Source organism: Paraburkholderia phosphatilytica, assembly GCF_003443895.1.
Classification (GTDB): Bacteria; Pseudomonadota; Gammaproteobacteria; order Burkholderiales; family Burkholderiaceae; genus Paraburkholderia; species Paraburkholderia phosphatilytica.
Genome location: NZ_QQOA01000008.1, coordinates 115344 through 230171 on the forward strand (window position 1 = coordinate 115344; position 114828 = coordinate 230171).

At 64.9% G+C, this 114828-nt stretch carries 103 protein-coding genes and 1 pseudogene (2 of these 104 running past the window's edge); 62 read left to right on the forward strand and 42 right to left on the reverse strand.

The genetic code is table 11. The features are described from left to right. The 3 genes from DVS29_RS10850 to DVS29_RS10865 form a co-directional block, all read left to right on the forward strand. Positions 1-31: the 3' end of a dihydrodipicolinate synthase family protein gene (locus DVS29_RS10850; protein WP_118180461.1), read on the forward strand. Its footprint begins 974 nt before the window's first position; 31 of the gene's 1005 nt are visible here — the last part of the coding sequence; its start codon lies off the left edge, out of view; the stop codon is at positions 29-31. 87 nt (positions 32-118) lie between these two features. Continuing rightward, positions 119-1447, forward strand: a complete 1329-nt coding sequence (locus tag DVS29_RS10855) for an MFS transporter (protein ID WP_118180462.1) — start codon at positions 119-121, stop codon at positions 1445-1447. Between the two features lie 679 nt (positions 1448-2126). Then, positions 2127-3095, forward strand: coding sequence for an MBL fold metallo-hydrolase (locus DVS29_RS10865; protein ID WP_164707893.1), 969 nt, complete (start codon positions 2127-2129; stop codon positions 3093-3095). 110 nt (positions 3096-3205) lie between these two features. On the opposite strand, the gene DVS29_RS10870 is transcribed toward DVS29_RS10865, so the two are convergent. Continuing rightward, entirely contained in the window at positions 3206-3787 is a 582-nt protein-coding gene (locus DVS29_RS10870; protein ID WP_118180465.1) for a TetR/AcrR family transcriptional regulator, read from the reverse strand. 202 nt (positions 3788-3989) lie between these two features. On the opposite strand from DVS29_RS10870, the pseudogene DVS29_RS10875 reads away from it, so the two are divergent. Then, positions 3990-4991: pseudogene (locus DVS29_RS10875) on the forward strand (branched-chain amino acid ABC transporter substrate-binding protein); the annotation flags it as partial. A gap of 204 nt (positions 4992-5195) precedes the next feature. On the opposite strand, the gene aroE reads toward DVS29_RS10875, so the two are convergent. Genes aroE through DVS29_RS10900 form a run of 5 tightly spaced genes read right to left on the reverse strand, consistent with a single transcriptional unit; the run spans position 5196 to position 9069 of the window. Then, complete coding sequence (gene aroE / locus DVS29_RS10880; RefSeq protein WP_118180467.1) at positions 5196-6029, reverse strand: shikimate dehydrogenase; 834 nt, start codon at positions 6027-6029, stop codon at positions 5196-5198. After that, a complete protein-coding gene (locus tag DVS29_RS10885) occupies positions 6022-7269 on the reverse strand; it encodes a CaiB/BaiF CoA transferase family protein (protein WP_118180468.1) in 1248 nt (415 codons plus the stop codon). Before DVS29_RS10885 ends, aroE begins: the two co-directional genes overlap by 8 nt. Further along, positions 7269-7727 carry a MaoC family dehydratase gene (locus DVS29_RS10890; protein WP_118180469.1) on the reverse strand — a complete coding sequence of 153 codons (459 nt, stop codon included), beginning with the start codon at positions 7725-7727 and terminating at the stop codon, positions 7269-7271. The genes DVS29_RS10885 and DVS29_RS10890 overlap by 1 nt, the downstream gene beginning before the upstream one ends. A gap of 2 nt (positions 7728-7729) precedes the next feature. Further along, a complete protein-coding gene (locus DVS29_RS10895) occupies positions 7730-8122 on the reverse strand; it encodes a VOC family protein (protein ID WP_118180470.1) in 393 nt (130 codons plus the stop codon). Next, a complete protein-coding gene (locus DVS29_RS10900) occupies positions 8119-9069 on the reverse strand; it encodes a ketopantoate reductase family protein (protein WP_118180579.1) in 951 nt (316 codons plus the stop codon). Before DVS29_RS10900 ends, DVS29_RS10895 begins: the two co-directional genes overlap by 4 nt. Positions 9070-9174: 105 nt before the next feature. Between DVS29_RS10900 and DVS29_RS10905 the strand changes: the two genes are divergently transcribed. The 4 genes from DVS29_RS10905 to DVS29_RS10925 all read left to right on the forward strand — a co-directional run bounded on the left by DVS29_RS10905 (position 9175) and on the right by DVS29_RS10925 (position 12861). After that, a complete protein-coding gene (locus DVS29_RS10905; protein ID WP_118180471.1) occupies positions 9175-10080 on the forward strand; it encodes a LysR family transcriptional regulator in 906 nt (301 codons plus the stop codon). A gap of 218 nt (positions 10081-10298) precedes the next feature. Beyond that, positions 10299-11048 carry a COG4705 family protein gene (locus tag DVS29_RS10915; RefSeq protein WP_205962431.1) on the forward strand — a complete coding sequence of 250 codons (750 nt, stop codon included), beginning with the start codon at positions 10299-10301 and terminating at the stop codon, positions 11046-11048. Between the two features lie 188 nt (positions 11049-11236). Continuing rightward, positions 11237-11845, forward strand: coding sequence for an isochorismatase family protein (locus DVS29_RS10920; protein WP_205962432.1), 609 nt, complete (start codon positions 11237-11239; stop codon positions 11843-11845). Between the two features lie 119 nt (positions 11846-11964). Beyond that, the gene (locus tag DVS29_RS10925) at positions 11965-12861 is read left to right on the forward strand and encodes an endo alpha-1,4 polygalactosaminidase (protein ID WP_118180474.1); all 897 of its coding nucleotides are present in this window, start codon (positions 11965-11967) and stop codon (positions 12859-12861) included. A gap of 66 nt (positions 12862-12927) precedes the next feature. Here DVS29_RS10925 and DVS29_RS10930 read toward each other — a convergent pair whose 3' ends face one another. Next, complete coding sequence (locus DVS29_RS10930) at positions 12928-13218, reverse strand: hypothetical protein (RefSeq protein ID WP_118180475.1); 291 nt, start codon at positions 13216-13218, stop codon at positions 12928-12930. A 271-nt stretch (positions 13219-13489) separates the two neighbouring features. Here DVS29_RS10930 and DVS29_RS10935 point away from each other — a divergent pair, with 271 nt between their 5' ends. The 5 genes from DVS29_RS10935 to DVS29_RS10955 all read left to right on the forward strand — a co-directional run bounded on the left by DVS29_RS10935 (position 13490) and on the right by DVS29_RS10955 (position 18902). After that, the gene (locus tag DVS29_RS10935) at positions 13490-14311 is read left to right on the forward strand and encodes a DeoR/GlpR family DNA-binding transcription regulator (RefSeq protein ID WP_118180476.1); all 822 of its coding nucleotides are present in this window, start codon (positions 13490-13492) and stop codon (positions 14309-14311) included. Between the two features lie 20 nt (positions 14312-14331). Continuing rightward, positions 14332-15318 carry a tagatose kinase gene (locus tag DVS29_RS10940; RefSeq protein WP_118180477.1) on the forward strand — a complete coding sequence of 329 codons (987 nt, stop codon included), beginning with the start codon at positions 14332-14334 and terminating at the stop codon, positions 15316-15318. Further along, a complete protein-coding gene (locus tag DVS29_RS10945) occupies positions 15311-16594 on the forward strand; it encodes a D-tagatose-bisphosphate aldolase, class II, non-catalytic subunit (protein WP_118180478.1) in 1284 nt (427 codons plus the stop codon). The genes DVS29_RS10940 and DVS29_RS10945 overlap by 8 nt, the downstream gene beginning before the upstream one ends. 104 nt (positions 16595-16698) lie before the next feature. Beyond that, positions 16699-17472, forward strand: a complete 774-nt coding sequence (locus tag DVS29_RS10950; RefSeq protein ID WP_118180479.1) for an L-iditol 2-dehydrogenase — start codon at positions 16699-16701, stop codon at positions 17470-17472. Between the two features lie 95 nt (positions 17473-17567). Next, the gene (locus tag DVS29_RS10955; protein WP_118180480.1) at positions 17568-18902 is read left to right on the forward strand and encodes an ABC transporter substrate-binding protein; all 1335 of its coding nucleotides are present in this window, start codon (positions 17568-17570) and stop codon (positions 18900-18902) included. Between the two features lie 67 nt (positions 18903-18969). On the opposite strand, the gene DVS29_RS10960 is transcribed toward DVS29_RS10955, so the two are convergent. Further along, positions 18970-20142 carry an alpha-hydroxy acid oxidase gene (locus DVS29_RS10960; RefSeq protein WP_118180481.1) on the reverse strand — a complete coding sequence of 391 codons (1173 nt, stop codon included), beginning with the start codon at positions 20140-20142 and terminating at the stop codon, positions 18970-18972. 83 nt (positions 20143-20225) lie between these two features. Between DVS29_RS10960 and DVS29_RS10965 the strand changes: the two genes are divergently transcribed. Next, entirely contained in the window at positions 20226-21128 is a 903-nt protein-coding gene (locus DVS29_RS10965) for an IclR family transcriptional regulator (RefSeq protein ID WP_118180482.1), read from the forward strand. Positions 21129-21153: 25 nt separating this feature from the next. On the opposite strand, the gene dapA is transcribed toward DVS29_RS10965, so the two are convergent. The 5 genes from dapA to DVS29_RS10990 form a co-directional block, all read right to left on the reverse strand. Continuing rightward, positions 21154-22059: a 4-hydroxy-tetrahydrodipicolinate synthase gene (gene dapA / locus DVS29_RS10970; protein WP_118180483.1), complete on the reverse strand. Its 906-nt coding sequence runs from the start codon at positions 22057-22059 to the stop codon at positions 21154-21156. Positions 22060-22094: 35 nt separating this feature from the next. After that, entirely contained in the window at positions 22095-23804 is a 1710-nt protein-coding gene (locus tag DVS29_RS10975; protein WP_240655550.1) for an ABC transporter permease subunit, read from the reverse strand. 96 nt (positions 23805-23900) lie between these two features. Continuing rightward, entirely contained in the window at positions 23901-25007 is a 1107-nt protein-coding gene (locus tag DVS29_RS10980) for an ABC transporter ATP-binding protein (RefSeq protein WP_118180485.1), read from the reverse strand. A 76-nt stretch (positions 25008-25083) separates the two neighbouring features. Continuing rightward, positions 25084-26184: an ABC transporter substrate-binding protein gene (locus DVS29_RS10985; protein ID WP_118180486.1), complete on the reverse strand. Its 1101-nt coding sequence runs from the start codon at positions 26182-26184 to the stop codon at positions 25084-25086. An 85-nt stretch (positions 26185-26269) separates the two neighbouring features. Beyond that, complete coding sequence (locus DVS29_RS10990; protein ID WP_118180487.1) at positions 26270-27697, reverse strand: FAD-binding oxidoreductase; 1428 nt, start codon at positions 27695-27697, stop codon at positions 26270-26272. A 238-nt stretch (positions 27698-27935) separates the two neighbouring features. Between DVS29_RS10990 and DVS29_RS10995 the strand changes: the two genes are divergently transcribed. The 16 genes from DVS29_RS10995 to DVS29_RS11070 all read left to right on the forward strand — a co-directional run bounded on the left by DVS29_RS10995 (position 27936) and on the right by DVS29_RS11070 (position 44964). After that, positions 27936-28823, forward strand: a complete 888-nt coding sequence (locus DVS29_RS10995) for a LysR family transcriptional regulator (RefSeq protein WP_164707894.1) — start codon at positions 27936-27938, stop codon at positions 28821-28823. A gap of 218 nt (positions 28824-29041) precedes the next feature. Continuing rightward, positions 29042-30070 (forward strand): PDR/VanB family oxidoreductase, encoded by a 1029-nt coding sequence (locus DVS29_RS11000; RefSeq protein ID WP_118180489.1) that lies wholly within the window; start codon positions 29042-29044, stop codon positions 30068-30070. A 45-nt stretch (positions 30071-30115) separates the two neighbouring features. Beyond that, positions 30116-31231: an aromatic ring-hydroxylating oxygenase subunit alpha gene (locus DVS29_RS11005; protein WP_118180490.1), complete on the forward strand. Its 1116-nt coding sequence runs from the start codon at positions 30116-30118 to the stop codon at positions 31229-31231. A gap of 107 nt (positions 31232-31338) precedes the next feature. After that, the gene (locus DVS29_RS11010; protein WP_240655542.1) at positions 31339-32775 is read left to right on the forward strand and encodes a TIGR00366 family protein; all 1437 of its coding nucleotides are present in this window, start codon (positions 31339-31341) and stop codon (positions 32773-32775) included. A gap of 26 nt (positions 32776-32801) precedes the next feature. After that, a complete protein-coding gene (locus tag DVS29_RS11015) occupies positions 32802-33971 on the forward strand; it encodes a CaiB/BaiF CoA transferase family protein (protein ID WP_118180491.1) in 1170 nt (389 codons plus the stop codon). Next, positions 33968-34690: an enoyl-CoA hydratase/isomerase family protein gene (locus DVS29_RS11020; RefSeq protein WP_118180492.1), complete on the forward strand. Its 723-nt coding sequence runs from the start codon at positions 33968-33970 to the stop codon at positions 34688-34690. Before DVS29_RS11015 ends, DVS29_RS11020 begins: the two co-directional genes overlap by 4 nt. A gap of 334 nt (positions 34691-35024) precedes the next feature. Next, entirely contained in the window at positions 35025-35720 is a 696-nt protein-coding gene (locus DVS29_RS11025; protein WP_240655543.1) for a GntR family transcriptional regulator, read from the forward strand. 28 nt (positions 35721-35748) lie between these two features. Beyond that, positions 35749-37035, forward strand: coding sequence for an S-methyl-5-thioribose kinase (mtnK, locus tag DVS29_RS11030; protein ID WP_118180494.1), 1287 nt, complete (start codon positions 35749-35751; stop codon positions 37033-37035). Between the two features lie 49 nt (positions 37036-37084). After that, on the forward strand, positions 37085-38155 hold the full coding sequence (mtnA, locus tag DVS29_RS11035; protein ID WP_118180495.1) for an S-methyl-5-thioribose-1-phosphate isomerase: 1071 nt from the start codon (positions 37085-37087) through the stop codon (positions 38153-38155). Then, positions 38152-38856, forward strand: a complete 705-nt coding sequence (locus DVS29_RS11040) for a class II aldolase/adducin family protein (protein WP_118180496.1) — start codon at positions 38152-38154, stop codon at positions 38854-38856. The genes mtnA and DVS29_RS11040 overlap by 4 nt, the downstream gene beginning before the upstream one ends. 85 nt (positions 38857-38941) lie before the next feature. Continuing rightward, positions 38942-40066, forward strand: coding sequence for a sugar ABC transporter substrate-binding protein (locus DVS29_RS11045; RefSeq protein ID WP_118180497.1), 1125 nt, complete (start codon positions 38942-38944; stop codon positions 40064-40066). Positions 40067-40135: 69 nt separating this feature from the next. Continuing rightward, positions 40136-41689 carry a sugar ABC transporter ATP-binding protein gene (locus DVS29_RS11050; RefSeq protein WP_118180498.1) on the forward strand — a complete coding sequence of 518 codons (1554 nt, stop codon included), beginning with the start codon at positions 40136-40138 and terminating at the stop codon, positions 41687-41689. Beyond that, complete coding sequence (locus tag DVS29_RS11055; protein WP_118180499.1) at positions 41686-42687, forward strand: ABC transporter permease; 1002 nt, start codon at positions 41686-41688, stop codon at positions 42685-42687. The genes DVS29_RS11050 and DVS29_RS11055 overlap by 4 nt, the downstream gene beginning before the upstream one ends. A 48-nt stretch (positions 42688-42735) precedes the next feature. Continuing rightward, complete coding sequence (locus DVS29_RS11060) at positions 42736-43746, forward strand: dihydroxyacetone kinase subunit DhaK (RefSeq protein ID WP_118180500.1); 1011 nt, start codon at positions 42736-42738, stop codon at positions 43744-43746. Positions 43747-43759: 13 nt separating this feature from the next. Continuing rightward, on the forward strand, positions 43760-44380 hold the full coding sequence (locus tag DVS29_RS11065; RefSeq protein WP_118180501.1) for a DAK2 domain-containing protein: 621 nt from the start codon (positions 43760-43762) through the stop codon (positions 44378-44380). A 20-nt stretch (positions 44381-44400) separates the two neighbouring features. Next, positions 44401-44964 carry a sugar O-acetyltransferase gene (locus DVS29_RS11070; RefSeq protein ID WP_118180502.1) on the forward strand — a complete coding sequence of 188 codons (564 nt, stop codon included), beginning with the start codon at positions 44401-44403 and terminating at the stop codon, positions 44962-44964. A gap of 4 nt (positions 44965-44968) precedes the next feature. Here the strand turns inward: DVS29_RS11070 and DVS29_RS11075 are convergent, their stop codons facing one another. Further along, positions 44969-45634: a glutathione S-transferase family protein gene (locus DVS29_RS11075; RefSeq protein WP_205962436.1), complete on the reverse strand. Its 666-nt coding sequence runs from the start codon at positions 45632-45634 to the stop codon at positions 44969-44971. Positions 45635-45996: 362 nt separating this feature from the next. Here DVS29_RS11075 and DVS29_RS11080 point away from each other — a divergent pair, with 362 nt between their 5' ends. Further along, entirely contained in the window at positions 45997-47097 is a 1101-nt protein-coding gene (locus tag DVS29_RS11080) for an NADH:flavin oxidoreductase/NADH oxidase (RefSeq protein ID WP_118180503.1), read from the forward strand. A 15-nt stretch (positions 47098-47112) separates the two neighbouring features. On the opposite strand, the gene DVS29_RS11085 is transcribed toward DVS29_RS11080, so the two are convergent. After that, the gene (locus DVS29_RS11085; RefSeq protein WP_118180504.1) at positions 47113-47874 is read right to left on the reverse strand and encodes an SDR family oxidoreductase; all 762 of its coding nucleotides are present in this window, start codon (positions 47872-47874) and stop codon (positions 47113-47115) included. 38 nt (positions 47875-47912) lie between these two features. After that, positions 47913-48809, reverse strand: a complete 897-nt coding sequence (locus DVS29_RS11090; RefSeq protein WP_118180505.1) for an alpha/beta fold hydrolase — start codon at positions 48807-48809, stop codon at positions 47913-47915. 257 nt (positions 48810-49066) lie between these two features. Here DVS29_RS11090 and DVS29_RS11095 point away from each other — a divergent pair, with 257 nt between their 5' ends. The 7 genes from DVS29_RS11095 (at position 49067) to DVS29_RS11125 (ending at position 59065) form a co-directional block, all read left to right on the forward strand. Next, entirely contained in the window at positions 49067-49894 is an 828-nt protein-coding gene (locus DVS29_RS11095) for an N-acyl amino acid synthase FeeM domain-containing protein (protein ID WP_118180506.1), read from the forward strand. 175 nt (positions 49895-50069) lie between these two features. Next, complete coding sequence (locus tag DVS29_RS11100) at positions 50070-53102, forward strand: EAL domain-containing protein (protein WP_118180507.1); 3033 nt, start codon at positions 50070-50072, stop codon at positions 53100-53102. A 207-nt stretch (positions 53103-53309) separates the two neighbouring features. Then, positions 53310-54437, forward strand: coding sequence for an FAD-binding oxidoreductase (locus DVS29_RS11105; RefSeq protein ID WP_118180508.1), 1128 nt, complete (start codon positions 53310-53312; stop codon positions 54435-54437). Between the two features lie 34 nt (positions 54438-54471). After that, a complete protein-coding gene (locus DVS29_RS11110; RefSeq protein ID WP_118180509.1) occupies positions 54472-55701 on the forward strand; it encodes a M24 family metallopeptidase in 1230 nt (409 codons plus the stop codon). Positions 55702-55748: 47 nt separating this feature from the next. Next, the gene (fdhA, locus tag DVS29_RS11115) at positions 55749-56951 is read left to right on the forward strand and encodes a formaldehyde dehydrogenase, glutathione-independent (RefSeq protein WP_118180510.1); all 1203 of its coding nucleotides are present in this window, start codon (positions 55749-55751) and stop codon (positions 56949-56951) included. Positions 56952-57254: 303 nt separating this feature from the next. Beyond that, entirely contained in the window at positions 57255-57914 is a 660-nt protein-coding gene (locus DVS29_RS11120; protein WP_118180511.1) for a M24 family metallopeptidase, read from the forward strand. A 194-nt stretch (positions 57915-58108) separates the two neighbouring features. Continuing rightward, complete coding sequence (locus DVS29_RS11125; protein ID WP_118180512.1) at positions 58109-59065, forward strand: LysR family transcriptional regulator; 957 nt, start codon at positions 58109-58111, stop codon at positions 59063-59065. A 193-nt stretch (positions 59066-59258) separates the two neighbouring features. Here DVS29_RS11125 and DVS29_RS11130 read toward each other — a convergent pair whose 3' ends face one another. The 14 genes from DVS29_RS11130 to DVS29_RS11195 form a co-directional block, all read right to left on the reverse strand. Further along, the gene (locus DVS29_RS11130; RefSeq protein ID WP_118180513.1) at positions 59259-60449 is read right to left on the reverse strand and encodes an NAD(P)/FAD-dependent oxidoreductase; all 1191 of its coding nucleotides are present in this window, start codon (positions 60447-60449) and stop codon (positions 59259-59261) included. Next, positions 60446-60616, reverse strand: a complete 171-nt coding sequence (locus DVS29_RS11135; RefSeq protein ID WP_118180514.1) for a rubredoxin — start codon at positions 60614-60616, stop codon at positions 60446-60448. The genes DVS29_RS11130 and DVS29_RS11135 overlap by 4 nt, the downstream gene beginning before the upstream one ends. A 22-nt stretch (positions 60617-60638) precedes the next feature. After that, on the reverse strand, positions 60639-61694 hold the full coding sequence (locus DVS29_RS11140) for an aromatic ring-hydroxylating oxygenase subunit alpha (RefSeq protein ID WP_118180515.1): 1056 nt from the start codon (positions 61692-61694) through the stop codon (positions 60639-60641). A gap of 166 nt (positions 61695-61860) precedes the next feature. Continuing rightward, positions 61861-62763, reverse strand: a complete 903-nt coding sequence (locus DVS29_RS11145; RefSeq protein WP_118180516.1) for an SMP-30/gluconolactonase/LRE family protein — start codon at positions 62761-62763, stop codon at positions 61861-61863. Continuing rightward, complete coding sequence (locus DVS29_RS11150; RefSeq protein ID WP_118180517.1) at positions 62756-63784, reverse strand: 3-hydroxyacyl-CoA dehydrogenase; 1029 nt, start codon at positions 63782-63784, stop codon at positions 62756-62758. The genes DVS29_RS11145 and DVS29_RS11150 overlap by 8 nt, the downstream gene beginning before the upstream one ends. A gap of 34 nt (positions 63785-63818) precedes the next feature. After that, positions 63819-65918 carry an ABC transporter permease subunit gene (locus tag DVS29_RS11155; RefSeq protein ID WP_118180518.1) on the reverse strand — a complete coding sequence of 700 codons (2100 nt, stop codon included), beginning with the start codon at positions 65916-65918 and terminating at the stop codon, positions 63819-63821. A 37-nt stretch (positions 65919-65955) separates the two neighbouring features. Next, positions 65956-67518, reverse strand: coding sequence for a sugar ABC transporter ATP-binding protein (locus tag DVS29_RS11160; protein WP_118180519.1), 1563 nt, complete (start codon positions 67516-67518; stop codon positions 65956-65958). Positions 67519-67532: 14 nt separating this feature from the next. Further along, the gene (locus DVS29_RS11165) at positions 67533-68684 is read right to left on the reverse strand and encodes a sugar ABC transporter substrate-binding protein (RefSeq protein WP_118180520.1); all 1152 of its coding nucleotides are present in this window, start codon (positions 68682-68684) and stop codon (positions 67533-67535) included. A 40-nt stretch (positions 68685-68724) separates the two neighbouring features. Then, the gene (locus DVS29_RS11170) at positions 68725-69501 is read right to left on the reverse strand and encodes an N-acyl homoserine lactonase family protein (RefSeq protein ID WP_240655544.1); all 777 of its coding nucleotides are present in this window, start codon (positions 69499-69501) and stop codon (positions 68725-68727) included. A gap of 15 nt (positions 69502-69516) precedes the next feature. Continuing rightward, positions 69517-70449 (reverse strand): 3,5-dioxohexanoate:acetyl-CoA acetone transferase, encoded by a 933-nt coding sequence (gene kce, locus DVS29_RS11175; protein ID WP_118180521.1) that lies wholly within the window; start codon positions 70447-70449, stop codon positions 69517-69519. Between the two features lie 118 nt (positions 70450-70567). Next, positions 70568-71368: an SDR family oxidoreductase gene (locus DVS29_RS11180; RefSeq protein WP_118180522.1), complete on the reverse strand. Its 801-nt coding sequence runs from the start codon at positions 71366-71368 to the stop codon at positions 70568-70570. 125 nt (positions 71369-71493) lie between these two features. Further along, positions 71494-72138: a GntR family transcriptional regulator gene (locus DVS29_RS11185; protein WP_118180583.1), complete on the reverse strand. Its 645-nt coding sequence runs from the start codon at positions 72136-72138 to the stop codon at positions 71494-71496. 231 nt (positions 72139-72369) lie between these two features. Beyond that, the gene (locus DVS29_RS11190; protein ID WP_118180523.1) at positions 72370-72786 is read right to left on the reverse strand and encodes a hypothetical protein; all 417 of its coding nucleotides are present in this window, start codon (positions 72784-72786) and stop codon (positions 72370-72372) included. Between the two features lie 198 nt (positions 72787-72984). After that, positions 72985-74496: a CoA-acylating methylmalonate-semialdehyde dehydrogenase gene (locus DVS29_RS11195; protein ID WP_118180524.1), complete on the reverse strand. Its 1512-nt coding sequence runs from the start codon at positions 74494-74496 to the stop codon at positions 72985-72987. Positions 74497-74678: 182 nt separating this feature from the next. On the opposite strand from DVS29_RS11195, the gene DVS29_RS11200 reads away from it, so the two are divergent. After that, positions 74679-75620 carry a LysR family transcriptional regulator gene (locus tag DVS29_RS11200; protein WP_118180584.1) on the forward strand — a complete coding sequence of 314 codons (942 nt, stop codon included), beginning with the start codon at positions 74679-74681 and terminating at the stop codon, positions 75618-75620. A 43-nt stretch (positions 75621-75663) separates the two neighbouring features. Here DVS29_RS11200 and DVS29_RS11205 read toward each other — a convergent pair whose 3' ends face one another. The 6 genes from DVS29_RS11205 to DVS29_RS11230 all read right to left on the reverse strand — a co-directional run bounded on the left by DVS29_RS11205 (position 75664) and on the right by DVS29_RS11230 (position 82073). Continuing rightward, positions 75664-76056 (reverse strand): hypothetical protein, encoded by a 393-nt coding sequence (locus tag DVS29_RS11205; protein WP_118180585.1) that lies wholly within the window; start codon positions 76054-76056, stop codon positions 75664-75666. A 65-nt stretch (positions 76057-76121) separates the two neighbouring features. Further along, positions 76122-76790 carry an RraA family protein gene (locus tag DVS29_RS11210; RefSeq protein WP_118180525.1) on the reverse strand — a complete coding sequence of 223 codons (669 nt, stop codon included), beginning with the start codon at positions 76788-76790 and terminating at the stop codon, positions 76122-76124. Next, positions 76787-77827 (reverse strand): amidohydrolase family protein, encoded by a 1041-nt coding sequence (locus DVS29_RS11215; protein ID WP_118180526.1) that lies wholly within the window; start codon positions 77825-77827, stop codon positions 76787-76789. The genes DVS29_RS11210 and DVS29_RS11215 overlap by 4 nt, the downstream gene beginning before the upstream one ends. A gap of 38 nt (positions 77828-77865) precedes the next feature. Beyond that, positions 77866-79191 (reverse strand): MFS transporter, encoded by a 1326-nt coding sequence (locus DVS29_RS11220; protein WP_118180527.1) that lies wholly within the window; start codon positions 79189-79191, stop codon positions 77866-77868. Between the two features lie 212 nt (positions 79192-79403). Next, complete coding sequence (locus tag DVS29_RS11225; protein WP_118180528.1) at positions 79404-80330, reverse strand: LysR family transcriptional regulator; 927 nt, start codon at positions 80328-80330, stop codon at positions 79404-79406. A gap of 36 nt (positions 80331-80366) precedes the next feature. Continuing rightward, entirely contained in the window at positions 80367-82073 is a 1707-nt protein-coding gene (locus DVS29_RS11230) for an alpha-amylase family glycosyl hydrolase (RefSeq protein ID WP_118180529.1), read from the reverse strand. A gap of 168 nt (positions 82074-82241) precedes the next feature. Here DVS29_RS11230 and DVS29_RS11235 point away from each other — a divergent pair, with 168 nt between their 5' ends. Next, positions 82242-82616 (forward strand): DUF2784 domain-containing protein, encoded by a 375-nt coding sequence (locus DVS29_RS11235; RefSeq protein ID WP_118180530.1) that lies wholly within the window; start codon positions 82242-82244, stop codon positions 82614-82616. Between the two features lie 18 nt (positions 82617-82634). Here DVS29_RS11235 and DVS29_RS11240 read toward each other — a convergent pair whose 3' ends face one another. Both DVS29_RS11240 and DVS29_RS11245 read right to left on the reverse strand, forming a co-directional pair. Further along, positions 82635-83261: an SIS domain-containing protein gene (locus DVS29_RS11240; RefSeq protein WP_118180531.1), complete on the reverse strand. Its 627-nt coding sequence runs from the start codon at positions 83259-83261 to the stop codon at positions 82635-82637. Between the two features lie 33 nt (positions 83262-83294). After that, on the reverse strand, positions 83295-84419 hold the full coding sequence (locus DVS29_RS11245; protein WP_118180532.1) for an ABC transporter ATP-binding protein: 1125 nt from the start codon (positions 84417-84419) through the stop codon (positions 83295-83297). A 294-nt stretch (positions 84420-84713) separates the two neighbouring features. Between DVS29_RS11245 and DVS29_RS11250 the strand changes: the two genes are divergently transcribed. From DVS29_RS11250 to DVS29_RS11275, 6 genes are all read left to right on the forward strand, one after another. Continuing rightward, the gene (locus DVS29_RS11250; protein ID WP_118180533.1) at positions 84714-86063 is read left to right on the forward strand and encodes an ABC transporter substrate-binding protein; all 1350 of its coding nucleotides are present in this window, start codon (positions 84714-84716) and stop codon (positions 86061-86063) included. 102 nt (positions 86064-86165) lie between these two features. Continuing rightward, a complete protein-coding gene (locus DVS29_RS11255) occupies positions 86166-87086 on the forward strand; it encodes a carbohydrate ABC transporter permease (protein WP_118180534.1) in 921 nt (306 codons plus the stop codon). Next, positions 87086-88027, forward strand: coding sequence for a carbohydrate ABC transporter permease (locus DVS29_RS11260; RefSeq protein WP_118180535.1), 942 nt, complete (start codon positions 87086-87088; stop codon positions 88025-88027). The genes DVS29_RS11255 and DVS29_RS11260 overlap by 1 nt, the downstream gene beginning before the upstream one ends. 33 nt (positions 88028-88060) lie before the next feature. Next, positions 88061-89071, forward strand: a complete 1011-nt coding sequence (locus DVS29_RS11265; protein ID WP_118180536.1) for a sugar-binding transcriptional regulator — start codon at positions 88061-88063, stop codon at positions 89069-89071. Beyond that, on the forward strand, positions 89052-89834 hold the full coding sequence (locus DVS29_RS11270) for an SDR family oxidoreductase (protein ID WP_118180537.1): 783 nt from the start codon (positions 89052-89054) through the stop codon (positions 89832-89834). The genes DVS29_RS11265 and DVS29_RS11270 overlap by 20 nt, the downstream gene beginning before the upstream one ends. Positions 89835-89934: 100 nt before the next feature. Further along, on the forward strand, positions 89935-90972 hold the full coding sequence (locus tag DVS29_RS11275) for an NAD(P)-dependent alcohol dehydrogenase (protein ID WP_118180538.1): 1038 nt from the start codon (positions 89935-89937) through the stop codon (positions 90970-90972). Between the two features lie 32 nt (positions 90973-91004). On the opposite strand, the gene DVS29_RS11280 is transcribed toward DVS29_RS11275, so the two are convergent. After that, positions 91005-91655 carry a hypothetical protein gene (locus DVS29_RS11280; RefSeq protein WP_118180539.1) on the reverse strand — a complete coding sequence of 217 codons (651 nt, stop codon included), beginning with the start codon at positions 91653-91655 and terminating at the stop codon, positions 91005-91007. A 185-nt stretch (positions 91656-91840) separates the two neighbouring features. Here DVS29_RS11280 and DVS29_RS11285 point away from each other — a divergent pair, with 185 nt between their 5' ends. The 10 genes from DVS29_RS11285 (at position 91841) to DVS29_RS11330 (ending at position 105723) form a co-directional block, all read left to right on the forward strand. Then, positions 91841-92800 carry an AraC family transcriptional regulator gene (locus DVS29_RS11285; protein ID WP_118180540.1) on the forward strand — a complete coding sequence of 320 codons (960 nt, stop codon included), beginning with the start codon at positions 91841-91843 and terminating at the stop codon, positions 92798-92800. 183 nt (positions 92801-92983) lie between these two features. Next, positions 92984-94042, forward strand: coding sequence for an ABC transporter substrate-binding protein (locus DVS29_RS11290; RefSeq protein WP_118180541.1), 1059 nt, complete (start codon positions 92984-92986; stop codon positions 94040-94042). Between the two features lie 84 nt (positions 94043-94126). Beyond that, on the forward strand, positions 94127-94933 hold the full coding sequence (locus DVS29_RS11295; protein WP_118180542.1) for an ATP-binding cassette domain-containing protein: 807 nt from the start codon (positions 94127-94129) through the stop codon (positions 94931-94933). 10 nt (positions 94934-94943) lie between these two features. Next, the gene (locus DVS29_RS11300) at positions 94944-96251 is read left to right on the forward strand and encodes a sugar ABC transporter permease (protein ID WP_118180543.1); all 1308 of its coding nucleotides are present in this window, start codon (positions 94944-94946) and stop codon (positions 96249-96251) included. Between the two features lie 45 nt (positions 96252-96296). After that, a complete protein-coding gene (locus DVS29_RS11305) occupies positions 96297-97025 on the forward strand; it encodes an SDR family oxidoreductase (RefSeq protein WP_118180544.1) in 729 nt (242 codons plus the stop codon). 8 nt (positions 97026-97033) lie between these two features. Continuing rightward, positions 97034-98668 (forward strand): FGGY-family carbohydrate kinase, encoded by a 1635-nt coding sequence (locus tag DVS29_RS11310; RefSeq protein ID WP_118180545.1) that lies wholly within the window; start codon positions 97034-97036, stop codon positions 98666-98668. 529 nt (positions 98669-99197) lie between these two features. Beyond that, entirely contained in the window at positions 99198-101048 is a 1851-nt protein-coding gene (locus tag DVS29_RS37810; protein WP_240655545.1) for a glycosyl hydrolase, read from the forward strand. 340 nt (positions 101049-101388) lie between these two features. Next, complete coding sequence (locus DVS29_RS11320) at positions 101389-103602, forward strand: PTS sugar transporter subunit IIC/EAL domain-containing protein (RefSeq protein ID WP_118180587.1); 2214 nt, start codon at positions 101389-101391, stop codon at positions 103600-103602. A gap of 136 nt (positions 103603-103738) precedes the next feature. Beyond that, complete coding sequence (locus DVS29_RS11325) at positions 103739-104884, forward strand: serine hydrolase domain-containing protein (RefSeq protein ID WP_118180546.1); 1146 nt, start codon at positions 103739-103741, stop codon at positions 104882-104884. A 170-nt stretch (positions 104885-105054) separates the two neighbouring features. After that, complete coding sequence (locus DVS29_RS11330; RefSeq protein WP_118180547.1) at positions 105055-105723, forward strand: RraA family protein; 669 nt, start codon at positions 105055-105057, stop codon at positions 105721-105723. A 104-nt stretch (positions 105724-105827) separates the two neighbouring features. Here the strand turns inward: DVS29_RS11330 and DVS29_RS11335 are convergent, their stop codons facing one another. The 3 genes from DVS29_RS11335 to DVS29_RS11345 all read right to left on the reverse strand — a co-directional run bounded on the left by DVS29_RS11335 (position 105828) and on the right by DVS29_RS11345 (position 109394). Continuing rightward, on the reverse strand, positions 105828-106862 hold the full coding sequence (locus tag DVS29_RS11335; RefSeq protein WP_205962433.1) for an L-idonate 5-dehydrogenase: 1035 nt from the start codon (positions 106860-106862) through the stop codon (positions 105828-105830). A 91-nt stretch (positions 106863-106953) separates the two neighbouring features. After that, positions 106954-108024 carry a porin gene (locus DVS29_RS11340; RefSeq protein WP_118180548.1) on the reverse strand — a complete coding sequence of 357 codons (1071 nt, stop codon included), beginning with the start codon at positions 108022-108024 and terminating at the stop codon, positions 106954-106956. 161 nt (positions 108025-108185) lie between these two features. Next, positions 108186-109394 carry an aspartate transaminase gene (locus tag DVS29_RS11345; protein ID WP_118180549.1) on the reverse strand — a complete coding sequence of 403 codons (1209 nt, stop codon included), beginning with the start codon at positions 109392-109394 and terminating at the stop codon, positions 108186-108188. Positions 109395-109588: 194 nt separating this feature from the next. Between DVS29_RS11345 and nac the strand changes: the two genes are divergently transcribed. The 6 genes from nac to DVS29_RS11375 form a co-directional block, all read left to right on the forward strand. Further along, positions 109589-110515 (forward strand): nitrogen assimilation transcriptional regulator NAC, encoded by a 927-nt coding sequence (nac, locus tag DVS29_RS11350; protein ID WP_118180550.1) that lies wholly within the window; start codon positions 109589-109591, stop codon positions 110513-110515. Positions 110516-110729: 214 nt separating this feature from the next. Beyond that, positions 110730-111227 carry an acetyl-CoA carboxylase biotin carboxyl carrier protein gene (gene accB, locus DVS29_RS11355; RefSeq protein ID WP_118180551.1) on the forward strand — a complete coding sequence of 166 codons (498 nt, stop codon included), beginning with the start codon at positions 110730-110732 and terminating at the stop codon, positions 111225-111227. Between the two features lie 6 nt (positions 111228-111233). Beyond that, positions 111234-112586 carry an acetyl-CoA carboxylase biotin carboxylase subunit gene (gene accC, locus DVS29_RS11360; RefSeq protein WP_118180552.1) on the forward strand — a complete coding sequence of 451 codons (1353 nt, stop codon included), beginning with the start codon at positions 111234-111236 and terminating at the stop codon, positions 112584-112586. An 83-nt stretch (positions 112587-112669) separates the two neighbouring features. Further along, positions 112670-113341, forward strand: coding sequence for a 5-oxoprolinase subunit PxpB (pxpB, locus tag DVS29_RS11365; RefSeq protein WP_240655551.1), 672 nt, complete (start codon positions 112670-112672; stop codon positions 113339-113341). Beyond that, complete coding sequence (locus DVS29_RS11370; protein WP_118180554.1) at positions 113338-114354, forward strand: 5-oxoprolinase subunit C family protein; 1017 nt, start codon at positions 113338-113340, stop codon at positions 114352-114354. Before pxpB ends, DVS29_RS11370 begins: the two co-directional genes overlap by 4 nt. Before the next feature lie 3 nt (positions 114355-114357). Next, positions 114358-114828 carry the 5' portion of an acetyl-CoA carboxylase biotin carboxyl carrier protein gene (locus tag DVS29_RS11375; RefSeq protein WP_118180555.1) on the forward strand. Its footprint extends 21 nt past the window's final position, so the window shows 471 of its 492 coding nt (coding positions 1-471); the start codon lies at positions 114358-114360; the stop codon falls past the right edge of the window.

The following is a 114828-nucleotide window of genomic DNA, read 5'->3' on the forward strand; positions in this document are numbered from 1 at the left end:
CGAGACCGCGTTCGCTGCCGCGGGACTCTGACGCACGCTGCACACGCAACATCCATAACAGACACGCCCGCTCGACATCGCGCGCGAAGCACGGGCCGGCGGGCGAGGAGACACAGCTATGTTCAGTCGTACAAACAATCCGGAGACGCGGTCCGCCAATACTGCCGACCTCGTGTTCCGACGCATTACCTGGCGCTTTATGCCGCTGCTCTTTGCGAGCTACGTAGCGGCCTATCTGGATCGGGTCAACGTTGGTTTCGCGAAACTGCAGATGCTGTCCAGTCTGCATTTCAGCGAAGCCGCATACGGGCTGGGCGCGGGCCTGTTCTTTATCGGCTATTTTCTGTTCGAAGTGCCAAGCAATCTGCTCATGCACCGGGTGGGTGCCCGCCGCTGGATCGCGCGGATCATGATTTCGTGGGCGGTACTGACGATGGCGACCGCATGGATTCGCACGCCGGTCATGTTTTACTTTGTGCGCTTTCTGCTCGGCGTGGCGGAAGCCGGTTTCTTTCCCGGGATGATCCTGTACCTGACGTACTGGTTTCCCTCGCATCGGCGCGGCCGCATGGTGGCGATCCTGATGGCCGGTATCCCCGTGTCGGGACTGCTGGGCGGCCCGCTTTCGGGCTTCCTCATGCATGCGCTGAACGGCGCGGGCGGTCTCGAAGGCTGGCAGTGGCTGTTCATCGTGGAGGCATTGCCCTCCGCGTTGCTGGGCGTCGTGGTGTACCGCTGGCTCGACGACCATGTCGCCGACGCGACCTGGCTGACTGACGAAGAAAAGCGTCGTGTCCAGGTCGAGATCGATACGGATGATGCGACGCGCACGCATGCTTCGGTGGCTGCGGTGTTCGGCTCCGCGCGCGTGTGGCTGCTGTGCCTGACGCTCTTCGGGATTGTGATGGGCTCGTATGCGATCGGTTTCTGGCAACCGTCGATCATCCGCAACACGGGTGTGCACGACCCGCTCATGATCGGCCTGCTGACGACCATCCCGTACGCCGCCGCGCTGGTTTCGATGATCGTCGTGGGCCGTCATGCGGACAACACACGTGAGCGCCGCTGGCATGTGATCGTTCCCGCGTTGACTGCCGCAACGGGCTTCACGCTCTGCGCGGCAAACGGCGACGATCCGCTGCTTTCGATGGCGGGCCTCACGCTCGCAGTCTCGGGCGTCGTGACCGCGCTGCCGATGTTCTGGGCACTGCCCACCGCATTCCTGGGCGGTACCGGCGCAGCGGCCGGCATTGCGCTCATCAACTGCACCGGCAATCTCGCGGGCTTCGTCAGCCCGACGGTGATCGGCTGGCTCAAGAGCCGCACGCATACGCTCGAATCCGGGCTCCTGCTCACCGCCGCCATGCTCGCGCTTTCCGCGCTGCTGGTGCTGATGTTCGTTCCCGCACGGCTCGAGGACCGGCAGAAATCGCCTTCGCCGGTCTGACCGCATACGAAAGAGGACGATCAGGTTGCGCGTCCTGCGGCGTCGCCGAACAGCCTGACCACGACGGAGCGCAACCATTGATTCGCTTGATCGTTGTGCTGTGATCGATGCCAGTGCTGCTTGAGGTCGGCTCCGGAAGACGACGACAAGTTCCCCGTCCACACCCCAGGAGCTTCGCCTTAGTCTCCGCGGAGCGCACGACCGGGAAGTTCATGCGCAAAGTGTCGACCGGCAGGCTCCGGGCAGAAGCGCACATCGCACGATGACTCGCGAAGCCGTAAAGGAGCTTGTGAAGAAGGACCGCCAACGCATTCTTGAGACAGGCATCCGAGCCCTTATCGGGCTAGAAAATCCGCATTCGAAAGTCGCTCAAAGTCTGCCCTTTGCGCACTTCGCCGGACTGGCAACAGGCTGTTGTCGAAGGGGGCGATGTCGCGCACGTAAAGCGACTTTCCTCGGTAAAGGTTGCCGTAGGGCCGCGAACCGGGTGAATCGACGAGTAACGTCTCCGCCTGTTTGAGTAACGCAGCGATTTGGAGTCCAATCAGGCAGTCAGGAGACTGGACGTAAAGAAGCATCACCGATGAGCAGATCATCGGCTTCCTGCGCAAGCCCTCGGCCGGACCCTGCTGGGACGTTGATCGTGCAAAATGACCGGCCACCAGGCCAAGGAGACGACATGGATTCGCAGACCACACCGCAGGAACCGGATCTGGATGACGACGGTCGCCGACGCAGGGATTTCGTTCGTGGCGGCTTCTCTTTGGGTGGCGCGATCGCGCTGGCAAGCACCGCCTCTGCGGCACCGAAAGATGACGGTTGGGCGACGCCTGCGCGCGCCGGCGGCAAGCTGCTGGTGCGTTGGCTCGGCGGTGGCGTCACGGAAATCGCCACACCTGACTACAAGCAGATTGCGTACGGCGACGCGTGGATCTGGAACAACGCGGGCTGGGATCGTTTCGGCGTGAAAAAGCCGCCGGAATATGCCAGCGCCAAGGGATTCGCCGACTATGTCGCGGGCAAAAATCCCGATGCGGTCTTTGTGCTGCTCACCCATGACCATGGTGACCACATGGGCGATTACTTCGAGATGCTCAAAGCGCTGAGCGACGCTGGGGTGCCGGTCAAGACCACGGGGCAGAGCGACATGATGCGCTCTGCGCTGGTGCCGGAGTTTCGTAAGGTGGGCCTGGATCCCACGAAAATCGTGGTGAACGGCGGGGCAGGGATGAACTTCGGCGGGGTGTCCCAGCACGGCGAGATGTCGGCGCACCTGATTCCCGCACTGCACTCCAACTTGTGCGGCTATCCGGCGGCGGCCTTCATGCTTGATATCGGTGGGATTCGTGTTTACCTGAGCGGAGACACCGATCTTTTCGGCGACATGCGGTTGATCGGTGAGCGTTACAAGCCCGACCTGGGCATTGTGTGTGTGGGCGGCGGGCCCTTCACGATGGATCCGCAGGACGCGGCACGGGCCAGTGCGTGGGTGGGTGGGTCCCATGGCATCCCGGTGCATTATGCGCACAACGGGCTGGTGCTGGGTGTCGAGGCGGGCGAGCAATACCGCCAGGCTGCCTCGCGCGCGGCACCGTCGCTGCAGGTTTCGGTAATGAAACCTGGCGAGCAGACGTTGATCACAGTCTGACGGTGTGCGCTGTGGTGGCTCGCGTGCCACGGGCTTTGCGGACACTCGACTGTCGCTTACGGGTCGGGACTCGACGATGAGACGAGGCCCGTCCGCCGATCCTGCCTCGCTCAGTCTGGCCAGGCTTCAAGGGCCCGCGCGACAGTACGTTGGAGTTCTTCCCGGGTCGCGCCGGCCTGCGCGGCAAAAGCCAGGCCCCAGCCCACCACCATCAGGTAGCGCGCGAGTTCATCCGGATCGGCTTCAGCTGGCAGATCGCCCCGGTCTTTGTCGTCCTGGAAGCGCTTTCGCAGGCGCTCCTGCCGCGCCTGCCGTTGCGCAGCCAGTTCCGCCCGGATCGACCCGGAGTCGTCGGCACCGCCCAGCGTGCAGTTCACTGCAAGACAGCCCGGCGGACGAGACCCGTCCGTATAGAGCTCGGCCAGCCGGCAAAGGAAAAATTCCGCGACACCACGCGACGTCGGTTGACGCAACGCTTCTTCGGCCTGACCGAGCCGCGTGTCGACATAGTGCTTCAGCACCCGCTTGAAGAGCGCTTCCTTGCTGCCGAACGCGAAGTAGAAGCTTGGCGGCGTAATCCCGATCGAAGCGGTCAGGTCGGCGAGCGACGTCCGTTCGTAGCCTTTACGCCAGAACAGTTCCGTCGCCGTCTCGATCGCCTTGTCGACATCGAAGAGCCTCGTCCGTGCCATACGCCTCCTTTCCGCATCGTCAGGATCAAATATAGCATTTGCTACAGAATTGTCTTGACATGCTTTCCAGTCGCTAATTATAGTGATCGCTATATTTTGCCGTCGAGTACTACCGCGGCGACGCGGGACGTTGAGGAGATAGCGTGATGCAAAAGACCATCCTGGTCGCCGCCGCGGCGACCTTGTCCGGCCCCAGCAGGCATACGGTCCGCAGATCACGCAGTCGGCCGCTTACGTTGCGGAGACGATCAATCGCGCCGGCGGCCTGCTGGGCGCGACGGTGGAAGTCATGTGCGCCGACGACAAGGGATCGCCCGACGAAGCGAACGCGCTAGCCGACAGGCTCACCCGCTCCGGCGCGTCGCTCGTGGTCGGGCACTATCTGTCCGCATGTTCGCTCGCGGCATCGCCGGTCTACGCCAAAGCAGGCCTGCTGCAGATCGCTCCATCGACCACCAACCCGTCGTTCACAGACACGGCGTGGGAGTCCGGCTGGCGCACCGTGTTTCGCACCTGCGGCCGCGACGACAAACAGGGGGCGCTGGCTGCCCGGTATATCGCGTCCCATCACGCGTCCTCGCGTATCGCAATCCTGCATAACGACTCGCCGTATGGTCAGGGGCTTGCGGACATCGTTCGCGCTTCACTGCGTACGCAAGGCTTCCATGAAGCCATGTATCGATGCGTGCGCGACGCGAGCGGCGGCCTTGACGAAACCGTGCGCGAGATGCTGGATCGACAGGTGGATTTCGTCTATATCGGCGGCTACTACACGGACGTCGGTCCGTTTCTCGTTGCCGCCCGGCGCGCGGGTTTTGCCGGAGTCGTCATGACAGGCGGTGCCAATGCGAACCATCGCCTGTATGACATCGCCGGCGATGCATCGGATGGACTACTGATGACCTGCAGACTCGACCCGCGCGCCGCACGCGAAGCGCGGCAGGCGGTGGCGGGCCTTCGGGCACGGGGTCTCGAGCCTGAGGGTTACACGCTATCAGCGGTGGCTGCGATGGCGATCTGGGCGGAAGCCGTCCGCTTCAGCGGATCGCTGGATGGCGATGTCGTGGCTGCCGCGATACGGTCCCATCAATTCGAGACCAGCTACGGAACGATTGCATTCGACGAGCGAGGCGATGTCGTGAATCCGGGCTATGCGGTGCAGTGTTGGGAAGGCGGTCGATATTCGGTCTTGTCGGGGGCTTAGCGATGCTTCGTCATGGCGGTTTCTGTTGAAAGAGCATGGACCGATTCAACCCGATGCGGACGACTGAGCAAAGCAGATTCAATGTCCGCGGCTGAAAGAAAAACTTGCCCGGGTTCTGGCGCGGAACGCTCAAGCTGCCGGAAGCCGATATCGCGGTTTGCTGTGATTGGGCGACTTCTACTTCATAGGTGTCTCCGTCGAAATTCAATCCAGCGGCACAGTAAGCCTGTCGATGACGGCGCGCGTCTGAGGACGCGCGCCACGCCACCATGCGAACGCTTCAGCGGCCTGCTCGACCAGCATGCCCACGCCGTCTGCGATACCGCGCACGCCAGCATTGCGCGCGAGCCGCAGGAATGGCGTGAGACGCTTGCCGTAGACGAGTTCATAGGCCGTGCTTCCGGGACTAAAGACCGTCGGCGGCAAGGGAGGCAGATTGCCCGTGAGACTCGCGGAGGTCGCATTGACCACCAGATCGAAGCGTCCCATCGTCTCGAGATCGCCGTAGGCACAGGCGAGCACCGAACCGCTCGCGCCCGCATCCTTGATCAGTGCGTCGGCTTTGGTTGTGTTCCGGTTCACGATGACGAATTCGGCGGGACGAGCGGCGAGAAACGGCAGCAACGCGCCACGCGCCGCGCCGCCCGCGCCGAGAATCAGCACGCGCTTGCCTTCGAGCGACACGCCCAGGTTCACCTCGATATCGCGTACGAGTCCGATTCCGTCGAAGTTCTCTGCGACGATGCGACCGTCGTCGAATTTCAATGCGTTGGCAGCGCCCGCCAGCGAGGCCCGTTCGCTGCGCTCATCGGCCATCGCGAACGCTTCGAGCTTGAAGGGCGCGGTGACATTCATTCCCTTTCCTCCCGAGACACAGAACGCTCGCACCACTTCAGCAAACGCGCCTTCCGGTTCGAGCGGGCCCTCGATCGCCGAATAGGCCATGTCCTGCTTCGTCGTTTCGGCGAAAACGCCGTGAATCAGCGGAGATTTCGTGTGTCCGATCGGGTTGCCGATCACTGCATACTGGTCAGTCATGAGGAATTCGCCTTGAATCGCCTGCAACCTGTCTGGAATAGAGAACACCCGCTGTACGCATCGCGTCGATCTCGGTAGCGGAAAAGCCAAGCGACTCCGCAACGTCTGCGTTGTGCTGACCGAGATCGGGCGCGACGTCGCGGATGGTCGTGTCGCAGTCGGAGAAACGGAAAGGCAGGTTGGGCAGGCGCAGCGTCCCGTAGCGCGGATGCTGCTGCTCCATCACCATCCCGCGTGCCTGAATCTGCGGATCGGCAAGCACCTCGTCGATGCGCTGCACCTTCGCGCACGGCACGTCGATACCGTCCAGAAGCTTCAGGATCTGCGCGACCGGGCGTGCGGCAACCCAAGGCTCCACGACGGACAGAATCTCCGCACGATGCAGGTTGCGGCCCACGCTGTCGTGGAATCGCGCGTCTGCGCCGAAGCCTGCCGGACCGCCTTGCGATTCGATGAGCGTTGCCAGACGCTTCCAGGCTTCGTCGACCTGAGCCGCGATCACCAGGTCGCCATCGGCGGCGCGAAATACGCCATAGAGTGTCGACGTGGGCATGTCGTGTCCCGTCTGCTCCGGCAGAACGCCGCGCAGCGTGTAGCACTGCACCGCGTACTCGTGCATCGAGACGAGGGTGTCGTACAGCGCCATGTCGATGTGCTGACCGTGGCCGCTCTTCGCGCGGCCTAGCAGCGCCGCGTTGATCGCGGCCACCGCGTGGATGCCCGTGTACATGTCGCCCAGCGAGATGCGCAGGAGCGGTGGCGGCTCGCCAGGCGTGCCAACCATCTGCATGATGCCGCTCTTCGCTTCGGCGATCAGGCCGAAACCGGCGCGATGCGCATCCGGCCCGGTGTGACCGTATGCGGAGATCGAGCAGTAAACAAGCCGCGGATTGCGCTTCGACAACTCGGCGTAGCCGAGACCAAGCTTCTCCAGCGCGCCTGGCCGGTAGTTCTCGACGAACACATCCGCTGACTCGCACAGGCGTCGCATGAACTCCTGGCCGCGCGGGTCTTTCATGTCGACGCTGACGCCGCGCTTGCCCATGTTGAGCTGCAGGAAGTAGCCGCTTTGCTGGTCATCGAGCACCGTCGCATGCTGACGGCCCGCGTCGCCGCTGCCGGGACGTTCGACCTTGATGACTTCAGCGCCGAGCGCCGCCAGACACCGGCCGACATACGGACCCGCGAGGAAGTGGCTGTAGTCGACGACGCGAATGCCTTCGAGAGGACGGGGCTGCATCAGAACGCTCCCGGCCGGCGCGGCACCATCAGGCGATGCTCGCCATGCTGCACGACCTGCCCGTCCTGACTGATCAGCTCTGAAGGCAATACGACAATGCCCCAGTCTGGACGGCTCTTGCTCGCACGCATCGCACCGACGCGAAATTTCACGTGCAGCACGTCGTTGACCTTGATCGGCAGCAGGAAGTCCCACGTCCAGCCGAGCGACATGCCCGGCAGGAAGCGATAGTCGCTCTGAGACTTCAGACCGTCTGCGATCGAAAGACCGAACAGACCATGCGCGACGATGCTGCCGAAGTGGCTTGCGCTCGCATAGTCTTCGTCGACGTGCACGGGCGTATGGTCACCGGTGAGATCGGCGTACGCGAGGATGCGTTCCTTCGTCACGGTGTATTGAGGGCTGATGCATTCGTCGCCTTCGGTCGCATCGTCCCAGTATTTCTCGACAACCGTCATGCTCATGCCTCCGTGCGCGGATTGATCTTCAGCGCCTGTGCGACACACGACGCGGGCTTTGCCTGAATCAGCTCGATCGCGAGCCCATCCGGCAGACGCAGCCAGTTGGGCCCCTGCGGCATTTCGCGCACCCCGTACGCCTGCGCGGCGACAAGCGCTGCATCGAGGTCTTCACACATCACGCCCAGATGGGCGAGCCGGCCTTCTGGCTCGTCATGCTGCGGGGCATGGATGAACTGCAGACCGCCGAGGGTCCAGTACTGACGCGGCGCTTGCGGCGTGCCGTCGACTTCGCGCATGGTCATGCCGAGTACGTCTTCGAAAAAGCGGATGTGCCACTGGATGTCCTTCACCCAGATGGCGACATGTTCCAGATACGCTTGGGTGCCGTTCACGTCTTTGCCTCCATACGTTGGCGATCGCTCATTGCGCGTTCGATGCCCTTGATGCAGGCGACGAGCGTCGCGTTGACAGGCGTCGGCATCCCGAGCCGCTCGCCCCAGCGCACGACGGAGCCGTTGATGAAATCGATCTCCGTCGCCAAGCCTTTTTCGAGGCTTTGCAACATCGATGTCCTGAATGATGAGGGCAGACCTTCCGCGGCGAGCGTCCAGGCTTCTTCGGGTGCGGCGATCGACAGTGTGACGCCCGCCGCCTTTGCCGCCGCCATCGCTTCGCTCACGGCCGCGAGCGCGGTTGCCTTGAGCAGCGGCTCGTCGTACAGCTGTCCGTAAGTGAGGCTCGTGATGCCTGTCAGCGCGCCCGTGGCGACGTTGATGAGCAGCTTGTCCCACATCGTGCCGACGATGTTGTCGCTGACCGTCGTGAGTAGTCCCGCACTGTTGAATGCATCGGCAATCGCTAGCGCGCGCGACGTGATGCGGCCGTCGAGTTCGCCGATGTACGTCGCTTTGCCCTTTACGCCGGACTCGATATGGCCCGGCCCGCGCAGCACGCCGCCCACATAGGTTTTGCCTGCCAGCACGCGCTCGCGGCCGACGACATCGGCGAGCACGTCTTCGTGTCCGAGGCCGTTCTGCAGCGACAGCACCAGCGTTGTCTGCCCGACCAGGGCGAGCGCGCCGCGCATGGCCGCGGCGGTGTGGAACGACTTCACAAGCACGATCACGAGTTCAACGGCACCGATTTCAGCGGCTTGGGTCGCGGCACGCACCGTGACGCGCCGGGAACCGGCGGCATCGTCGACTTGCAGGCCATCGCGGCGCATCGCTTCGACGTGAATCGGCGAACTATCCAGCAGCCAGGTTTCGTGTCCGCCTTCCGTGAGTGCGGCGCCAATTGCGCAGCCCAGCGCGCCAGCACCCAGAATTGCAATCTTCATCGACATCTCCTTGACGGGTTGATGCACGATAAAAGTTGCCGTTCATGCTGACAATGCAATGGCTACAATGGTGTCATTGCAATAGACAATAATGCTCGCCAGACCATGCTGCCGACCGATCTGCCCGACCTGAAGCTGCTTCAGCTCTTCGACCTTCTCTACGACACCCGCAACGTGACTCGCGTCGCGGAGCAACTCGGGCAGAGTCAACCGACGATCAGCATCTGGCTCGGACGTCTGCGCGAGTACCTGCAAGATCCGCTTTTCATTCGCACACCCGGCGGCATGGCGCCGACGCCTCAGGCCGACGCACTGATCGGGCCATGCCGGGAGATTCTCGAGTCGCTGCGTCGCTTCGCCGCGTGGGAGATTGCGTTCGATCCCGCGACTGCGCAGCGCCGCTTTCGCATCTGTATGACCGACGCGAGCCATATCACGCTGCTCCCGAGGCTGCTCGCGCATGTGCGTGCGCAGGCGCCGGGCATCCGGCTGGAGGCGGCGGGCATCGACGGCAACACCGAGCGCGCCCTGGAATCCGGGGAGGCGGATCTCGCTATCGGCTACGTGCCGTGGCTAAGCGGCGGCATCTACCAGCAGCAGCTTTATCAGCAGGATTGGGTGTGCCTGACCAATCGCCATCATCCCAGGGTGCGCGCGCGGCTTGGGGCGAAGCAATATCGGGCGGAAGGACATGTCGTCATCGAATCGGGTACGGGCGCGCAGCTGCTCGAACAGGCGCTGGCGCGCGAGCGCATCGAACGTGATGTCGTGCTGAAGTTGCCTGGTTTTCTGGGGCTGGGGACGATAGTCCAGACGACGGATCTGATCGCCACGTTGCCGCGTCACATCGGAGAAACGCTTGCGAAGACCAATGATCTCGCCGTCCACGCGTGTCCGGTTCCGGTGGAAGGTTTTGCCGTGCGGCAGCACTGGCATGCGCGGTACCACCACGAGGCGGGGAACCGCTGGGTGCGCGGCGTGGTGATGCAGTTGTTCGGCAGTTCGCGTTGAGCGTGACGCGTGCATCGCTGGATACGCGCGACTGGACTCGACGATGCAGCTTACGGAACGCATACGATGCGCCGGACGGCTTCTTAATCGTCTCTTAATCTTCGATTGGAGACAATCGCTGCACCTTACTTTTGCAACGATAGCGCCGATATTCGATGACATTCCCTAAACATGATCACCCCGGTAGCGGGCGCGCTTTGGGTTTCATGGCGGCTCCCGTGCTGTCCAAAGTGCCGCAAGTCACCCTTGCTTTCTGGGTCATCAAGATACTGACGACCGCGATGGGCGAGGCGACATCCGATTTCCTGGTCCACTGGAATCCGGCCTTCGGTGTTCTGCTCGCATTTCTCGGCTTTATCTTTGCCTTCGTGCTGCAATGGCGCCAGGAACGCTACATCGCCTGGATCTACTGGCTCCTCGTCGTCATGATCGCCATCGTCGGCACGATGGTAGCCGATGTCATGCACGCCGTCATCGGCGTGCCGTTCGACTATTCCACCCTGGGGTTCGCCATCGTCCTGGGCGGGGTCTTCCTGCTTTGGCATCGCTGCGAGGGCAGCCTTTCGATCGAACATATCACCACGCGCCGGCGCGAGCTTTTCTACTGGCTTACCGTCTGCGCGACCTTCGCGCTCGGTACTGCGGCGGGCGATATGACGGCGGCGACGCTGAAGCTGGGCTTCTTCATATCGGGCCTTCTGTTCCTCGTGCTTTTCCTGGCACCTGCCATCGGCTGGCGCTTTTTCGGCCTGAACAACATCTTTGCCTTCTGGTTCTCGTACATCATGACGCGGCCTCTGGGCGCATCCTTCGCGGACTGGGCCGGCAAGCCTGCCCGGATTGGCGGCCTGAATTTCGGCGACGGAACCGTAGGTCTGGCACTCGCGCTGTTGATCCTCGTATTCGTTGGCATCGGTGCGACAAGCGGCAAAAGCCTGGATGTGGACCCTACACAGAGCCAGACCTAAAACCTGTCCGGCGGGATCCGATTGCACCGGATGTCGTCGTGCTGCTTCCGAAACCTTCACCCGGTACAATCTGCCGCTTACGCGGCACGTTCGAGCGTTCGAACCATCGCCGACGCACCGTAGCTGGACCTATCTCACGCAGCTATTCCGGAGCTCCCATGCAAAGCGTTCGAAACGTGTTGTGTGCAGTGGTGCTGGGCTTGATCGTTGGCAGCACGGCCCAGGCCGACATCGTCGAATCCTGGAAGTCGGTGCCGATGCCTCCGCCGCCGGCGCTGAAGACGGTCACCGTGACCGATCCCGCGCATACCGCGCTATTGCTGCTCGATTTCGATGTCAGTACCTGCAACGAGAAGGAACGGCCCACGTGTGCCGCTTCATTGCCGCATGTCGCCGATCTGCTGGGAAAATCGCGGCGCGCGAATCTGATGACTGTCTACAGCCTGACCAGCACGGGCACACTGGCGGCGGTGCCACCCGTCATCGCGGCGAAAGGCGACGAGAAGGTTGTGCAGTCCGGCGTGGACAAGTTCTTCAATACCGATCTCGAAGCGGCTTTGAAAGCCAAAGGCATTCAAACGGTGATCGTGACCGGCACGATGGCGCACGGCGCGGTGCTGTACACCGCGAGCGAGGCAGCGTTGCGCGGCTTCAAGGTCATCGTGCCGGTTGATGGCATGTCGAGTAAAGATCCGTTCGGCGAGCTCTCGGCCGCCTGGGTCCTTGTCAACGCACCGGCCAGCGTGAGCAAAAACGTCACGCTGACCCGTTCCAGCATGATCAGGTTTCCGGACTAGGCCGGCTACCTCATCCGAATACAGATCAGTCTTCGTGGCTAATCGCCGGTTTGCTACGCGAGCGTCTCTGGTACTTTCCTGTTTCGATGTTTGTCAGCTTAGCCACAGGAAAAAAATCAATGCGAATCGCAAGGTTCTGGATTGCCATGGGGGCCGCCGTGGCCGTGCTGTCCGGTTGCGGTGGAGGAAGTGGAGGCGATGGTAGCGATGGCAGTGGAGATGGAACGACATCCACAACTGCAACTGGATCGTCTTCGACAACCGCGACAGCCTCGACAACCTCGGCTGCCCAATGGGTCCCGGCGCAAAGCGATACGTGGCAATGGCAGCTGAGCGGCACGATCGATACGGCCTACGCGGTGCAGGTCTACGACATCGATCTCTTCGATGCGCCGCAATCGACCATCGCCAGCCTGCAGGCGCAAGGGCGCAAAGTGGTCTGCTACTTCTCCGCCGGCAGCGCGGAAAACTGGCGGCCCGATTATGCGAAGTTCCTTGCCTCGGATCTGGGCAACGCGTTGAGCGGATGGACCGGCGAGCGCTGGGTCGATACCCGCTCCACCAACGTGCGCAACATCATGGCGGCTCGTCTCGACCTTGCGGTTAGCAAGGGCTGCAACGGCGTCGAACCCGACAATGTCGACGGCTACACCAACAATCCGGGATTTCCGCTAACCAGTTCGACGCAGGCCGACTTCAACCAGTTCATCGCGAACGCCGCACATACGCGTGGGTTGGCCGTCGCATTGAAAAACGATATCGAGCAGATCGACACGCTTGGAGCGAGCTTCGACTTCGCGATCAACGAGCAGTGTCACGAAATGGGCGAATGCAGCGCCTACAACGCTTTCCTGGCTTCAGGCAAAGCGGTGTTCAACGCCGAATATGCGTCGGCTTATGTGCAGAACACGGGTGGGGCGCGCGACTCGCTGTGTCAAACGGCGCGAGCCGCGCATATGCGCACGTTGGTCTTGCCGCTAGCGCTCGACGACAGTTTCCGCTTCAGTTGCGATTGACGGGCAACGGCGCGAGCGGAGGGAGAGGGGGCCAGGCGGCCCTTGTTCCCTTTCAGTGCAGCCCTTTCAGTGCAGCGTAGGTTGCTCGCTGCCGTCGGACAACAGTTCGTCGATGAGGCTGGTCGTAACGCGCAGATGGTGCTTGAGCGATGCGTGTGCCGCGTCCGCGGCGGCCGCATCGCCACGCGCGACCGCGCTATGGGTTTGCGTCGCGAGGCGCATGACCGATTCCGATGCGAGTTGCAGCTGGCGCATCGTCTCTGCGTCGCCGGCGGGTGCCGGGCGGTTCCATTCGGACGAACCTGCGATGTCCGGGTCAAATTCGAGCGTACGGTTCTTTGCGTGACGGGACGACATGTTCTGGATCTCCTCGCTCGATGATGTGACGCCAGTGTGAGCCGGCCGGTCAATTTTCAATGGGTCGAATAGACGGTGGATTGGGGGCCAATCCCTTCACCCAGCGGCCCTCGCACCCCGGCGCTGGCCCGCTTCTCCACGCCTGCCAGTTTCGCCGCGAAAACATCATACGAACAACAGCGGGTAAACACCTGGCTCGACGGCCTTTGCGCTTCTTTCGTTTCGAAACTAAAATCTTTCGAAACAAAAGTGCATTTTCGAGTTCGGAGCCATGCTGGCAAACAAGAGTTCCCTGAAGCGACGGTTGCAGATCGTCGAACTGGTTCGAAAGCGTGGCGAGGTTTCGGTGGAGGAACTGAGCCAGGCGTTCGACGTATCGAGCGTCACGATCCGCACGGACCTGACCTATCTGGAGGAGCAGCGATACCTGATCCGATCGTTCGGGAAGGCACGCTATCTCGCGCAGAAGCCGGGCGACAACGTCCTCGTTCCGACGGCGGACGGTGCGGCCCGCAAAGCCTCGGAGACGGCGATCGCAAGACTTGCCGCGGAAGCCGTCGACGATCACGAGTCGGTGATGATGGGCGCCGGTGAAGTCGTGCACAAGATCATCCCGTTTCTCTCGGACTGTTCGAACCTGGCTTTGCTGGTGCAGGACGTCGCGATGGCGCAGACCGCGCAACGCTTTCTGCAGTGCGAACTTCTTTTGACTGGCGGTCAGCTCGAACCGAGCGCGACGGCCATGACCGGGCCCGATGCGGAGGCATCGGTGACGCGTCGATCGATCGATCTGTGTTTTCTCGAGGCATCTGGACTGGATCGCGACGGCAATCTGCTGTGCGCGGACCCGGCCGTGGCGCGCGTGTTCCAGGTCGCTCGCCAGACGGCGACGCGGACGGTGGTTGTCGCGTATCAGCCGCAGTTGAACGAGCGGGACGGAGAAGTCTTCGCGAAACTCGCGGAGGTTGACGCGCTGCTGATTGATGACGGAATCGATCCTCCGACGATGGAACTGATGCCGGCGAGAGGACTTGAACTGCACCGGCGCGAGAGCGGAATTCTCGAGTACCGCAGGTTGAAGAAGTCGCGATAGAAGCGAAGGACACATGCGTGATGGCACACACTGAACTGCACAAGGCCGGCAACGCCGGCTATATCCTGACGATGGGCGAAATTCTCGTCGAGATCATGGCGACCGACCGCGGGCAGTCGTTCCGCAAGCCCGGAACGCTGATTGGCCCGTATGCAAGCGGCGCGCCGGCGATCTTCATCGACCAGGTCGCGAAGGTTGGAAGCCGTTGTTCGATGATCGGCTGCGTGGGAGACGACGATTTCGGCGCGCTTAATGTGGAGCGCTTGCGCGCGGACGGCGTCGATGTCTCCGGCATTGCCGTCATCAAGAGCGCGACTACCGGCAGCGCATTCGTCACGTACCGCGAAGATGGCGACCGGGACTTCATCTACAACATCGCCAACAGCGCGTCGGGACATCTTTCGGTCGGCAACATCCGGGACGATCTGCTCAAGGCATGCCGGCATTTTCATGTGATGGGCTCCTCGCTGTTCTCGTTCCGGATCATCGAGGCGATGAAAAAGATCATCGAGACCGTCAAGGGACATGGCGGCACCGTGAGCTTCGATCCGAACATCCGCAAGGAGATGTTACGGATTCCTGAGATGCGCGAGGCACTCGATTTCATTCTCGACTACACGGATGTTTTCCTGCCGAGCGGCCATGAAGTGATGTTGCTGGCCAACGCCAGCAGCGAGCAGGGCGCAATCGACGAGCTGCTCAAACGCGGCGTGCGCGAAGTCGTGATCAAACGCGGCAAGGATGGCTGCAGCTACTACGATGTGGCTACCACGATCGACCTGCCGGCGTTGCCGGTCGACGAGGTCGATCCCACCGGCGCCGGCGACTGCTTCGGCGGAACCTACATCGCCTGCCGGTCCCAGGGCTTCGGTGTGGAGAAGGCGTTGACCTACGCATGCGCGGCGGGTGCCCGGGCGGTCACGTTCCGCGGTCCGATGGAGGGTACCGCGACGCTGGCGCAACTGGACGAGTTCATCGCGCGTTCAGCGGAGCGCTCTCATGGCTAACGTGGTGACACGTCTCACCGGAGACGAGGAAGCAGGACGAACGCTCCGCGGCATCTACTCGATCTGCTCCGCGCATCCGTGGGTCCTTGCCGCGGCGATGGCTCAGGCGCTCGACGACGGCACGCCGCTGCTCGTCGAGTCGACGTCGAACCAGGTCGACCAGTTCGGCGGCTACACCGGGATGCGGCCGGACGACTTCGTGCGATTCGTCCATCTGATTGCCGATCGCGTGGGGTTGCCGCGTTCAAGGCTGATTCTTGGCGGCGATCATCTCGGCCCTAACGCGTGGCGCAGTCTCCCGGCGGAGGAAGCGATGCAACGCGCCGAGGCGCTGATCGACGCCTACGTGTCGGCGGGATTCACGAAGATTCACCTCGATACCAGCATGAGCTGCGCGGACGATGCAACGCGCCTTTCCGACGACGTGGTGGCGGAAAGAGCGTCGCGCCTGTGCGCGATCGCGGAAGCGGCCGCGGATCGCGAGGGGCTCACCGCGCGACCCGTTTATGTGATCGGTACCGAGGTGCCGGTGCCGGGCGGCGCCGCGGAAGAACTGGCTACCGTGGAAGTCACGAGTCCGGACGCCGCGGAAGACACGGTGGCCGTGCACCAGAGCGCGTGGCGCGCGCGAGGCCTCAGCGACGCGTGGCACCGGGTGATCGCGCTCGTCGTTCAGCCGGGCGTGGAGTTCGATCATACGAAGGTGGTCGACTACAAGCCCGAGCTGGCCGCGAACCTGTCCGGGGTGCTTGAAACAACAGCGGGCCTGGTTTTCGAAGCGCACTCTACCGACTATCAAACGCCCGAAGCGCTCAGCGCACTCGTGCGCGATGGCTTTTCGATTCTGAAGGTGGGGCCCGGCGTGACCTTTGCGTTGCGCGAGGCGCTGTATGCGCTGTCCGATATCGAAGCAGAGTTGTTCCCGGCGCACAGACGGGCGAATCTGCCGGAACTCGTCGAGCGCGTGATGCTGTCGAAACCTGGCAACTGGGAAAAGTACTATCACGGCGACGACGAGCACAAACGACTGCTCAGAACGTACAGCTACAGCGACCGCATCCGGTACTACTGGGCGGACCCGGAAATCGACGCCGCTGCGCAAAAGCTGATCGGCAATCTCAGCGGAGTCCAGATCCCGGACAACCTGCTGAGCCGCTATCTGCCGGAACAGTACTGGCAAGTCAGACGTGGACGAATCGACGCATCGCCGATGAACCTGATCCAGGCCAGGGTGCGCGATGTGATTCGGACATACGCAGCGGCCTGCGCGGCATAGAAATCGAATTTAGCAGCGGGATCGATGTACCCATATAAAACAGTACTACTGATTAAAAAATCGAAATCACCGATCCGAAACACTTCATCTGAGGAGAGTACGCGATGCAACTGAAAGACAAGGTCGCCATCGTCACGGGCGGTGGCGCCGGCATTGGCGAGGCGGTGGTTCGCCGGTATCTGCTGGAAGGCGCCAAAGTCGTCGTGGTGGATGTGAAAGCGAAGTCCGAGCTCGAATCGACGTACGCCGATGCGGACAAGGACCGTTTGCTTCTGCTTCAGTCGGACATCACGAAACGCGAGAGCATCGACGAGGTTGTCAGATCGACCGTTGATCGTTTCGGCCGCGTCGACATCCTGTTCAACAACGCTGCGATCTTCGATATGCGGCCGCTGCTCGAAGAATCGTGGGACATCTTCGATCGCGTGTTCGCGGTCAATGTGAAGGGGCTGTTCTTCCTGATGCAGCGGGTGGCGCGACAGATGATCGAGCAGGGCGGCGGCAAGATCGTCAACATGTCGTCCCAGGCCGGTCGCCGCGGCGAAGCGCTGGTGTCGCACTACTGCGCGAGCAAGGCGGCCGTCATCAGCTATACCCAGTCCGCGGCACTCGCGCTGGCTCCGCACCACATCAACGTGAACGCGATCGCGCCGGGCGTCATCGATACGCCGATGTGGAAGGACGTCGATGCGCTCTTCGCGCGCTACGAGCATCGCCCGATCGGCGAGAAGAAGCGCCTCGTCGGCGAGGCCGTTCCGCTCGGACGCATGGGTCGACCGGATGAACTGACAGGCGCGGCGGTTTTCCTCGCTTCAGCCGACGCCGACTACATCACCGCGCAGACGCTCAATGTGGACGGCGGCAACTGGATGAGCTGACGAAGCTGGAAATACCTCGCTTCGTGACAGGTCTGCGCGAAGCGATGGTCGAAGACGCCAGGCCAATCAAAGCTAACGAACCACCGGAGACAGACATGAAACCCAAAGCCGCTTCGCGCCGGACAGTGTTACGCCGCGCAATCTTTGCAGGGGCGACCCTCTTCGCTGCCCAACTGGCAGGCGCAGCGACGTTGACGATCGCGACGCTGAACAATCCCGACATGCTTGAATTAAAGAAACTGTCGGCGAACTTCGAGAAGGCGAACCCGGACATCAAGCTCAACTGGGTGATCCTTGAAGAGAACGTGCTGCGCCAGCGCGCCACCACCGACATCACCACCAACAGCGGACAGTTCGACGTGGTCGCGATCGGCACCTACGAGGCGCCGCAATGGGGCAAACGCGGCTGGCTGGCGCCGATGAACAACCTGCCGGCGGACTACGATCTCGACGACGTCGTAAAGACGGCGCGCGACGGTCTGTCGTCGAACGGTCAACTGTGGGCGCTGCCGTTCTACGTCGAAAGCTCGATGACGTTCTACCGGAAAGATCTGTTCGCGGCGAAGGGGCTGACGATGCCGGACCAGCCTACCTACGACCAGATCAAGGAGTTCGCGGACAAGCTGACGGACAAGAGCAAGGAGACCTATGGCATCTGTCTGCGCGGCAAGGCCGGCTGGGGCGAGAACATGGCCTACGTGTCGACGCTCGTGAATACGTTCGGCGGCCGGTGGTTCGACGAAAACTGGAAGGCGCAGATCGACACGCCGGAGTGGAACAAGGCCATCACGTTCTACTCCGATCTGCTCAAGAAGGATGGGCCTCCGGGCGCCAGCTCGAACGGCTTCAACGAAAACCTGACGCTCACGGCATCGGGCAAATGCGCGATGTGGATCGACGCAACGGTTGCGGCCGGCATGCTCTACAACAAGGCGCAGTCTCAGGTGGCGGACAAGATCGGCTTTGCGGCGGCGCCAGTCGCGGTGACACCGAAGGGCTCGCACTGGCTGTGGTCGTGGTCGTTCGCGATTCCGAAGACGTCGCGCTCGCAGGACGCGGCGAAGAAATTCGCGGAGTGGGCGACGTCGAAGCAGTACATCGAACTCGTCGCGAAAGACGAGGGCTGGGCGTCGGTGCCGCCGGGCACGCGCAAATCGACCTACGCGAATCCGGAATACAAGCAGGCAGCCCCGTTCGGCGACTTCGTGCTGAAGGCGATCGAGACGGCGAACCCGAACGATTCGACGCTGAAGAAGGTGCCGTACACAGGCGTCCAGTTTGTCGGGATTCCTGAATTCCAGTCGTTCGGAACGGTCGTGGGGCAGGCGATTGCTGGCGTCGTGGCGGGACAGACGGATGTGGGAAGTGCGCTGAAAGCGGCGAACGCCGCGGCGGATCGTGCAGTCCGTCAGGCGGGTTACCAGAAGTAAGCCGGGGGACGCTGGAATGCGGCGCGCGCCAACAACGAGTCTGCGCGCGCCGCGCTTCCCGACGTCACTAGTCCCGCACAATCGTTCCAGCAAACTCGACGCAATGCCGGCCAAGCTGTGCAACCTGCACACAGCCCAACAGTTGCTGCGTGGTGCGCAGTTCCTTCAGCAGAATCTCGAGCACATGCGACGCGCCATGCAGCCCGCGCGCGGCGACGCCATACAGCGGTGCCCGTCCGAGCAGCACGCCGCTCGCGCCCAGCGCAATCGCCTTCGCGACATGCGCGCCGCGCCGCACGCCGCCGTCGATGAACACCGCGAGCGCATCGCCCACTTCGTCCATCATCGCATCTATCACCATCGGCAGCAGTTCGAGCGGTGCGAACGCGCCATCGAGCTGACGGCCGCCATGATTCGACACGACGATGCCGTCCGCGCCGTGCTCGCGCGCGAGCCGCGCATCGTCGACCGTCTGGATGCCCTTGACGATCACCGGGCCGCGCCAGTGCCGGCGAATCCAGTCGAGATCGCGCCAGCCGAGCGTGAGGTCCATCTGCCGGCTCAGCATCGCGGCATGGCGATTCAGGTTCGCGCGTTCGCCGACGCTGCGCGCGAGATTCTTTAGTTGCGGCGAGCCGTGTCGCACCATCTGCCACGTCCAGCCCGGATGGCGCACGCAATCCGCGACGAGCCGGCCCGACAGGCGCAGCGGCAGCTTGAAGCCGTTGCGCACGTCGTGATCGCGGTTGCCGTGCACCGGCGTGTCGACGGTCAGCATCAGCGTCGAGAAACCGGCGTCGCTCGCGCGCCGCATCATGTCCTCGGCGATCGCGCGGTTCTGCTGCACGTAGAGCTGCAGCCAGAGATCGCCGTGAGGTGCGGCGGCGCGCACGTCTTCCAGCAACGACGTCGACGCGGTGGACAGCGCGAACGGCAATCCCGCCGCAGCGGCAGCCTGTGCGAGCAGTTCATCGGCATGCGGCCAGAACAGTCCGTTGAGTCCGGTCGGCCCGACGACCATCGGCGCGGCCGCGGTGCGTCCGAACAGCGTCGTCGCGGTCGAACACTCCGATACGTCGGTCATCACGCGCGGCCGGAAACACCACGCGCCCCACGCGTCGCGATTGCGCTTCAGCGTGAGGCCATCTTCGGCGCCGCCCTCCAGATAATCGAACGCGAGCCGCGACAGACGGCAGCGCGCCGCGCTTCGATAATCGTCGACGGACGCAGGCGTCGTCATCGCTCCTCCATGCGGCCGCTCGCGCCGCGTTGATTGCATTACAATCGATCCGTTCGCAGTCCAATATCGATCGATCTCACACGATGCCGAAAAGCACGTCCCGTCCGGCCAGCGAAGCGGCGCCCAGAACGCGCGCCAAACCGGGCGCACAATCCAGCATCAAGCCGGGCGCGAATTTAGTCGCTAAATCGAGCGCAAAGCTGCGCGAGGAACGCTCGACGCTGTTCATCGGCTCCACCGAAAAAACCTTCCAGGTGCTGCACGCGTTCGACGGACCCAACCGTCACATGACGCTCGTCGACATCGCGCGCGCGGCGCAGCTCGATCGCAGCGCAACGCAGCGCGTCGTGCACACGCTCGAAGCGCTTGGCTACCTGGTCCGGGTGCCCGATACGCGCGCGTACGGGCTCACCACCAAGGTCCTGCAGTTTTCCTACAACTACATCCGCGCGAACGAACTCGTCGACAAGGCCTCGCCGTACCTGCTCGACATGAGCCGCCATCTGGGCGAAACCGCGAACCTGCTCGAACTCGACGGCCACGAGATCGTGTTCGTCGCGCGCTTTCCGGGGCGTCATCTCGTCAACATCGACATCGTGGTGGGCGCGCGTCTGCCGGCCATGTTCACCGCCGCAGGCATCGCGATCCTGTCGCGCCTGCCGGAGCCGCACGTAAAGCAGATCCTCGCGCAGACCCGGCTCGATCCGATCACGCACTACACCGAAACGCATCCCGATAAGCTGCTCGAACGCATTCGCGCGGTGTCGCGGCGCGGCTATGCGGTGATCGAGAACGAGACCGTGCTCGGCGACATCTCGGTTGCCGCGCCGATTACCGATCACGGCGGCACCGCGGTCGCCGCCATCAACATCGCGGTGCCGACGTCGCGCTGGACGGTGGAGCGCGTCGAGGCGGAGCTCGCGAAGCACGTGCAGGTAGCGGCGACCTCGATCTCGAAGTCGCGGCTATCGGGTTTCCGGCGCTAGGCTTCGATCACACGTATCGCGCACATCAAGCGCCGCGTTCATGCAGCGCAAGCTGCTTTTCGAGCTCTGCGCGCAGTTGCTCGACGAGCGTCGAATCCGGCTGCACGAGCGGCGCGAGCATCACTGGCGCATGCACGCCGATCAGATCCAGCACCGCCTTCATCGGCCCCGGATTCGTCTCCGCGAAGGCCATGTTGAGCAGCGGAATCAGCGAGCGGTGCAGCGCGAGCGCTTCTTCAGTCTTGCCCTGTGACGCGAGCGTATGGATCGCGCGCCATGCGGTGGGCAGCAAGGTCGCCGTCACGACGATGCCGCCACGCGCACCGGCCGCGACGTGCAGTGGAAACAGCGTGTCTTCGCCGCTCAGCATCGAGAACGAATCGTCGACGGCGGAGACGGTGCGCAGGAAATGCCACATGTCGGTGTTGCACGCCTTCATGCCGATGATGCGTTCGTGCCGCGACAGCTCCGCGAGCACCTCCGGCGCGATCGCGATGCGCGTGCGATACGGAATCTCGTAGATCAGGATCGGCAGCGGCGATTCGTCCGCGTAGCGCAGGTAGTAGTCGCGAATGCCGGCCTGAGTCGGATTCGTGTAGTAGGGCGTCAGCACCAGCAAACCGTCCACGCCTGCCGCCGCGAAATCGCGCGCGGCCTGCATCGCATCGTGATAGCCGGGGTCGAGCACGCCCGCGATCACCGGCACGCGGCCTTCTGCTTCGCGCGCGGTGATCTCGGCCATCCGGATGCGCTCCGCGCGCGACAGCGCGCCATATTCGCCGGTGCCGCCGAGCGGCACCACGCCGTCGATGCCCTGCTTCAGCAGATAGCGCAGCAACGCGCGCGCGGCTTCGGCATCGACCGTATCGTCCGCGTGCACGGGAGTCGGAATCGCGGGCAGGATGCCTTGCAGTTGTCGGGAGGAAAGCATGAAGGAGTCTCTCGAGTAAGGTTCAGGATCGGAATTCAGGAGGCGAGGCTGCGCCGCCGCAGGCGGTCCGCAACCGTGATCAGGATGGCGATGAAGACGAACAGGCAGGTCGACACCGCGGCAATCACCGGCGAGATCTGCATCGTGATCTCGTCCCAGAACTGCTTCGGCAAGGTCGTGCTCAGGCCGCCCGACGTGAAGAGCGCGATCGTCAGTTCATCGAACGATGTCGCGAACGCGAACAGGAACGACGACAGCAGCCCGGCCGCGAGCAGCGGGAACGTGACGCGCCGCAACGCGACCGCGGGGCGCGCGCCGAGGCTGTACGCGGCGAGATCGAGGCGTGTGTCGTAGTTGCGCAGCACGGCCATCGTCGTGATCACCACGTACGGCACCGCGACCACGGTATGCGCGAGCATCAGCCCGAGCGACGAACCCACCAGCCCGATCTTCGCGTAGAAATAGAACACGCCCACCGCGAAGATCATGCGCGGCACGATCAGCGGCGCCAGCACGAAGCCGAGCATCGCTGACTTGCCGCGCAGGTCGCCGCGCACCAGCAGGAATGCAACCGGCGTGCCGATCAGCATCGACAGCAGGCCCGTGCCGATGCCGACCAGCATCGAGCGAGTAACCGCCTGCATCCACAACGGCGAAGCGAGCACCTGCTGGTACCACTGCAGCGACACGCCATGCGGCGGCCATGCGAGCCCCGACGCCGAATCGAACGACAGCGGAATCATCAGGAAGGCCGGCGCGCTCAGGAACACCAGCAACAGCAGCACGACGAGACGCAGCACGAGGCCTGGCTGATCGCCCGCGCGGCGACGGCGCTTCGGCAGGATGCGGAGCAGCAGATCGGTGGCGTGGCCGAGCGCGGTGAGCACCGCGGCGCCCGCCTTGCGGCCGAAGCCGAGACGCTGTGGCCGGCTCGCGGAAGGCGCGCCGCCCGCCATCGTCGAGAGGCCGACGAAGCGGTCGTAGATCACGAACACGACCAGCACGACAGCGAGCAGCAGCACCGAGATCGCGCCGGCGAAACCCCAGTTCAGCGCCTGCATCACCTGATCGATGATGAGTTGCGTAATCATCGTCTGATGGCGGCCGCCCAGCAGTGCCGGCGTAATGAAGAAGCCGATCGCCGTGACGAACACCATCAATGCGCCCGCCGCGACGCCGGGCAGCGACAGCGGGAAATACACCTTCCAGAACACGGTGCCGGGACGCGCGCCGAGCGTCGCCGCCGCGGCGGGCAGACGGCGGTCGATGTTTTCCATCACCGATAGCATGGTCAGCACAGCCATCGGCATCAACGCGTGCACCATGCCGACGATCACCGCGGGAAAGTTGTACAGCAGGTCGAGCGGCCGGTCGATGATGCCCAGATGCAGCAGCACCCAGTTGATCACGCCAGTGCGTCCCAGCAGCACGACCCAGCCGAACGTCCGCACGAGAAAGCTGGTCCAGAACGACAGCAGCACCCAGAACAGCAGCCGGTTCTTGCGCTCGCGCGGCAACATCGAAATGAGCCACGCGATCGGGTAGCCGGTGAGCACGGAGAAGCACGTCGTCCAGAACGACACCTTCAGCGTGATCAGCAGCACGTCCACATACACCGGCGACGCGAAGAGCCGCCGGTATTCGGCAAACGTCAGCCCGTGGCTGTCGTGCACGCTCAACAGCAGCAACTGCCCGACCGGAAAGACGAGCATCACCGCGAGCAGGATCAGCAGCGGCGCACACATCAGCGCGGCGCGCAGGCGGCGGTTCCGGCGCGCGCGGTGCGCGGGCCGCGATGCGGGCTCGGACGTAGGCGCGGCGAGGGTCACGGGATTCATCGCTTACTCCGCGATCGCGACCGCGTCGCCGGGCTGCCAGGACACGCCGAGCGTCTGGCCGATCTCGTAACGCGCGCCCGACGGGCTGGTCGGGAACGCCGCGACAAGCGGCGGCGCGTCGGGCAGCTGCGGCTTCAGATAGAGACGCGTCATGCTGCCGCTCACCATGATGTCGGCGAGCTTCGCTGGCAGCGCGCTGTTGCCTGCGTCGCCGTTGCCTGCGTGTTCGTGCGTGGCGTGGATCCTCAGGTTCTGCGGGCGCAGCATCAGCTTCACGTTGCCGCCATGACGGATCGCCGGGTCGTAGGCCATTGCCTGCGCGTGTCCGACGCCAGCAAGGTTCACGCGCACCGCGTCGCCGTCGCGCGCGGTCACGATCGCATCCAGCAGATTCGATTCGCCGAGAAAGTCCGCGACGAACACGCTCTTCGGCCGGAAGTACAGCTCGTCCGGCGTGCCGAGTTGCGCGATCGAACCGGCGTTCATCAGGCAGATGCGATCCGACATCGTCATCGCTTCTTCCTGGTCGTGCGTCACGTAGACGATCGTCGTGCCGAGCTCGCGATGGATGCGCTTGATCTCGAGCTGCATGTGATCGCGCAGCTTCTTGTCGAGCGCGCCGAGCGGCTCGTCCATCAGGATGATCGACGGCCGGTACACCATGCAGCGCGCGAGCGCGATGCGCTGCTGCTGGCCGCCCGAGAGTTCGCGCGGAAAGCGCTCCGCGACGTGCGGCAGATGCACCATCTCCAGCGCGTCCATCACCTTGGCGCGGGCGTTTTTCGCATCGGTGCCGCGCATCTGCAGCGGAAACGCGATGTTCTCGGCCACGGTCATGTGCGGAAACAGCGCGTAGTTCTGGAACACCATGCCGATGTCGCGCTCGTACGGCGCGCCGTACGTCACGTCCTCGCCGTTGATGCGGATCTGCCCCGCGTCCGGCTCGGCGAGGCCCGCGATCAGGCTCAGGAGCGTCGTCTTGCCGGAGCCGCTCGGGCCGAGCAAGGTGAGGAACTCGCCGTGCGCGACGTCGAGATCGGTCGGCGCGAGCGCGACGAATTCGCCGTAGCGCTTGCACAGGCCGGTGATCTGAAGGTTCGAGGCGGGCATGACGATCGGCTCCCGGTGAATCGAGAAACGGTACGGACAACGAAGCAACGGCGGAACATCGGCGACACGCAAAAGATCAGGTCAGCACCCAGCGGTTGAAGCGATCGAGCGCGACGCTCTGGTTCTGCTGCCAGTACTTCGCGTCGATGTGCAGGCCGGTCTTGATGTTCTCAGGGAACGTCGGGCAGTTTTTCGCGACGTCCGGCTTCACGTAGCTGAAAGCGTCCGGCTGCGTGAGCCCGGCCGGGAAGTACTGGACGAGCGACGCCTGCCGCTTCGGATCGCTCGCGAACTTGATGAACTCGCGGCATGCGTCCGCGTTCGGCGTGCCCTTCAGGATCGACCAGTTGTCCACGCCCCAGATATTCTGGTTCCACACAATCGCGACGGGCGCGCCGTTCGCGATCGCGGACTGCGGGCGCGACACCCACGTCGCGACCATGTCGACTTCGCCCGAGCCGAGCATCTGCTCGACCTGCGCGCCGGAGGTCCACCACACGTCGACGTGTTTCGCGATCTTGTCGAGACTCGCGAACGCACGGTCGAAGTTGCACGGATACACCTGCGAGGTCGGCACGCCGTCCGCCATCAGCGATTCCTCGACCGTGTCGAACGGATACTTGCGCAGCGCGCGGCGGCCCGGGAAATCCTTCACGTTCCAGAAGTCGGCCCACGACGCCGGCGCCTTGCGGCCCTTGAACGCATCGGTGCGATAGGCGAGCACGGTGGTGTACACGTTGGTGCCGACGCCGAACGGCGACATGTACTGCTGCGGAATCTTCGCGATCGTCGGATCGGCTTCGAGGCCGTGACGTTCGAGGTACTCCTTGCCGCCCGTCGTCAGCAGCAGGATCGCGGGCTGACTGATCTTCGCCATGTCCCACGTGTAGCTGCCGGCCTCGACCATGCTTTTGATCTGCGCGGTAGGCTCCGCGTTCGCCTGCACGCCGACCACTTCGATGCCGGTCTTCTCGGTGAACGGGCGGTAGAACACCGCGTCGTACGCCTTCGTGTAGATGCCGCCGTCGTCGCGCACGACGATGCGCTTGCTGGCCGCGCGCCCGGAGGTCCAGACGAACGGAAACGCGAGGGCCGCGGTGCCGGCGACGACCGTCTTGACGGCGGTTCGGCGGCCCGGCTTCTCAGGCAGGCTGCTGGCGGGAGAGGTCAGCTTCATCATGGACTCCGTGGTGACGGCAACGGGCGTTGCCACGTTTGTTGGAATGGACCCTGGGTGAGCAGGCTGCACGGCACCAGCTGCGCTACGGCAGCAGCCGGCCTGGATTCAGGAGGTTGCGCGGGTCGAGCGCCTGCTTGATCGTGCGCATCAGCGCGAGCTCCGCGTCGGATTTGTAGTGCGCCATTTCCGCGAGGCCGGTCTGACCGACGCCATGCTCGGCGCTGAACGTCCCGCCCAGACGATGTGCGACGTCGTTCACCTGCCTGCGCATGCGCGCGCCCATTTCCGCGGGGTTCGCGAGCGCATGCCACGCATCGAACGTGAAGAGCGGAATGAAGTGCACGTTGCCGTCGCCCATGTGCCCAACGATCACGATGTCGACGTCAGGCACGAGTTCGCGCACGGCGCGTGTCGCTTCGTCGATGAACTGAGGCACGGCGGACACCGGCACCGCGCAGTCGGTCGTCAGGCCGACGCCCGCTTTCATGTTCGCTTCGGTCACGCTGTGACGGACTTCCCAGAACGCGGCGCGCTGCGCGTCGCTGGTCGCGAGCGTGGCGTCGGCAAGCAGGCCCGCTTCCGCCGCGCGCTCCAGCGTCTGCTGCAGCTGCTCGGCCATGCTCGCGCTGCCGCGCGTGTCGGCGAGCTCGACGAGCACGTGCCACGCGTGTTTGCCTTCCAGCGGATAGCGGCGGCCCGGCACGTGCTCGATCACGAGATCGAGCTGGCGACGGTTCATCAGCTCGTAGGCGGACAGGCGCGAACCGCATTCCGCCTGGAACATGCCGAGAATTTGTAGTGCTGCCGCCGGATCGGTGGGCGCGAACCATGCGAGCGCGTGATGCGTCGGCAGCGGATGCAGTTTCAGCGTGACCGCGGTGACGATGCCGAGCGTGCCTTCCGCGCCGATGAACAGCTGCTTGAGATCGATGCCCGTGTTGTCCTTGCGCAATGCGCGCAGGCCGTTCCAGATGGTGCCGTCCGCGAGCACGACCTCGAGCCCGAGCACGTTGTCGCGCGTGTTGCCGTAGCGCAGCACGCTGGTGCCGCCCGCGTTGGTGGACAGCGTGCCGCCGATCTGGCACGAGCCTTCCGCGCCGAGGCTGACAGGGTAGAGCCGCTGCACGGCAGCCGCGGCGTCCTGCACGGCCTTTAGTACACAGCCAGCTTCGACTTCCATCGAACCGTTCTGCGCATCGACCCGGCGGATCGCGCGCATCCGCATCAGGTTGACGATCACGGGCATCGCACGACCGGCCGCCGGCACGGCGCCGGCGCAGAGGCTGGTGTTGCCGCCCTGCGGCAGGATCGGCACGCCGGCAGCCGCGCAGAGGCGCACGACGGCGGCGACTTCGGCGGTGGACTTCGGCTTCGCGACGCACAGCGCGCCGGACTTGAAGCGGCGCCGGAAGTCTTCGATGAAGCCATCCAGTCCGGCCGCGTCGGTGATCACCGCGTCCTCGCCTAGCTCAGCCTGCAGACGCGCAATCAGTGTCGCCCCATCGTCCATGTGCCGGTCCTCGTTTCGTTGTGGCCGTTGCGGCCAACCAAGGTGAACCAAGCATAGGCGTAGAAAAATCGCATGGAAATAGATTTAATTGCATTGCGATTAAATTATGCGCGGCGTTCCTGTGTGCCTTCTGGGGCCGAGCTTTCCGCTGCTCAGGGGTTTCCAGTGGAGACGCTGCGACGGGCGCTCTCTACACTCGCTGTACGCGGAGCCGAAGACTTCGCACTGTGGAGACGGCATGACGCTTCAGCAACTGGAGACCTTTTTCTGGACGGTCACGCTCGGGAGTTTTTCGGCGGCGGCCGAGCGGCTGTATGCGACGCAGTCGGCGGTATCGATGCGGGTGCGGGAGCTCGAACGCACGCTGGGCGTCGAACTGTTCGACCGCAGCCATCGCGCGGTTCGCCTCACGCCGAAAGGCCGCGAACTGATGGACTACGCGGGCCGTATCCTCGATCTGTCGACCGAGCTCGAGCATCGCGTCGGTGCGTCGGACGCGGTATCGGGCACCGTTCGGTTCGGCGTTGCGGAGGTGGTCACCACCACCTGGCTGCCGCGATTGATCGCGGTGATCGCGGAGCGCTATCCGAACGTGCGGCTCGAAATCGAGGAGGCGCTCACCGCCGAACTGATGACGAGCCTGCACGCGGCGGAACTCGAACTCGTGCTCGCGCCGGGTCACACGCGCACGCCGGCGCTCTCCACGCTGTCGCTCGGCAGCGTCGACTTTCAGTGGATGGCGAGCCCGTCGCTCGGTCTCGACGCGCACGCGTACACACCTGGGGAACTCGCCGCGTATCCGATCATCGGCATGAAGCCGGCGTCGTTCCACTACTCCGCGATCGAAGACTGGTTTCTCCGTGACCATGTCCGTTGCCGCTATCTGGCGCGCTGCAAAAGCATCGCGGTTGCGGCCTCGATGACGATGGCCGGCATGGGCGTGTCGTATCTGCCGGTGCGCGGCTACACGCAGGAAATCGCGCAACAGAAGCTCGCGATCGTGAACGTCGATCGTCCGCTCGCGTCCGTCGAATTCATTGCCGCGTGTCCCGCGGGCCATTCGTATTCGCTCGCGCGCGTGATCGCCGAACTGGCGCAGGAAGTCAGCGATTTCGATCCGGTCTAGCGATGGGCTCGCCGGGCGCGGTTCGCTTATCGCGATCCTCCTTCAACCGCTGCGCGACATTGCTGCGGTGCGTGACGTCACTTCAAGAAAGTTGATGCTTCGACGCGTAAATTACTCGTTTGAGTTCATGTGACCACCCGTCTATTCTGGTTTTCACAGTAACGGCAAGCGCTTGAGCGCACCTCGACGACCGTTGCGAAGAGCACTGGAGACAGACGATGGAAGCAGTCCTCACGCGGGACGAGGCTGTCGCTCGCCCTGAGCGCGCGGCCCCCCGGAAAATCGAAGCGCGCGTGAAGTCGATTACGTCGCTCGCCGAGGACATCAACGCGTTCGAATTCGTCAGCGCCGACGGCAGCGAACTGCCTTCCTTTACCGCGGGCTCGCACATCGACGTGCATCTGCCGGGCGGCACGATCCGCCAATACTCGCTGTGCAATCCGTCGACGGAACGACACCGCTACGTGGTCGCGGTGCTGCGCGACGCGAACGGCCGCGGCGGCTCGATCGCGATGCACGACGAACTGCACGCCGGCCAGTGCGTGACGATCTCGACGCCGCGCAACCACTTCGAACTGTCGCGCGACGCGGAGCGGCATGTGTTCATCGCCGGCGGCATCGGCATCACACCGATCGTCGCGATGATCGACGACGTGCAGCGTCGCGGCGAAGCGTTCCACCTGTTCTACTGCGCGCGGACGCGGCAGCGCACTGCGTTTCTCGATGCGCTCGAACCGCTGGTCGACGCCGGCGACGTGTCCGTGCATTTCGACGGCGGCGATCCGCGCAACGGTCTCGACCTCGCTGAAACGCTCGGGCACCACACGCCGGGCACCCATCTCTATTACTGCGGTCCGGGCGGCCTGATGGACGCGATCGAAACCGCGAGCGCGCACTGGCCCGAAGGTACGCGTCATTGCGAACGCTTTTCGGCGGCCGGCACGCCGGTGCGCAACGACGACGATCGCGCCGCACAGGAGCCGGACGCGCCGTTCGAAGTCGAGCTGCGCCGCTCGCGGCAGACGTTCGCCGTGCAGCCGGGCGAATCGATCGTCGACGTGCTGCGCGGTCATGGCGTGGAAGTGGACACCTCGTGCTGCGAAGGCTATTGCGGCACGTGCATGACGCGTTATCTCGAAGGCGAGCCGCTGCACCGCGATAGCGTGCTCGATGCGGAAGATCGCGAGGAGTTCGTGATGATCTGCTGCGCGCGCTCGAAGAGCCCGACGCTCGTGCTGGACCTTTGAAGTTTGAGCTTTGACCTTTGACCTGTTACGGAGAGGATCGCCGACATGAGTACGTTCGAATACGTGAAGGACTGCTGGTACCCGATCGGTTTTTCGTCGGAGTTCGCGCGAGGCGAGCTGCAAGGTCACAAGATCGTCGATCGGCCGGTGGTGATGTGGCGATCGAACGAAGGCGAGGTCGTCGCGTTCGACGATCGCTGCTGCCACAAGCGCTTTCCGTTGTCGCAAAGCAAGCTGCTCGACGATGGCCGGCTGGAGTGCGCGTACCACGGGCTGTGCTACGACACGTCGGGGCAGTGCGTCGCGATTCCATCGGCGCCCGACAAAGCGATTCCGCCGCAGGCGCGTCTGAGCGCGATTCCGGTGCGCGAGCAGGACGGCGTGGTGTGGATCTGGCCGGGCAATCCGGCGGCCGCGCGTCATGTCGATCCGCCGCGCACGCCGGAAATCAGCGATCCGGACAACCTGTCGATCGGCGCGCCCGAACCGCTGCACGTGCCGGCGAACTATCTGCTGCTGATCGAAAACCTGCTCGACATCACGCACTTCTATCCGCTGCACGACGGCAATATCGGCGACAAGGAAAACAGCCGTATTCCAGTCGAACTGGAAGAGGGCGAGAGCGAAGGCCATACGTTCGTGCGGACCACGCGTCACGTGCACGGCTATCGTCAGCCGCCGTATCTGAAGGAATGGTTCCTGTACGACAGCGTCGAGCGCATCCACACGCATTGCATGGTGAGCCCGGGACTCACGCGGGTCGTGATGCGCGTTGCGCCGGAGGGTGAGCTCGGCACCGAAGCCGAACGCGGCTACACGCTGCTGCATCTGCATCTGCCGGTCGATGCACGCAATCTCGTGTGGCGCTGGAACGTGTCCTGCAAGAACTGGCACACGACCTTGAGCGACCCGTCGATGCCGACCGCCCGCAAGGTGGCCGAGATGTTCCCGGCGGTGGTCGCGCAGGACCAGTGGGCGCTCGAGCGTCAGCAGCAGATGATGGATTACCCGGACGACGGCTATGCCGAGCTTTTCCTGAAGACCGACAAGGCGTTGCGGCGCGCGCGCCAGATCCTGATGGGACAGCAGCGCAAGGAGCGCGAACTGCAGATCAAACCGGTCGCCGCAGGCACGGCGGCGAAGGAGTCCGCCATCGCTTGAGCGCATTCGCGCATTGCGGCCGCGCGCTCGCCAGTACGACGATCCGGATCGTAGCGACGCGCGGCTAGCCCACGACAAAACCGATCTTCAGGTTCAGGAGACAGATTGTGGAAACCCATGATACGTCGTCGTCGCTAGCCGTCCCGCAGCCGGGCGCTGCTTCCGCCGACGACAAATCGCTGCTGCAGCGCGCCGTGTCGTCATGCGTGTACGTGTTCGAGCGCGTGATGCCGGACCCGTTCGTGATCGTGATCCTGCTGACGGTGGTCGTCGCGCTCTGCGCGCTCGCCTTCGCGCCGAAGGGCACGCCCGAGGTGATCCTGTCCGGCTGGTACAAGGGCATCTTCGGCATCTTCACGTTCGCGTTCCAGATGGTGCTGGTGCTCGTCACAGGCTATGCGCTCGCGAGTGCGCCCGTCATCAAGGCGGGGCTGCGTGCCGTGAGCCGGCTCGCGGTCGGACCGTGTTCGGCGGTGGTGCTGGTGTTCGTGGTCGGCGCGATCGCGACGTTCCTGAACTGGGGCTTCGGTCTCGTCGTCGGGGCCTTGCTGTCGAAGCAGGTCGCGCGAAAGGTGCGCGTCGATTTCGCGTGGCTGGTCGCGGCCGCGTACAGCTCGTGGGTGCTGTGGGCGTTCACCGGCATGTCGAGTTCGATCGCGCTGTCGATCGCGTCGGCGGGCAATCCGCTGAACATCGTCGAGCAGCACACGCACGCGATCGTGCCGCTGTCGCATACGGTGTTCGCCACGTGGAATCTGCTCGCGGGCGCGGTCGCAATGATCCTGATTCCGGCGGTGTTCGTGCTGATGCGTCCCGCCGCCAAGGACGTGATCGCGGCCAATGCCGATCTGCTTGAGGCGGAAGAGGCTGCGGCGGATGCCGGCGACGACGCGCGCAGCCACACGTTCGCCGGCGCGCTCGAACGCTCGCATCTGTGCGCGCTGGTGTTCGTCGTCGCCGGCGCCGCGTACCTCGCGACGCACTGGATGCGGCAGGGCGTGAGCCTCGACATCAATACGGTGATCTTCATCTTCCTGCTGGCGGGCTTGTGTTTGCACGGCACGTCGCGCCGCTACGTGAACGCGGTGACCGAGGCGGCCAAGGTGACGGGCCCGATGCTGCTGCAATACCCGTTCTACGGCGGAATCATGGGCATCATGGGTGCGACGGGTCTCGCGGAAGTCGTCGCGCACGCGTACATCCACGTCGCGTCGGGCACCACGCTGCCGTTCCTCAGCTATCTGGCCTCCGGCCTGATCACGCTGTTCATCCCGAGCGGCGGCGGCCATTGGGCGGTGCAGGGCCCGTTCACGATTCCGGCCGCGATGCATCTCGGCGCGTCGCTGCCGGGCACGTCGATGGCGATCGCGGCCGGCGAAATGGCGGGCAGCCTGCTGCAGCCGTTCTGGGCGATTCCGGTGGTCGCGATTGCGGGCGTCGGCGTGCAGCGTGTGCTCGGCTTCACGCTGGTGATCTTTCTGACGGCGGGCTCGTTCCTCGGCCTCGTCTATCTGCTGATCGTGCCGGCGTTCGCCGGACTCTGATCTTCTCTCCACGCATGGAAGCAACGATGAACAACCAGTTGGCCCTCGAAGGCCTACGCGTAATCGAAGTCTGCAACGTGGCGGCGGGCCCGTTCTGCGGCATGCTGCTCGCGGACATGGGCGCCGACGTCGTCAAGCTCGAGCACCCCGACGGCGGCGACACGCTGCGCGCATGGCCGCCGATCAGCGACGGCTTCAGCGAGAACTTCGCCGCGCTCAACCGCAACAAGCGATCGGTGACGCTGAACCTGAAAGACCCCGGCGATCGCGACATCGCGAAGACGTTGATGGGCGATGCGGACGTCGTGATCGAGAACAACCGGCCTGGCGTGATGGATCGGTTGGGCCTCGGCTATGAGGCGCTCGCTGCGTTGAATCCGCGTCTGCTGTACTGCTCGATTTCCGCGTATGGCCAGACGGGCCCGCGCGCGCAGGAAGGCGGTTTCGACCTGACCTTGCAGGCGATGAGCGGCATCATGAGCGTCACCGGAGAGGAGGGCTGCGCGCCGGTGAAATGCGGCGTGCCGCTGGCGGATTTCTCCGCGGGGCTGTACGCGGCATTCGCGATCGCAGCCGAACTGCGGCGTGTCCAGCAGAGCGGCGCGGGCACGCATATCGACATCTCGATGCTGGGCGCGACGCTCGGCATTGCCGCGTTGCAGACCTCCGAATACTTCGGCAGCGGCCGCGATCCGGTCAAGCTCGGCTCCGCGCATCCGCGCAACGCCCCGTACCAGGTGTTCCGTTGCCGCGAGGGTCACTTCGGCATGGCGGCGGGCAATAACGCGTTGTGGTCGAGCGTCTGCAAGGTGGTCGGTCATCCCGAGTGGTTCGACGATCCGCGTTTCGCGAGCACCGGCGAACGTGCCCGCAACCAGACTGCGCTGCGCGACTTGCTCGAAGCGGAGTTTGCTTCCGCCGATGCCGGCGCATGGCTCGAACGTTTTCGCGCGGCAGGCGTGCCGTGCGCGCCGATCAACCGCTACTCCGACGTGCTGGCCGATCCGCAGGTCGAGCACATGCAATGGGTGCAGGCACTCACGCTGCCGAACGGCGTCGAGACGCGCACGTTCGGCTCGCCGATCCGGCTGTCGGGCCGCGGGCTGCCGATTCGCAGGCCGCCGCCGGCGCTCGGCGAACATTCGGACGAAGTGGTCGGAGAACTCGGCGCAAGCCTTGCACAGGACACGCGATGAACGCGCCGATCGACATCGTGCGTGACGCGGATTGCTGGACGTTCTCGCTCAACCGCGCCGACAAGATGAATGCGTTGAACCCGGAGATGGTGGAGGCGTTGATTGCCGGAGTCGATGAAGCCCACCAGTCCGGTGCGCGCACGCTGGTGTTCGCCGGCAACGGCCGCAATTTCAGCGCCGGATTCGATCAGGGCAATCTTGCGCACGAGAGCGACGCGGATCTGCTGCTGCGTCTGGTGCGGATTGAGACGCTGCTGCAGCGCGTTGCGGCGTCGCCATGCATGACCGTCGCGTTTGCTCACGGGCGCAATTTCGGCGCGGGCGTCGATCTGTTCGTCGCCTGCCGCAAGCGCTTCTGCGCGGCGGATGCAACGTTCCGGATGCCGGGTCTGCGATTCGGCCTCGTCCTCGGTACACGGCGGTTCGGCGAATGCGTGGGACGGTCGAACGCGCGCGATATCCTCGAACAGACGCGCACGCTCGATGCGAACGAGGCGCTCGAACTCGGTCTCGTGTCGGGCCTGGTTGAAGCGGACGGCATGCGCGGGATGATCGGCGACCTGCGTCGAGTCGCCACGCAACTGGACCGCGACACGCAACGGCACCTGTACGAGGTGCTGACCCTCGAAGATGGCGCGCGCGACCTCGCCGATCTCGTTCTGTCCGCGTCGCGGCCTGGGTTGAAGGCGCGCATGCTGGCCTTCATGAACCAGCGTTGATCCTGCGCGCCTGCGCTGAATGCCCGGCCGCCTGAACGCCGTGCTGTGGTGCGCGGGACGCGTGCAATGCGCGTCCCGTTCGACATCAGACACGCGTCGCATTGTCTGATGTGCCGTCCCGACTGTGCTGGTGACTCTGCTCGCTAAGCTATTCCCGCGAAGCAACACAATCCCCCTTAAACGCCGAGAAAACCAGCACGGACGGCCCCGATCGCTCATCAACCCACCCAAGCCGCCCAGGGTAAACTCGCGCCGAAATACATCAGATGTCTGATGTATAGTTCCCGTCAGATTGACTCCGTGTCGAGCCATGCGCCTCAGCGTCGAGCATTCGATGAGCGAGAAGATTCAGGAATCGTTGATGACGATGATCCGCGAACGCTCGTTCAAACCTGGCGATCAGATCCCCACGGAAATGGAGTTGTGCGAGCTGCTCGGCGTCGGGCGTTCGAGTCTGCGCGAAGCGGTGGCGCAGATGATTTCGCACGGGCTGCTGTCGCGGGTGCAGGGGCGGGGCACGTTCGTGCGGCAGATCGCGTTGAAACTGCAGGGCGGTCTCGACGACCTGATGTCGGTCACGGACATGATTCGCGGCGTCGGCGCGGTGCCGTCCACCTGCCGGTTGCAGATCGAGCACATCGCTGCGAATGAGAGTCTTGCCGGCAAGCTGCGGCTGAACGTCGGCGATCCGTGCGTGCGCATCGAGCGCGTGCGGTGCGCGGACGATGCGATCGCGGCCTACTGCATCGATACGATCCCGAAGGCGATCTTCGATGCGGCCGGCGGCCAGATCGGCGAATCGCTGTTCGGCATGTTCGGGCGCGTGGGGCGCCGGCTGTCGCATACTCACACGTCGATCCAGCCGACCATCCTGACGCCGCGCGATCTGCCGGAGCTGGGCGACGGTTTCGGTCTGTTCCTGCTACTGGACGAAGTGGATTTCGACCAGAGCGGCGAACCGATCTGCTATAGCAATGACTACTACAACACAAGCATCTTCAAGTTCGATCTGGTTCGCAAGAAGCGGTAACGCCGCTTTGCCCGCGGAGGAGACAGACATGGAATTTGAGGCACTCAGTTCGGCCGAGCTGTCGACGTACCTGCGAAGTGTTCCATCGTTGTATGCGCTGTTGAACGAGCCGGACGAACTCGATATCAGCGAGGTCGGCGACGGCAATCTGAACTTCGTTTACTTCGCGACCAACACGCGCACGCCCGAGCGTAGCGTGGTGGTGAAGCAGGCGCCGCCGTTCCTGCGCCTCGTCGGCAAGACCTGGCCGCTCACGCGTCACCGGATGGAGCGCGAAGTGGCGGCGCTGCGGCGCTTCGGCGCGCTGTGCCCGCAGCACGTGCCGCGTGTTTATCATGCGGATAGCGAACTATTCCTGATGGTGATGCAGCGGCTGTCGTCGCACCGTATCCTGCGGCAAGGTCTGATGGACGGCATCGTGTACCCGCGGCTCGCCGATCACATGTCCACCTGGCTCGCGCATACGCTGTTCTTCGGTTCGGACCTGTACCTCGCGCCCGATGTGAAAAAGCAGGCGGTCAGCGCCGCGATCAACACCGAGCTGTGCAAGATCACCGAAGACCTCGTATTCACCTATCCGTTCGAAGACCACCCGTCGAACGTGTACAGTGCCGCGTTCCCGAGCGCCGAGATCGAGCGGCTGTGGCGCTCGCCGGAACTGCGTGTGGAAGTGGGTGAGATGAAGTGGTCGTTCATGAATGATGCTGAGACGCTGCTGCACGGCGATCTGCATACCGGCTCGATCATGGTCAATCAGGACGAGACCTACGTGATCGATCCGGAATTCGCGTTCTACGGGCCGATGGGTTTCGACGTCGGCGCGCTGATTGCGAATCTGCTGCTCGCGTATTTTTCACGCGACTGGCACGACACCCGCAACCCGCAACGCCCAGCGACGCCGGCCGACGTTCTGCCGTATCGCGACTGGCTGCTCGCGCAGGTGTCGTCGATCTGGAATGTGTTCGCGGAGCGCTTCGTCGCGCTGTGGCGCGAACACGAAAGCCGCCGCAAGAGCCACTTCATCGGCGACGACCACGCGGGCCTCTGCGCGGAAGCGTTCCGCGCGCGCTTCATGCAGCGGCTCTTCGAGCAATCGCTCGGGTTCGCGGGCTGCAAGATGATCCGGCGCATCGTCGGCATGGCGAAGGTGGCCGACATCACGAGCATCGACGACGACGCGTTGCGTGCGGCGGTGGAGGTGCGCGCACTGCGCTGCGCCGAACGCCTGCTGCTGGAACGACACCGGATGACCAGCATTGACGACGTGCTCGCAGTCGCACGCGAGATGCAGGCGACGGGTCCGGTTTGCGCGTGAGCCGCCGCGCCGCGATTTTCCACGAACATTTTGAAGCTCTGGAGCAAGTATGGTTTCGTCGTCTCATGTCCTGAATCTGCCGGTCACGCTGGGCTGGGAAGATGACCAGCTGCGGATTCTCGACCAGACCCGTTTGCCGCAGGAATCGACGATCGAAACGTTGACGAACGCGTATGAAGTCTGGCGTGCGATCCACGAGCTGCGTGTGCGCGGCGCGCCGGCGATCGGCGTGGCGGCCGCGTATGGACTGTGCGTGGCGGTGCGGAAGTCGCAGCATCTGTCGCTCGACGCGTTTCGCGCCGAGATGAAAGAGCAGGCCGCCTACCTGGACAGCGCGCGGCCCACGGCCGTCAATCTGAGCTGGAGCCTGAAGCGGATGCAGCGCGCGGCGGATCGCTCGAACGCAACCGATGCGGCAACTCTCTATCGCACGCTCGTCAGCGAAGCGCAGGCAATCCATCGCGAAGACCAGGACTTGTGCGAACGTATCGGCCAGCACGGCGCGCAGCTGATCCGGCCGGGCAGCGGCGTGCTCACGCACTGCAATGCCGGCGCACTGGCGACCACTGGCCTTGGCACTGCAACCGCGCCGATCTATACCGCGCAGCGCGACGGCGTGGCGTTTCGCGTGTTCGCCGACGAAACACGGCCGCTCCTGCAAGGCGCGCGGCTCACCGCGTACGAACTGCAGCGCGCGGGCGTCGACGTGACGCTGATCACCGACAGCATGGCGGCATCGCTGATGGCGCAAGGGCGCGTCGACGTCGTGATTGTCGGCGCGGATCGGGTGGCCGCGAACGGCGACTTCGCGAACAAGATCGGCACGCTGAATCTCGCGATCGTGTCGCGACACTTCGGGGTGCCGTTCTATGTCGCGTGCCCGTCGTCGACGCTCGATCTGGACACGCCGAACGGCGCGGGCATCGTGATCGAACAGCGTGGCGGCAACGAGGTCACGCAGCTGGGCGGCCGCGCGGTCGCGCCGCCGGGCATCAAGGTCAGCAACCCGGCGTTCGACGTCACGCCGCACGATCTCGTCACCGGCTATATCACCGAAGCCGGCATCATCCGCGCGCCGTTCGCAGTGAATCTCGCCGCGCAGTTCGGACAGGCGGCATGAGTCACGCGACCCGAACCGGAGCCGGCGCAGCGGACGAACGCGCGCTGCGCGACGCGATCGTGCATACCGCGCTGGAAATGGAGCGGCTCGGCATCAACCAGGGCACGTCGGGCAACGTCAGCGCGCGCTGTGGAGACGCTTTTCTGGTCACGCCGAGCGGCGTGCCCGCGAATGCACTCACGAGCGACGCGATCGTCCTGCTGCCGTTCGACGTCGACGAGAACGCGCTGGTACTCGCCGAACGCCGGCCGTCGAGCGAGTGGCGCATGCATCGCGACATCCTGCGCGCGCGCGACGACGTCGACGCGGTCGTGCATACGCATTCGCTTGCCGCGACTGCGATGGCGATTCACGGGCGCGAGATTCCCGCGCATCACTACATGGTCGCGATCGCGGGCGGCAATTCGATCCGCTGCGCGCCGTACGCGACCTTCGGCACGCAGGCGCTATCGGATCACGCGCTCGTCGCGCTGCGCGAACGCTATGCGTGCCTGCTCGCGCATCACGGCGTGATCGCGATCGGCCGCGATCTGGCGCGCGCACTATGGATCGCAAGCGAAGTGGAAGTGCTCGCGAAGCAGTATCTGCTCGCGAGCCAGCTCGGTACGCCGCCGCTGCTGAGCGACGACGAGATGGCGGAAGTGGTGCAGAAGTTCAAGGGATACGGCTTGCGCCGCGCGCCCGGCACCGGCGCGCAATGAGGTAGCGGCCCGCGCGACGGGTCGGTGCTGCACTCCGGACCGGCGTCCCGGCGGAGCGATGACAACTTCAACGATGGAGACACTCATGGCCTGGAACTCAGGAAGGTTCGACCGTTGGTCCACGTTCGGCGCGTCGGCGGGCGCGGCGCTGCTGTGCACGGCAGCGCTGCTGGCCGGCTGCTCGAAGAGCGAATCGCCATCATCGGGCGGCGCGGCGAGCGATGCGGGCGCGAGCGCCGCCGTCGCCAGCGCGTCCGATACGGGCGCGGCGAGCGGCGCTGGCGGCAGCAGCGGCGGCAAGACCAAGATCGGCTTCTCCGTGTCGACGCTGAACAACGCGTTCTTCGTCGGGCTGAAGCTCGGCGTCGAGAAAGGCGCGAAAGAGCAGGGCTTCGATCTCGTGCAGACCAATGCGAACGGCGACGCGCAGCAGCAGGTCAACGACGCGATGAACCTGCTGAGTCAGGGCGTGAACGCGCTGGTGCTGAACCCGATCGACTCGAAGGCGATCATTCCTGCGGTCGAGAAAGCGAACCAGATGGGCGTGCCGGTGTTCACGCTTGATCGCGGTTCGGATGGCGGCAAGGTCACGTCGTTCGTCGCATCGGATAACGTCGCGCTCGGCCAGACCGGCGCGAAGTGGATCGCGGACCAGCTGAAGGCGCGCTACGGTTCGCCGAAGGGCAACGTGGTGGACCTGATCGGTCTGGTCGGCACCACGGCCGCGACGGATCGCGAAAAGGGCTTCAGCGAAGAGATCGCGAAGTATCCGGACATCAAGGTCGTCGCGCGTCAGGAAGGCGCGTTCGACCAGGAGAAGTCGCTGAACGCGATGACCGATATCCTGCAGAAATTCCCGCAGATCGACGCGGTGTTCGGCGCGAACGACGACAACACCGTCGGCGCGGAAAAAGCCATCGACAACGCAGGCCGCTACAAGCCGCTCGGCGACAAGCAGCACATCATGGTGATCGGCGCCGACGGCACCGCGCAGGCACTGTCCGCGATCCGCGCGGGCAAGCAGGATGCGACGATCTCGCAGAACCCGATCCAGATGGCGGCGAAGTCGCTCAGCTTCATTTCCGACTACGTCGCGAAGAAACCGGTGCCGCCGACCTACGCATGGCCGACTCTCCTGATCGACAAGTCGAACATCGATTCCGATGAGGTGAAGAAGTACGGCTTGTGGTCGGAGCAGGTGAGTCAGTAAGCGCAGTGCGTTGCAACGCGCGCGCCGCGGCCGGCGGCGCGCGCCATTCGAAGCAGGACGGAATCATTCATGAATGCCGGAACGGTTTCGCAGCACGAGCACGCAGAGGGTCCGGGTCCGCAGGCGGCAGCGGGTGCGCCGCTGCTGCGCATGGAAGGCATCGTCAAGAGCTTTCCGGGCGTGAAGGCGTTGCGCGGCGTGAGCCTCACGCTGCACACGGGCCATGTGCTCGCGATCGTCGGCGAGAACGGCGCCGGCAAGTCGTCGCTGATCAAGACGCTGTCCGGCGCGTACGAGCCGGACGAAGGCACGATCGAGATCAACGGCACGCCGCTTGCGCGCGGCACCCACGCGGCGATCGATGCGGGCGTCGCGGTGATCTATCAGGAGCTGTCGCTCGTCAACGACATGACGGTGGCGGAGAACCTGTTCCTTGGCCGCATGCCGTCGCGAAACGGCTTCGTGCTGCGCCGTGACGCCGATCGTCTCGCGCGGCAGGCGCTTGCGCAGGTCGGGCTCGGCAACGTGTCGCCGTCGATGCCTGTCGGCGATCTTCCGCTCAACAAGCGGCAGCTCGTCGAGGTCGCGAAAGCACTGGCCCGCGACGCGCGCATCCTCGTGATGGACGAACCCACGGCCGCGCTGCAGCACGACGACATCCGCAATCTCTATGGCGTCGTGCGAAGGCTGCGCGAGGCGGGCATGGGCATCATCTTCATCTCGCACCACCTCGAGGAAGTGTTCGAGCTGGCGGATTCGGCGGTGGTGATGCGCGACGGCGCAACCGTCGATTCGCGTCCGATGGCGCGGTGGACCGAGCAGGACCTCGTGCAGGCGATGGTGGCGCGCAACCTCGAATCGTTCTACCCGTGGGCGCCGCGCGACTACGGGCCGGTCGCGCTCGAAGTGCGCGACCTCGTGAGTCCGCCCGTCGTGCGGCACGCGAGCCTCAGCGTGCGGGCGGGCGAGATCGTCGGCATTGCGGGCATCGCGGGCGCGGGGCGCACCGAATTGCTGAAGGCGATTTTCGGCGCGCAGAAGGTCACGCGCGGCGAGATTTCGATTCGCGGCCGCGGCGTGTCGATCCATTCGCCCACCGATGGCGTGGCGGCAGGACTGGTCTACACGGCGGAAGACCGCAAGCTGGAAGGGCTCGTGCTCGACGCGAGCATCGAAGAGAACGTTGCGCTGTCGAGCCTGAAGGCACTCGCAAGCGGCGGGTTCGTGCGCAACGCGCGCAAGCGCCGTCTCGCGCAGGAGGCGAGCACGCGCTTCGCGGTGCGCGCGCCATCGGTGACGGCGATCACCGGCAACCTGTCCGGCGGCAACCAGCAGAAAGTCATTCTCGGCCGCGCGACGGCCACCGAACCCGCGGTCATCATGCTCGACGAACCGACGCGCGGCATCGACATCGGCGCGAAGGCCGAGATCTATGCGCACATGGTGTCGATGGCGCGCGCCGGCGCAGCGGTGCTGATGGTGAGCTCGGAGCTGCCGGAACTGCTCGGCATGTCCGATCGCGTGCTGGTGATGTACCGCGGCAGGATCGTGACCGAGTTCGCGCGCGACGAAGCCGACTCGGAGAAGGTGATTCAATGGGCGACGACAGGAGCAGGAGCATGAATTCGACCGCAGCCAACGACACGGAACAGCAGAGCTGGTCGAGCCGGCTGATGCGGCAGCTGCGCAACGGTCTCGGCCCGCTGTGCGCGGCGCTCGTCATCATCTGCGTCGCGCTGTCGTTCGCGTCGCCGGAGTTTCTGACCACCAGCACGCTCACCAACATCATGGTGCAGGTGTCGGTGGTCGGGATCGCGGCGGTGGGCGGCACGTTCGTGATCATCACGTCCGGCATCGATCTGTCGGTCGGCTCGCTCGTCGCGTTGACCGGCATGGTCGCGGCGACGCTGATGGCGGGCTCCACGCAGGGAAACGTGGGGCTCGGCATCGCGGGGCTCGCGGTGGCGATCGCGGTCGGCGCGGGCGTCGGCGCGCTGAACGGCATTGCGATCGCGTGGCTGCGCCTCGTGCCGTTCATCGTCACGCTCGCGATGATGGCGATGGCGCGCGGCCTCACGCTCGCGATCTCCGACGGCCGCACGAAGTTCGATTTCCCGAACGCGTTCACCGTGTTCGGCGCGAAGTCGATCGCGGGTCTGCCGATGCCGATGCTCGTGATGCTGATCGTGTTTCTGATCGGCCACGTGCTGCTGCGCAAGACCACGTTCGGCCATCAGGTGTTCGCGGTCGGCGGCAATCGCGAGGCAGCGCGTCTCGCGGGGATTCCGGTGCAGCGCGTGATGTTCCTCACCTATGTGCTGGCCGGCGCGACGGCGGCGATCGCGGGCATCGTGCTCGCGGGGCGGCTCAATTCCGCGCTGCCTTCGGCGGCGAATGGGCTCGAGCTGCAGGTGATCGCCGGCATCGTGATCGGCGGCACATCGCTCGCGGGCGGGCGCGGCTCGATCATCGGCACGTTCATCGGCGTCGTGCTGATCGGCGTGATCAACGTCGGTCTGTCGCTCCTGGGCGTGAATCCATTCTGGACGCAGTTCATTCAGGGCGGCGTGATTTTCGCGGCCGTGATGCTCGACGTGCTCAGCCAGCGCCGCAAGCTCTGACTGACGCCTTCCACTGCTGATGCAGCTATCGCACTCAAGGAGCTACGCGTGAAGAAGATCATCAACCAGCCGGACAGTTTCGTCGACGAAGTGATCGATTCGCTGTTGATCGCGCATCCGGGTTGGGTCAAGGCCGCTACCGCCGACCGTCGCGCGCTGGTGCGTGCCGATGCGCCGAAGAAGGGGCGGGTCGGCATCGTCACCGGCGGCGGCTCGGGTCATATGCCGGGCTTTCTCGGCTACGTGGGCGAAGGACTGTGCAGCGGCGTGGCGATCGGCAACGTGTTTTCGTCGCCGTCGTCCGAGCAGATTTTCGAGGCCACCAAAGCCGTCGACGGCGGCGCGGGCGTGCTGTACGTGTACGGTAATTACGGCGGCGACGTCTTCAACTTCGACCTCGCCGCGGATCTCGCGGAGCCCGAAGGCATCGAGATCAAGACGGTGCTGCTAACCGACGATGTCGCGTCCGCGCCGCCCGGGCGCGGCAGCGAGCGCCGCGGTGTGGCGGGCATGGTGTTCGCATTCAAGTGCGCGGGCGCGGCGGCGGAGCGCGGCGATTCGCTGGAGGACGTGGCGCGCGTCACGGCAAAAGCCAACGCGCAGTGCCGCACGATGGGCGTGGGTCTGTCGCCGACCATTCTTCCCGCCGCAGGCAAACCGACTTTCACGCTGCCTGAAGGACAGATGGAAATCGGCATCGGCATTCACGGCGAACCGGGCACGCATCGCGGTGCGCTTGAAAGCGCGGACGCGATCGCGGACCGGTTGATGGGCGAGATCCTCGGCGATCTGAAGGCGCCGAAAGGGTCGCGCATCGCGGTGCTGGTCAACGGCCTTGGCGCGACACCGCTGGAAGAGCTGTACGTGCTGTACCGGCGCGCGGCGAAGCTCGCGAACGACGCGGGACTGACGATCGCGCGCAGCTATGTCGGCGAGTATGTGACGAGCCTCGAAATGGCTGGCGCGTCGATCACGGTGATGCTGCTCGACGACGAGCTCGAACAGCTGCTGGCCGCGCCCGCGCGCTCGCCGCTTTTCCACGCATGGCAGCCGGTCTGATCAGGAGGCTCGCATGAGTATGTCCGCGAACGAAGTGCGCAGCGTGGTGAGCGATGCGCTGACCGCGTTGCAGTCGCACAGCGACGAGCTGCGCGATCTCGACGCCTCGCTGGGCGACGGCGATCTCGGCATCACGGTGCAGGCGGGTTCGAAGGCGGTGATCGCGGCGTGGGCGGCGCTGCCCGCCGAAGCGACGCTGAGCGATCTGCTGCTGGCCGCGGGCAAGGCGTTTTCGACCGCCAATCCGTCCACTTTTGCGGCGCTCGTCGGCGGCGGATTGCTCGCGGCCGCTAAAACCGTGACCGGCAAAACCGAAGCGACGAAAGCGGAGGTGCTCGCGATCGGGCGCGCGGTGGCGACGCGCATAACCGAGCGTGGCAAGAGCAAGGTCGGCGACAAGACCGTGCTCGACGCGCTCGTGCCGAGCCTCGACGTGCTGGAGGCAACCGACGGCGCCGCGAGCGAACTGCTCGCGGCGATGATCGCGACGGCGCGCGAACGGATCGACGCGACTGCCGGGTTGCAGTCGCAGAAGGGACGCGCGGCATGGGTGCAGGAACGCAGCATCGGGCATCCCGATCCTGGTGCGACGGCCTATCTGCGGTTTCTCGAGTCGCTTAGAATCGCGGCTTGACCACTGCGAGACAACAACGAATGGCAACGGACGATCGCACCCGATTCATCGCGAGGAGAACGCCGGAATCCGCCGCCATGGTGGCGAACGTCAAACGGGCGATGTCGATCACTGCCGCGCTCAACCGGCTGACATTCGACGATGCGGATGAAGTGCGGGCCTTGTTCAGCGAACTTATCGGCAAGCCGGTGGACGACAGCTTTTCGCTGATACCGCCGTTCTATACGACCGGCGGCGTCGAGATCCGTGTCGGGCGCAATGTCTTCATCAACCAGAACTGCACGTTCTACGATCTTGGCGGGCTCGACATTGCCGACGATGTGATGATAGGGCCGAACGTGAGCATCATCACCGCCAGTCATCCGATCGAACCGTCGCAGCGGCGCAGTGGCGTCATCGCGAAACCCATCGTGATCGGGCGGAACGTGTGGATCGCCGCCGGCGCGACCATCATCGGCGGCGTAACGGTCGGTGAGAACTCGGTGATCGCGGCGGGATCGGTGGTGACCAAAGACGTGCCGCCGAATACGCTCGCCGGTGGCAATCCGGCAAGGGTCATTCGTTCGATAGCGGATGGCGGTTGAGCGCTCAGTTGCCCGACGACTGCGCCGTAAACAACGCGAGTTGTGCAGCAAACGCACGCTGGTACGCGGGCCGCGCCTCGCCGCGAGCGACGTAGGCGGCGAGGTTTGGATATTCGTCCAGCAGACCCGATGCCCTCAACCGAAGCAACACCGTCACCATCATCAGGTCGCCCGCGCTGAATGCGCCGTCGAGCCAGTCGGCGTTGCCAAGTCGAATGGACAGTTCGCCGAGCCGGTCGCGGATGCGATCGTGGACCATCGGCAAGCGCGCTTCGTACCAGCTTTGGTCGCGCTCCTGGAAGCGGATGGTCTGAAGATCGATGATCGGCGGCTCGATCGTGTTGACCGCGGCGAACATCCATGTGATTGCGCGTGCTCTCGCGTTCGGATCGTCCGGTAGCAGGCCTTTGTGGTGCTCCGCGATATGGAACACGATCGCACCGGACTCGAACAAGACTAGCCCACCTTCTTCATAGGTCGGGATCTGTCCAAACGGATGAAGCGCCCGATGCGTGGGTTCCTTCATTGCGCCGAACGACACCAGACGAACCTCGTAAGGCTGGCCCACTTCTTCGAGCGCCCAGCGAACCCGCATGTCACGCGCGAGCCCGTTGCCGCGATCGGGCGACCGTTCGAAGACGGTGATAATGCGAGACAGTGGAGCGGTCATGCTGGCTTCTCCTTTTGCTGAACGTTTGATCTCGTGCCGGATACGCGATCCGGCGTACATCTGCTCGACGCTCGAGACCAGGCTGAATCGACATTGCTGCACGACATTTTTTCTGGGTGTCGGCTTCATGTCGGACGAGCCTGGAACGGCCGATGATATTGATGGTGTCGGCGTCTGTACAGGCGGTTGCGGACGGCGGATGCGCATCAGCTTCCGCGATCAATTCTCTTCCGGAATAAGCCTTATCAACGATCCGCCCATTCTCATCCACTCCACCCAGCCATTACCCTACGTTCAGCGGTAGCCAAGCCAACCAGTCTTGAGAACGTAAGCGGCGCTAGAACGCGCCGGGCGGAGTCGTAATGAGTCACCCCATGCTGTTCACGCCGACGCAGGTCGGCAACCTGAATCTGGCCAATCGTATCGTGATCGCTCCAATGGCTCAGTACTCGGCCGAAGACGGGCAGATGAGCGACTGGCACCTGATGCACCTCGGCCAGCTGGCGATTTCGGGTGCGGCCGCGCTCACCATCGAGGGCACGGCGGTCACCGCCGACGGACGCACCAGCTATGGTGACGTGGGCCTCTATTCGGATGCATGCGAGGCCGCGATGGCGCGCGTGCTGCGCAGCGTTCGGCAGTGGTCGGACATACCGATCGGCATTCAGATCAACCATGCCGGCCGCAAAGGGTCGCGGCGGAAGCTCTGGGACGGCGGAACGCAGATTCCATCCTGCGATGCGAACGGCTGGAGCACATACGGCCCATCGCCGATTGCATTTGCTGCAGGCGACACACCGCCCATCGCATTGGACCGCGATGGTCTGGCCGCGATTCGCGATGCGTATGCAGCCGCGGCGAAACGTGCGTCGCGGCTAGGCCTGGATTTCATTCAACTGCTTGGCGGGCACGGCTACCTGCTGCATCAATTCCTGTCGCCCTTGTCGAATCACCGGGACGACGAGTACGGCGGCTCGGTCGAAAACCGGATGCGCTTTCCGCTCGAAGTGTTTGAGGCCGTGCGAGATGCATTCGCGCATGACCGCCCGGTTACGATGCGCGTGTCCGCAACGGACTGGGTGGATGGCGGGTGGTCGATGCAGGACACGATCGCATTCGTCAAGGCACTGGAAGCGAAAGGCTGCGCGGCGATCAATGTCTCAAGCGGCGGTTCGAGTGCGACCCAGCCCATTCCGGTCGGTCCCAGTTATCAGGTTCCGTTCGCCCGCGCAGTGAAGCAGGCGACGACGCTCCCCGTGATCGCCGTTGGCATGATCACCGAATACGAGCAGGCCGAATCCATTCTCAGCACGGGAGATGCGGATCTGGTTGCGCTCGCGCGGGCCGTGCTCTTCGACCCGCGCTGGCCCTGGCACGCGGCCGCGCACTTCGGGGCTCAAGTCAAAGCGCCGAACCAGTATCGTCGTGCGCAACCCAGCCGCCTGCGCAGCCTGTTCGTTTGAAGCCGCCGCTGTCTTTCACTTCCCGCCGGTGACGTCGAGGAACGTGCCGGTAATGAAGGAAGCCTCGGCGCTCGCGAGCCACAGGATCGCCCGCGCCACCTCTTCAGGCTGACCGCCGCGTCCCATCGGGATCGAGTCTTTGACGCGATCCACGCGCCCCGGCTCTCCGCCGCTGGCGTGCATCTCCGTGTAGATATGCCCGGGGCGAATGCAGTTCACGCGTATTCCCTCGCGCGCGACTTCTTTCGCGAAACCGGTCGTGAAGGTCTCGAGCGCGCCCTTCGACGCGGCATAGTCGACATATTCATTTGGACTACCGAGTTTTGCCGATGCCGACGAAATGTTGATCACGACGCCACCGCGCCCATTGTGACGCGTCGACATGCGTTTCGCTGCGTGCTGCGCACAGAGCATCGGGCCGATCGCGTTGACCGCGAAAATGCGCTGCATCCGCTCGAATGCGAGATCCTCCAGCCTCGATTGACGCGCGATGATTGCGGCGTTATTCACCAGCACCTCGATCCGGCCGAATTTCCGGTCGATCGCGGCGAACAGATTAGCGACCTGCTCGGGATCTGCGCTGTCCGCGCGCATCGCTAACGCGCGACGGCCCAACGCTTCGACGTCGGCGGCTACGGCAAGCGCGGCGGACTCGTTGGACACGAAGCTGATCGCGACGTCGTAGCCTTGGGCGGCGGCAAGACGCGCCGTCGCCGCGCCTACGCCGCGGCCTCCACCGGTGATCAGAATGAGCGGTGCCTGCGAGACAGTATTCATCGAGCGAACCTTCCTTCGTGTGATAGCCGCAAAACAGGTCAGGGCGTGGACCATGCGTTGACATCGAGCACTGCGTCAGCGAACGCCGCAGGTGCTTCCTGCGGAAGATTGTGGCCGGCGTTCGGCACGACGCGATTCTGATGGCGCCCCGTGAAGCGCTGTGCATTGGCCTGTCTTCCGCCAGGTGGCGACACGCCATCGGCGTCGCCTTCGAGCGTGATGGTGGGCGCCATGATCGACGGCAGCGCGGCCAGGCGCCGCTCGATCTCGTCGTATTGGGGATCGCCGTCAGCCAGTCCGAAGCGGTGCCGGTACGAATGCACGACGACGTCGACGAAATCCGGATTGTCGAACGCCGCAGCCGAGCGCGCGTACGTGTCGTCGTCGAATCGCCAGGTCGGCGACCAGAGCGACCACAGCAGACGACAGAACTCGCGCCGGTTTTCCGCTAGCCCAGCCCGGCCGCGCTCGCCATGCAGGTAGTACTGGTACCACATCCGGTATTCCTTTTCGGCGGCCGCTGGCTGCGACGCATTAGCGATGTTCTGGATGTTGTAGCCGTTGACCGACACCAGCCCGCGCGTTCGCTGCGGGCACAGCGCCGCCACGATGCAGGCGGCCCGGCCGCCCCAGTCGTATCCGCCGAGCACCGCGCGGTCGATCCGCAGGGCGTCGAGCAGCGCCAGCAGGTCCGTGCCAAGCGCCGCCTGCTGGCCCGAGCGAAGGGTCGCGGGCGAAAGAAAACGCGTGGCCCCGTATCCGCGCAGGTAGGGCGCGATGACGCGGGCGCCGTGGGATGTCAGGCGCGGCGTGACGTCGTCGTAAGCGTGGATGTCGTAAGGGAAGCCGTGCAGCAGGACGACGGGCCAACCGTCGGCATCGCCCTGTTCGTCATAGGCAATGTCGAGCTGGCTGGTTGCAATATGGTTAAGCATGGCGCCTTCCTTCGCACGAACCCCCTGAGACGATGTGGGGCCAGGAGCAGGCAGGATAGCGACCGGCTGGCGGTCCGGCAAACCAGATAAATTGGCCAATCGCGTTAGAAAAACTCTTGCAGGCGCGATGAACTCCGCTAGCGGCCGATTCCGGCGCATCTTCCTTTCTGTCCTTCCCATAGCCTTACGCCCCGACGTGCGAAGCTCCAGTTACTACGGTCAGCAGATCGTAGACAACCCAACCACTGGAGCACCAGATGTCGCAGATTTTCACCAACCTTACCGCTCGTCCATCGACTACCCGGTCCGCGTTTACGGCGCCGGCGGAGCGCCCGGGGGCGCCGCTGCCCGGACGACCGGTCGGACGGCTGCCGTTCACCGTGCGGGTCGTGTCCGACGAGGAAAGCCTGAGCCTCGCGTTGCGGATGCGCAAGTCCGCCTACCAGCGCCATGTGCCTGATTTCGCACGCGATATGGACCAGCCGGAGACGTACGACACGGACCCGGGCGGCGTGATCCTGCTGGCCGAATCGAAGCTCGATCGCACCCCGGTGGGTACAATGAGACTTCAGACCAATCGTTTCCGGCCGTTATCTCTGCAGCAGTCGGTTGATTTGCCGCACTGGGTGTCGGGTCGGCTGATTGGCGCGACGCGTCTCGGTGTGGAAGCGGGCGAGTCCGGCCGGACGGTGCGCCTCGCGCTCTTCAAGGCGTTCTATCTGTATTGCCTGCGCGAGCAGATCGACTGGATGGTCATCGCGGCGCGTGTGCCGCTCGACCGGATTTATGCGGGGCTACTGTTTAGCGACGTCTTTGGCGAGGGTGAATTCATGCCGCTCGCGCACGCGCAGAACATCCCGCATCGGATTATGGCGTTCCAGCCGGGTACCGCGGAGGCGCTTTGGCGCGGCGCGCGGCACGCTCTTTACTCGTTCATGATGACCACCTATCACCCCGATATCAGCCTCGACGCCGCACCTCACCTGTATTACCCAACGCAGACGCCAGCCGTGGCGGCAGCAGTGGCGGCGGTAGCGGAGCGGGGTGTGTCGGCGGCACTGTCGGGCGCAGGCATCGCGCAATAGCCATAGCAGGCGAGCTGCGCATCGGGTCCATAGCGATCCGTTGCGCATGGTATTCTGCGGCCGGCATAGCGGCTGCTTACGGGCCGGTGCGGCGATCCGGATATCGCCGCACCGCGCAGTTCCCGCTTGACCGGGTCTTGTCAGGCAATGCGAACCAGGCCAAGGGTAACAACGAATGAGATGGCTTAAAGCCAATCGGTGGTTCACTTCTCGCGACGGCGCAGGCCAGACCGGCAGCGCGCCGATCTATTCGCTTTCGAATTTCTTTTCCTACTTCGCGATTCCGGTCGCGATCGTAATCCTGTCGGTGATCGTGCTGCTGACGCCCGATATTCATCGCGACACCGTCGGCGAGACACCGCTCGCGCTGCGCGTGCTGCCCGATCCGGCAGGCCGGCTGGACGCGGCCGGCGCTGCGTCGAAACTGAAGGATGTGGCGACGGTCGAGCGCTACGATACCCGGCTGAGCGAGACGCCGTTCTGGTTCTCCGTCGCGCTGCCCGACACGTCAGGCGTCAATACGCGCGCAAGCGCTGACGATGTTTCGAAGCCGGGCAATGCGCTGCAATTCTCCGCCCGCCACATCGAACAGATCGCGTGCTACGACAGCGCAAGCCTGCAACCGCTCGGCAAGGTCACGCTCCAGCGCGCGGTATCAGGCGATCTCCGGCGCTCGGCAAGTGGTGTTGCGCTGCTGCTTCGCGACCATCGTGAAGTGGTGTGCCGGGCGGTGTTCAGCGGCCCGGTCGTGATCCGTGCCGTCGGTCTGTCGGACGAAGGGCAGAAGGCATTCAACGACACGTTCTATCGCCGCGCGGGTCTGCTCGAAGGCGGGCTGGCCACGCTCGCCGCATTCGTGCTGATCACGGCCCTCATCAATCGCGACTGGGTGTACGTGCTGTTTGCGGCGTGGCTGTTCGGCAATCTCCGCCTCGGCGCGATCTCGATGGGTTGGGACGAGATGTGGCTCGGCTCGGAGCTTCCGGCCGACTGGGTCTCGCTGATCCGGAAAATCACCGTCCCTGTCTACTATCTGCTGACCTGCACGCTGTTTGCCACGCTGTTCCGGCAGGACATGCCGCGCGTGGGCTTCCAGCGCATCTTCCGCGCGGTGCTGTGGCTCGGATTCGTGCTGCTCGTCGCGGCCATCGTGCTGCCGGTGCCGATGTATCTGCCGCTGATGTGGGTGACCGCCAGTTTCGCGATCGCAGTGCTCATCTTCATGGTCGGGCGGCTCCTGATCGTCGCACCGTCGCGAACCGCGTTCTGGTACGGCGGCGCGCTGGGCGTGACGCTGCTCGCCAGTTTGTCCGAGGTCGCGTCCGCGGCCTTCAAGATGCACGTCCACATTCCCGCGCTGAACAGCGTGACCGCGGCGCTGATTTCCAGCCTGATGGCGGCGCTCGCGATCGCGGAGCAGATCCGGCAGGAACGACAGGAGCGCATGCGCGCGCAGCTGGAATTGAACCACGCGTATGCGGCGTCGCCAGTGGGGCTCTTCACGCTGAACGCCGACGGCAGCTTCGCGCGCTTCAATCCGGCGCTCGCGCAGATGCTCGACCTGCCGGAAGGCAACGCTCAGCGCCATTGGGATGAGGCGTTCGCGCCGGGCAGCTGGAAGTCCATCTTCGACGAAGCGATGGCAAGCGGCGCGCTGGAGCGCGAACTGACTCGCGAGTCGCCTTATTACGTCGACGAGATCGTCGACGATGTGTCGCAGGAGATGGGGCAGGGCCAGCGCCACTATCTGATGCGGGCAGCGCACGTCGGTACGCAGCTGGAGGGTTCCGTTCAGGACGTGACGGAGCGCCATCGCGCCGTGCAGGCGTTGCACTATCTGTCGGAACACGATCCGCTGACGGGCGCGTTGAACCGTCGAGGCATCGAACGCGAGATGCGCGATAACGCGGCGCATCTGTCGAGCGGCCGTCGTGTGATCGGTTATCTGGATCTGGACCGCTTCAAGCTGATCAACGATCTGTTCGGCCATCACATCGGCGACGAAGTGCTTCGCCAGGTACGACAGCGGATGCAGGCGGTGCTGCGGCCGATCGATCGCGTCGGGCGGGTTGGCGGCGACGAATTCGTCGTGCTGTTCGGCGCTGCGTTGCTTGCGGAAGTGGAAGAGCTGGCGCAGCAGGTGGTCGATGCGATCGGCAGCGCGCCCTACCAGATCGGCAGCCGTGCGTTTCACGTGCGGGTGTCCGTCGGCGTGATCGAGGCGCCGCCCAGTCTGCGCGCGGAGGAAGCGATCTCGGCAGCGGATGCCGCGTGTCGCGAGGCGAAGCGCAACGGCAACGGGCGCGTCGTGGTGTATGGCAACGATGCGCCGATGTTCGGCGAACGCGCGAGCGAGCTCGGTCTGATCGAGATCTTCAGCGGCGACCTGCCGGGCGAGCGGCTGTTCCTCGAAATGCAGCCCATCATGTGGATGAAAGCACCCTACGACGCGCTCGATTTCGAAGTGCTGCTGCGCATGAAAGCGCCGGACGGCAGCGTGATTTCGCCGGTGCGGGTGATTGCGGCCGCCGAGGCCAGCGGCTCGATTTCCGCGCTGGATCTGTGGGTCGTCGAGGCGGTGCTCAAATGGGTCGACCGGCATCGCGCGCAACTCACGAACACCCGCTTCGTGTCGGTCAACGTGAGCGGCGCATCGCTCAACGACGAACACTTCGTTGCCACGCTCACCGAGTTGTTCGCCCGCTACCGGCACGTCGTGCCGATGCTGTGCATCGAGATTACGGAAGGTGTGGCGCTGCACGATCTGCAGAACACACGCCGGCTCGTGGATGGCCTGCAGCGACTCGGCGCGCGCGTCGCGCTCGACGATTTCGGCGCCGGCTATACGTCGTTTCCGTACCTGTGCGAGCTGCCCGCCGACGCACTGAAGATCGACGGCCGGTTCGTGCGCGACATGAGCACGTTGTCGGCGAACGCGGCCATCGTGGACGCGGCCGTCGGACTGGCGCGCAACCTCGGCATGCAGAGCATCGCGGAATGGGTCGAGGACGCGTCCACGCTGGAAGAACTGCTCGTGATGGGGATCGACTACGTGCAGGGCTTCGGCATTGCGCGACCGCAAGCGCCGGACAGGATCCTGGCGGCGCGATCGGCGGCGGACTTCATTCAGGACTCGGCGATACTCGCGTTGATCGGCACGGCGGACCTTGCTCAGACGGATGAGGGGTTGTCGCGGTCGTTGCACTAGCGGCCAGGCGCTTGTCCAGTGTGGCTGCTGCCCCCTCCCAAAGAACGCATAACTTAAAGTAATAGCGCGGGGAAAATAAAGCGCATTGACGCTGTTCTGTCGCAAACCAATACTCGAAGCACACGAAGCCCGAAAGGCATCTGCGAAAGGGTGAGCCAGCGGTTCCGCACCTCGATTCGCGTTCGTGATTCGACAAGGTTTGATGCGATGAACTCGGTAGACAGAATGTTCGATCCCGCAACGGAAGATGACCGGCTCTCCAGTGCAAGTACCTGGGAGAGCGGCGGAAAACTGTGGGCCAGCAATGAACAGCAGGTGCTCACCTGCTGCCGTGTGGTCGACGAAACGCACGATGTAAAGACTTTCGAATTTCGCGTGGGCGACGGCTCGCCCGTGCGGTTCGAGCCTGGCCAGTTCATGACCGTCTCGGTGCTGATCGCGGGACGGTCGGTGGAACGCTGCTACACGATTTCTTCTCCGCCAACGCGCCCGTACCTGGTTTCCATCACGGTCAAGCGCGTGCCGTCCGGCACGATGTCGAACTGGCTCCACGACAACCTGAAACCCGGCGGTCAGTTGAGGGCATACGGACCGTCTGGCACCTTCACCCCTACGGCAGCGCCGGCCGCTAAATCCCTGTATCTGTCGGCCGGCTCAGGCGTGACGCCGTTGATGTCGATGACGCGCGCGAGCATCGACCTCGGCCTCAACCGCGACATCGTCTTCGTGCACAGCGCGAGAACGCCGGCGGATATCGTGTTCCGCAACGAACTGCGCAGACTCGAAGCGCTTTCGCCGCGGTTTCGCACGCATTTCCTGTGCGAGGGTATCGGCGACGAAGCAGCGTGGACCGCACCGACCGGCTGGCTTAGCCTGCAGCTCCTTTCGGAGTGGGTGCCCGACTATGCCGAGCGCGAAGTATTCACGTGCGGCCCGGCCGGCTATATGAACGCCGTTCGCGAACTGCTTCGCGAAGGCGGTCACGATCCGGCTCGCTACCATCAGGAAAGCTTCGATATCAGCGCGGGCGTCGCGCCGGAACCGGTCGCGCCGCAAGACGAGACGCGTCAGGAAACCTTCACCGTGAAGCTGTCGCGCTCGTCGAGGTCGTTCACGATGAACGCGTCCGAGACCGTGCTGTCCGCCGCGAGGAAAGCGGGTGTCGCGATACCGTCGTCCTGCAGCCAGGGCATATGCGGCACGTGCAAAACCCGGCTGGTCGAAGGTGCGGTCGACATGAAACATAACGGCGGCATTCGCGACAGAGAGATCCAGAAGGGATTCAGGCTGCTGTGCTGCAGCCGTCCGACTTCGGATCTCGTGCTCGAACTCTGACCCTGCCCGCAAGGCGCATCCGGAGCAATAGCAAATGGCGGAAGACCAGCTTACTCAAGCACACGGTGCCATCGAACCCAATGAAAAAGAACGCGTGCTGCGCGATGCTCGCGCGTATCGGCTTGCGCGCGTGCAGGAGCAGCTGCGCCAGCACCAATGTCCGGCCATCCTGCTCTACGACCCGGTGAACATCCGGTATGCGACGGACACGTCCAATATGCAGGTCTGGGCGGGTCGCAATCCTGCCCGCTACGTGATGGTCTTCGCGGATGGCCGCATCGTCGCGTGGGAATTCCATAGCAGCGAGCACGTGTGGGACGGACTGGACCTGAACGTCGAGCTGCGTGGCGCGATGAGCTGGACGTTCTTCAATGCCGGGCACGAGGCCGAGCGCCGCGCGCAGACGTGGGGCGCCGAGATTGTCGACGTGTTCCGCAAACACGCTCCGGATAACAGCGTGCTGGCAGTCGACCGGCTCGACCCGTTCGGCACCGCCTACCTGGAGAAGCAGGGCATCACGCTGCTCGACGGTCAGGCGCTGATGGAAACCGCGCGATTGATCAAGTCGGATAGCGAACTGGTTCTGATCGGCGAGTCCCTGCGCACTGCTGAAAGAGGCATCGCGCGCATGCGGCGTGAACTTCGGCCAGGCGTCACCGAGAACGACATTTGGGCGAATCTCCACTTCGAGAACATCCGGAACGGCGGCGAGTGGATTGAAACGCGACTGCTCGCGTCCGGAGACCGGACCAATCCGTGGATGCACGAGTGCTCAAGCCGCGTGCTGCAAGCGGGTGATCTGCTGGCGTTCGATACCGACATGGTCGGCCCGAACGGTTATTGCTCGGACATTTCGCGCACGTGGCTAGTGGGTGACAGCCGGCCGTCCGACGAACAGCGCAAGCTCTATGAGCTTGCCTACGCACAGGTCCATTTCAACATGGACTTTCTGCGCCCAGGCATGACCTTCCGCGAGTTTTCCGATAAGGCGTGGAAGATTCCCGAGCAGTACGTCAAGAACCGGTATTGCTGCCTCGCGCATGGTATCGGGATGGTGGACGAGTATCCGTCGATCGCGCACAGCGTCGATTGGGAAAGCGCGGGCTATGACGGTGTTTTCGAAGCAGGCATGACGGTCTGCGTCGAAAGTTATATCGGCGCGGAAGGCGGCACGCAAGGCGTCAAACTCGAACAGCAGGTCGTGCTCACCGGGAACGGTTGTGTCTCGCTGACCGATTGCAGCTTCGAGACCGACTGGCTTTAACACTGGTCGCACGACGCAGTTTTGACTCACACAAGATCGGAGACAGCATGTCAGGAAATCGCGGAGTGGTTTACGTGGGACCTGGGAAGGTAGAGGTCCGAAACATTGCATTCCCGGAGCTGGCCGACCCATCGGGTCGCAAGGCGAATCATGGCGTCCTGCTCCGGATCGTCGCGACCAACATTTGCGGCTCGGACCAGCACATGGTTCGCGGCAGAACCACTGCGCCGGCAGGCCTCGTTCTCGGCCATGAAATTACCGGAGAAGTGATCGAGGTCGGCTCCGACGTCACCACGCTTGCGAAAGGCGACCTGGTTTCGGTGCCGTTCAACGTGGCGTGCGGCCGCTGTCCGATGTGCAAGGCGCAGAACACTGGCGTGTGCCTCAACGTCAATCCGGCGAGGGCTGGCGGCGCCTACGGTTACGTCGATATGGGCGGCTGGATTGGCGGTCAGGCCGAGTACGTGATGGTGCCGTACGCCGACTTCAACCTGCTCAAGTTCCCGAACCGCGATCGCGCGATGGAAAAGATTCGCGACCTGACGTGTCTGTCGGACATTCTGCCGACCGGCTATCACGGCGCGGTGACTGCTGGAGTCGGACCCGGCTCGACCGTCTACGTCGCGGGCGCGGGTCCCGTCGGTCTGGCCGCTGCCGCATCGGCGAGATTGCTGGGGGCGGCCGTCACGATCGTTGGCGACGTGAATCCGAAGCGTCTCGAGCACGCGCGCCGCGTTGGCTTCGAGACGGTGGACCTGTCCGAGGACGCATCGCTCGCCGACCAGATTGCAAGTCTGCTCGGCGAACCGGAAGTGGATTGTGCGATCGATTGCGTCGGCTTCGAAGCGCGCGGCCACGGACACTCCGGTTCTCAGGTCGAAGCGCCGGCCACCGTGCTGAATTCGCTGATGGAAATCACGCGAGCTGCCGGCAAGATCGGCATCCCGGGCCTGTACGTGACGGACGACCCCGGCGCCGCGGATTCCGCCGCGAAACACGGCAGTCTCTCGGTCCGTTTCGGCCTGGGCTGGGCGAAGTCGCATTCGTTCTTCACCGGGCAGACGCCGGTGATGAAATACAACCGCAATCTGATGCAGGCGATTCTGTGGGACCGTTTGAACATCGCGGAAGTGGTCAACGTGACCGTCATCGAACTCGACCAGGCGCCGAGCGGCTACGCGGAATTCGATTCGGGCGTGCCGAAGAAATTCGTCATCGACCCGCACGGCAGCCTGAAGGCCGCGGCATGACACTGTTCCTGCGACGACGTGCGGAACGCTTCGTCGTCGCTGTCTCCTTCTCCTGACCTAGGGGTGATTTGCAGCCGGTCTCATGACCGGCTTTTTTTCGGCTTGCGCGGCGTCTCCTTCGCCTATTGCGCGCCATCCAGTCGGATGCTCCAAACGCCGCGCAAGGTTGCCAATTTACCGAAGTATACGCAAAAATATAACGCCGACATCCCGCGGTTCCGTGAGCGATATCGGCCGTGACCATGCGTGGCTCGTCGGCTCCGCGGCGTCCCATCGTCGGTAAAACAACCGGAGCAACGCAAGGTGAACAGTCACGCGAAGCAGGCGGTAGGCGAAGACTTCTCGATGAATGCGATGCTGCACGCGCGCGTGCGGACCTGGCAGGCGGTCGAACAGATCGGCGAAGCAATGCGGCCCGGCATGCGCGAATCGCAGGCGAATGCACTGGCCAAGGTGCTGCTTCAGGAAATGGGCATGGACCGCATCTGGCACCCCGTGTTGATCCGTTTCGGCGAGAACACGCTGCGCACGTTCAAGGAGCGCTCCGAAGGCGACCCGGTGCTTGGTGCCGACGACATCTTCTTCATCGATCTGGGCGTGGTGTGGAATCGCCATGAAGGCGATGCCGGCGCGACCTACGTGACCGGCGACGACCCCGACATGCAGCGCTGTGCGCGAGCGGCGAAGACCGTTTTCGACGAAGTGGCCGAACACTGGCGCCGCACCGGCTGCAGCGGCGTCGCGCTGTACGACTACGCGGCGGAACGCGCGGCCGCGCACGGCTGGCGTCTGAACGTCGACATCAAGGGTCATCGCGTCAGCGATTTTCCGCACGCGATCTACAAGGCCGGCAATCTCGGCGATTTCGACGCGGAGCCGTCCGCCGGGCTGTGGATCCTCGAAATCCAGATCGCCCATCCCACGCGCGCATTCGGCGCGTTCTACGAGGACCTGCTCGTGTAACCGTAGCCCGGTGCGTACGGGGGAGGGAACCGCAGGCGATGAACCGCATGTCGGCGCTAGCATAGTCGGGATGTTCGATACGCTATGACCCCGCTGCGACAAGGCGGGTCCACGCGCAGTCGAAGCCCGCGAATTGACGACCGTTATGTCGATCTGTATATAGCGTTGAATGGCATAACACGACGGCGGTTCGCATGTCCCGGGAAGTCATCGACTCTTATCTGCTGAGGGTGCTCCACACGCTCATCACCGAAGCCAGCGTTTCGCGCACGGCGGTCCTGCTTGGCCAGTCGCAACCGACGGTCAGCGTTGCGCTGCGCAAGCTGCGCGCGATGACGGGCGATCCGCTGCTGGTGCGCAGCGGCAGCCGCATGGTGCCGACGAGCCACGCGCTCACGCTCGTCGAGCCGGCCGCGCAGGCGCTGGCGGGCATCGCGGCGGTGCTGCATCCGGCCACCGCGTTCGATCCGGCCACCACGCACCGGACCTTCCGCATCGGTTCGCCCGACTATCTCGACGTGTCCTTCCTGCCCGCGGTCGTCGATGCGTTCCATACGCACGCGCCGCGCGCCCGCATCGAGTTCCAGCATCTGATGATGGTGGACGGCGGCTACGAGCATGGTCTGGAAAGCGGCACGCTCGATCTCGTGATCGGCAACTGGCGCACGCCGCCAGGGCATCTGCATCTGCAGCCGCTGTGCGACGACGATCTGGTGTGCCTGCTGCGCGCGCAGCATCCGATCAAGCCCGGCAAGCTGTGTCGTGCCGTCTATCAGGAAGCGGAGCATCTGGCCGTCACGACGCACAACGCGACGGGCCTCGGCACGATCGATGTCGAACTGGCGCGCAACGGCCTGTCGCGCAACGTGACGACCACGCTGCCATACTTCGGCATGGCGCCTTATGTGCTGATGCGATCGAACCTGCTCTTCACGACCACGCGCGCGCTCGCGGCGCATTACTGCAATCTGCTGCCGCTCAGGATGGAGCCCGTGCCCGGCGATCCCCAGGCACTCAAGTATTACCAGCTGTGGCACGACCGCACGCATCGCAGCGCGGCGGCAATCTGGCTGCGTCGTCTGGTAGCGGAGGTGGCGAAGGGGTTGGCGGGGAGGGACGCTGCGCAACTCGCACAAGTCGCCGCCAGATGAAAAGCATCGCGGAAAAGCACCACGGAAAAGCACCGCGAGCGCGCGGCTCGCGGTGAAGAACGCCAGGCATCGCTAACCATCAGACAGGGGGACGGTCATGAATGCCTGCGCGCAACAGGGGTCGATCAGCAGGAAGCTGCCTGTTGCCGGACGCGTTGGAGCGACATCCGGTTGAAGTGACGCGCTGTCGCCACTACGCGACGATGCTAGACGCCAGCCGTTTCAGCAGCGCGGTTTTGTCGACGGTCGCGGTGCCGAGCAGCGCAAAGCCGGTCATGCGGTTCGTCTCGCGGTCTTCGCAGATCGCGCGCAGCGCATGCCGCGATTCGTGCGTGCTAGCGTCGACGGTCCACTGGCCTCCCGGTGCATCGGGCGTCACCACGACGGCCGGCACTGAGGGCGTCTTGACGACGACCGGCATCGCGGGGAAATCGACGCGCGTGAGCGTTCCGGACAGCGTGCGCGCGAGTGCGCGCGCCGCGTGCATGATCGGCAGCACGTAGGGCTGCACACGCCCGTCGATCGCCGCGCAGTCGCCGAGCGCATAGACGTCTTGCGCGCTGGTGCGGCACCAGGCGTCGGTGTGGATGCCGCCATCGATTCGCAAGCCAGCCGCGCTTGCTAACGCGGTCCTCGGCACGAGGCCAACCGCGGATACCACGACGTCCGCGTCGAGCGAAGCACCGTCGGTGAGCGTCAGCCGGTAGCCTGAATCGTGCCGCGAAATCGCTTCGACGCTGCAACCCAGCCTTATGTCGACGCCCGCTTCCGAGAGCGCGCCGGCGAACACGGCACCTGCCTCCGCCGGCAACAAACGCGCAAGCGGTGCAGCAGCCGGGTCGAGCAGAGAAACCGTGTGCCCTGCCGCGATCAGGTCGTTCGCGAATTCGCAGCCGATCAGGCCCGCGCCTAGAATCGCGACCGAATGGCGCGATGCGAGCACTTCGCGAAATCGCGTGTAATCGACGAGGTCGTTGATCGAGAGCACGTCGCCCGCGCCGTCGCCGCGGATCGGCAAGCGTCGCGGGTCGGCACCCGTCGCGAGCACGAGCGCACGATAACGCAGCCGCTCGCCATCGACGACGATCGCACGCTCGTCCGGCACGATCCGCTCTACGTGGCGATGGGTCAAGACACTCGCGCTCAATTGCGCGGCCATCGCCGGCGCGTCGAAGCTCGCGAGCTCGTGCGGCGACTTCTTCATTGCGAGCGCGTTCGAAAGCGCCGGCTTCGAATAGAAGCGGCCATCGTCGCGGCTCACGATCACGATCGGCGTCTCGCCATCGAGTTTGCGCAGCTCGCGCGCGACGGTGTAGCCGGCCAGACCCGTTCCGCCGATCACCACCGGGTCGCGTTCCGTCACGTTGTGTTCGGCGCGCGTCATAGGCTCACCACCTGCATTTCGAAGTCATGCTTGCCCGTTGCGCAGTCGGGGCACATCCAGTCGTCCGGCACATCCTCCCAGCACGTGCCGGGCGCGATGCCCGCTTCAGGCAGCCCCTGGGCCTCGTCGTAGCGAAACCCGCAGATCACGCATTCCCAGATCTTCATCGTATGTCCTCTTTCATCCGCGTCAGCGCACATACGACTGACCGAGGCCGATCTCCGCGAGTGCGCGGCGATAGGCGCCCGACGAGCGGTCGGCGAGAATCGGCGCTTCCTGGGAGCGGTCGATCGGCAGATCCTCGGGACACTGCAGTTCGACGATCGCGCGGTCTTCCTCGAAGACCTGGCGGTTGAACGCATACACGTCGTCGAGCGGCAGATCCTGATCGAAGTTGCGCGCGATCGGCACGAACAGACGCGTGAGCCGCGCGGACACCGGGCTCGCCGCGTTCAGGATCGCGAGCCGGCCATCCTCGGGAAAATGCACGGTCAGCCGCGCGAAGAACGGCACGTCGACTTCGAACACGCGACGCCACGGATAGCCATCCGGCGCGCGATGCTGCATCGACTTCGGGAAGTTGCTCACCGTGCTCACGTATTCGGCGCGCAGACCGTTCGGACGGCGTTCCACCGAATATTGCGGCACCTCAGGTTTCCTGCGGTCCGCGAAGCTGTCGTGATGGATCCACGCGAAGTGCGCGACGTCGATGAAGCCTTCGGTCTGCCGTCCCGCCGACGCGCGGATGTCGATCGAAGGCGGCAGGATCTGCTGATACCCGTCCGTATTCCATGCCGGAAACTCCGGCAACGGCAGCTCGCCGCCGCCCAACGACACCCATACGAGGCCATACGCTTCCTGCGCCGCGTACGTGGTCAGGCACAGGCGATCGGGAATCGGACCTTCGGGCTGCGAAGGAATGTGATTGCACTTGCCGTCGGCCGCATATTCGAGCCCGTGATACGGGCATACGAGATTGCCGTCGTTGACCCAGCCGCGGCTCAATGGCGCGCCGCGGTGCGGACACACGTCGCGTGCCGCGACGATCCGGCTGCCGGAGCGAAAGACCACGAGCGGTTCGTCGAGCAGCGTGACGCCGAGCGGCCGGTCGCGGACATCGTGCGCGAACGCGACCGGGTGCCAGTAGCGGCTCAGGATTTCCCAGTCACGGGCATCGAAGGTGCAATTGCGGGGCAAGGCCGGCGAACGCGATCGCGTCAGCTCGGCAACCTGGGATTGAGTCATCTGCGTCTCCTGAATCGTGTGCGTTTGTTACGGCGGCAGGAACCGGGTTGCCGATTCCGTTCCGCCATGTGCACCACGATATTCAGTTACGCGTGCTTCTCCCATCCCGCTTCGAGCATGTACTTCATGTACTGATCGGCATGGTCTCGTGCGCGACGCAGTCCGTTCAACCCGCGAAACGAGGCTCGGGCAAGCCCTTCACGCCAAGCCCCGAAATCGCGAACAGGCCGCCGCGATCCTTTTCCTTCTGCGGGATGCCCCACATCGGACGACCCATCGTCGTCACGTAGAGCAAGTCGAGATTGGGGCCGCCGAACATCACGCTCGTCAGGTTGCGCACCGGAAACGGCACGACGCGATCGAGCCGTCCATCGGGCGCGAAGCGCAACACGCGTCCGCCGAACACCAGCGCGGTCCACACGAAGCCGTCGGCGTCGACGGTCGCGCCGTCGAACGTGCCCGCCATCTCGCGTGCCGACGCGAACACGCGGCGGTTGCTCGCCGTGCCGGTTTCGATGTCGTAGTCGTACGCGGACATCAGCCGGTCGTAGGTGTCGGTGAAGTACAGCGTGCGATTGTCCGGGCTCCAGCACGGTCCGTTCGAACAGATGATGCCGCCGTCGAGCCGCGCGATGCTGCCGTCCACGTCGAGACGATAGAGCGCGCCGGTGCGCATCGGTCGCTGGCCGCGGTCCGCGTCGTAGCGGTCGTGATCGTAGGCCATCGTGCCGGCGACGAAGCGGCCGCGGCGGTCCACCTTGCCATCGTTGAAGCGTGTCTCCGGCTCGTCGCGCTCGGGGTCGCCGATCAGGCGCACCGTCTGCGCGTCGAAATCGTAGAAGTGCAGGCCATTCGCGAGCGCGACCACCGCGCCGCCCTGTTCGCGCAGCGCCATCGAGCCGATGTGCGTCGGCACGAAGAAACGTTCGACATTGCTGCCGTCCGCGCGGCAGCGGTAGATTTCCGCGGCCGTGCTGTCGATCCAGTACAGCCGTTGTTCGCTGACGTCCCACAGCGGACCCTCTCCAAGATGATTGTTCGCATCGACGAGCAGCCTGGTTTCAATCATGACGATCTCCTGTGTCCGGGCGCAACGCGGGTTCGCTTGAGTTCGCGCGTGAAGAACTGGCATCCGATTCCGCTTTCATGTCCGCATCATCGCGGCGGCGATGCGCGAGCAGCGCCATCAGACGACGGTCGCGCCAGCCGCTGCGTGCTTCGATCTGTTCGCGCGGCAGCAGCGTGCGCCGCTCCGCATCGAGTTTCGCGACGGTCGCGGGCGGCCAGTCGAATGGCACGCGCGTCTGCGCGATCGAACGGTAGGTGCCGCCGTAGCGCGCCGCATAGTCGGCGACACCGCCGGGTGCGTTGAGGTCGATGGTCTCGAACGGACCCATGAACGCCCAGCGCAGACCGAGACCGTCGCGCATCACGGTGTCGAGATCCGCTGCGCTCGCATAGCCCTGTTCGAAGAGGCTCAGCGCTTCGTCCAGCAGCGCGCCCTGCAACCGGTTGAGCAGAAAGCCTGAAATCTCGCGCGCTACAGTGACGGGCTTTTGTCCCGCTGCTTCGTACAGCTTGCGCGCGTTGTGCAGCGTCTCGGAGGAGGTCCACGGCGCGCCGCACAGTTCGACGAGCGGCACCAGCGAAGGCGGGTTCACCGGATGCGCGACGAGGCAGCGGTGCCGGCCGGGCAGCGCTTCGGTAAACGTCGAAGCGGGCAGCCCCGAAGTCGAGCTGGCGAGGATCGCGTCGGGCGGTGCAAGGCGATCGAGCGCTTCGAACATCGCGCGCTTGATCTCGACGACTTCCGCGATGTTCTCCTGCACGAGCTGCACCCCGTTCACCGCATCTTCGAGCCGCGCGTGCGCGGTGACGCGCTCGGCGAGCTCGCCTGGCGTTTCGTCGAGCAGTCCGAAGCGTGCGAGATCGGCGGCGCTGGCCTCGATGGACGGCCGCGCGCCGTCGAGCATCGCGCGGTCGGCGTCGTGCAGGTTCACGCGGAATCCCGCGCGCGCGAACACGATCGCCCATGCGCGACCGATGCGGCCCGTGCCGATTACAGCGATGCAGCGTTCCTTGTTGGTCATCCGTGGCTCCATGTGGGTGATGCAGTCGATGACTTCAGCTCTTGCGGTCGCGCAGCGTAACGACGGCGGCCAGCACGACGACACCGTTGATGATGTCGCGCACCGCGGGCGGCACGGTGGTGCCGGCAAGCAGCGTGCTGAGCGCGGTAAGCAGCAGCGCGCCGCCGAACACGCCGAGGTAGTGGCCGCGACCGCCGGTGATCAGCGCGCCGCCCACGACCACCACGGCGATCGACGGCAACAGATACGGATCGCCCATGCCGAGAAACGCCTGGTTGCTGAAGCCAGCGAGCAGCAGACCGACGATCGCCGAGCACAATCCAGACAGACAGTAGACGGCGACCAGCGTTGCACCCACGCGCACGCCGGACAGCTTCGCCGCAACCGGCGAATTGCCGACGGCATAGATGCGGCGGCCGAACGCGGTGCGCTGCAGCAATAGCAAGCCGGCCGCGAGCACGAGCGGCACGCACCACGCCGCGGGCGACAACAGGCCGAAGCGCTCGTTCGTGAACTGGCTGAGCACGGGCGGTGCCCAGCCCTGCGGCGAGCCGTTGCAATACAGCAGCGTGAGGCCTTGCAGCAGTCCGTTCGCGGCCAGCGTGACGACGATCGGCGGCAGTCCCAGCACGACCACGCCGAGGCCATTGAACAGGCCCGCAACGATGCCCGCCGCGAGCACCAGCGGGATCGCCCACAGCGCGTTGTCGTTGACGCCGTGCGTGAGGCCGGTCAGCAGCACGCCGGCCAGCGTGATCAGCCACGGCACCGACAGATCGAGGCCGCCCGTCAGGATCACGGCGCCCTGGCCGAGCCCGAGCACGGCGAGGAACAGCGTGAGCGTGAGCAGACTGCTGTAGAAATTCGCGCTCACCAGCACGTGCGGACCATAGACGACCGCCGTGGCCGCGAGCACGCCGACGAACAGCAGCCACGCTGGCACGATGTAGCGCACCCATTCGCGGTTGCGCTCGAGCCAGTCCGCGAACCACCGTCCGTGCAGTTCCGTATTGGCGACCGGTCGCGCGTCGGCGATCTCGAACGTCACGTGCCGCACGTCGCGGCCGGTGCGGGCGCGCGTGCCGGTGCGCCATGCTTTCAGCGATTGCGCCGCGTGCCGCAGGCATTCGTGCGCGGCGGAATCGCGGCCGATCGACGAACCGAGTACCGCGAGAATCAGGATCACGGCCTCGGCAATCGTGGTGAAGAATGCGGACACGTTCAGCACCAGCAGAATGTTGACGGTGATCATCAGCGTCATCGCGGCGACCACGGTGCCGACGCAACCGCCGCGTCCGCCGCCGAGCCGCGTGCCGCCCAGCACGACCGCGGTGAACATCGACAGCAGCAGCGGGCGGCCGACCAGCGGGTCCGCCGAGCCGGTCTGCGCCGACACGTAGAGCCCGGCGAGCGCGTAGAACATGCCGGCGAGCACATAGGTGGCGATGCGATAGCCCGCGACGGGCGAGCCGTTCGCATACGCGCTGTCCGGGTCGCTGCCGATCGCGTACAGGCCAACGCCGTAGCGCGTGCGGCGGATGAACGCCCACACCAGCAGCGCCGCGATCAGGATGCCCGCGGACATCGGCAGCTTGTCGGGGATCAGGTCGGCGGTGACGAATCCGGAGAACTGGTCGCCGACGCTGCCGCCGGGCTTGTTCTGGATCAGCAGCGTGACGCCTTGCACCATGAACATCGTCGCGAGCGTCACGACGATCGACTGCAGCCGGAACCACGCGATCAGCGCGCCGTTCACGAAGCCGATGCCGCCGCCGATCGCGACGATCAGCGCCGCGCCTGCCCATTGCTCGACGGGCGTGCCGTGCACGAAGTGCACCGCGAGCACGTTGGCGACGGACAGCACCGCCGAAGCCGACAGATCGAAGCCGCCGCTCAGCACGACGATGGTCTGGCCGATCGCGACGAGCGCGAGCGTGGCGCCGCTCGAGATCACCGAGCCGACGTCGTACAGACCGACGGCCGTCGCGGAGAGCGAGATCCACGCGATCATCATCGCGGCGAGCGCGCCGATCGCGATGATGAGCCCGCGATGATGGTCGATGCGCGCGCCGATCCCGACCCGCGCGCCGGGGCGCGCGATCTCGCTGTCGGGCGATGCCACTGCGTTGTTCATGGTGGTCCTCATAAGCTTGTCCATCGCGCTCGTCGAGTCAGCTCGCGAGCATCCGGCGCATCACGTTTTCCTCGGTGAGCGTGCTGTCGGCCAGCTCCGCCACGTTGCGGCCGCGATACATGACCGAGACGCGGTCGCACACGTTCACGAGTTCCGGCACGTCGGTCGAATAGAACAGCACCGCGCCGCCCGCCGCGGCGAACGCTCGCATATGCAGGAAGATCTGATGCTTGGTGCCGACGTCGATGCCGCGCGTCGGGTCGAACATCAGCCACACGCGGCTTTGCGTGAGCAGCCACTTCGCCATCGCGATCTTCTGCTGGTTGCCGCCCGAAAACGACAGACACGGTTTGTATTCCGCGCGCGGATTCACTTCCATCTGCGCGAGCACGCGCCGCACTGCCGCGCGTTCCTGGCGTCGCCGGATCAGACCGAAGCGCGTATAGCGGCGGATCACCGGCAGCGAGATGTTTTCTCCGCCGGACAGCCGCAGAAACAGCCCTTCGGTCTTGCGATCTTCCGGCAGCAGGCTGATCGCGACACCCGCCTTCAGCGAATCGGCGGTGGACGTCAGCGTGACCGGCCTGCCGTCGACCAGCAACTGGCCGTCGTCGATATACTCGGCGCCGAACAGCGCTTCGAACAGCTCGCGCTGCCCCATGCCTTGCAGCGCGGCGATGCCGTGCACTTCGCCGGCCTTCAGCGTGAGGCTGAAATCATTCACCGTGCCGTCGACGCGGATGTTGCGCGCTTCGAGCGCGGGTTCCTTCGCGTGGATGGCCGGCGGTTCTTTCGGCGGATACTTTGCTTCGATCGAACGACCGATCACAAGGCGAATCATTTCGTCATCCGTAATAGATGCGGTGTCGAACGCGCCGACGTCGCGGCCGTTGCGGTAGATCGTCAGACTGTCGCAGAAGTCGCGCACTTCCTGCATGCGGTGCGAGATAAACACGAAGGTCACACCGCGCGCCTTCAGTTCGTCGATGCGTCGACGCAGCCATGCGACGTCGCGCGCGGACAGCGCCGAGGTCGGCTCGTCGAGCAGCAGAATCTGCGGGTCGCGCGCGATCGCTCGCGCGATTTCGATCTTCTGGCGCACCGGCAGCGCGAGGTCGCGGATATAGGCGCCCGGACGCACGTCGTCGAGTTCGAGCGTTTCGAGCCAGCGCGCGACGCGACGATGCGCGTCCGAACGCCGGATGCGGCCGAGCCAGCTGGCAGGCTCGTTCGCGAGCAGCAGGTTCTGCGCGACGGTGAGATCGCGCACCAGCGTCATTTCCTGAAACGCGGTCTGCACGCCAGCGCGATGCGCGTCCGTCGGGCTGCGCAGACGCACATCGCGCCCGAGCACCTCGATGCGGCCGTCGTCTGGCTGCAGCATGCCGGACAGCAGCTTGACCGTCGTCGATTTGCCCGCGCCGTTCTCGCCGAGCAGCGCGTGCACGGTACCGCGACGGACCTGGAACGACGCGCGGTCGAGTGCGAGCGTCGCGCCGAAACGCTTGGTCACGCTTTCAACGTTGATCGCCCAATCGCCTGCCGCTGGAGTTGCCGGCGCTGCGGTTTCAACGGGAACCGGATCGTTCGAGGCTGTCATCGCGACGCTCCTGTTCAGTCGGGTTTGCCGTTCAGCGCGGCGCCCAGGCCGAGTTCGCGCGTTTCATCCGAGTAGATGTCCGCGAACCATCCAGGCGGCACCTTGTCCGGCGCGAATGCGGAGCAGCCGCCGCGCAGTTCGTCGATCGAACCGGTCGTGCACAGCTTCGAATGCTCGTTGTCGACGAGCGGCAGCTTCAGCGTCACGTGCTGCGGGAAATCCTTGCCATCGAGCTTCTGCACCGCGAGCTGCAGCGCGAGCGCGCCGGAATAGGGCGGCGAGCCATACGAGATCGAGCGGTAGCCGAACGAGCGATACGCGCCTTGTCCCTTCACCGTGCCCGGCGGCAGCATCTGCACGCGGTGGCCGTTCGCCGATTCGCCGGCGCACGGGCGGATCTTGTCGTCGGCGATGCCGGCATCGAGCTGCATCGAAGCGGCCGTGAAGCAGCCCACCTGCATCCACAGGCCATCGATCTTGTCCCAGCTGTTGGTGGCGAGGATCTTCGAGAGCTCGGTCTTCGCGGTCGCCTGGCTCCACATGCCGGTGCCTTCAGCGATCACCTTGATGCCCGGCGACTTCGCGAACACTTCCTTGGCGGCTTCGGTGCGCGCGCGGTCCACGGAGGTGCCCGGCACGCCCGTGATCATCACGATGTTGCCCTTGCCGTTGAGCGTCTTCACGAGCCATTCCGCCGTCACGCGTCCCGCTTCGTGCTGGTCGATCGTGATGTTGTGCGCGCACGGCTCGGTCACTTCGCCGTCGTACGCGACCACCACGACGCCTTTCGAGCATGCGTTCCTGATCGCGCGATTGAGCGCGGTCGGCGAGATCGGATAGATGACGATCGCCTTCGCGCCCGCCTGCACCATCGAGTTGATCTGCTGGATCTGCTTTTGCGCGTCGGTGCCGGCCACCTGCACCTCGAGGTCGATCTTGTCTTTCAGCGCGGGCGTGAGCGCCATCGCCTTGACCATGTTCGCGGCTTCGGTCTGCCAGTCGTTGCCGACATAGCTCATCGACAGAAAGATCTTGTACTTGCCTGCTGCGCTCGCGGGTCCGGACGCGGCAAGCGCGCCCGCGAACACGGCAGCGAGCGTCGCGCCGCGGACGGCGGCGCGTAGCAGATGGCCCGCACGGTGCAGGCCTCGCGTGATGAAGTTCATGTCTTCCTCCAGTACTGCAGCGGGTTATGGTTGTTCTGCGTTAGCCCTCGACGTGCGGAAGGCGGGCGGCGGCCGGCAGGCGCAGTCCTGCCGAGCCGGGCGCAACGTCCGGGTCGTGCCCGGGTATCACGATGTCGGCGATCTGCCGGATGCGTCGGAGCGACGCCAGTTCGGCAGCGGTTTCGTGGACGATGCCGACCGGTACGCCATCCACGATGTTTTCCATGCAGTTCGCGCAGTCGCCGGTGATCACCGTGACGCCTTCGGCGGTATTGACGACGACCGACTGGTGTCCAGGCGCGTGCCCTGGCGTCGGCAGCACGCGCACGCCGGGCACGATGTCCGCGACGCCGTGCACGAAGTGCCAGCGGAACCACGCGAGCGGCTCGCGGCCGATCAGGAATTCCTGGTAGAACGTGGCCTGGGTCGGCAGCGGCCGGCCCGCATATTCCCATTCGGTGTACTGAACGATGAATCGAGCGTTTCGAAACAACGTATTGCCGCCAGAATGGTCGTAATGAAGGTGCGTGTTGATCACGATGTCGACGTCGTCGGCATTCCAGCCCACGTATTCCTTGAGCGCGCGTTCCAGCCGTTCTTCAGGCGCCTGCTCGCACGGGCAGACGAAACTGCTGACCCAGCCGGGGTCGTGAATACCGGTGTCGACGACGATCTTTTGGTCGGCGCCGACGATCGCCGTGGACCACACCGGAATGCGAACCTGCTGACCGTAGTTGCGCGCATACACAAGCGACGAGCGGTCGACCGTAAGCCAGCCCGTCGGCATCGCGACGACCTTGAGTTCGGGAATGGCCATATCCGTCTCCGCGCCTCAGAAGTTGACCGCGTCCGGGCCCTTGAGGCTCAGCATCGCGCGGGCTTCCGCCGGCGTGGCCACCTCGAGCGACAGACCTTCGATGACCTGGCGGATCTTCATGACCTGCGCCGCGCTGGATTCAGCGAGCTTGCCGGGTTCGAGCCACAGCGAATCTTCGAGACCCACGCGCACGTTGGAACCCTGTGCGACGCCGATCGACGCGAGCGGGATCTGGTTGCGGCCCGCGCCGAGAATCGACCACACGTAGTCGTTGCCGAACAGGCGGTCGGCGGTGCGGCGCATGTGCATCAGGTCTTCGGGGTGCGCGCCGATCCCGCCCAGCAGCCCGAATACGCTCTGCACGAAGAACGGCGGCTTCGCGAGACCGCGGTCGACGAAATGCGCGAGGTTGTACAGATGCGAAATGTCGTAGCACTCGTATTCGAAGCGCGTGCCGTTCGCGCCGCACGACGTCAGGATGGTCTCGATGTCCGCGAATGTGTTCTTGAACACGAGGTCGCGGCTGTTCTCGAGATGCTGGCGCTCCCAGTCGTATTTCAGTTCCTTGAAGCGATTCAGCATCGGATAGAGACCGAAGTTCATCGAACCCATGTTGAGCGACGCGACTTCCGGCTGGAAGTGATGCGCCGGGCGCAGACGCTCGGCCACCGTCATGTGCGGACTGCCGCCGGTGGTGAGATTGATCACCGCGTCGGTTTCCGCCTTGATACGCGGTAGAAACTGCTGGAAGACGGCGGGGTCCTGCGTGGGCCGGCCGTCATTCGGGTCACGCGCGTGCAGGTGCAGGATGGCTGCCCCTTCCGCCGCGGCCGCGAGTGCCGCGTCGCCGATCTGTTGCGGCGTGACGGGCAGATACGGCGACATCGACGGCGTGTGAATCGCGCCCGTCGGCGCGCAGGTGATGATGACTTTTCGCTTGGCTGCCATGTTGTCCTCATGTTTCGTTGCGTCGCTTCCCGACGCGAGATTCGATGAGACGGCGAACCCTTTGCCTCAGGTCGACCGCGTTAGTCAGGAGTACGCGGGATATCGCCGTCGGAGGGTGCTAGAGCACTTCGACGTTGCCGCAGACCGAGATCGCCTGGCCTGTGATGCCGAGCCCCGCGGGCGAACACAGGAAGAGGGCGGTCGCCGCGATTTCTTCCTGGGTCGTCATCCGCCGCAGCGAGATCCGCGACAGGTATTGCTGTTCCATGTCGTCGTAGCTGATGCCGAGCTGCTCCGCGCGCGCCGAGATCACGCGCGTCATGCGCGGGCCTTTGACGATGCCCGGCTGGATCGCGTTGACGCGGATGCCGGTGGGACCGAGCTCGATCGCGAGGCTTTTCGTCAGCCCGACGATCGCCCATTTGGTGGCCGCGTAAGGCGTGCGGTAAGCGTAGCCGAGCCGGCCCGCCACCGACGAAAGCGCGATGATCGCGCCGCCGCCGGAAGCCTCGCGCAGCATTGGCACCGCGCGGCGCGCGAAGTAGAACTGCGCGTTCAGGTTGATGTCGACGGTACGTTCCCAGCCGTCGACATCGAGTTCGTCGATGCCGCCGGTGTCGCCCGCGATGCCCGCGTTGTTGACGAGCACGTCCAGTCCGCCGAGTTCGCGCGACACGTCGTCGAACACCTTGTCCACCGCGTCGCGGTCGGCGACGTCGGCGAGGGTTGCGGTGATCCGTTGGGTGTCGGGATCGGCCGCGCGCAATGCGTCGATCGCGGCTTCGCTCGCGTCGCACACATGCACGCGCGCGCCCGCTTCCACGAACGCCCGGGCAATCGTCAGGCCGATGCCTGCCGCGCCGCCTGTGACCAGCACGCGCAGCCCTGCGCGTGGCTTCAACATCTGCAAAACCGTCATGCCGCTGCCTCCAGTGTTCGTGGATCATCGGCGCGAGGTGCGGGTCCACGCCTCGCGGTTCGTCTTGCCGGCGCGTTGCGCGCCGTCTGCTGTCGGCCGCTGTTCAGCCGATAGTCAGCAGATAGTCAGGCGCTGGCCGCCCGCTGCTCCTGCAGCCGTTCGCGCAGATCGGCCGCCGCATCGCCGATGTCCTGCGCGATGCCGGCGCGTGCGCCTTCGCCGTCGCCGCGCCACAAGGCCTCGACGATCTTGCGGTGCGCCTCCATCGACTGGCGCATATGCGGAATGTCCGGCGCGACCAGATTGAGGAACGGCCCGATGCGCATCCACAGGTTCTGGATCGTCGCGAGCGTGATCTCGCTCGCGCCGTGCGTGTAGATCGCGATGTGAAACTGGAAATTGCTGCGCAGATAACCGGCGACGTCGCCGGCTTCCACGCGCGCGTCCATCACGTCGAAAATCGCCTGCAGCGCGTCGAGATGCGGGCGCGTCATTCTCGACGCGGCGCGCGCCGCCACGCAGCCTTCGAGCGCAATACGCACATCGCGCAGTTCTTCCAGCAGGTTGAGCGTCATCGGCGGCACCATCAGCGCGCGGCCGACGCCGTCGATCAGCGCACCCTCCGCCTGCAGCCGCGTCAACGCGGCACGTACTGGCATCGTCGACGAGCCGACCGCTTCCGCGACGCCGCGCAGACTGAGCAGCTGACCCGGCGCGAAGCGGCCAGTCATGATCGCCTCGCGCAACTGCGCGTAGACGCGGTCGGCCATCGTTTCGCGCTGCACCAGCTCCAGCGGCGGCAGATCGTTGCTACCAGGCCGTGTCGGCACGTGTCCTCCGGTTTCGACTGTTTCGCGATCTGTGACCTGTGATCACACTATGCATGCAGTCTGAAACAGAAGACCCGAAGATTCAACCAAGGGAAAACGCGAACATCGCGAACGCGGGGAAGGAAACCGTCGTGCTATTGGCAGGCAAATGAAGTGCGGAAGTGCGGGCGATCAAACCACGCGGCTTCGTCCGAGCAGCCGGGTCCACAGCGCACGAAGCCTTCGTGCGCGGTCTTCGAGCAGAAACGACGCGGCCAGCGCGAAGAGACCTGAAACCGTCCCCGTCAGAACGTGCTCGACCCAGGGAATGCGATAGTGACTGGCATGCGAGTAGACGTCGCCCACCATGGTTAGCCCGCCGACGATCAGCGCGTTGCCATAGCGGTTCGTGTAGAGCTTCGCGGCCGGCGTGAACGTGAGCAGCACAGCGATGAGTCCGGTGAAGAGACCCGTGTGCAACGCAATCGACCAATGGGCGACGCTCGAGATGTTCCCCCAGCTTCCGGGCATGCAGGTCATGCACGCGCTGGTCGGTTGCCAGAAACGTTGGACGAACAGTGTGACGCGGCGCTTCCAGTCGATTGACATGACGTGTTCCTGGCTACGCCGTTGTCACAGTGGACGCTATCCGATGCCAGGGTCCGATGTTGGGCCGACGAACCTGGGCCGAAGCGGGATGCCGCAGATTGGCGGCGCATGCGCGCCGCAACCTGGGTATGACGGGATACTACACCGCACCGATACCGGTCGCTTCCCCGCGGATGGGGGAAGCGACACGTCGATGGATTACTTCGCGACCGGCATCGTGAACTCGGCACCCTTCTCGGTGCTTTCCGGCCAGCGCTGCATGATCGACTTCTGCTTCGTGTAGAAGCGCACGCCTTCTTCGCCGTACGCATGCATGTCGCCAAAGAGGCTGCGCTTCCAGCCGCCGAAGCCGTGCCATGCCATCGGCACCGGAATCGGCACGTTGATGCCCACCATGCCGACTTCGATCTGGCGGCCGAACTCGCGCGCCACGTTGCCGTCGCGCGTGAAGCACGCGACGCCGTTGCCGAATTCGTGGTCGTTGATCAGTTGCACCGCGTCGCTGAAGTCCTTCACGCGAACGCATGCCAGCACCGGCCCGAAGATTTCTTCGCGATAGATGCGCATTTCCGGCGTGACGTTGTCGAACAGCGTGCCGCCGGTGAAGAAGCCGTCTTCGTGGCCCGGCACCTTGTAGCCGCGACCGTCGACCACGAGCTTCGCGCCTTCCTTCACGCCGGTTTCGATATAGCCTTCGATGCGTTCCAGCGCCTGGCGCGTGACGATCGGGCCCATCTCGGCATCGAGCTCCATGCCGTTCTTGACGACGAGATTGCGCGCGCGCTCGGCGAGGCGCGGGATGATCTTGTCGGCGACGTCGCCCACCAGCACCGCGACCGAGATCGCCATGCAGCGCTCGCCGGCCGAGCCGTAACCCGCACCGATCAACGCATCCACCGCTTGATCGAGATCCGCATCGGGCATCACGACCATATGGTTCTTCGCGCCGCCCAGTGCCTGCACGCGCTTGCCGTGCTTCGCGCCGGTCTCGTAGATGTAGTTCGCGATCGGCGTGGAGCCGACGAAGCTCACCGCCTTCACGTCGCGATGCGCGAGCAGCGCGTCGACCACCACCTTGTCGCCCTGCACGACGTTGAACACGCCATCGGGCAGACCGGCTTCCTTCAAGAGGCGCGCCATGAACAGCGACGCCGACGGATCGCGCTCGCTCGGCTTCAGGATGAACGTGCAGCCCGAGGCCAGTGCCACCGGGAACATCCAGCACGGCACCATGCACGGGAAGTTGAACGGCGTAATGCCGGCCACCACGCCGAGCGGCTGGCGCAGCGTCCAGTTGTCCATGCCGCGCGACACCTGTTCGGTGTAGTCGCCCTTGAGGAGCTGCGGAATGCCGCACGCGAATTCGATCACGTCGATGCCGCGCGCCACTTCGCCCTGTGCGTCGGTGAAGACCTTGCCGTGCTCGGCCGTGATGATGGCCGCGAGTTCGTCCGCATGGCGGTTCATCAGTTCGAGAAAGCGCAGCATGACGCGCGCGCGGCGGATCGGCGGCGTGTCGCGCCAGGCCGGGAACGCGGCCTTCGCGCTCGCCACGGCGGTGTCGACGTCGGAGGCCTCGCCGAGCACCAGGCGCCGCGCGGACGCGCCGGTCGCCGGGTTGAAGATCGCCTGGGTGCGGTCGCCGGTGCCGCGCTCGATCTTGCCGCCGATGAAGTGAACGACGTCGGCGGAATCGGTGTAAGGCTGCATGTCATCTCCTCGCGGGTTGGTAGGTTAAGCGCAGTCTACGGAATTCACCCCGGCGTGCGAAGCCACGCTGGCTTAACTGATTGTTTTGTTATGTGAACAATCCGCATGGCGAGTGATGAATGATGCGGCAGTGCGATGCTATCATCGGCCCGACTGGCGGGGCATACGACGGGATCACGAACATGGATACGCAAAAGATCGAGGCGCTCTGGACGCATCTGCACTGGCTGAACGTGCTCGCGGAGCAGGGCAGCTATACGGCGGCCGCCGCGCGCCTCGGCGTGAGCAAGGCGGCGATGAGCCAGCGGATTGCCGAACTCGAGCGGGTGGCGGGCGTCGCGCTGGTGCAGCGCACCACGCGCAGCGTGCGCTTCACGGAAGCGGGGCGAAGGCTCGTCGAGGAGACGCATGCGGGATTCGAGCGCATTGCGGCGAGCTTCGCGGGGGTGCGGGACATGGCCTCCGTCGCGCGCGGCACGGTGCGCGTGACCGCGCCCGTCGCGTTCGCGCGTCAGCAGCTCGTGCCGCGTCTCGCGGCGTTTGCCCGCGCGAATCCCGAGGTACGGGTGCAACTCGAACTGTCGGACCGGCTCACGTCGATCGCGAACGAAGGCTTCGACCTCGCGATCCGTCATAGCGCACAGGTGCCCGAAACGCATGTGGCGCACAAGCTCTGCGATACGCGTTCGGTGATCGTCGCCACCCGCGCCTACCTGAAGCTGCGGGGCACGCCGCTTTCACCCGCCGACCTCGCGCAGCATGACTGTCTGGTCTATCCGCGCGCGCTCGGGTCCGCGGTATGGTCGTTCGAAAAGCCCGGGCGGCGCGCCGGGCAGTCGCGCGCGAACGTGACGGTGAACGGACCGGTTGCGGCGAACAACAGCGAGGCGCTGCGCGACGCGGCGCTCGAACATCTGGGCATCGCGCTGTTGCCGGATTTCAGCGCGCAGGCCGCGCTGCAGGCGGGCAAGCTCGTGGTGTTGCTACCCGACTGGCGGCCGGTGGGGGCGTTCGCTTCGCAACTGTATGTGGTGCGCCCGTACGCGCCGCACGTGCCGCGCGCCGTGACGCGGTTCGTGGATTTTCTGCGGGAGTCGTTTGCTGCGGGTTTTCCGGTTGAGTGAGTGTTGGGTTCGAGGTGCGCGGTGGTGCAGGCGCATTCGCCGCTCAAAGCGGCACATCCTCGATCAGCGCGGCACGCACCGCGCGAATCCTGCGATCGACGAAATAGCCGCCGCCTTCGGTGTAGCGCAGATAAAGACGCCCGCAGATCGTGCATTCCCACACACCACAGCGGTTGTACGGAAAGTAGTTCGGCGCGACAGGCGCATCGGCGGACCAGTAGCTGATCTTGCCGGGCAGATATTCGGCGAACGTCGGTTCTGGATCGTGTTCCGGCATCAAGGTGCCGATCTCGCGGAACTGCGTTTCGTCGAGCGAGAGCGGCTGCGATTGCCAGCCGTCGAGCGGCGTTTTCGTGCACGCGCAGTCGCCGGGCGCTTTGGCTTCCGCGGTTCGTGCGTAGTCGATGAGCGTGGCGGTGTTCAGATGGTCGGGCATGGCTGCGGCGAGTCGAAGGAACGAACGCGCCATCATGCGCGCGTTCGCGGCGGTTGAGCAAGTCGTCAACCGTTCATCATCCGGTCGCGCTGCGGGATCACCCACGAACGGTCGAAACGCCCTTCGGCGATCGACTTCAATGCTGCCGCTTCTTTCGCCGCCTGCTTGCGCGCGCCCGCGATCACCGCTTCCACATCCGCGGGCGCGATCGCGAGCACGCCGTCTTCGTCGCCGACCACGATGTCGCCCGGATGCACGACCATTCCGCCGACCGTCACCGGCACGTTGATCTCGCCCGGCCCGTTCTTGTACGGTCCGCGATGCGTGACGCCGCGCGCGTAGACGGGGAAATCGCGCTGGCTCAGCGCGCCGACATCGCGAATCGCGCCGTCGATCACGAGGCCCTGCACGCCGAGGCTTTGCGCGAAGCTCGCCATGATGTCGCCCATCAGCGCCTGCGTGACTTCGCCTGCGCCGTCGATCACGAGCACGTCGCCGGGGCGGCAGTAGTCGAACGCGCGATGGATCGCGAGATTGTCGCCGCCGCGCGTGCGCACCGTGATGGCCGTGCCTGCCATCGGCCTCGGCCGATGGTACGGACGCAAACCGATTGCGCCGCCCGAGCGTGCCATGTTGTCGCTCAGCAGCGAAACCGCGAGTTCACGCAGCGCATCGAGCGTCGCGCTGCTTGCCTGAGGGGCCGATTCGAATTCTTTCCATCCGGTCGGATTCATTGCGTCGCTCCTTCGCTCGCGAATTGCCGTTCGAGTTGCGCGGACAGGCGTCCGTAGACCGCGCGCGCGTTGTCTTCGTAGATGCTTTGGCGATCGCCCGCGCTGAGCCAGTCGATTGCGTCGATATAGCGCCGCGTGTCGTCGTAGTAGTGGCCGGTTTCCGGATCGATGCCTTGTACCGCGCCGATCGTCTCCGACGCGAACAGGATGTTGCGCACCGGTATCACCTTCGCGAGCAGTTCCGCGCCGGGCTGGTGATACACGCAGGTATCGAAGAACACGTTGTTCAGCAGATATTCGGACAGGAGTGGACGCTTCATGTCCTGCGCGATCCCGCGATAGCGTCCCCAGTGATACGGCACCGCGCCGCCGCCGTGCGGAATGATGAAGCGCAGCGTCGGAAAGTCGGCAAAAAGATCCGCAGTCAGCAGTTGCATGAACGCCGACGTGTCGCCGTTGATGTAGTGCGCGCCCGTTGCATGAAAGTTGGGATTGCACGACGACGACACGTGGATCATCGCGGGCACGTCGAGCTCCACCATCGCTTCGTAGAGCGGATACCACGAGCGGTCCGTGAGCGGCAGGCCGGACCAGTGGCCGCCGGACGGATCCGGATTCAGGTTGCACCCGATGAAGCCAAACTCTTCCACGCACCGGCGCAGTTCCGCGATGCAATTCTCGGGCGCGACGCCCGGTGCCTGTGGCAACTGGCACACGCCGACGAAGTTGCGCGGAAACAGCTTGCAGACGCGGTGCACGAGATCGTTGCTCGCGCTCGACCACACTGCGTTCGCATCGGCGGACGCCAGATGGTGGCCCATGCCCGCGGCGCGCGGCGAGAAGATCGTGACGTCGGTGCCGCGTTCGCGCTGGATGTGGCGCTGGCCGGTTTCGATGCTTTCGCGAATCTCGTCGTCGCTGATGTGCGGGCGCGGCGGCACCGTGCCGCCGTCCTTCAGCGCGGCGATCTGCTGTTTGCGCCACGCTTCATGCTGCGGCGGCGAGGTCGTATAGTGCCCGTGGCAATCGATGATCATGAGGCGGGTTTCCCGATGGTCCAGGTGGTTGTGCGAAATCAGGTGCGCGAGGCCGCGTCGTGGTTCGCGAGCGATGCGCCGGTCTGTTCTTCTGACGGCTTCACGCGCATCACCAGCGCGATGATCACGGACACCACGAGGAACCCCGCGATGGTCAACAGCGCCAGTGTGAAGTTGCCGGTGGCGCGCCGCACGAGGCCTATGCTCCATGGTCCGACGATGCCGCCGAACTGCGCGATCGTGTTGATGAGCGCGATCGTGGCCGCGCCCGCCGCGCCGGTGCGGAACGACGCGGCGAGGCTCCAGAACAGCGGATTGCCCGCATAGATGAAGAGGCCGGTTACGCAGAGTAGCGCATAGGCGACCAGCGGATTCGGCGCATACGCGCTGCCCGCGATCGCCAGTGCGCTCATCCCGTAGACGAACGCGAGGTGCTTCTTGCGGTCTCCCGTGCGGTCGGAACTGCGGCCGACGAGGTACGTGCCCAGCACGCCGAGCAGCGGCGGCACCGCCGACAGGAAGCCGACTTCGATATTGCTCAGGTGTCCGAGGCTTTTGACGATCTGCGGCAGCCACATGAAGAGACCATAGATGCCGACGAGCGCGCAGCCGAACAGACACGCCAGGCTCCACACGCGGATGTCGCCCGCCACTTTCAGCAGCGGGAAATGCCGGGTGCCACCGAGCGCTTCGCGTTCCGCGGCGAGCGTGCTTTCGAGCCACTGCTTCTCGGAGTCGTCGAGCCAGTCCGCGTCAGCGGGCCGCTCGGTCATGATGCGCAGCGTGAGCAGCCCCAGCAGCATCGCCGGCACGCCTTCGACGATGAACATCCATTGCCAGCCCTGCAAGCCGAGCACGCCTTTCGCGTAAGTCATCACGGTGGTGGAGATCGGGCCGCCCAGCACCGCGGAGAACGAGCCCGCGATGATGTAGCCGCTCACCGCGCGCGCCCGGTAACGCTCCGGAAACCACTTGGTCAGATAGACGGCGACGCCGGGCAGGAAGCCGGCTTCCATCACGCCCAGCAGAAAGCGCAGCAGGTAGAAGCTTTTCGCGTCGAACACGAACGCGGTGGCCGTTGCGACCGCACCCCACGTCAGCAGGATGCGTGCGATCCAGCGGCGCGCACCGACGCGATCCAGCAGCAGATTACTCGGCACTTCCAGCACCATGTAGCCGATGAAGAACACGCTGCCCGCAAAGCCGAATACCGCGGGATTGAAGTGGAGGTCGGCGTTCATGTCGAGCGCCGCGAAACCGATGTTGATCCGGTCGAGATAGTTGAAGAACATCATCGCGAAGAGCAGGGGCATCAATCGCCCATACACCTTTCGCATGGTGGCCGCTTCGTTGACTTGGGTCATGCTGTCTCCTGCCTCGCGGTCTGCGCGTACGCCGCCGCATTTCTTATGAATCGACTGCCGCGAGGGCTGTCGTGAGAGGTGCTGCCGGGGCCGGCTCGCGCGGAATGACGGGCCGGATGCGCTGTCCGCCAGGACGGAAGTGCTGATTGAATAGTAGGGACGCGGCGGTGCCGCGTCCAAGACGTGTTGCTTATGCTTGTATAAGGCTGAGCTTATAGTGTGCCGGGTGTGCCGGGTGTGCCCGAGGTGCTGTCCGCGAGCGGCGGGGGCAGGCAGCGCAGGAACGCACGCAGATGCGGGGACATGTCGTCGGTGCGGAAGGTGGAAGCGAGCGTCGACCAGTGCGACGAGCCGGGGCCGGTCAGGTGGCGGAACACGACATCGGCACGGCCATGCTTCGCGACGGATTCGCCCACGTACGTGACGCCGAGGCCCGCCGCGACGAGCGCGATCGCGGTCTGGATTTCATACGCCTCGTGTGCGATGAACGGCGCGACGCCCGCATCGCGGTACAACGCCTGCACCGAGCGCTTGAACTGCGCGTTCTGATGCTTCGGGAACAGGATCAACGGCGTATCCGCCAGCTCGGCGATACGCACGGTCTTTTTCGCGGCGAGCGGATGGTCCGTGGCCAGCACCGCGACGAGACGTTCGCGCAACAGCGTGCGCGACGTGCAGCCGTCGATCGGCAGCGGCTGCCGGCCGATGCCGACGTGAATGCGCAGATCGCGCAGCGCGTCGGCCTGCTCTTCAGTCAGCATCTCGAAGAGCTTCAGCTCGACCTGCGGGTACTCTGCGTGAAAGGCCTTCAGCGCAGGGGGCAGGATGCTATACATCGCGGAACGCGTAAAGCCGATGCTCAGCCAGCCGCGCTTGCCCATGCCGATTTCCGTCGCACCGAGCGCGGCCTGCTCCAGCGAACCGAGAATCTGGCGCGCCTCCGTGCACAGATACTGACCCGCTTCGGTAAGGATCAGCGGGCGCCGCGTACGGTCGATCAGCGTGGCGCCGAGGCGTTCTTCGAGCGAGCGGATCTGCTGGCTCAACGCGGGCTGCGCGATATGCAGTCGCTCGGCCGCGCGGCTGAAGTTCAGTTCCTCGGCGAGGATCACGAAGCACTGCAAGGCTCGGAGGTTCATGCGCGGTCCCTGACGGTCGGCGTTCGACGATGACCGTCATATTTTCGCATTCGGGCCCGCGATCCACACGAAAGCGCTTCGTACCGGCAGCGTGACGCTCACCGTGCCGTCCGCCGCCACGACGAGTGGCGCAGCGCTGCCGTTGAGCGCTGTCTCGTTCTCGAGCAGCGTGCCGGCGCGCAGACCGGTCGCGAACGTGCGCATTTGCGGCTGTGTGTCCGACGTATTGATTGCGACCACCGCCGACACATCCCCGTAAGACATCCGGTAGGCGAACGCGCCGGGCCCGCCGCTGTCCTGGTCGAGAATCGCCGGCGTGCCGCGCGAAAACACGAGGTTCTGCCGGCGCAGCGCGGTGAGTTGCGCGATGAACTGGTAGAGCGGTGCGTTGGTGTCGAAGTGGTCGACGCCGCCGGACGCGTAGCCGCCCGCGAACATCGCGCCGCGCTGTTCGGTGAACGCCTGCTCGGTGCCGTAGTAGATCACCGGAATGCCGGGCAAGGTCATGATCAGCACCAGCCCCTGTTGCAGCCCCGCGACCGAACCGTCGGCGAGAAAGCGGTCGACGTCGTGATTGTCGAGAAACGTCGGCATCAGGTAAGGCCGCTTGAACACCTGCATCATGTCCGCGATCCGGTAGCCAAGCTCGGCAGTCGGATGGCCACCGTGCAGCACGTCGCCCAGCGTGCCGTAAAGCGGATAGTTGAGCATCGCGGGCAGGATGTCGTTGCCGCTCGAATCGGCCATGTACGACTCGATCTTCTTCGAGTTCGTGTCGTCGTACGGTGCGTCGGTCGCGAAGCCTTCGCCGAACGCGAGGAAGTTCTGCTTGCCGTTCGCCTGGGCGACCTGCTCGATGCCGGGCGCCGTCGCGTCGGTCGAGTACATGAAGTCGCTGAAGAACGCCTGCGGCACGTAAAACGCGGTGTCGATCCGGAATGCGTCGACGCCGACCGTCGAGATCCAGTAGCCGTAGCTTTTCCTGAGTGCGCTGCGCACTGTGGGGTTCTCGGTGTTCAGGTCGTCGAGCCCGTAGAGCTGGTAATTGAGCAGCTGGTTCTCGTCGTTGAAGTCACTGATGTCCGGGGTCCAGTGATAGATCGCGGCGACGCGCTGCGCGGGGTCGGTCGGGTCGTCCATGTCGAACGGCGACTGCGTGGGCGCGGTCGTCGGCACGGAACCGGTGTTGCGCGCCCAGTATTGCGCGGGATCGTTCGGGTTCCAGCCGTCGTTGTAGTAGAAGAAGTCGCCGGTGTGATTGACCACGATGTCCTGGATCAGATACATGCCGGCCTGGTGCAGTGCAATGGAGAGCGCCTGATAATCGCCGAGCGAACCCATGTGCTTGTCCACTTCCATGAAGTTGCTCGCCCAGTAGCCGTGATAGCCGCCGTAGTTCACGCGCGGGTCCCACCACTGGTTCGCGACAGGTGGCGTCAGCCAGATCGCGGTGGCGCCGAGCTGCTGGATATAGGCGATTTTCTGCTCGATGCCGCGAAGGTCGCCGCCGCTGTACTTCGCGTTATTGGTGGGATCGAATTCGCCCGCGTCCTGGTTGTCGTTGGTCGGATCGCCGTCGGCGAAGCGGTCGGTGACGACGAAATACACGATCTGGTCGCGCCAGTCCGGCGAGGGGACGCTGAGGTCCGCGGTATTCGTATGAATTGACGTGCCGCAGGCTGTCGCGATGGCGACGACGAGCGTCGAGCACGCGCGCCTTGCGAGGGTGCGGAGATTGGCCATGGCACACCTTCACCCGTGGAGTGTCGGATGCGTGTCAGTGTAGGCGTGCTGTCGTGTCGCGTCAGTCTGTTAGCGCATAGGCGGCGAGTGTCGGGTTTTGCGGGCCGCCCGGAAGCGAAGACACGTGCTGCAGGACAATAGAGCAGTATCGAATCCCGCAGAGACATCATGATCTGGCTTGCCGATACGGTTCTGGTGCTGCACGCGCTGCTCGTGCTGTTTATCGTCGGCGGTGTGATCGCGATCTGGGTGGGTGCCGCGCTGAAGCAACGCTGGGTGCGCAATCGCGTTTTTCGCATCGCGCATCTCGCGGCGATCGGCGTGGTCGCGCTGCTGGCGGCGCTCAACATACCGTGCCCGCTCACCGTGCTCGAAGACTGGCTGCGCACCGGGCAAACCGGCGCGCAGGGCTTCGTGCAGCGTTGGGTGAGCGCGCTGATGTACTACGATCTGCCCGGCTGGGTGTTCAGCGTCGCGTATGTCGCGTTTCTGTTTGTCGTGCTGTTGACGTGGTTTCGCGTGCGGCCGCGGTCGAGGCGTTGACGGTGGCGCGCGCTGCGTTTATTCGAGGTTCGTGTGCCGCGCGCGCATCGCGTCGGGCTGGATCTGCAGGCGATCGCGCAGCATCAGCACCAGCAATTCGAACAGCAGAAATTGCGCGCCCTCGTAGACGCTGCCCATCGGCAGCAACGAGACTGCGCCGGCGTCGCGCGTATCGTTCGCCATCGTCTGCGCGGGCAGAATGCAAACAGCGTCCGCGTGCGCGGCTGCGCTGCCCTGGGGCTGCGCGGTAAACAGTAACGTGCGTGCGCCTGCTTCCCGCGCGACGCGCAGCAGCCCGTCCACGGTCGCGAATCCACCGGGTCCCGCGCTCGCGACGAACAGGTCGCCCGCTGCCACCGGCGGTGCCGACATATCGCCGACGACATGCGCGTCGAGCCCGAGGTGATAGAGCCGCATCGCGAGCGCGCGCATCATCAGTCCTTCGCGGCCCACGCCGTAGCACACGATGCGGTGTGCACCCGCCAACGCGTCGAGCGTTTGCTCGATCTCAGCTTGCGCGACACGGTCTAGCACTGCGCGAATCTCATCGAGCGCCTGCTGCGTGAGCAGGGCAAACCTATTGGCGCTGGCGCTGACCGACGAAGTATCCGCGCGTGACGGCGCGTGTCCGCTGGATGAATTCATGTCGTGCTCCAGGTGCTGATGGCGAACGCGAAATCAGGCCGCCGCCTGATTGCCGAACGCGCCGGCGCGCCGTGTGAGCGCGGCGCCATCCTCGCGAAACAGATGCGCGTGCCGCACGTTGAGACCGAGCGCGATGCGCTCGCCGTTCGCGACCAGCGATTCCCCCGAGCCCTTCGCCTGGATCGTCACGTCGTTGGCGAGCCGCGCATGCAGCAGCGTTTCGCTGCCGAGATGCTCGACGACCGAGATCTCCGCATCGAGCACCGCATCGCAGGAGCCGCCCGCTCCTTCAACGAGATGCTCGGGACGAATGCCGAGCACGAGCTTGGCACCGGACTGCAAGCCATCTGCCGTGAACGGCAGCGTGAGCGAGCCGCCGCCAGGCAGACCGACCGTCACGCCCGCGCCGTCGGCGCGCTGCAGCGGCACGTCGAGAAAATTCATCTTCGGAGAACCAATAAAGCCCGCGACGAACCGGTTGCACGGCTCGCGATAGAGTTCGAGCGGCGAGCCGACCTGTTCGACGCGCCCGTGATTGAGCACGACGATGCGATCGGCCATGGTCATCGCTTCGGTCTGGTCGTGCGTCACGTAGATCATCGTCGCGTCGAGCTGGCGATGCAGCTTGATCAGTTCGAGCCGCATTTGCACGCGCAGCGCCGCATCGAGATTCGACAGCGGCTCGTCGAACAGGAAGACCTTCGGCTCCCGCACGATCGAGCGGCCGATCGCGACGCGCTGGCGCTGGCCGCCGGAGAGCGCGCGCGGGCGCCGCTCCAGCAGCGCTTCGATCTGCAGCACGCGCGCGGCGGCTTCGACGCGCTCGCGGATCTTCGCTTCGGGCAGCTTCATCATGCGCAGCCCGAACGCGATGTTCTCGAACACCGACATGTGCGGATACAGCGCATACGACTGGAACACCATCGCGACACCGCGCTGCGAAGGCTCGACTTCGGTGACGTCTTCTCCGCCGATCAGCACGCGTCCCGAATCGCTGAGTTCGAGACCTGCAACCGTGCGCAGCAGCGTGGATTTTCCGCAACCGGATGGACCGACGAACACCATGAACTCGCGGTCTTCGACGCTGATGTCGACGCTCTTCAGCACGTCGACACCTGCATACGACTTGCGGATCTGGCTCAACTGGACTGCACTCATGCGCGTCTCCTGCAGTGCCACGCTCAGGCGTGGGCTGTTTTGGCGGGCAACGTTGCGGTGCAGAACGCTTGCGCGCGCACCCACACGCGTGCCGCGAGCATCTCGCGGACGTGTTGCGAAAAATCGCTGCAATTAGCGCTTGACAGCGCGCTTCGCAGCAAATATACAATTGTAAATACGAAATTACAAGTGAAACGGCGACCCTCGAACCACCGTCGCTGGGCAGCACGACACCGTTGCGCGGCGTCATTTGCGCATGCGGCCGAAAACAAAGAAGTCACCCAGGAGACAGGCATGAGCAAGCGTTGTACGAAGGCCGTTGCGGCGGCCTTGTTGAGCGTCGCGGCGTTCGCCGCGGCATCGAATGCGTCCGCATGGACCTTGAAAGAGGCGGCGGCGCCGTATTCGGGCACCACGGTATCGGTGATCTTTCTGGATCGTCCGGGCTACAAGGCCGCGGAACAGCTGATCCCGCAGTTCGAGAAAGAAACCGGCATCAAGATCAAGTTCGACGTGATCCCGTACGAGAGCACGCGCGAACGCGAAGTGCTCAACTTCGTGAGCGGCGGGGCGCAGGACATCGTGCTCGTCGACGTGGTGTGGCTCGGCGAATTCTCGAGCAACAAGTGGCTCGTGCCGCTCAGCAAGTTCACGAGCGACCCGAAGCTCGCCGACCCGAACCTGAACCTGAAAGACTTCTTCCCGATCCTGCTCGACTCGTTCGGCACGTGGGACAAGACGCTGTATGGTCTGCCGTTCGACAACTACTCGGGCCTGATGTTCTACAACGAGTGCATGCTGAAAGACGCCGGTTTCAGCGGGCCGCCGAAGACGTGGGATGAACTCCTGAACGTGTACGCGCCGAAGCTCACCAACGCTTCGAAGAACCAGTACGCGTTCGCGCTGCAGTCGCGGCGCGGCGAAACGCAGTCGGCGGACAGCTTCATGCGCATGCTGTGGCCGAACGGCGGCTCGCTGCTTGATGCGAAGTTCAAGTCGAACCTGCTGTCGCCGCAATCGCAGGCGGGTCTCGAGTACCGCCAGAAGCTGATGAAGTACATGCCGCCCGGCATCGTCGACTACGACCACGCGGAAGCGGTCAACGCGCTCGCGCAGGGTCATGTTGCGATGATCACCGAATGGTCGGCGTTCTATCCGACGCTCACCGATCCGAGCAAGTCGAAGCTCGGCAACTGTCTCGGCGTGGCGACCGAACCGACCGGACCGGCGGGTCTGAAGCCCGCGCTCGGCGGCTTCTCGCTCGCGGTAAACGCGAAGTCCACCGCGAAGAAGCAGGCCGCTGCATGGCTCTTCATCCAGTGGATCACGTCCGAGCAGGAAGCGAAGCCGTATCTGGAAGCGGGCGGCGTGCCGGCGCGCATGTCGCTCTATCAGGACCCCGCGATCCAGAGCAAGTATCCGTTCGTGAAGCCGATGGTGCAGTCGTGGCAGGGCGGGGTGCCCGACTACCGGCCGCGCTTCCCGGAATGGCCGGCGATCTCGGAGATCATCGGCGAGTGGGGCACGAAGATGATGCTCGGCCAGGTGTCGGTGCATGACGGCGCAGCGACGATCGGCAGCAAGATGGAAGCGGTGCTGCAGAAGGCCGGCTACTACGACGGCAAGAAGCCGCTGCTGAAGTAACGTCGCGAAGTCTCAACTGAAGCGACATGAAGCGTCCTGAGCGGACGGCGCGGCGCGTATCGCGCGCCGTCCGCACGTAGCAGAAAACGGAGACGAAGTCCGATGTCCAACCTCATCGCCCAGCCGCCCACGGCGGCGCGGCGCGTGCGTCTGTGGCCGCGCTCGCCGGCATTCTGGTTTCTCGCGCCGGCGGTGTTCGTGCTCGCGGCGATCGGCATCTATCCGACGCTGCTCGCGCTGTACAACTCGTTTCATCACTACAACCTCACCGATCTCGCGTCGGGTACGCCATTCGTCGGCATCGACAACTACGTCGCGACGCTGACCGACCCGTCGTTCTGGGGCGCGCTCGGCCGCACCTTGCTGTTCCTGTGCCTGACGCTGCCGATCGAACTCGCGCTTGGGCTGTTTGCGGCGCTGCTGCTGCATCGCCAGGCGCTGCCGTGGATGCGCGCGATCGCACGCGTGAGCCTTGTGATTCCGATGGCGACCACCTACGCGGTGGTTGGCCTGATCGGCCGGCTCATCTTCAACCGCCAGTTCGGTATCGTGAACTGGCTGCTCGGGTTGATCGGCATCGCGCCGCTCGACTGGCTCGGCGACCCGACGCTCGCGTTCGTGTCCGTGATGATCATGGACATCTGGCAGTGGACGCCGTTCTGCACGCTGATCCTGCTCGCGGGGCTCGCGATGGTGCCGCGCGAAGTGGAGGAGGCCGCGCGGCTCGACACGTCGCGCTGGACGATGATTCTCTGGCATCAGCAGCGGCCGTTTCTGCTGCCCGGCCTCACCGCGATCCTGATCCTGCGCTCGGCCGACATGCTGAAGATGTTCGACGCAGTGTTCACGATGACGCGCGGCGGCCCCGGCACCGCAACCGAATTCATCAGCGTCTATATCCAGCGCATCGGCTTCCGGCTGTTCGATCAAGGCATGGCGTCCGCACAGGCGGTGCTGCTGCTGATCCTCACGATCGTGCTCTCGCGGCTCTACATCCGCTTCATTTACCGGGAGGCAGCGTAATGCACGCGTCTTCGACGAACCCGTCCAGCGTATCCAGCACGCCAGTCGCCGCCGCCGTATCACCAGCAACGCGTGAGGTGCAGAACGACCGCGCGCAGCAGGCGCGTGCGCGACGCGGCCGCCGGCAGCGCCAGCGCGCGAACATCTGGCATTTCATCGGTCTCCTGATCGTATTTCTGTCGTCGGTGTTCCCGTTCTACTGGATGGTGACGACGAGCCTGAAGACCCAGGCCGAAGCGCTGGCGGTGCCGCCGGTCTGGGTGTTCTCGCCGACGCTCTCGCATTACGTGGACGCGCTCTTCCAGCACGACGTTGGCGCGAGCCTCGTGAACTCGCTGATCGTCGCGAGCAGCACGACGGTGCTCGCGATCCTGTTCGGCGCGCCGGCCGCGTACGCGCTTGCGCGCTTCGAATTCCGCGGCAAGGAAGACCTGTGGTTCTGGTTCATCTCGAACCGGATGGTGAGCCCGGTCGTGCTGGCGGTGCCGTTCTTCCTGATCGCCACGCAGCTCGATCTGGTCGATACGCACATCGTGCTGATCCTGCTGTATCTGACGTTCTCGCTGCCGATCGTCGTGTGGATCTGCACCGACCAGTTCCGCAACATTCCGGTCGAGCTCGACGAAGCCGCGCGGCTCGACGGCGCGTCGCCGTGGCGCATCTTCTGGCGCATCAATCTGCCGCTCGCGATGCCGGGCATCGTCGTGTCCGCGATCTTCGCGTTTATTTTCTCGTGGAACGATCTGCTCTATGCGCTCGTGATGACACGCGAGGACGCGGTGACGTCGCCCGTCGCCGCGACGAGCTACATGAGCGGCTACGAGCTGCCGTGGGGCGAGATCATGGCGACCGGCACGCTGATCGTGCTGCCGATGATCGTCTTCGCGCTGCTCGTGTCCGGCCGGCTCGTGCAGGGGCTCACAATGGGCGCGGTAAAGTAGCGTTCATCCCCTTACACGTTCCGCGAGAACACGATGTCCATCGACAAACTGCCGCCGACACCTGAATCCGACATGCCGGTCGACCTCGAAGAAGAGCTGCAGGCGCGCGTTGCGTGGCACTACTACATCGGCAACCAGACGCAGCAGGAAATTGCCGAGTCGCTCGGCAGCAACCGCGTACGCGTCAACCGGTTGCTTGCCGCGGGACGCGAAGCCGGCCTCGTGCAGGTGACGATCAACGGCCGCATCGCGCCCTGCGTCGCGCTGGAGAAAGCGCTGGTGGAGCGCTTCGAACTCGACGCCGCGGTCGTGGCGCCGACGGGGCTCAGCCAGGAGTCGAACCGCACCGCGCTTGGCGTGGGCGCGGCGCGCTATGTGGCCGGCCAGCTCGCCGATGGCATGACCGTAGGACTCGGCTGGGGTCGCACGATCCGCGCGATGCTGCGCGCGATGCCGCATCGCGGCTATGGCCAGCTCGCGGTGGTGTCGCTGCAGGGCGGCCTGTCGCATTGCCCGAGCATTAACACGTTCGACATCGTGTCCGACTTCGCGAACCTGTGCGATGCCGACAGCCATCTGTTCGCCGCGCCGATCTATGTGAGCAGCCAGAAGGCGCGCGACGTGATCCTGCAGGAAGACGTGATTCGCGAAACCTACGAGATGGCGCGTGGCGCGGATCTCGCGATCGTCACCTGCGGCGAGCTCGCGGAGTCGCTCGTCGTACGCTACGGCATCCGCAACAACGAGCAGGTCGACGCGCTGCGCGAGGCGGGCGCGATCGGCGACATGCTGGGTCATTTCATGGACGCGCGCGGCGAGCCGGTGCGGCATCCGTTGAACCGGCGCACGGTCGCGATCACGCTCGACGATCTGCGCAATATCCGTCATGTCGTGCTGGTTTGCGGCGGCGAGGAAAAGTACGACGTAACGCGCGCGGCGCTGATGGGCGGCTATCCGTCGGTGCTCGTCACCGATGAAGGCACCGCGCGACGTCTGTGCGACGAACCTCCACTTGGAGCCGGTCATGGACGGCGTGCGCGCTGAAACCGCTGGCGAAACGCGCGACGCGTTGAATGCGCGCGGCGAATTCGCGGGCAAGACCGTGCTCGTGACCGGCGCGGGCAAGGGTATCGGCCGCGCGAGCGCGCTGCTGCTCGCGGAACGCGGCGCGCATGTCGTCGCGCTGTCGCGCCAGCGGGCCGATCTCGATTCTCTGCGCGAACTTACACACTGCGAAGCGCTCGCGGTGGATCTCGCGGATATAGCAGCGACGCACGCGGCGATCGCGTCGGCGACGCCCGCGGACTTCGTCGTCAACTGCGCGGGCATCGTGGAGAGGCAGGCGTTTCTCGATACGTCTGCCGATACGTTCGACCGCACGCTCGCGGTCAACACGCGTGCGCCGCTGCTGGTCGCGCAGCAATGCGCGCGCGGCATGATCGAGCGCGGCGTGCGCGGCGCGATCGTCAACGTGTCGAGCATCGCGGCGCAGGTCGGCACGCCGCTGCATGCCGCGTATTGCGCGTCGAAAGCCGCGCTCGATGCGCTGACGCGCGTGATGGCGGTCGAGCTTGGCGCGTACGGCATTCGCGTGAACTCGGTGAACCCCGTCGTCACGCTGACGCCGATGGCGGAGAAAGTGTGGAGCGATCCCGCGCGCTCGGCGCCGATGCTCGCGCGCATTCCGCTGCAGCGCTTCGCGCAGCCCGACGACGTCGCGGAGGCGATCGCGTGGCTGCTCGGCGATGGCGCGCGGATGGTGAACGGCACCACGCTTACCGTCGACGGCGGATTTCGCGCCGGCTGATGTAGAGGGTTTCGACATCCCGGGGCCGGGATGATCCAGGCGCGCTGCACGCTCGTGCACGCAGCGCCATAACGCAGCAACCAGCAGAAGAGGCATCGCGATGGAAGCATTGGTTCTCGAGGAGGCGCGGCGCATCAGTCTGCGTCCGTTCACGCTGCCGCAGGTGGTCGGTCCGCGCGACGTGCGCATCCGCATTCATACGGTGGGTATCTGCGGTAGCGACATTCACTACTATCAGCACGGCCGCATTGGGCCGTTCGTCGTCAACGAGCCGATGGTGCTAGGTCACGAGGCATCGGGCACGGTCGTCGAAGTCGGCGACGAAGTCTCGCATCTGAAGCCGGGCGACCGCGTGTGCATGGAACCCGGTGTGCCCGACATGGAATCGCGCGCGTCGCGCGAAGGGCTTTACAACCTCGATCCGAAGGTACGCTTCTGGGCGACGCCGCCCGTGCATGGTTGCCTCGCGCCGTTCGTCGTGCATCCGGCCGCGTTCACGTACAAGCTGCCCGACAACGTCAGCTTCGCGGAAGGCGCGATCGTCGAGCCGCTGTCCATCGGCCTGCAGGCGGCGAAGAAAGCGGCGATCAAGCCCGGCGACGTGGCGGTCGTGCTCGGCGCGGGCACGATCGGCATGATGTGCGCGCTCGCCGCGCTCGCAGGGGGTTGCAGCCGTGCGATCGTCTGCGATCTCGTCGACGAGAAGCTCACGCTGATCGGCGGCGTGCAGGGCGTGACGACCGTCAATATCCGCGAGCGCGCGCCGCTCGATGCCGTGAAGGAACTGACCGACGGCTGGGGCGCGGACGTCGTGTTCGAAGCGAGCGGCAACGAGAAAGCGTTCGACGGCATCGTGGATCTGCTGTGTCCGGGCGGCTGCCTCGTGCTGGTCGGCATGCCGCAGAAAGCGGTGCCGATCGATATCGTCGCGGTGCAGATCAAGGAAGCGCGCATCGAATCGGTCTTCCGTTACGCGAACATCTTCCCGCGCGCGATCCAGCTGATCGCGTCGGGCCGCATCGACGTGAAGCCGTTCATCTCGCGCACCTTCCCGTTCGCGGACGGCATCAAGGCGTTCGAAGAGGCTTCGAGCGGCAATCCGAACGACGTGAAGGTGCAGATCGTGCTTGAAGAATAGGCAGGGCGTGTTGCGAAGCGCCGGGACGCCGCTCAGCGCTTCGGTTTCGAGCGGCGTTTCCGGAACAGCAGGACCGCGCCCATCGCCACGATCGCCAGCACCACCAGCGTGGTGATCGGCACCACGGTCAGGCTGCTCGTGGTGTCGACGGTCATCTTACCCGCCGCGGGTGCCGCGCTAGCCGTCGCACTTGCCGCCGCATCCGACGCAACCGCCTGCGGCACCGCGACGCCGAACGCGCTGCCTTGCCGGAACACCGGCACGCCCGACGCCTGCTGGCTTGCCGCACTGGCGGCACTAGCCGCTAAGGCAGCAGAGGCGCCCGAAGCCGGCGCCGTCATCGAAGCCGGCCCGATCGCCTCCGATGCCGTGATCGCACGCGCAACCCCCGGGCTCTGAAGAGTCCTGGCGATTTCACTCCACGCCGCGAACACACCATCCATGCAATGCGGGTCCCGGCATGCATCGCGCCGTCGTTGCCAGTCCGCCAGAACATTCGACGCCAGCTTGCCTTGCTGGATCATTTTCTGCTGCTGCCCGTAGATGTCCTCGTACTCGTGATTCAGGATCGCGTAGTCGCACACGACCTGTTGACCGGGCTGCTGGGTCCGGTCGCACTGGATGTCCGTTGCCCACGCCCCGACGCTGAAAAACAGCAGGGCAATCGCGATCGCTTGTCTCATGGTGCCTTGCACAAAAGTTGACTTTTAGCCCCTACGGGCTTACCCCGATGCAAAAAAGTATCAGTCGGCGGTCTTATTTTCAGTGGTGTAAGCGTACCGGCGCAGCTAATTTTCCGTCTATGGCGAGCGCCGGACGGCAAGCGCGCCGCACAGAAGAACAGGCCGCCGGAGCAGGAGGATGACACATGCAAGCCACTCACGATGAAACGACACGCAAGGATTCGCGACGCGCGAAGATCGACCAGCCGGATCTCGAGCTGGTGGCCGTGCCGCGCGACGAGTCGTTCAAGGTCTGGTCGCATGGCTATCCGTACCGCACGGTGCGCTGGCATTTCCATCCCGAGTACGAGATCCACCTCATCACGTCGACCACGGGCAAGTACTTCGTCGGCGACTATATCGGCAACTTCCAGCCCGGCAACCTGGTGATGATGGGCTCGAACCTGCCGCACAACTGGGTGAGCAGCGTGCCCGCCGGCGAGCGCGTGGACGAGCGGTGCCTCGTGCTGCAGTTCGATGCCGCGTTCATCGCGCGCACGATCGAAGCCTTTCCGGAATTCCGGCGCGTGGAGGCGTTGCTCGATGCATCCCGCTGGGGTCTGCTGTTCACGCCGGAGACCGGCGCCGCCGCCGAACCGATCCTGCGCGAGATGCTGTCCGCGCAGGGACTGCGCCGCATCATCCTGTGCATCGCACTGTTCGATCTGCTCGCGCAGAGCGCCGAACCTGTGAAGCTGGCGAGCGCCGCGTATCGCGCGGACCCGTCGCGCTATGCCGGCACGCGTATCAACCATGTGCTTGCCTTCATCGGCAAGAACCTGTCGCAGGAACTGCGCGAAACGGAACTGGCCGAGCTGTCGGGCCAGAGCGTCAGCGCGTTCTCGCGCTACTTTCGCCGCCATACCGGCGTGCCTTTCGTGCAGTACGTGAACCGCCTGCGCATCAATCTCGCGTGTCAGCTCCTGATGTCGGGAGAACTGACGATCACCGAAATCTGCTATCAGGTCGGCTTCAACAACCTGTCGAACTTCAATCGCCAGTTCCTGTTGCTGAAGGAGATGTCGCCTTCGCGCTGGCGAACGTATCAGCAGCTCAACGCGGCCAGCGCGACCGAATCCGCTGACGTCGCGGAGGCGCCCGGCTAGCGCGCGTTCCCGACCGAGATCCCGTAGTCGCATGCCCGAACCGGCCAGGGCGTTGGCCCGGCTCGCCCCTGCGTTCGCGGTTTTCGTACCGGTCCGGCTGCACACATCGCACGCAGCCGGACGATGGCAGTACCCGCACCACCCGCACTCAAAGGTCTTTCCAACCAACAACGGAGACATGCAATGACCAGACTGTCCAACTCTTTGATGGCCGTCGCCCTGCTGAGCCTCGGGCTCGTGAGCAGCACGGCCGCGTTTGCGGCGCCGAGCGGCACGGTCGCGTTCCTGATGCCCGATCAGGCATCGACGCGCTACGAGCAGCACGATTTCCCGGGCTTCAAGGCGGAGATGGCGAAGCTGTGCGCCGACTGCAAGGTGCTCTACCAGAACGCGAACGCCGATGCATCGCAGCAGCAGCAACAGTTCAACTCGGTGATCGCGCAGGGCGCGAAAGTGATCGTGCTCGATCCGGTGGATTCGACCGCGGCTGCTTCGCTCGTGCATATGGCGCAGAGCCAGGGCATCAAGGTCATCGCTTACGACCGGCCGGTGCCGTCCACGCCCGCCGACTATTACGTGTCGTTCGACAACGAGCAGATCGGCAAGTCGATCGCGCAGTCGCTCGTGCAGCACATGAAGGACACGGGCGTTGCCGCGAGCAAGGGCGGCGTGCTCGAAGTGAACGGCTCGCCGACCGATGCGGCCGCGGGGCTGATCAAGAAGGGCATTCACGAAGGCCTTGAAGGCAGCGGCTACAAGACGCTCGCCGAGTACGACACGCCCGAGTGGGCGCCGCCGAAGGCCCAGCAATGGGTGAGCGGACAGATCACGCGGTTCCGCACGCAGATCGTCGGCGTGGTGGCGGCCAACGACGGCACGGCCGGCGGCACCATCGCCGCGTTCAAGGCGGCAGGCGTGAACCCGGTGCCGCCCGTGACCGGCAACGACGCGACGCTGGCAGGCCTGCAGCTGATCATCGCGGGCGATCAGTACAACACGATCCTGAAGCCGAGCGAGATCGTCGCGGGCGCGGCGGCGAAGGTGGCCGTCGGCTTCCTGACGGGCCAGGCGCCGAAGGGCGAAACGACGCTCTTCAAGACGCCGACGCAGCTCTTCAAGCCGACCGTGATCACCGCGCAGAACCTGAAGGCGGAAGTGGTCGACAAGGGCATCGCGACTGCGAAGGACCTGTGCTCGGGCCGCTATGCGGACGGCTGCAAGAAGCTCGGGATCGCTAACTGATCGGTGGCGACTGACGCCGTGCAACGCTTGACGGGACCCGGCGGCGATGCCGGGTCTCACTGAACGACAGGAGGGGTCCGTCCCATGTCCGAAAACTCCACGACACGCGCGAAGGCCGGCGAGCTGGTGCTGAGCCTGCGCGGCATCTCGAAGCACTTCGGGGCGGTGTCGGCGCTGACCGACATCGAGCTCGACGTGCATGCCGGCGAAGTGGTCGCCCTCGTCGGCGACAACGGGGCCGGCAAATCGACGCTGGTGAAGATCCTCGCCGGCGTGCATCAGCCGAGCGCCGGCACGATCACCTTCGGCGGGCAGCAGGTTGCGCTGTCCGATCCGGGTACGGCGCTCGACCTCGGCATCGCGACAGTGTTTCAGGACCTCGCGCTGTGCGAGAACCTGGATGTGGTCGCGAACATCTTCCTGGGCCGCGAGCTGAGTCCGATGCGGCTCGACGAGGTCACGATGGAAGTGCGCGCATGGACGCTGCTGAACGAGCTTTCCGCGCGTATTCCGAGTGTGCGGGACGTGGTCGCGTCGCTGTCCGGCGGTCAGCGGCAGACGGTGGCGATCGCGCGCTCGCTGCTGCTGGACCCGAAGCTGATCATGCTCGACGAGCCCACGGCGGCGCTGGGCGTCGCGCAGACGGCCGAGGTGCTGAACCTGATCGAGCGGGTACGCGACCGCGGCCACGCGGTGATCATGATCAGCCACAACATGGAGGACGTGCGCGCCGTCGCGGACCGCATCGTGGTGCTGCGACTCGGCCGCAACAACGGCGTGTTCTATCCCGATTCGTCGAACGCGGAGCTGGTGGCCGCCATTACCGGCGCGACCGAGAACGCGGTGTCGCGCCGCGCCGGACGCCGCCAGGGGCAACAGCATGTCCAGTAAAGGAACGATCATGAGTCACGATACGCATAGCGGCTCTAGTCCCGCTTCAGAGCCCGCTTCAGGGCCTGCCTCGAATTCCGATTCCGCGCAGTCCACGCTGCTCGATCGCAGCGACGTTCGCGTGAAGCATGCCGCCGGAATCGGCGACACCGTCTCCGCGTTCGTCGACCGGGTTCGCTCGGGCGACCTGGGTTCGCTGCCGGTCATCGTGGGCCTCGTCATCATCTGGACCGTGTTCACCAGCCTGAACCCGGTGTTTCTCTCGGCCGACAATCTCGTGAACCTGCTGTTCGACTGCTCGACGGTCGGCGTCATCTCGCTCGGCATCGTCTGCGTGCTGCTGGTGGGCGAGATCGATCTGTCGGTCGGGTCGATGAGCGGCTTCGCATCGGCACTGGTCGGCGTGCTGTGGGTCAACGAAGGCTGGCCGGTGCTGCCCGCGATCGTCGTGGCTGTAGTGGTGGGCGCGGTGATCGGCGCGCTGTACGCGCTGCTGCTCAACCGGCTCGGCATGCCGAGCTTCGTGTCCACGCTCGCGGGTCTGCTCGCGATCCTCGGCATGCAGCTGTACGTGCTTGGTACAAACGGCTCGATCAACCTGCCGTACGGTTCGACGATGGTGGACTTCGGACAGCTGATGATCATTCCCGCTGTCGTGTCGCATCTGCTCGCGCTGCTGCCGGGTATCGCGATCATGCTGCTCGGCTTGCGCACGCGCGAACGACGGCGTGCCGCGCGTCTTTCCGCGCCTTCAGTGGGCAGCCTGCTTGCGCGCGCGGTGGCGATCACCGTGTTTCTCGAGGTCGTCGTCGCGTATCTGGATCGCGGACGCGGCGTGCCGTTGATGTTCGGCGTGTTCCTCGGTCTCGCCGTCGCGATGCACTACGCGTTGACGCGCACCCGCTGGGGCCGTTCGATGAACGCGGTCGGCGGCAATCGCGAAGCCGCGCGGCGCGCGGGCATCAAGGTCAGCGCCATCTACACCAGCGCATTCGTGCTGTGCGCGAGCCTCGCCTCGCTCGGCGGCGTGCTCACGGCGGCGCGGCTCGCGTCGGCGAGCCAGCAGGCCGGCACCGGCGACGTAAATCTCAACGCGATCGCGGCCGCGGTGATCGGCGGCACGAGTCTGTTCGGCGGCCGCGGCAGCGCGTGGTCGGCGGTGCTCGGCATCATCGTGATCCAGTCGATCGCGAGCGGCCTGACGCTGCTGAATCTGTCTTCGTCGCTGCGTTTCATGATCACGGGCGCGGTGCTGGCGATCGCGGTGATCGTGGATTCGCTCGCACGTCAGTCGCGCGTCAGCCATGGCCGCGCGTAACGAACGCAGATAGCACGAAATTGAAGCCATCAAGGAGAGTCGTTCATGTCTGAATCCATCAACGGAAAGGTTGCCGCGATCACCGGCGCGGCCTCGGGTATCGGCCTCGAGTGCGCGCGCACGCTGGTCAGTGAAGGCGTGAAGGTCGTGCTGATCGACCGCGCGAAAGACCGGCTCGCCGCCTGCTGCGCGGAACTCGGCCCGAATGCGTTCCCGCTCGCTGTCGACCTGCTGAAGCCCGCGGAAGTGTCGGGCATGTTGCCGGAGATCCTGCGTCTTGCGGGCGGTCTCGACATCTTCCATGCGAATGCCGGTGCCTATATTGGCGGCGAAATCGTGAACGGCGACCCGGACGAATGGGACCGCATGCTGAACCTGAACATCAACGCCGCGTTCCGTTCCGTGCATGCCGTGCTGCCGCACATGGTCGCGCAGAAGTCGGGCGATATCCTGTTCACCAGTTCGGTGGCGGGCGTCGTGCCGGTGGTGTGGGAACCGATCTACGCCGCGTCCAAATTTGCGGTGCAGGCGTTCGTGCATACCACGCGGCGTCAGGTCGCGAAGCACGGCGTGCGGATGGGCGCCGTGTTGCCGGGACCGGTCGTCACGGCGCTGCTCGACGACTGGCCGAAGGCGAAGATGGAAGAAGCGCTCGCATCCGGCAGCCTGATGCAGCCGAAGGAAGTGGCCGATGCGGTGCTCTTCATGCTGACGCGGCCGCGCAACGTGACGATCCGCGACCTCGTGATCCTGCCCAACAGCGTCGATCTCTGAGTGCGACCATGACTTCTGAAAGCACGAACGCCGATCCAGTGCAAGGCACGCGTTACGTAATCGGCGTGGACGTCGGCACCGGCAGCGCGCGCGCCGGCATTTTCGATTCCGCCGGCCGCATGGTGGGCACCGGCAAGCACAACATCACGCTGTTCCATGCAAGCGGCGCGATCGTCGAGCAGTCGAGCAGCGAGATCTGGCGCGCGGTCTGTCACGCTGTGAGAGAAGCGCTGGCGCAGGCCGCGATACGGCCGGAGCAGGTTGCCGGCATCGGCTTCGATGCAACCTGTTCGCTGGTGGTGCTGGGCGAGGGCGGTGCGCCGCTGCCGGTGGGGCCATCCGAACAGCCGGAGCGCGACATCATCGTGTGGATGGATCATCGCGCGGTCGGGCAGGCGGAACGCATCAACGAAATGGGTCACGCCGTGCTGAAATTCGTCGGCGGCAGGATCTCACCGGAGATGGAAACGCCGAAGCTGCTCTGGCTGCTCGAAAACCGGCCGCACGTGTTCGCATCGGCATGGCAGTTTTTCGACCTGACCGATTTTCTGACGTGGCGCGCGAGCGGCGATCTCGCGCGCTCCACCTGCACGATCACGTGCAAATGGACCTATCTCGCACATGAGCGGCGCTGGGACGACAGCTACTTCCGCGCGGTCGGTCTCGGCGTGCTCGCCGACGAGGCGTTCAAGCGCATCGGTGAACGGGCGGTCGAGCCGGGTACGCGGCTCGGCAACGGCTTGACCGAGCAGGCCGCGGCGGAACTCGGCCTCGCAGCAGGAACGCCGGTGGCCGCGGGCGCGATCGATGCGCACGCCGGTGGCATCGGCACGGTCGGCGCCGACGGCAAACCCGAGTCGTGTCTCGCGTATGTGTTCGGCACGTCGTCGTGCACGATGACCACGACCCGCGATCCCGTGTTCGTGCCCGGCGTGTGGGGGCCGTACTTCTCGGCGATGGTGCCGGAAGCATGGCTCAACGAAGGTGGCCAGTCGGTGGCGGGCGCTGCGATCGAGCGGCTCCTGTCGATGCATCCGCTCGCGCCCGAAGCGCAACGCCGCGCGGAGAGCGAAGGGCAGTCGCTGCCGGCGATGCTCGCGAGTCTCGCGGCACAGGTAACGGATGGATTGTCCGCCGCGGTCCGGCTCGCGGACGGTCTGCACGTCGTGCCGGAATTTCTCGGCAACCGCGCGCCGTTCGCCGATCCCAACGCGCGAGCCGCGATTGTGGGGCTCGGCATGGAAACCGACATGGACAGCCTGGTCGCGCTGTACATCGCCGGCATCTGCGGCATCGGTTACGGCTTGCGGCAGATCATCGATGCGCAGGCGCGCGCCGGCGCGCCGATCGAGCGCATAGTGATCAGCGGCGGAGCGGGGCGGCTCGATCTCGTGCGCCAGCTTCTTGCCGATGCGACGGGCAAACCGGTGCTGGCCACCGAGGCCGACGAGCCCGTGCTGCTCGGCGCGGCGATGCTGGGGAGCGTGGCAGGCGGACTGTCCCGCGACGTGCGTTCCGCGATGACCGGCATGTCGCGCATCAGCACCGTCTATGCGCCCGACGCAGGCGCCGTTGCCGCGGTACACGACGCGCGCTTCAGTGCGTTCCTGCAGTTGCAGGATGTCGCGAGGCGGATTCGGTAGCGCGGGAAAATCTGACCGCTCGTCCGCGGGCGGCGACCATTGTTTCCGATCTCTCCGGGGCGACTGCCCGCCCCAATTCCACCATTTCCGCAATCACCCGCATATCAGTCGGTTAAACCTTCCGGGTTTCACCTGATACGTCTCGTATTTACAATTAGTTACGTGTAATTTACCGAATAAAAATCAAGAATTGGAAAGGAGTATTTTTCTGACATAAAGCCAGACTATTCCACGAGACAAAACGAGTGCACGTGCATTTGATTATACAAATCAATTGCTTAGACGAAATTTAGAAGATCTTGCAGTCACTTTTCCCGAAAAAATAACGTTTCGCGATGTTCTTTTTCCTGAGATTTTCGTTACTTTTTTCAGATGAATTCAAAAATCGGTAAAAAATCGCAATAATCGTATTTATACTGCGCCCCGTTCGGTAATTATCGGGAGAGGGACGGTGGGAGCAGAGGTCAAGGCAGGTAAGAACGCCGCAGTGGCGGTAACGGGTGGCGCGGTTCCGCCCGCACGCGTGGGAATGCGTGGCGCAGTATCGTCGGACAACTCGCTGGCCACGCGCCGCCGCTTTCTCGCCGGGCTGTTCGCCGGTGCGGGCAGCGCAGTGCTGGCAGCGTGCGGCGGCGGTTCGACGGGCAGCAGCGTGACGGGCACGGGCACCTCGACGGCCAATGCTTCGATGTCACAGCGCGCAGCGGCAACCGCAACGCTCAGCGAATCGGCGTCGGGCACGACCGTGCCATCCGCGTCGTACATCGTTGACGGCAATCTGGTGAAGTGGACGCTGTCGAGCGGCGCGGTGCTGCGCGCGGGCGCGAACACGGGCTGCCCGGTGACGGCGACCTTGATCCTCTACTACAACCACACGATCTACGCGGCGAACTCCGCGGGCGCGTTCTACATCAACCAGAACAACGTCTGGTCGGCGACCCAGGACCCGCGCGAATCCTCGCAGGGCACCATCGTGCCGCCGGCCGCGAGCCTCATCGACGGCAACGGTGTGGCTTGGACGCTCAACGCGGGCACGGTGTACCGCAAGGGCGTGAACACCTACTGCCCGGTGCTCGCATCGTGGATCCTGTACTGGAACCACACGGTCTACGCGGAAGACGCGTCGGGCCTCTGGTACGTGAATCAGGCTGGCTCCTGGCTCTCGACGTACGACCCGCGCGAATCGGCGTCGGGCACGACCGTGCCGCCGTCGAGCGCGATCACCGACGGCGTCAGCATCCCCTGGACGCTGTCGAACGGTGCGGTGCTGCGCAACGGCGTGAACACCGGCTGCCCGGTCGCCGCGTCGCTCGTGCTGTACTGGAACCACACGATCTACGCGTGCGACGCGAGCGGCCACTGGTACATCAACCAGGCCAATGTGTGGAGCGCATCGAGCGACCCGCGTAACGCGACGTCGTCGACGGTGGCGAACGCGGCGGCAAGCAGCGCGCTGTTCTACGGCATGAACGGCCACATGGCGTGGACCTCGGGCATCTACAAGACGATGACGGCCGCGCAGCAGGTCGCGATCCTGCAGGACCTCGGCGTGACCAACTATCGCGCCGACGTCGCGGACTCCGGCATGGCGCAGACGGTTGCCAACGCACTGAACGGCGCGTTCAAGGGCAGCGGCATTTCGATCCTGCCGTGTATCAACCCGATGAACTGGGATCAGACCTCGTCGGAGAGCACGTCGTACGCGTACGGCTACCAGCTCGCGCAATCGATCGCGCAGGTGCTGAAGGGCCTCGTGAGCGTCATCGAGTGCGGTAACGAACTGGACGCGAACGGCGTGGAATCGACGGGCGCGGGCAACTCGCCGGCCGACTACAACCCGGCGTACTGGCCGGCGTTCCGCGGCGTGATCCGCGGCATGATCGACGGCGTGAAGTCGGTCGACCCGACTATCAAGTGCGGCGTGAACGTGGGCATTCCGCTCGACTACACGGCGCTGCAGATGCTGTGGAACGGCCAGACGCCGAACGGCACGGCCACGCCGACCTCGGGCGCCACGCCACTGCAATGGGACGTCACGATGTACCACTGGTACGAGACGTCCGGCGACATCGTGCGTGCGGGCTCGCAGGGTCTCACGAACGTGCTGCAGATTCTCGCGACCTCGTTCGGCAAGCCGATCTGGATCACGGAGTGGGGCTATTACACCGGCGACACCGCGGCGAACCAGGCGGCGTACGTGAGCAACACGCTGAAGGAGTACTACTCGCTGCGGAACACGTACAACCTGCAGGCGGTGTTCATGTACGAGCTGATCGACATGGGCGGCGGCGACGACTTCGGCGTGCTGCTGGCGGATGGCGTCACGCACAAATCGTCGTACGCGGCGTACAAGAACTTCACGGCGGCCAACGCGGTTTAAGCAGTCCGCCGAAGTGATGAGGTTGAGCGGGGCCCGGCGTGATTGCCGGGCCCCGTTGTCGTTGATACGCGCTTCCCGCGAGTGACGACAGACCGGTCGGCACGCAGGGTGTTCTCCTTACGGCGGGGTTTCATCGGGCGGCGCGATGGAAGTTGTGTGGCATAGTCGCACACCGTTGCGGTTGCATCGACGCGTGGGTTCCGATGGCCATTTCAGGCGATCCCTACGTATCGGGTCCTTCAGACTTCGCAGGATGCGACCGTAAACACACGGACTTAGTGCAGGGTCGCATCCCGCGCGCCATCCTGTGTCGCCCCAACCCGACCGCATGTCGAAGCCGATGACCGATGAAACCCCAGCGCGCTCGATCCGCCTGCTTGCCATAGCGGAACGCATCGACCGGATGCCGCTCACGATCGCGATCCGGCGCGGGCTTGCCCTGCCGCTTCCGCTCATCATGACCGGCGCGCTGACGCTGCTGCTGCGCTATCCGCCTACCGCGGCGATCAGCCGTCTTTCCTCGCAGCTGTTCGGGCCGCAGTTCGACTATCTGTGCGACAGCGTGATCGCCGGGACCTTCGGCATCGGGTCGCTGGTTGCACTATTTGGGTTTGCGTACGCGCTCACGCAGCTTCACAACCAGCGTGTGGGATACCGCTTCGTCGACCCGACGATCACCGTCGTCGTTGCGCTGTCCTGCTTCTTCACGATCGTCGCGCCTGTTAGTCCGAACAGCAGCGCCAGCCTGATGGCGTCGCTGTCCATCGGCCAGGGGCTGTTCCAGGCGCTGCTGATCGCGATTCTCAGCGGCAGCCTGTTTCTCAGGCTCTGCAGCGTCCGCTACCTGCGTATTCCGTTCAACCGGATCAGCAACGACACGCTGGTGGGCGACGTGTTTACCGTGCTGCCGGCCGCGATGGTCACTGTGCTGTGCTTCGTGGTGTTGAAGGCGATGCTGGTGTGGGTGTGGTTTCCGGTCTTGCAGACCGTGCAGAACGCGCTCGTCGCTTCGCCCGTCACGCAGCTTTCCAACAGCCTCGTGTTCGGTCTCGCGTACGAGACGGCGACCCAGGTGCTGTGGCTCTTCGGCATTCATGGTCCCAACGCGCTGTACGCGATCCAGCAGCACGTGCTCGCGCCCGCAGCGGACGCGAACGTGCGCGCACTCGCGAGCGGCGCCACGCCGCCGTTCATCTTCACGTTCGACTTCTTTTCGGTCTTCGCGCGCATGGGCGGGTCCGGCGGCACGCTGAGCCTGATCGTCGCGTTGCTGGCAGGCGGGCGCACGCGGCATGGCCGCAAGCTCGCGCTCTTCATGCTGGTGCCCGCGCTCTGCAACGTGAACGAACCCTTGCTGTTCGGCTTGCCGCTGGTGCTCAATCCCGTCTACGCGATTCCGTTCATTCTCGCGCCGTGCGTGCAGGTGCTGATTGCGTGGCTCGCGATCGTCGCGCACCTGATGCCGAAGGCTGGCTACAGCGTCGTATGGACGACGCCTGCGCTCTACAGCGGTTATGCGGCAACCGGGTCGTTCGCGGGCGTGCTGGTGCAGTTGCTCGCGCTCGCGGCGGGCACGCTGATCTACATTCCGTTCGTCCGCATTGCGGAAGATCTGGCGCGCAGGAAAGGCAAGGACGTGCTGGCATCGCTGCTGCGCGTGACCGAGTCTCCGGATGGCGGCCAGAAGCTCAAGCGCTGCCTCGACCTGCCGGGCGAAGAGGGCCGCATGGCGATGGCGCTCGCGAGCGATCTGCACAGCGCGGTCGATGCGGAACGGCAGATGTTTCTGGAGTTCCAGCCGCAGATCGATTCGCGCACCGGGCGGGTGTTCGGCGCCGAGGCGTTGCTGCGCTGGGAGCATCCTTCGTTGGGCCGCGTGCCGCCGCCTGTCACGATCGCGCTCGCGGACGACGTCGACCAGATCGACCGGCTCGGCATGCGTGTGCTGACGCTCGCGTGCCGCCAACGCGTTGCGTGGCGCGACAGATTGCCGGACGACTTCACGATAGCCGTGAATCTGTCGCCTCGTCAGCTGACCAACCCGCGCTTTCACGACGACGTGATCGACATGCTGCACCGGGAGCAGCTGTCGCCCACGCTGCTCGAACTCGAGATCACGGAATCCACCGTGCTGCTGCCGGATGTGAACACGATCGGCAATCTGCGACGGCTTCGCGAAGCGGGCGTCAAGATCGCGCTCGACGACTTCGGCATGGGGCACACGTCGCTGCACTATCTGCGCGAATTGCCGCTGGATACCGTGAAAATCGACCGGTCGCTCGCGGACGTGAAACCCGGCAGCGTGAACGAACACATCATCCGCAGCATTGCCGAGCTGAGCCGCACGCTCAATCTGCTGCTGGTGGTGGAAGGCGTGGAAACCGAGCGTCAGTTGAAGAGTCTCTCGGCGCTAGGCTGCCACCGCTTTCAGGGCTATTTTTTCGCGCGGCCGCTCGCTGCCGGCATCTGCGCGGATTTCGTCGACGACGCGCATCGCGAGAGCCGCTTCGCGATGCAGGCGGGCGATGCCTTCATTGTCCGTAACGCACGGTAAATCGCGGTAAAGGTTGACGCGGGTCTGCCGGTCAACGCGACCGGTCTTTGCATCGTTTCCCGATGGACGAGGGCGGGCGCTTCGTGACGTGTGGAGCGCTCCGGGTCTATCAAGGATGAGGTGAAGGAGGCCGTCAATGCATCCGCTACGCCGTGTTCCCTGTGCGTTACCCCTGCTATCGATTGCCGCCGGCCTCGCGTTGACGCTTGCCGCGTGCACGTCTTCCGGACAGCCCCCCGCGAGCGTCGCTAACGCAACGGGTGATCGGCAATCGCCGTTTCCCGGTGCCGAATGGACGCAGGTTGCGCCCGCCACGCAGGGGTTTTCGCAAGCGGGTGTCGATGCGGCCGTTGCCTACGCGAAACAGCAGGGCTCGACGTCCGGCATGATCGTCCACGATGGGCTGGTGGTCGCGCAGTGGGGCGACGTGGCCCGGAAATCGAACCTGCACTCGGCGCGCAAGAGTTTCGTGAGCGCGCTGGTCGGCATCGCGGTCGCGCGAGGCCAGATCCATCCGGACGATACGCTCGCGCAACTCGGTATCGACGACGATGCGCCATCCCTTTCGCCAACCGAAAAGCAGGCCACCGTGCGGATGCTGCTGGAGGCGCGTTCGGGCGTCTATCACCCAACCGTGTACGAGACGGCCGCAATGCAGGCGAAAAAGCCGGCACGCTACAGTCATCCGCCGGGCACGTTCTGGTACTACAACAACTGGGACTTCAACACGATCGGCGCGATCTACCGGCAGGCCACCGGCAACGATATTTTCAGTGCGGTGAAGACGGAGATCGCGGACCCGATCGGTATGCAGGACTACCGGCCATCCGATGGACACTACGTATCCGGCGGTCTGGCCACGCGCTATCCAGCGTATCCGTTCAACCTGAGCGCGCGCGACTTCGCCCGTTTCGCGCTGCTGTTCCTGCACGATGGCCGCTGGAGCGATCAGCAAGTGGTGCCGGCGCAATGGGTAGCCGAGTCGACGCATTCATATTCGAACACGCCGACGGGCGGCTATGGATACATGTGGTGGACGAGCTCGCCGGCAAGCGGTGCGCGCGGGCCGGAAGCGAATCTGCTGAGAACCACCTTCTGGGCGGATGGTCATCTCGGTCAGTACGCGGTGGTCGTGCCGTCGCTCGATCTCGTGGTGGTGAGCCTCGTCGATTCGCGGCTCACGTCGCAGCAGATGGGGCAGACGAAGATGGAGCGGTTCGTGTGGATGGTGGAATCCGCGGGGAACGCGAGCGGGATCGGGCCCGAGCCTGGCGGCGCTTAGGGGGCGTGATGCGGGGTCACGATGCAGGGTCCTGATGCGCGCGACGATATAAGTCTTCGCTATCGCATCAGATCAATCCTGTCTTGGCGCGGGAGCGGCGAGGCTCGTACTGTTATACGCGTAACGCTCCGCCAAACTTCTGCACACCACGCTGCGAGATCGCGACCGACATGTACAAAGCCATCCGAAAGAACCCCTCCGCCACACAAGCCCCCGACACGCTGATCGAGGCGTTGCGCTCCATTCCCGTGTCCGCGCTGAGCGACAACATGCACCGCAACACCGGCACGGTCGGACTGCATCCGTATCATCGGCCGGCCAGGTCGACGATGGCGGGCACGGCCGTCACGATGCGTTCGCGAGGCGGCGACAATCTCACGTGGCTGCGCGCGCTCGACTTCTGCCGTCCCGGCGACGTGCTGGTGGTCGACGCGGGCGGCGATCTGAACAACGCGGTCATCGGCGGCATCCTGTCGTTCTACGTGGCGAGCGTCGGCGTGAGCGGTGCCGTGATCGATGGCGCGATTCGCGACGTGGCGGAAATCCGCGAGCGTGATTTCCCGGTCTATGCACGCGGCGTCACGCATCGCGGGCCGTACAAGGACGGTCCGGGCGAGATCAACGTACCGGTGTCGGTCGGCGGGATGGTGGTGAATCCAGGCGATATCGTCGTTGGCGATCAGGACGGACTGCTCGCGATTCCGCAGGCCGACGCGGCGGAGATCATCGAGAAAGCGCGCGCGACGCTCGAAGCCGAGGCCGAAACGATCCGCGCGATGAAGGAAGGACGCTGGAACCGCGCGTTCGTCGACGCGCTCGAAGGACGCTGCAACAACTGAGTGGCCTGCGCTTGAAACTGAGCCCGAAACCGGGCTCGAACCGGGGCCGAAAGAAAAGCCGACGTCTGCTTCGCAAACGTCGGCTTTTTTGCAGACTCCGGGCGTCAGTCGAACGTTACCAGCACCTTCATCGACTTCGAGCGATCTCCCGCGCTCTGGAATGCCTTCACGGATTCCTGATACGGAAACACCCCGGAGATCAGCGGCTTCACGTCGATCAGCCCTTTGTTCAGCAGTTCGACGGCGACGGCAAACTCTTCGTGGAAGCGGAACGCGCCACGTAGTTCGAACTCCTTCGCGACCAGCACGTTCATCGGCAGCGCGACGTCGCCGCCGAGACCGACCTGAACGATGATGCCGCGCGGCTTCAGCAGGTCGAACGCGCCGCGCAGCGCCGCCGCGTTGCCGCTCGCTTCGAACAGCACATCGAAGCTGCCTTTATCGACCGCGTACGGTTGCAGTGCGTCCGGCGTTTCGGCCACGTTGAACGCGAGGTCGGCGCCGACTTTCTTCGCGCTTTCCAGCGGTAGCGTATTCACGTCCGTCACGACGATCCCGGCCGCGCCCGCACGCCGCGCCGCGGCAACGATCAGCGCGCCGATCGGCCCGCAGCCTGTAACGAGCACGCGCTTGCCGAGCATCGGGCCCGCGCGCCGTACGGCATGGAGCGCGACCGACAGCGGCTCGGCCATCGCCGCTTCGCCGTCGCTCAGCGAATCGGCCACGACGTGCGCCTGCGATCGGTCGATCACGATCTCCTGGCGGAACGCGCCCTGCACGTGCGGCATCCGCATCGCGCTGCCGTAGTAGCGCATGTCGAGGCAGTGATTCTGCAAACCTTGCTGGCAATACTGGCACAACCCGCAAGGCCGGCTAGGACTGATCGCGATGCGCGTGCCGGCCGGCATGTCCGCAACCGACGAGCCGACGCGCGACACCACGCCCGACACCTCATGCCCGAGCACCATCGGCTCGCGAATGCGCACGGTGCCGAATCCGCCATGATTGAAGTAGTGGAGATCGGAGCCGCAGATGCCGCCGGCGCGAACCCGCACGAGCAGCTGGCCGGCTTCCGGTTCGGGAGTGGGAAGGTCCTCGATGCGCAGATCGAGCGGCGCGTGGATGACGAGTGCGTCCATGATGATGGCCTCGTTGGTTGAAAGCTGAAGCGCCGATCGGACGCTGGCAGCGCCCGATTGGCCGGATGACGGCAAGACGGACAACGCGACCCTAGAACTTGGTGCGCAGGCCGACTGCCGCTTCGAACAGCGAGTTGTAGCCGAAGAACGGCTGGTTCGTACCCGATGCGGCGGCGAGCGTCGTCCATGCGCCGGTCAGATGGTTATAGTCGACGCCGACATAAACGTCGGTGCGCTTGCTCAGCAGATAGTCGAAGGTCGGACCGCCGGTGATGCGCGTGCCGCTCTGGCCAGCGTGATGCACGAAGTCGACATAGAGCGGCAGGTCGAGCACGAGCGCGGGCGTGATGTAGTACTGCACCGCGGTCGAGAACGAATCGTTGCGGTAGTCGGCGGGGTACACGTGGCTGTAGATATACGAGCCGAATACCTTGGCCGCGCCGAACTTGTAGGTTGCGCCGGCCGTGAAGACCTTCTGCGAGCTGTCGGGGATCGTCAGGCCGAAATACGTGCTGCCATAGACCGAGGTGGACGGATTCAGCCCGCCGATGTCGTTGATGATCTGATAGGCCGCGCCGACGCTCAACGGGCCGTTGTCGTACGAAACGCTCACCGCCGGCGACGAGTTCGTGTGGAAGTCGCCTGCCTGCTGGCCGAACGTGTAGGCGCCCTTCACGGTGAAGCCGGCAAGCGTGGGCGACGTATAGCGCACCGTGTTGTCGAGTCGGCCGCCGCCCGTTTCGCCCGCGCCCTGGAAGCCGATCGTGCCGGTGTAGTTCGCGAACGCGTAGATGTCGTGGGTCCAGCCGGTTTCGTGCACGAGCGTGTACTGACGGCCGAGCGTGAGCGTACCGTACGGGCTGCTCAGGCCGACGAGGGCGGTGCGGCCGAACAGGCGCACGGCGCCGGAGGGCGTGGACTGCTGTGTGGCGCCGGTGTTCGGCGTGAAGCCGCCTTCGAGCTGGAACAGCGCGGCATAGCCGCCGCCCAGGTCTTCGTTGCCCTGCATGCCCCAGCGGCTGCCCTGAATCTCGCCGCCGCTGCCCATCGTGAACAGTTTGCCGCCAGTCTTGTTCTGATGCGTATCGAAGCGCACCGCTTCGTCGATGATGCCATAGAGCGTGACGCTGGATTGCGCACAGGCGACACCCGATACGGCCATCGTCGATGCAGTTAGTATGCCTAAGGTTAGTTTTTTCACGAATAGATCCCCTTTGTCGGTTTACCAGAAGTTGGATGCGCTAAGCCGACTGCCGCGTCCCAGCGGCGCGGCATGTCTTTGTACGGCGCGACGGTTCCATGCGCGGAACCGCCGCCTGACTCTCAGTCGAGTGCGGCGACGGCGGCCGCGATCTTGCGGCAACCCTCGTCGATGGTGTCGATGCTGGTCGCGATCGACATGCGGAAGAACGGCGAGACGCCATACGCGGAACCTGCAACGAGTCCCACGCCGGCCTGTTCGAGCAGATACAGCACGACGTCGGCGTCACCTTCCAGGCGCTTGCCCTGCGGCGTCGTGCGTCCGATCATGCCGCCGCAGTTCACATACAGATAGAACGCGCCGCCGGGTGTCCTGCAGCTGAGACCGGGAATCGCGTTGATCGCTTCCAGCGCGCGATCGCGCCGCGCGCGGTAGGTCTTCACCGACTCCTGCACGAAGGTCTGGTCGCCGGTGAGCGCGGCGAGCGCCGCGGCCTGGCTGATCGAACAGGCGTTGCTGGTGGACTGCGACTGCAGCGTGTCGAGCGCGGCAATCAGATCGGCGGGGCCGGCCACGTAGCCGATGCGCCAGCCCGTCATCGCGTAGGTCTTCGACACGCCGTTGACGACGAGCGTGCGCGACGCGAGCTGCGGTTCGATCGCGAGCAGATGCTGGCCGGCATCGCCGTCGAAGCGGATGTGCTCGTAGATGTCGTCCATCATCACGAGCACCTGCGGATGGCGCAGCAGCACGTCGGCCAGCGCGCGAAGTTCGCTGGACGTATAAGTGGCGCCGGTCGGATTGGTCGGCGAATTGATGACGAGCCAGCGCGTGCGCGGCGTGATCGCCGCTTCGAGCAGCGCAGGCGTGAGCTTGAAGCCGTCGTCTTCGGTGCACGGCACGACGACGGGCGTGCCGTCGCATGCGAGCACCATGTCGGGATACGACACCCAGTACGGCGCGGGAATCAGCACTTCGTCGCCGTTTTCGACCGTCACCGCGAGCGCGTTGAAGATCGCGTGCTTCGCGCCGCACGTGACGATGATGTGCTTCGGGTCGTAGCTGAGGCCATTCTCGCGCTGCAGCTTCGCCGCGATCGCGGCGCGCAGCGCGGGTGTGCCGGCCGTCGCGGTGTAGCGGGTCTCGCCGCGCTCCATCGCTTCGACTGCGGCCCGGCGGATGTGCGCGGGCGTGTCGAAGTCCGGCTCGCCGACCACGAGATTGACGATGTGCTTTCCCTGGCGCCGCAGTTCGGCGGCGCGATCGGCCGCGGCGCTGCTGGGCGAGGGTTTGATCCGCTGGACACGGGCGGCGATGCGCGCTGCGCTCACACTGGACTCCTCGATGGCATTTGACGAGGCTTCACATTAAGCGCGCGAAAAAGTTCAAGCCAAGATGACTTTCCGCTGATGCAATAACATCCGCTTATGACGCGCTGCCACGGGCTATGGATATTGCCGACTGTCCCCCGGTCGCGGCTTGACCTATCATAAGTGCCATCCGTCAGCTCTTAGGTGCGAGTACCGTGAATCTTCGGCGTCTGAAGTATTTCGTGAAGATCGTCGACATCGGCAGCCTGACGCAGGCCGCCGAAGTGCTTCATATCGCGCAGCCCGCGTTGAGTCAGCAACTGATCACGCTCGAAGACGAGTTCCAGCAGCAGCTGCTCGTGCGCACGAAGCGGGGCGTGACGGCAACCGAGGCGGGCGCGACGCTCTATCGCCATGCGCAATTGATTCTTCGCCAGTACGAGCAGGCGCAGGCGGACGTGAAGAGCGCCGGGCAGACGCTGTCGGGCCAGGTGTCGGTGGGGCTCGCGCCCGGCACCGGCGCATCGGCGCTGTCGCTGCCGTTGCTGCGCACGGTGCGCGCGCGGCATCCGGACATCCTGCTGTACATCAACGAGAACTTCGGCACGACGCTGAGCGAGCTGATCATGAACGGCCGCATGGATATGGCCGTGCTGTACGGCGACAAGCCCGTGCACGGGCTGTCGTTCCAGCTGCTGATGAACGAGGAGATGTTTCTCGTCGCGCCGCGCAGCATGGGCATCACGCAGGAGCAGATTGCCGTCACCGGCCTGCGCGACGTGCCGCTGCTGCTGCCGCGTCCGTACAACTATCTGCGCAAGTACGTCGACGAAGGTTTTGCGCGCGTGCAGATGATCCCGAACGTGGTTGCCGAAATCGAATCCGCGTCCACGCTGTCGGCCGCGGTGAGCGCCGGCATCGGCGCGACCATCCTGCCTGAGTCCACCGCGCGGGCGGTGGCCGCGGCCGGCGACATCGTGCAGTCGCGCATCGTGTCGCCCGTCATCAAGATCCCGCTGTCGGTCTGTCTGTCCGACCATCTGCCGCTCTCCGAGCCCGCCGCGGCGGTCAAGGACATCCTGCTGGAGCTGGCCGGCGACCTCGCGCTGGGCGTGCGGGTCGAGCCCAGCGTGGATGCATAAGCGCGCCTTATCGCGACAAAGCCAAACCGTCTTGGCGCAATTTTTCTGTGCCGGATACATTGAATCCATCGCCAGACGCCCGGTGTAGAAGCCCGGGCGACGAGGCTTGCCATCGAGCTGGCGACACGACCGGGCCTCTGCCGCGGTCGTCGCGGCCGCGGCGCTTCGCGCGCGTCAGCATCCGGCGCGTGCCCAACCGGCTACGGATTCGAAGATGGATCTTCAGAAGATAAAGGCACTGATCGACCTGCTGGCGGAGTCTCCGCTCGCGAGTCTGGAGGTGATCGAGGGCGACGAGCGGGTCAAGCTCGTGAAGTCGAAGCGGCGCGGCAAGCGTGGCAGCGACGCGCGGCTGGCGGGCGATGGGCTTGCCACGCCGCATGCAGCGTCGGCGTCGGCGTCGGAGGCAGCATCGCAGCAGCCGTCGGCCGTCGCGTCCATGGCGTCCGTCGCAAATGAGGACGACGCGAGCCGCACCGCGCACGTGATCCAGGCGCCGATGTTCGGCGTCGTTCATCTGACGCCGGCGCCCGGCGAAGCACCGTTCGCGAAGCTGGGCGACACGGTCGAAGCAGGTCAGGTGCTGTGCACGATCGAAGCGATGAAGATGTTCAACGCGATCGAGTGCGAACACGGCGGCACGGTCCTCGACATTCTCGTCGAACCCGGCAGCGAAGTGGAATCCGGCCAACCGCTCTTTCGCATCGGCTGATCGACCATGTTCAACAAGGTACTGATTGCCAATCGCGGTGAGATCGCGCTTCGCGTGCAGCGGGCCTGCCGCGAACTCGGGCTGCAAACCGTCGCGGTGTATTCGGAGGCCGATGCGAACGCGCGCTATGTGCGGCTCGCCGACGAAGCACTCTGCATCGGCCCCGCGGCGCCGGGCCGCAGCTATCTGAATCACGCCGCGATCCTGTTCGCGGCGCACGTGAGCGGCGCCGAAGCGATTCACCCGGGCTACGGTTTCCTGTCCGAAAGCGCCGATTTTGCCGACGCAATCGAACGCGCGGGGCTGACCTTCATCGGCCCGACGTCAGACTCGATCCGCACGATGGGCGACAAGGTCGCCGCGAAGCGCGCGATGCGTGCCGCCGGCGTGCCGTGCGTGCCGGGCCCTGACAGCGGCCTGCCCGACGATCCGCTCGCGATCATGGCGATCGCGGAGGAGATCGGTTTTCCGGTGATCGTGAAAGCGGCGGGCGGCGGCGGCGGACGCGGCATGCGGGTCGTGCGCGCGGCCGGGCAGCTGCTCGAAGCGGTCAACGTGACCCGCGAGGAAGCGCGTCGTGCGTTCGGCAAGCCCGAGCTCTACGTCGAGAAGTTTCTCGAACATCCGCGTCACGTCGAGATCCAGGTGCTGTGCGATACGCACGGTAACGCGCTGTGGCTCGGTTCGCGCGACTGCTCGCTGCAACGCCGCCACCAGAAGGTGCTGGAAGAAGCGCCCGCGCCCGGCATCGACGCGGAACTGATCCGTCGGGTCGGCGAACGGTGCGTGGAAGCGTGCCGGCAGATCGGCTACCGTGGAGCGGGCACCTTCGAATTCCTGTACGAGGACGGCCGCTTCTGCTTCATCGAAATGAACACGCGCCTGCAGGTCGAACATCCGGTGACGGAGATGACGTCCGGCATCGACATCGTGCGCGAGCAGATCCGCATTGCGCAGGGCCACGCGCTGAGCGTGAGCCAGCGTGATATCCGTGCATCGGGCCACGCGCTCGAATGCCGGATCAACGCGGAAGATCCGTTCTCGTTCCTGCCGTGCCCCGGCACCGTCGGCGTGTGGGAAGTGCCCGGCGGCAACGGCGTGCGGGTGGACTCGCACGTGAGCAGCGGTTCGGTCGTGCCGCCTTACTACGATTCGCTGATCGCAAAGGTGATCACGCACGGCGCGACGCGCGACGAAGCGTTGACGCGCATGCGCGTCGCGCTGTCGGAACTGCGCGTCGAGGGCATTCGCACCAACGTGTCGTTGCACCGGTCGGTGCTCGACGACGGCGGCTTCCGGGCGGGCGGCGTGGACATTCATCATCTGGAGCGCTGGCTCGCAGAAAGGGAGCAGGCATGACGCTGACCATCGAGCACGCGTCGATCCGTCGCGCGACCGTGACGGGTGGCCGGCAACGCAACGCCGGACAGATCACGACCGCGATGAACCACGACGAAACGGAACACCCGCTGTGCATCAGCATGCTCGGCACGACGGCGATGCTGTTCGAAGCGCCGGGCGCGCTCGATCTGCACGCGCAACGGCGCGTCTGGTCGCTCGCGCGCGAAGTGTCGGCGTGGCCGGACGTGCGCGAGGCGGTGCCTGGCGTCACCAACCTGATGCTGACGTTCGTGCGGCCGCCTGCGGATCCGGATGCGCTCGCGAACGCGTTGCGCGACGCGTGGGACCGGGCGGGTGAGCTGCGCATCGAAGGCAAGGTGGTCGAGCTGCCGGTCGTGTATGGCGGCGACTTCGGCCCGCATCTGCAGGACGTCGTGGATCACACCGGCCTCTCCATCGACGACGTCGTGCAGCTGCATTGCGCGCCGCTCTATACCGTGTATGCGCTCGGCAGCCATCCCGGCTACTGCTACCTGGGCGGTATGGACCCGCGCATCGCCACACCGCGCCGCAAGGTGCCCGTGCTGGGTTTGCCGGGCGGGGCGGTGTCCATCGGCGGCGTGCAGACGGGCGTGTCGGCATCGGCGGGGCCGAGCGGCTGGAACACGATCGGTCATACGTCGATGGTGTTCTTCGATCCGTCGCGCGACGAACCCGCCACGCTCGCGCCCGGCGACATGATCCGCTTTTGCGTCGAGAGGGTGGTGCGATGATCGAAGTGCTCTCTTCAGCCGCGCTCGCTACCGTGCAGGATCACGGCCGCGAAGGCTACCTGCGCTTTGGCGTGGGCACCGCGGGTGCGATGGATCGTCTCGCGCTCGCCGTCGGCAATCTGCTGCTCGGCAATGCCGACGACGCGGCCGCCATCGAAATTCCGATGTTCCCGTTCCGCATCCGCTTCCTCGAGGACCTCGACTTCGCGCTGACGGGCGCGGACTGCGCGGCGCGCCTCGGCGAGCGGCCGGTGCTGCCGTGGTGGACCACGCATGCAACCAAAGGCGATGTGCTGACCATCGGCGTACCGACCAACGGCACGCGCTGCTATCTGTCGCTCGCGGGCGGCGTGGACGTGCCGGTCGTGCTCGGCTCGCGCAGCACGCAGCTGCGCGGCCAGTTCGGCGGCTACGAAGGCCGTTCGCTGCAGAAGGGCGACGTGGTGAAGGCCGTCGGTGCGAGTCGCCGCGCGGCAACCGAAGGCATCGCGCCGCAAGGCTTCGGCTTCGGCTTCGGCACGGTGCCGCCCGAATACTCGTTGACGCCGTTACCGTGCGTGCCGCCCGCGCAATCGGGCGATACCGTGGTGCGCGTGCTGCCCGCGGCGGAATACGACTGCTACCGGCCCGAATCGATCGAAGCGTTCTGGCGCGAAGGATGGAAGGTCACGCCGCAGAGCGACCGCTATGGTTATCGGCTCGCCGGCCCCGTGCTCGAACCCGTGCGCAGCATCGAAAAGCGTTCGCACGGCATCGTGCCCGGCGTGATCCAGGTGCCGCATAGCGGCCAGCCGATCATCCAGCTGCGCGACGCGCAGCCGTCGGGCGGCTATCCAAAGATCGGCACGGTGATCGAAGCCGATCTGTGGCGTCTCGCGCAGGCTCGCATCGGCACGAAGATCCGCTTCGTGCAGACGAACTGGCAGGAGGCCGTCGCGGCACTCGAAGAACTCGACGCATGGCTTTTGCGCGTGCGCAATCTGATTGGCCTCGTTCGCTCTTCCCGACACTGACCCATGACACAGACATTCGACGTGGAGCTCGGCGAGCTGCGGCAGATCACGACGTGGCTGGCGGCGAGCGGCATCCGTTCCATCGAGATCAGTCGGCCCGGCGCGACGGTGCGGCTGAAAGTGGCAGCGAAAGAGGATGACCGTGGAGATGACGACGCATCGGTCCGCTCGCATGAACCGATTGCGCCACGTCTGAACGCCACACCGTCGTCTCACGCATCGGAGGCGTCGCACGATGCTCGCAACGCGACGGGCAGTCACGTAACGGCGCATTCCGTGGGCGTGTTTCTCGAAGCGCATCCCGCAAGCCAGACGCCGCTCGTCGACATCGGTGCGCGTGTCGGGCCCGGCGACGTGATCGGACTGCTGCGGATCGCGGAGCTTTGCGTGCCGGTGGTGGCGTCGTTGGCGGGCGTGGTGAAAGAAAGACTCGCCGCGCATGGCGCGACAGTCGGCTACGGCGAGCCGCTGTTC

Coding starts and splice junctions, on each gene's coding strand:
- DVS29_RS11125 (WP_118180512.1), top strand. CDS start 58,109: ATGTCCCGGGAAGTCATCGACTCTTATCTGCTGAGGGTGCTCCACACG.
- DVS29_RS11235 (WP_118180530.1), top strand. CDS start 82,242: ATGATCTGGCTTGCCGATACGGTTCTGGTGCTGCACGCGCTGCTCGTG.
- DVS29_RS11050 (WP_118180498.1), top strand. CDS start 40,136: ATGAATGCCGGAACGGTTTCGCAGCACGAGCACGCAGAGGGTCCGGGT.
- DVS29_RS11025 (WP_240655543.1), top strand. CDS start 35,025: ATGAGCGAGAAGATTCAGGAATCGTTGATGACGATGATCCGCGAACGC.
- DVS29_RS10885 (WP_118180468.1), bottom strand. CDS start 7,269: ATGCAGCCCCGTCCTCTCGAAGGCATTCGCGTCGTCGACTACAGCCAC.
- DVS29_RS10985 (WP_118180486.1), bottom strand. CDS start 26,184: ATGAAGCTGACCTCTCCCGCCAGCAGCCTGCCTGAGAAGCCGGGCCGC.
- DVS29_RS10995 (WP_164707894.1), top strand. CDS start 27,936: ATGACGCTTCAGCAACTGGAGACCTTTTTCTGGACGGTCACGCTCGGG.
- DVS29_RS11110 (WP_118180509.1), top strand. CDS start 54,472: ATGGCGGAAGACCAGCTTACTCAAGCACACGGTGCCATCGAACCCAAT.
- DVS29_RS11265 (WP_118180536.1), top strand. CDS start 88,061: ATGTCCATCGACAAACTGCCGCCGACACCTGAATCCGACATGCCGGTC.
- DVS29_RS11285 (WP_118180540.1), top strand. CDS start 91,841: ATGCAAGCCACTCACGATGAAACGACACGCAAGGATTCGCGACGCGCG.
- DVS29_RS11095 (WP_118180506.1), top strand. CDS start 49,067: ATGTCGCAGATTTTCACCAACCTTACCGCTCGTCCATCGACTACCCGG.
- DVS29_RS11085 (WP_118180504.1), bottom strand. CDS start 47,874: ATGAATACTGTCTCGCAGGCACCGCTCATTCTGATCACCGGTGGAGGC.
- DVS29_RS10870 (WP_118180465.1), bottom strand. CDS start 3,787: ATGGCACGGACGAGGCTCTTCGATGTCGACAAGGCGATCGAGACGGCG.
- DVS29_RS10960 (WP_118180481.1), bottom strand. CDS start 20,142: ATGACGACGCCTGCGTCCGTCGACGATTATCGAAGCGCGGCGCGCTGC.
- DVS29_RS11055 (WP_118180499.1), top strand. CDS start 41,686: ATGAATTCGACCGCAGCCAACGACACGGAACAGCAGAGCTGGTCGAGC.
- DVS29_RS11225 (WP_118180528.1), bottom strand. CDS start 80,330: ATGAACCTCCGAGCCTTGCAGTGCTTCGTGATCCTCGCCGAGGAACTG.
- DVS29_RS11145 (WP_118180516.1), bottom strand. CDS start 62,763: ATGATTGAAACCAGGCTGCTCGTCGATGCGAACAATCATCTTGGAGAG.
- DVS29_RS11130 (WP_118180513.1), bottom strand. CDS start 60,449: ATGACGCGCGCCGAACACAACGTGACGGAACGCGACCCGGTGGTGATC.
- DVS29_RS11155 (WP_118180518.1), bottom strand. CDS start 65,918: ATGAACAACGCAGTGGCATCGCCCGACAGCGAGATCGCGCGCCCCGGC.
- DVS29_RS11335 (WP_205962433.1), bottom strand. CDS start 106,862: ATGGACGCACTCGTCATCCACGCGCCGCTCGATCTGCGCATCGAGGAC.
- DVS29_RS11180 (WP_118180522.1), bottom strand. CDS start 71,368: ATGACGGTTTTGCAGATGTTGAAGCCACGCGCAGGGCTGCGCGTGCTG.
- DVS29_RS11295 (WP_118180542.1), top strand. CDS start 94,127: ATGTCCGAAAACTCCACGACACGCGCGAAGGCCGGCGAGCTGGTGCTG.
- DVS29_RS11140 (WP_118180515.1), bottom strand. CDS start 61,694: ATGACTCAATCCCAGGTTGCCGAGCTGACGCGATCGCGTTCGCCGGCC.
- DVS29_RS11290 (WP_118180541.1), top strand. CDS start 92,984: ATGACCAGACTGTCCAACTCTTTGATGGCCGTCGCCCTGCTGAGCCTC.
- DVS29_RS10890 (WP_118180469.1), bottom strand. CDS start 7,727: ATGACGGTTGTCGAGAAATACTGGGACGATGCGACCGAAGGCGACGAA.
- DVS29_RS11080 (WP_118180503.1), top strand. CDS start 45,997: ATGAGTCACCCCATGCTGTTCACGCCGACGCAGGTCGGCAACCTGAAT.
- DVS29_RS11195 (WP_118180524.1), bottom strand. CDS start 74,496: ATGCAGCCTTACACCGATTCCGCCGACGTCGTTCACTTCATCGGCGGC.
- DVS29_RS11220 (WP_118180527.1), bottom strand. CDS start 79,191: ATGACCCAAGTCAACGAAGCGGCCACCATGCGAAAGGTGTATGGGCGA.
- DVS29_RS11075 (WP_205962436.1), bottom strand. CDS start 45,634: ATGACCGCTCCACTGTCTCGCATTATCACCGTCTTCGAACGGTCGCCC.
- DVS29_RS10965 (WP_118180482.1), top strand. CDS start 20,226: ATGCCGAAAAGCACGTCCCGTCCGGCCAGCGAAGCGGCGCCCAGAACG.
- DVS29_RS11065 (WP_118180501.1), top strand. CDS start 43,760: ATGAGTATGTCCGCGAACGAAGTGCGCAGCGTGGTGAGCGATGCGCTG.
- DVS29_RS10990 (WP_118180487.1), bottom strand. CDS start 27,697: ATGGACGATGGGGCGACACTGATTGCGCGTCTGCAGGCTGAGCTAGGC.
- DVS29_RS11260 (WP_118180535.1), top strand. CDS start 87,086: ATGCACGCGTCTTCGACGAACCCGTCCAGCGTATCCAGCACGCCAGTC.
- aroE (WP_118180467.1), bottom strand. CDS start 6,029: ATGACTGACCAGTATGCAGTGATCGGCAACCCGATCGGACACACGAAA.
- DVS29_RS11105 (WP_118180508.1), top strand. CDS start 53,310: ATGAACTCGGTAGACAGAATGTTCGATCCCGCAACGGAAGATGACCGG.
- DVS29_RS10980 (WP_118180485.1), bottom strand. CDS start 25,007: ATGCCCGCCTCGAACCTTCAGATCACCGGCCTGTGCAAGCGCTACGGC.
- DVS29_RS11275 (WP_118180538.1), top strand. CDS start 89,935: ATGGAAGCATTGGTTCTCGAGGAGGCGCGGCGCATCAGTCTGCGTCCG.
- DVS29_RS11230 (WP_118180529.1), bottom strand. CDS start 82,073: ATGGCCAATCTCCGCACCCTCGCAAGGCGCGCGTGCTCGACGCTCGTC.
- DVS29_RS11070 (WP_118180502.1), top strand. CDS start 44,401: ATGGCAACGGACGATCGCACCCGATTCATCGCGAGGAGAACGCCGGAA.
- DVS29_RS10930 (WP_118180475.1), bottom strand. CDS start 13,218: ATGTCGTCCCGTCACGCAAAGAACCGTACGCTCGAATTTGACCCGGAC.
- DVS29_RS11200 (WP_118180584.1), top strand. CDS start 74,679: ATGGATACGCAAAAGATCGAGGCGCTCTGGACGCATCTGCACTGGCTG.
- DVS29_RS11015 (WP_118180491.1), top strand. CDS start 32,802: ATGAACAACCAGTTGGCCCTCGAAGGCCTACGCGTAATCGAAGTCTGC.
- DVS29_RS10945 (WP_118180478.1), top strand. CDS start 15,311: ATGGCTAACGTGGTGACACGTCTCACCGGAGACGAGGAAGCAGGACGA.
- accB (WP_118180551.1), top strand. CDS start 110,730: ATGGATCTTCAGAAGATAAAGGCACTGATCGACCTGCTGGCGGAGTCT.
- DVS29_RS11100 (WP_118180507.1), top strand. CDS start 50,070: ATGAGATGGCTTAAAGCCAATCGGTGGTTCACTTCTCGCGACGGCGCA.
- DVS29_RS10940 (WP_118180477.1), top strand. CDS start 14,332: ATGGCACACACTGAACTGCACAAGGCCGGCAACGCCGGCTATATCCTG.
- fdhA (WP_118180510.1), top strand. CDS start 55,749: ATGTCAGGAAATCGCGGAGTGGTTTACGTGGGACCTGGGAAGGTAGAG.
- DVS29_RS11370 (WP_118180554.1), top strand. CDS start 113,338: ATGATCGAAGTGCTCTCTTCAGCCGCGCTCGCTACCGTGCAGGATCAC.
- DVS29_RS10855 (WP_118180462.1), top strand. CDS start 119: ATGTTCAGTCGTACAAACAATCCGGAGACGCGGTCCGCCAATACTGCC.
- DVS29_RS10950 (WP_118180479.1), top strand. CDS start 16,699: ATGCAACTGAAAGACAAGGTCGCCATCGTCACGGGCGGTGGCGCCGGC.
- DVS29_RS11205 (WP_118180585.1), bottom strand. CDS start 76,056: ATGCCCGACCATCTGAACACCGCCACGCTCATCGACTACGCACGAACC.
- DVS29_RS10905 (WP_118180471.1), top strand. CDS start 9,175: ATGCTGCCGACCGATCTGCCCGACCTGAAGCTGCTTCAGCTCTTCGAC.
- DVS29_RS11280 (WP_118180539.1), bottom strand. CDS start 91,655: ATGAGACAAGCGATCGCGATTGCCCTGCTGTTTTTCAGCGTCGGGGCG.
- DVS29_RS11325 (WP_118180546.1), top strand. CDS start 103,739: ATGCATCCGCTACGCCGTGTTCCCTGTGCGTTACCCCTGCTATCGATT.
- accC (WP_118180552.1), top strand. CDS start 111,234: ATGTTCAACAAGGTACTGATTGCCAATCGCGGTGAGATCGCGCTTCGC.
- DVS29_RS11320 (WP_118180587.1), top strand. CDS start 101,389: ATGACCGATGAAACCCCAGCGCGCTCGATCCGCCTGCTTGCCATAGCG.
- DVS29_RS11165 (WP_118180520.1), bottom strand. CDS start 68,684: ATGAACTTCATCACGCGAGGCCTGCACCGTGCGGGCCATCTGCTACGC.
- DVS29_RS11090 (WP_118180505.1), bottom strand. CDS start 48,809: ATGCTTAACCATATTGCAACCAGCCAGCTCGACATTGCCTATGACGAA.
- DVS29_RS11210 (WP_118180525.1), bottom strand. CDS start 76,790: ATGAATCCGACCGGATGGAAAGAATTCGAATCGGCCCCTCAGGCAAGC.
- DVS29_RS11330 (WP_118180547.1), top strand. CDS start 105,055: ATGTACAAAGCCATCCGAAAGAACCCCTCCGCCACACAAGCCCCCGAC.
- DVS29_RS11170 (WP_240655544.1), bottom strand. CDS start 69,501: ATGGCCATTCCCGAACTCAAGGTCGTCGCGATGCCGACGGGCTGGCTT.
- DVS29_RS11045 (WP_118180497.1), top strand. CDS start 38,942: ATGGCCTGGAACTCAGGAAGGTTCGACCGTTGGTCCACGTTCGGCGCG.
- DVS29_RS11310 (WP_118180545.1), top strand. CDS start 97,034: ATGACTTCTGAAAGCACGAACGCCGATCCAGTGCAAGGCACGCGTTAC.
- DVS29_RS37810 (WP_240655545.1), top strand. CDS start 99,198: ATGCGTGGCGCAGTATCGTCGGACAACTCGCTGGCCACGCGCCGCCGC.
- DVS29_RS11270 (WP_118180537.1), top strand. CDS start 89,052: ATGGACGGCGTGCGCGCTGAAACCGCTGGCGAAACGCGCGACGCGTTG.
- DVS29_RS10955 (WP_118180480.1), top strand. CDS start 17,568: ATGAAACCCAAAGCCGCTTCGCGCCGGACAGTGTTACGCCGCGCAATC.
- DVS29_RS10900 (WP_118180579.1), bottom strand. CDS start 9,069: ATGAAGATTGCAATTCTGGGTGCTGGCGCGCTGGGCTGCGCAATTGGC.
- DVS29_RS10865 (WP_164707893.1), top strand. CDS start 2,127: ATGGATTCGCAGACCACACCGCAGGAACCGGATCTGGATGACGACGGT.
- mtnK (WP_118180494.1), top strand. CDS start 35,749: ATGGAATTTGAGGCACTCAGTTCGGCCGAGCTGTCGACGTACCTGCGA.
- DVS29_RS11190 (WP_118180523.1), bottom strand. CDS start 72,786: ATGTCAATCGACTGGAAGCGCCGCGTCACACTGTTCGTCCAACGTTTC.
- DVS29_RS11020 (WP_118180492.1), top strand. CDS start 33,968: ATGAACGCGCCGATCGACATCGTGCGTGACGCGGATTGCTGGACGTTC.
- DVS29_RS11215 (WP_118180526.1), bottom strand. CDS start 77,827: ATGATCATCGATTGCCACGGGCACTATACGACCTCGCCGCCGCAGCAT.
- DVS29_RS11305 (WP_118180544.1), top strand. CDS start 96,297: ATGTCTGAATCCATCAACGGAAAGGTTGCCGCGATCACCGGCGCGGCC.
- DVS29_RS11300 (WP_118180543.1), top strand. CDS start 94,944: ATGAGTCACGATACGCATAGCGGCTCTAGTCCCGCTTCAGAGCCCGCT.
- DVS29_RS11005 (WP_118180490.1), top strand. CDS start 30,116: ATGAGTACGTTCGAATACGTGAAGGACTGCTGGTACCCGATCGGTTTT.
- DVS29_RS11340 (WP_118180548.1), bottom strand. CDS start 108,024: ATGGCCGTATCGGGTGTCGCCTGTGCGCAATCCAGCGTCACGCTCTAT.
- mtnA (WP_118180495.1), top strand. CDS start 37,085: ATGGTTTCGTCGTCTCATGTCCTGAATCTGCCGGTCACGCTGGGCTGG.
- DVS29_RS10935 (WP_118180476.1), top strand. CDS start 13,490: ATGCTGGCAAACAAGAGTTCCCTGAAGCGACGGTTGCAGATCGTCGAA.
- DVS29_RS10925 (WP_118180474.1), top strand. CDS start 11,965: ATGCGAATCGCAAGGTTCTGGATTGCCATGGGGGCCGCCGTGGCCGTG.
- DVS29_RS11185 (WP_118180583.1), bottom strand. CDS start 72,138: ATGGCCGACCGCGTCTACGCGCAGTTGCGCGAGGCGATCATGACTGGC.
- DVS29_RS11135 (WP_118180514.1), bottom strand. CDS start 60,616: ATGAAGATCTGGGAATGCGTGATCTGCGGGTTTCGCTACGACGAGGCC.
- DVS29_RS11160 (WP_118180519.1), bottom strand. CDS start 67,518: ATGACAGCCTCGAACGATCCGGTTCCCGTTGAAACCGCAGCGCCGGCA.
- DVS29_RS11250 (WP_118180533.1), top strand. CDS start 84,714: ATGAGCAAGCGTTGTACGAAGGCCGTTGCGGCGGCCTTGTTGAGCGTC.
- DVS29_RS11240 (WP_118180531.1), bottom strand. CDS start 83,261: ATGAATTCATCCAGCGGACACGCGCCGTCACGCGCGGATACTTCGTCG.
- dapA (WP_118180483.1), bottom strand. CDS start 22,059: ATGCTTTCCTCCCGACAACTGCAAGGCATCCTGCCCGCGATTCCGACT.
- DVS29_RS11000 (WP_118180489.1), top strand. CDS start 29,042: ATGGAAGCAGTCCTCACGCGGGACGAGGCTGTCGCTCGCCCTGAGCGC.
- DVS29_RS11245 (WP_118180532.1), bottom strand. CDS start 84,419: ATGAGTGCAGTCCAGTTGAGCCAGATCCGCAAGTCGTATGCAGGTGTC.
- DVS29_RS11150 (WP_118180517.1), bottom strand. CDS start 63,784: ATGACCAACAAGGAACGCTGCATCGCTGTAATCGGCACGGGCCGCATC.
- DVS29_RS11255 (WP_118180534.1), top strand. CDS start 86,166: ATGTCCAACCTCATCGCCCAGCCGCCCACGGCGGCGCGGCGCGTGCGT.
- pxpB (WP_240655551.1), top strand. CDS start 112,670: ATGAACCACGACGAAACGGAACACCCGCTGTGCATCAGCATGCTCGGC.
- DVS29_RS11040 (WP_118180496.1), top strand. CDS start 38,152: ATGAGTCACGCGACCCGAACCGGAGCCGGCGCAGCGGACGAACGCGCG.
- kce (WP_118180521.1), bottom strand. CDS start 70,449: ATGGCAGCCAAGCGAAAAGTCATCATCACCTGCGCGCCGACGGGCGCG.
- DVS29_RS10975 (WP_240655550.1), bottom strand. CDS start 23,804: ATGTGTGCGCCGCTGCTGATCCTGCTCGCGGTGATGCTCGTCTTTCCG.